Genomic DNA, 115,343 nt, shown 5'->3' on the forward strand with positions numbered 1-115,343 from the left:
CGACCGATCGTGGCGGCCGTCGCCGAGCACGGGGTCGCGGCGGCGCTGGAATACGGCGCGAAGTTCGACGGGGTCCGGCCCTCGGCGGTGCTGGTGCCGCAGGCCGCGATGGACGCCGCGTTGAGCGGCCTTGACGGCGACGTCCGCGACGCGCTGCAGGTGATGATCGAACGGACCCCGTCGAACTTCGCGCCGTATTCCAGCGCCGCCGCGACCCCGTGCTCGGCGACGGCCGCCACGATCGGTCGCACCGTCGGCAACACCGTCTCCACGTCGACGCCGCCGCGCGGCAACGCTGTCCGCAGCCGCGCAGCCGTCAACTCCTGGCCCCGCAAATCCATCCGGGCCGGCAGCGCGGTCGATGTGGTCATATGGGCCTCATACAAGCCATTGTCCCAGAGCAGCTCAACTAGTTATCCGACCGGTAGTCTGCCGTTTGAACAGCGCAAGCCGGAGAAAAGGTGGAGCCGCCATGTCGGCAAAGGATCAGCACCCCAACAACGCACCAGGCGTTCCGATGGTCTACCCGGTGTGGTTCGAGAACCTGCAAGTCAAATACCTCAACCCGGCGCTCAAACCGATCGTGCGTTACCTGCCCGGCACCGCCACCGTCTCCCATCGCGGGCGCAAGTCCGGCAAGCAGTACCAGACGATCGTGTCGACCTTCCGCAAAGGCAATCTGCTCGCGATCGCGCTAGGGCACGGCAAGACGGACTGGGTGAAAAACGTGCTGGCCGCCGGGGAAGCCGACGTCAACTACACCCGCCGCACGGTGCACATCACCAACCCGCGGATCGTGGAAGCCGGCTCCAGCGCCGACGGGCTGCCCTTCCTGGCGCGCGTTCAGCTGCGCCGGATGGCGATCTTCGTCGCCGACATCGCCTGACCGGCCACTTGCCTCAATCCCTGGTGTAGACGGTCTTGCCGGTCATCGCCGGCCACACCGACGGCGCGTCCTCCCATGCGACCACACGATCAAGCACCGGCGAGAGGTCGGCGCCTGCCGCCAGCAAATCCAGCACCGGCGGGATGGCGGCGCGGGCGTTCACCCGTCCGGTGACAAACCTCACACCGCGGGTGTACAGCGGTAGCAAACCCAGCTCGACGGGCTGGTAGTAGATCCCGGTGTCGGTGCACACGCCGTCGGGCCAGGTGGCCCCTAACGTCGCGGCCAGCGCCGCCGGATCGGCCGACGTGTTCACCGTCACCGGATACGGATCCCATTCCTTGGCCGGCTTGGGCCGATCGTGCACAGTCGCGCCGAGCTTCTCGGCAGCCGACAGGCGCTGGGGGTCGGTGTCGACGTAGTCGACCTGCGCGCCGAGCGCGGCGGCAAACGCGGTGGCGTACAACCCGATCGACAGCCGGCCGACGACCAGCACTCGGCGGTCGGCGGCGTCGAGCCCGGCCAGCTCGTCGGCGAACGGCGCCACCGTGCGCCAGCCGTCAGGGATGTTGTCCGACAGGGAGGCGATGGCCACCGGGTCGACCCCGTCGGGCACCCGGATAAGCATTGCGTCGGCGTGGGGCACCGACACCAGGTCCGACATGAATCCGCCGCCGTCCAGACCGGCGATCGGCCCCATGCCATACATCGCCAGCAACGGCAGCGAGCCGCACGAGCCGGTGACCCCGCGGCGGCACTCGCGGCATGTTCCGCAGTTGATCTGGAACGGCACGACCACCCGGTCGCCGACCCGCACGCTGGTCACGCCGTCGCCGACCGCGACGACCTCGGCCACGCCCTCGTGACCCACGGCGTATCCCGGCGGCAGCGGCAACCGGCCCTGCGAGACCGCGACGTCCAGGTCGCAGCACGCCACCGCCAGCGGGTGGACCAGGGCCTGCCCGGGTTGCTCGATCGTCGGGTCCGCGACCTCCCGCCACTCGTAGCGGCCGGGTTCGGTGTGTTGCAATTGCCTCATTTCAGCATTGTTGAGCAATCACTCAAGTAAAGCAAGTATCGTGTGGAATGTGCCCCGCCCCGACCGCAGCCGCGCGGCCCTGATCGACACCGCAGCCACCCTGTTCCGGCGCCAGGGCTATGCCGCGACCGGCCTCAACCAGATCCTCGAGGACGCCGGCGTCAAACCCGGATCTCTGTATCACCACTTCCCGCAGGGCAAGCAGGCGTTGGCCGCCGCGGTCGTCGACCACGTCGGAACCGGCATCGAACAACTGCTGCGCCAGTTCCTTGCCAACGATCGCCCGGTGGCCGACGTCGTCGATCGCTGGATCGACGTGCTGGCGGCTGGGCTGGCCAACGATCACCGCGACGGCTGCCCGGTCGAACCACTCGCCACCGAGGCGGTCCATTCCAGCCCCGAGGTTCGCGCCGCCTCGGCGCGGGTGTTCCGGTCCTGGTGCGCGGCGATCGAGGAACGGCTGCGATCCGGCGGCTGGTCGCCGGAACGCGCGGAACAGGTTGGGCTGGCGGTGGTTTCGCTGATCGAGGGGGCGCTGATTTTGTCCCGCACCACCGGTGACGCGGCCGCTTTGCATGCCGCAAAGGCGGCGGCGCGCGTGCTGCTGACCGGTTAGCTACATGTCCAGGCCGACATCCAAGACCCGCACGGAATGGGTCAAGGCGCCCACGGCCAAATAGTCCACCCCGGTCCCGGCGTAGGTCTTGGCGGTCTCGAGGCTCAGCCCGCCCGACGACTCCAGGAGCACCTCCGGCGCGCGCGCATCCCGGCGCTGCACCGCCATCTGGGTCTGCCAAACCGGGAAGTTGTCCAGCAAGATCAGCTCGGGCTTTTCCACCAGCACCTCGTCCAGCTGCTCCAACGAGTCGACCTCTACTTCGCAGGACAGGTGCGGGGAGGCGGCACGCACCGCGCGCAGGGCCTCGACCACCGATCCCGCCGCGGCGACATGGTTGTCCTTGATCAGTGCCGCATCGCCAAGTCCGAGCCGGTGGTTGACGCCGCCGCCCACCCGAACCGCATACTTCTGCAGCGCGCGCAGGCCGGGCAGGGTCTTTCGGGTGTCGCGGACCTGCGCCTTGGTGCCCTTGACCGCGTCCACCCAGGCGGCGGTGACGGTGGCGATGCCGGACAGATGGCACACCAGGTTCAGCATGGTCCGTTCCGCGGTGAGTAGGCCCCGCGTTTCGGCCTGCACGGTCAGCAGCGGCTCTCCGGCCTTCAGCCGCTCCCCGTCCTCGACCCGGTGCAGCACCTGGTACCCGTCAGAGCCGATCACCTCGTCGAGCACCAGCAACGCGACCTCGACCCCGGCGACCACCCCGCACTCCCGCGGCACCATCGACGCCGTGGCCACCGCGCCGGCCGACACCGTCGCGAGCGTGGTGGCATCCGGCCCGTAGCGCAGGTCCTCGTTGAGTCCGCGCCGAATCGTCTCGCGGGCGTCGGCTCGCTCGGCGTCGTCGAGGAACATCAGCCCACCGCCGCCAGCGCTTCCAGTTGCACCGCGTTGCCGTCGGCTGCCAGCCGGACCAGTGCGCTGCGTCCCGGTTCGGTCGCGGGCGACGGGAACTCGGCGCGGTGGTGGCAGCCACGGCTTTCAATGCGCGCCAGGGCGGCGGCGGTGACCGCGCGGGCGGCCAGGGTCAGCGCCACGTCTTCGACGTCACGCCGGCTCATCGCAGCGCGAACTGGTGCGGCACAAAGCATTTCGGCCAGTCGTTCCAAACCGACGGCGTCTCGCTCGACCGAGGCGTCGCGGCTCATCGCCTGTTGCAGCTCGCCGCGCTGCAGCGCGGTGTGGACGGCCAGTTCGGGCCGCGGTAACCCGTCTGGGCGCCCCGCCCGAACAGCATGGGCGGCCGCGGCCTTGCCGGCACGTCCACCGACCACCAGGCCTTCCAGCAGGCTGTTGGAGGCGAGCCGGTTGGCGCCGTGCATTCCGGTGCGCGCGACCTCACCCGCGGCGTAGAGGCCGGGCAACTCGGTTTGGCCGTACACGTCGGTCACGACGCCGCCGCAGCTGTAGTGCGCCCCGGGCACAATCGGGATGGGCTGGCGCACCGGGTCGATGCCGGCGTTGCGGCACGCGGCCGTCACGGTCGGGAACCGCGCCTCGAGGCCGGGGATGCCTCGCGCGTCAAGGTAGGCGCACCGGTCGCCGGTCGCCTTCAGCCTGGCGTCGATGGCCGCCGCCACGACGTCGCGGGGAGCCAAATCACCCATCGGATGCACCCCGGCGGTGATCGAATTGCCTTGACTGTCAAGCAGTATCGCGCCCTCGCCGCGCAGCGCCTCGGTGATCAGCGGCCGCCGGCCACCACCATTGGCCGTATAGAGCATGGTCGGGTGGAACTGGATGAACTCGAGATCGCTGACCGGCAGACCCGCCCACAGCGCCAGCGCGATGCCGTCGCCGGTGGAGCCGTTCGGATTGGTGGTCGCACTGTAGAGGTGGCCCAACCCGCCGGTGGCCAGAATCACCGAGGGGGCGGTGATGACGCCGAGGCCGTCCGGGCTGCTGACCAGGACGCCGGTCACCGCGGCGTCGTCGTGCAGCACCAGCAGGACGACGTGGCCGCTGCGGATGTCCAGCACTCGGCCGGCCTTGTCGAGGGTGCGCTGCACCTCGGCGCCGGTGGCGTCCCCGCCGGCGTGCACGACGCGGCGGCGCGAATGGCCGCCCTCGCGCGTCACATCCCAGCGCCCAGGCATGGCTTCGTCGAATCGCGCTCCGTCACCTACCAATTCGGCGACCGCGCGGTAGCCGTCGCCGACGATCGAGTACACCGCGTCGGTATCGCACAGGCCCGCGCCCGCGGCCAGGGTATCCGCGACGTGAGCTTCGATCGAGTCGTCGTTGTCGGGCAGCACCACCGCGATGCCGCCCTGCGCGTAGTGCGTCGCCGTGACGCCGCGCGTCTGGGTTGCCTTGTTCAGCACAACGACACGGCTGCCCGCACGGTGGGCCGCCAGCGCCGCCGCCAGTCCAGCGACGCCCATGCCGATCACCACGACGTCGGCGTCGTCGCGCCACGCCGGGCCCTTCGTCATTCGCCACCGCCCGGCTGGCCGATCTCTATCATTCGCTGCACGCTGCGCCGGCCCGCGGCGGCGACGTCGGGGGCGACGTGCACCTCGTCGGCGCCTTCCACCAGGCACCGCAACAGCGCCGCCGGGGTGATCATCTTCATGTATTTGCACGAGGCCCGGTCGTTGACCGCTTGGAAGTCGACTTCCGGTGCCGCCCGGCGCAACTGGTGCAGCATGCCGACCTCGGTGGCCACCAGCACCTTGCGGGCGCGGGTTTCATGTGCGGCGTCGAGCATGCCGCCGGTCGACAGGATCTTGACCCGCTCGGCGGGGAAGGCACCCTCGCCGGCAAGGTACAACGCCGATGTGGCGCAACCACATTCGGGATGGACGAACAACTCCGCGTCCGGGTTCGACCGGGCCTGTTCGGTGAGTTCGTCACCGTTGATCCCGGCGTGCACGTGGCACTCGCCGGCCCACACGTGCAGGTTGGTGCGACCGGTCACCCGCCGCACGTGGGCGCCGAGGAACTGATCGGGGCAGAACAGCACCTCCCGATCGGGATCGATCGAGGCGACCACGTCGACGGCGTTGGATGACGTGCAGCAGATGTCGGTGAGCGCCTTGACCTCGGCGGTGGTGTTCACATATGAGACGACGACGGCGCCGGGGTGGTCGGCCTTCCAGGCGCGCAGTTCGTCGGCCGTGATCGAGTCGGCCAGAGAGCAGCCGGCCCGCTGGTCGGGAATCAGCACGGTCTTGTCCGGGCTGAGGATTTTGGCCGTCTCGGCCATGAAGTGCACGCCGCAGAACACGATCGTGTCTTCGGGCGCCTCCGCGGCGATCCTGGACAGGGCCAGCGAGTCCCCCACGTGGTCGGCAACATCTTGGATGGCGGGCAACTGGTAGTTGTGCGCCAGGACGGTGGCACCCCGCAGCTCGGCCAGGCGGCGAATCTCGGCGGCCCACTTCGCGTCTCCCTCGACTCCGGTGTAGCCGGTTTGCGAGTCGATAATCCGGGAAGACATCTCGTCAGCGAACGTGACCGTGCGGGCCAGGACCGTCATTGGTGACTCCTTTCGCACCCAGGAGGTTTTCGACTTATAATCGAAAACATGCCCCATACTAGCACCGCCCATGAGGTGCTTGCGGTTGTGTTCCAGGTTCGGCCGGTCACCGGCGCCGCCCGGAAGGACAAACCGCAGCTCAACGTGCTGTTGTGGCAACGCGCCCGGGATCCTCAGCGGGGTGCCTGGTCATTGCCGGGCGGGCGGCTGCGCAACGACGAGGACATGAACAGCTCGGTTCGCCGCCAACTCGCCGAGAAAGTGGACGTGCGCCAGCTGGCCCATCTGGAGCAACTCGCGGTGTTCTCCGATCCCGACCGGGTGCCCGGCACCCGGATGATCGCGTCCACCTTCCTGGGGCTGGTGCCCTCCCCCGCCACGCCCGAGCTGCCGCCGGACACCCGCTGGCATCCGGTGGACTCGCTGCCGGTGATGGCGTTCGACCACGGCCCCATGGTTACCCACGCGCACGCCCGACTGGTCGCCAAGCTGTCCTATACCAACATCGGGTTTGCCTTGGCGCCAAAGGAATTCGCGCTGTCGACGCTGCGCGACATCTACGGCGCCGCGTTGGGGTACCAGGTCGACGCGACAAATCTGCAGCGGGTGCTGGCCCGGCGCAAGGTCATCACCCAGACCGGCACCATCGCCCAATCCGGGCGCAGCGGCGGCCGCCCCGCGGCCCTGTACCGATTCACCGACTCCCACCTGCGGGTCACCGACGAGTTCGCCGCGCTGCGCCCGCCGGGTGCGGCCTTGTGACGGGCAACACCGCGCGTTAGTTTCGGCCAGCCGCCGGACACCTGTACATTGTCTAAGAGCTGTTTAAGAAACTGCTGGCGCTTGGCAGGCGCTGGTGCTGGAATCTGACTGGCCGGCGGCGCCGCCATCCCACCTGGGGAGGAACGCGCGCGAGCACGCCGAGGCCTCGAAGGGAGCCTGATGGTCGAGCTCGCCAAAGCGGTAGGCGCGACGGGCGCGGAGTGGATCGGGCGGCCGCCACACGAGGAGCTGCAGCGCAAGGTCCGCCCGCTGCTGCCCAAGGACGACCCCTTCTATCAGCCCCCGGCCGGTTTCCGGCACGCCGCCCCCGGCACCGTGCTGCGCTCCCGCGACGTCGAGCTGGCGTTCCTGGGCCTGATTCCGCAGCGCATCATCGCAACCCAGTTGCTGTACCGGACGACGGACATGCACGGCAACCCCGAGGCGACGGTCACGACGGTGCTGGTGCCCGCCGAGAAGGCGCCGGGTAAGCCCATCCCGCTGATCTCCTACCAGTGCGCGATCGACGCCATCACGTCGCGCTGCTTTCCCTCCTACGCGCTGCGGCGCCGCGCCAAGGCCATCGGGTCCCTGGCGCAGTTGGAGCTGCTGCTCATCTCGGCCGCGGTCGCCGAGGGCTGGGCGGTCACGGTGCCCGACCACGAAGGCCTCAACGGCCTGTGGGGCGCACCCTATGAACCCGGGTACCGGATCCTCGACGGCATCCGCGCCACGTTGAGCTCGGAGCGGTTCAACCTGTCGCCCGACGCCCAGGTGGGGCTGTGGGGCTACTCCGGCGGTGGGCTGGCCAGCGCCTGGGCCGCCGAACTGTGCGGGGACTACGCGCCCGAGCTGGACATCGTCGGCGCGGTGCTGGGCTCCCCGGTCGGCAACCTGGGGAACACCTTCCGTCGGCTCAACGGCAGCCTGCTGGCCGGATTGCCGGCTCTGGTGGTTGCGGCCCTCGCCCACACCTATCCGGACCTGGACCGGATGATCAAGGAACACGCCAGCGACGCGGGACGGGAGCTGCTGCTCAGCCTGGAGAAGATGACGACGGCCGAGGCCGTGGTCAAGATGGCGCGCCTGGACATGGGCACCTTCCTCGACGAACCTCTGGAAGACATCCTGGCCACCCCGGCGGTGGCGCACGTCTTCGACAGCACCACCCTCGGTGTCGCGGTCCCGACACCGCCGGTGCTGATCATCCAGGCGGTGCACGACTACCTCATCTCCGTCGACGACATCGACGTGCTGGCCGACTCGTATTCCGCGGGCGGCGCGAGCGTCACCTACCACCGCGACGCATTCAACGAGCACATGTTGCTGCATCCGCTGTCGGCGCCGATGGCGCTGCGCTGGCTCATCGACCGCTTCGCCGGCCGGCCACTGACCGACCACCTGATCCGCACCAAGTGGCCCACCATGTTCAACCCGGTGACTTACGCCGGAATGGCGCGGCTCGGAGTGATCGCGGCGAAGGTGATCACCGGCCGCAAGATCCACCGCCGCCCGCTCTAGTGCTGCTCGGCCACCGGTGTCGGGGATACTGACGGCAGCACCGCCGCCGGCCGGTTGATCGGCGGATAGGCACCCAGGTCGTCGCGGACGGTCCCGGTGGCGCACAGGGCGTAGACCAGCGAGGCGGCAGCGGTCGGCGACAGCAGCGTCGCGAGGATCTGCAGGGGCAGGTGGCCGAAGAACACGGGCGGCGCCTGTCGCACGTAGGTCAGCTGATGGTCGCCGTCGGACAACTGCACCGTGTCGAAATCCAGCGCGCCGTAGCGCAGCCGCACCAGCAATGCCCCCACGCCCGCCGCCGCGGCCGCCGCGCCGATCAGGCCCACGGTCAGCGCGCCCACCATCTCCGGTCCCCGATGATCGCGCCACTGCCACGCGGCGACGGCCGCCACCACGGCCAGCACCCCCAGCAGGCCCAGCAGCACGAACGGCGCCACGAAGAAGTTCTGCGATTCGCTGCCCAGGTACTCGTGCACCCGCTCGCCCTTGCGGCTGATCGCGACCACGGCGTGCACCGGCGGCGCGATCCACGCCCACAACGCACCCACCGGCACCCCGCATGCCGCCAGAGCCAGCATCACGACGGCGCTGGCGCGGTTGCGGGAGGTACGCGGCCCAACCGGCCCCACGGGTTGCGATGTCTCCGGTTGCGGCCCGTCGGGCTGCGGCCCCTTGGGTTGCGGCGCCTCGAAAACGGCGTCCCCGCTCATCGCTGCGCCTCCAGGTCGTTCGAATCCACCTGGCCGTGCCGGGAACAACGGGCCCACCAGCCGTCCGGACGAACCTGCACGATCATTCGGCGCCCGCATTCGGCGCAGAAGCGTGGCGGCTCCAGACCGAGCTGGGCCGCGGTAGGCGTGGCACTGCCGGCCAACTCGCCGGTGTAGACGTTGTAGACGCCGGCCGTCACCGGACCGCCCAGCTCGCCAGCCACGATCAGCACCGGTTACAGGCTGGCATTGAGCGCCTTGATCGGCATCTGCAGATCCTCGAGGAGCTCCAGGTCGGCCTCGGCGGGACGGCCGAGCGTGGTCAGGTAGTTGCCGACGATCACGGCGTTGATTCCGCCCAGGATCCCCTGCTTGGCGCCGAGGTCACCCAGGGTGATCTCGCGGCCGCCCGCGAACCGCAGCATGGTGCGCGGCAACGCCAGCCGAAAGGCGGCGACGGCCTTCAACGCCTCGCTCGCCGGCAGCACCTCCAGGTCGCCGAACGGGGTACCGGGACGTGGGTTGAGGAAATTCAGTGGGACCTCGTGGGGGTCGAGCTCGGCCAGGTCGGCCGAGAATTCCGCCCGCTGCTCCAGCGTCTCTCCCATGCCCAGGATTCCGCCGCAGCACACCTCCATGCCCGCGTCGCGCACCATCGACAGGGTCTGCCAGCGCTCTTCCCAGGTGTGCGTGGTGACCACGTTGGTGAAGAACGAACGCGCGGTCTCGAGGTTGTGGTTGTAGCGGTGCACACCCATCGCTGCCAACCGGTCCACCTGCTCGGCCGTGAGCATGCCCAGCGAGCAGGCGATCTGGATGTCCACCTCGTTGCGGATGGCTTCGATGCCGGCCGCGACCTGGGCAAGCAACCGTTCGTCGGGCCCCCGAACCGCGGCGACGATGCAGAACTCGGTGGCACCGGATTTGGCCGTCTGCTTGGCGGCCTCGACCAAGCTGGGTATGTCGAGCCACGCGCTGCGCACCGGGGACTGGAACAGCCCGGACTGGGAGCAGAAGTGGCAATCCTCGGGGCATCCGCCGGTCTTCAAGCTGATAATGCCCTCTACCTCGACTTCGGGCCCGCACCAGCGCATCCGCACCTCGTGGGCCAGCGCGAGGAGTTCCTCGAGCCGGTCGTCGGCCAACTGCAGCACCCGCAGCACCTGGTCCTTGCTCAGTCCCTCGCCGCGTTCGAGCACCTGCTCGCGGGCTACGGCGAGGATGTCGTCGCCGCTGGTGCCATCCGGGCCGGCATCGCTGGTCGGTCTAGTCGGCGCTTGGGTCACCGGGTACTCCCCTGCTTCTAGATCGCACGCAACGTGGGCGATCCGTGTTCGATGGCCGCGCCCTGAGGGCGGCTCGGGTGGAAAACCGTTCAGGTTAGGGTAACGGTCCCGACGACTGCGGATGCCGTGCGGGCGTCCGTCGAGCCCTCAGGCATGACCCCGATCCGGCCGGGTTGGAAGTCGACAGTACGGGTATGAATTCCTTATGACCGACCTGCACGTCGAGTATTTGGCCGACCACGGCATTTGGCTGGCGATACCCGCATTTCTACCTGCAGTGATCGTCGTCGGCGTGGTCTTGTATATAGCGATGCGAAACCGGAAAAGCTCCAGCGAAAAGCAGGATTGACTGACGCTGCAACGGGGCATTACAGCTTCGTCCTAGTCAGCCGTGCGCAAAACGGGAGGCGATCGCGGTGGAATTGTCAGTTGTTGCGGAGGCGCCAGCGGCTCGCGGTGCCGAACTGAGCCAGGTAATCGGGCTTTCAGTCGCTGCGCTGATCATCACACTGATCATGCTGGCCATCGGGTGGGCGCACCGCACCCGGCGCATCATGTGGCTGGAGAAGTTCGCCGACTGGTTGGGCGTGAAATTCAGGCGTCCGTCCTGGGTGGCGCTGCCGGTGCTGGTGTACACCACCTCGATCATCTGCGCCCTGTTCGGCTTCATCTGGGACGTCAGCTGGCACATTGGCGAAGGACGCGATCCCGGGCCGCTGGCAAACCCCGCGCACTACTTCATCATCATCGGCCTGTTCGGCATTTTCCTCGGCGGCATGATCGCGATCGCGCTGCCGTTCGACGAGCCCGGACCGGCCCCGGTGCGCATCACCGACAACTGGCACGCCCCGGTCGGCGGCGTCCTGATGGCCGGTTGCGGCATGTACGCACTGCTCGGTTTCCCGCTTGACGACATTTGGCACCGCATCTTCGGCCAGGACGTCACGCTGTGGGGTCCCACACACTTGATGATGATTGGCGGCGCCGGACTGTCCCTGTTCTCGGTGTTGATGCTGGAGTACGAAGGTGGCCGTGCCCTTCCGGACGCGCCGCCGGAGAAGCCGTTCGTCAAATTTCTGCGCTACCTGTCCTGCGGCGGGTTGCTGATCGGCCTGTCCGTCTACCAGATCGAATTCGACTTCGGCGTTCAGCAGTTCCGGCTGGCATTCCACCCGATGATGATCGCGGGCGTCGCGGCGCTGGCGTTGATCGTGGCCCGCATGACGCTGGGCAAGGGCGCGGCGATCATCGCCGCCCTGTTCGCGATCGCGCTGCGCGGTGCCGTCGCGTTCACCGTCGGTCCGATCCTTGGAGCGCCGCACAACTGGTTCCCGCTGTACCTGGGGCCCGCTCTGGTGGTCGAGATCCTGGCGCTGACCCCGTTGTTCAAGCGGCCGATCGTCTTCGGTGCCGTCACCGGTCTTGCGGTCGGCACCGTCGGACTCTGGTTGGAGTCGCTGTGGATCGGGGCGGTCTACCACTACCCGTGGCCGACCAGCATGTGGGGCGAGGCCCTGGCGATGGCGGTGCCGGTGGCAATCTTGATGGGCGTCTGCGGCGCGATGACCGGCATGGTGCTCACCGGGCAACCACTGCCGCGCCGCGCGATCGGCATCTCGCTGGTCGCGGCAACGGTGGTGGTGATCGGCGCGACGGTGGCCAACGGCCTGCACATCCTCATCCCGAGCCAGAACACCGCCACCATCAAGCTGACCGAGTTGCCCAGCGACCCCGGTAAGCGCATGGTCTCCGCCGACATCCAGATCAACCCGCCCGACATGATCAAGGACGACCCCGACTGGGTATCGATCACGTCCTGGCAGGGGAAGATGGAGAACAACCGCGGTCTGATAATCGACCGCCTGCAGCGGGTCGGCCCCGGGCACTACCGCACCACCGAGCCCATCCCGGTCTGGGGCACCTGGAAGACGCTGCTGCGCGTGCAGGACGGCTACACCATGACTGCGGTGCCGATCTATGAGCCGGCCGACGAGGCGATCCCGGCCCCCGAGGTGCCGGCCCAGCCGGAGATGACCCGCCCGTTCGTGTTCGAGAACACGATCCTGCAGCGCGAGCGGGACCCAAGCGCGCCGGAGTGGTTGTTCACCGTGGGCTCGATCCTGGTGCTGATCTTCACGTTGATGGTGATCGCCGCCCTGACCTGGGGCGCCGGCCGGATCAACGGTGAGGTGACCCGACCCAAACGGGTGGAGGAGCAAAAGCACCCGTTGCCAGAAGCGGCGTAGCCGGATGACCCTCGTACGCACCCTCGTCACGGCGTGGGCGGGCTTGCTGATCTGCGCACTGGTCGCCTGCGGCGGCAACTCGCCCAGCAAGTCCCCCGCCCAGCCGCTGACCATCGACGTCACGATCGCCGGCGGACAGGTCACGCCCACCAACGCCACGTTGCAGGCCAAGGTGAAGCAACAGATCGTCCTGCACGTCACCAGTGACACCACCGACGAGCTGCACGTGCACTCGGTGCCCGACCACAAGTTCCAGATTGCGGCGGCACCGCACCAACAGTTCGAGTTCAGCGTCGATGTGCCCGGCAGCGTGGACGTCGAACTGCATCACCTCAAGCGGACGATCGCCACCATCCAAGTCCAGCCGTGACCGACGCTCACCCCGTGTCGGTGCTGGCGCACGGCCTGGGCGGGTCGAACGATCTTCCGGTGCCGTACACCTTCGCGCTGATCGGCGCGGCGTGGGCGCTGACGTTCACGTTCGCGCTGGTGGCGCTGGCCTGGAAACAACCGCGGTTCGATCCGGACAAACCGGGACACCCGCTGGCGGACGCGGTGACCGCCGTGGTCGATTCGCGCGTGGTGCGCTGGGTCGTTGGCGGTTTGGCGTTCCTCTTTGCGGTCTGGGTGCTGATCGCCGGGGTGTGGGGGCCGCAGAACCAGGCCAATGGCCTGCTGGGCGCGTTTTACGTGCTGCTGTGGGTCGGGTTGGTCGCCGTGTCGCTGTTCTTCGGGCCGGTCTGGCGGGTGATCTCGCCGGTCCGGACCCTGTATCTGCTGGTGCGCCGCGGCCTGCCGGAGCGGCTCAGCCGGCCGCGGTGGACGTACCCGGAGCGCTGGGGGTACCGCCCTGCGGCCTTCGGGCTGTTCGCGTTCGTCTGGATGGAACTGGCCAGCCCGGATTCGGCGTCGCTGACCGCGGTCAAGACATGGCTGCTGGTCTACACGGTGGTCTTGTTCGTCGGGGCCTGGCTGTGTGGCCAGCGCTGGTTCGCCCGGGTGGACCCGTTCGGGGTGTACAGCATGGCCGTGTCCCGACTCTGCCCGTTCTGGCGCAACCCCGAGACGGGCAAGATCGTGGTCGGCAATCCGTTCGACCACCTGCCGTCATTGCCGGTGCGTCCGGGCGTGGTGATGATGCTGGCGGTGCTCCTCGGATCCACCGCCTTCGACAGCTTCTCCGCGGCACCCACCTGGCGCAATTTCGCCGACGGGATCGCCCGGGACGTCCATAGCGTGCCGGAAACGCTGACCTCGTCGGCGCTGCGCACCGCCGGCTTGCTCGTCTTCATTTCGGTGGTGGCGGCGACGTTTACGCTGGCGGCTCGCGCGACGGGCGGCGTTGATGCCGAGGAGCGCCGAGCCCTGCCCGGTCAGATGGCGCACTCGCTGATTCCGATCGTGGTCGGCTACATCTTCGCGCACTACCTGACCTACCTGGTGGAGCGCGGACAGCAGGCCGTGATCGCACTCGCCGACCCGTTGGGCCGCGGGTGGAACCTGCTCGGCCTGGCGGACGCACACGTGGCCTACGTGCTCTCGACGCACCCGGCGGTGCTGTCCACGATCAAGGTGGCCTGCGTGGTGACCGGACACATCGTGGCCGTCATCGCTGCGCACGACAAGGCGCTGCGGCTGCTGCCCAAGGACCATCAGCTCACCGGCCAGCTCACCATGATGCTGGTGATGGTCGGCTACACGTTCATGGGGTTGTACCTGCTGTTCGGGGGCTGACGTCAGCCGAGGTGATACTCGACGCGCTTGTCACCGTCCCATCGCCGTAACCTGGCGAAGTGGCCGTCGAGCTGAACCGGTCGCCCGGCGATGTCCACGGCCTGGCCCAGATAGGCGCCGTCGAGCCGCCGGGCGAGCGTGACGTGCGCGGTCCACTGCCCCGGCAGGCTGTTGGCCATCGGTTCGGGCAGCAGGTGCGGACCGCACAGCCGCTGCACCTCGGCGTGCAGGTCCAATAGCTCGGGGGACGGCACCACCAGCCGGGTCAACACGACAGTGCCGCGGCCGAATATCAGCGGCGCCCCGACCACACAGCGCAACGGCAGCCGCCGCACCACCGGCTGAAGCAGCTCGTCGACGTCGGCGTTGATCCGCTGCGATACCGCCACCGTCACGTGCGGCCGGCCGGGCGGTATCCGGGCGGGTATGCCCGCGGCCGCCAGCTTGTCCCACATCCGCCTGATCGCGGCCTCGGTGTCCGGGTCGAACAGCAGCTCGATCGAATGCGCCATCAGCCGACCAACGCCGTGACCCAGTCGCGGTCGAACGCCGCGGCGCTCAGGGCGGCGAAGTCCACACCGATGGCCGCGGCCCCTGCGGGCAGCGCGGCGCGCACCGGAGCGAGCCTGGCCAGCGCCACCCGGTTGGACTGCGCCACCGACCCAGGCTCCGCCGGCCAGCTGCCGATCACCAGCCCTGCGCACGGAACACGTTGTGCTGCAAGCGCTTCCAAGGTGAGGGCGGTGTGGTTGAGGGTTCCCAGCCCCGCGCCGACCACCACCAGCGCCGCAGCGCCCAGGTCCACCGCGAGATCCCGCAACGTGTAGCCGCCGTCGGCGAGCTCGACCAGCACTCCCCCGGCGCCCTCGACCAGCGTCAGGCGTCCGGGCCGGTCGACGCCGCGGACCAGGCCCCGCAGATCGGCAGCCGAGGGCAGCGGCGTCCCCGCCCGCTCGGCGGCGGCGGCGGGAGCCATGGGCAGCGGATACCGGGCCAACCCGACCAACTCGGTGACTCCGGACAAGCGGGCGATCTCGGCGAGGTCGTCATGGCCGTCGCGGGTGCCGGTCTGCACCGGTTTGCACACGGCCACATCCATGCCGGCCTGCCGGGCGTGGGAGGCCAACGCAGCGGTGGCGACTGTCTTTCCGACACCCGTGTCGGTCCCGGTGACGACCAGGACCGTCAAGGGCGGCGGGCCGCGGCGAGTACGTCGGTCAGCACCCGGCGGGCGAGTTCGAGTTCGTCGGCGCTCAGCGAGGCACGCGCGGTGAGCCGCAGTCGGGAGGTTCCGACGGGGACCGTGGGGGGCCGGAAGCAGCCCACCTTCACTCCCGCGTCCAGGCAGGCCGTGGCGGCCGCGAGCGCCGCCTCGGGATCACCGAGGATCACCGACACCACCGCCGACTGCGGGACTTCGGCGACGCCGCACGCCCGGGCCAACTCCCTGGCATGCTGCAACACCGCACCCGGTCGCCAGGGCTCGGCCTGCAGGACCCGCAACGCCGCCAGGGCGGCACCGACCGCGGCCGGGGCCAGACCGGTGTCGAAGATGAACGGCCGGGCGGCGTCAATCAGGTGCGCCCGCACCGCCGGGGGACCCAGCACCACTCCGCCCTGGCTGCCGAGCGCCTTGGACAGGGTCGTCGTCATCACCACGTCGGGCGCGCCGGCCAGCCCCACCTCATGCAGCAGTCCGCGTCCACCGCCGCGTACCCCCAACCCATGCGCCTCGTCCACAATGAGCAGGGCCCGGTGCCGTCGGCACACTTCATGCAATTCGCGCAGCGGCGCCAGGGCGCCGTCGGCGCTGAACACCGAGTCCGTGATGACCACGGCGCGCTCTTCGGCGCGGGCGGCCAGGGCCGCCTCCACCGCGCCGACGTCGCGACTCGGAGTCACCACCACCCGCGCCCGGGACAGCCGGCAGGCATCCACCAGGGATGCGTGCGAATAGGCGTCGGACACCAACAGCGAACCGGCGCCGGTCAGGCTCACCACCGCGCCCAAATTCGCGGTGTAACCCGAGGAGAACACCAAACCCGTTGCCGCGCCGACATATTCGGCAAGATCTGCTTCAAATTGTTGATGCAGCTCGGTGTCGCCCGTGACCAGCCGCGACCCCGTGGCACCGGCACCCCAGACCCGCAACGCCTGCACGCCACCCTCGATGACGGCGGGATGCTGGGACAACCCCAGGTAGTCATTGGAGGCGAGGTCCAGTTCGGTGGCCACGGCTGGGCGCGGCCGCAGCGAGCGGCGCAGTCCGGCTTCGCGGCGCTGGGTCTCCACCGTGTCCAGCCAGGCCAGCGGGGAGGTCGTTTCGATCGATGCCATCGCGGTTCAGCCTACGAGGCGTGCGACCTGCACCATCGCCGAGGTGATCTGGGCGATCTCGACGGGCGTGCAGATGTAAGGCGGCATCGCATAGATCAGGTTGCGGAAGGGCCGCAGCCACACCCCGTGTTCGATGGCGGCAGGGGTGGCGACCGCCAGATCCACCGGCCGCTCGCACTCGATGACGCCGATGCCGCCGCAGACCCGCACGTCGGTAACTCCGGGCACGGTCCGGGCGGGTTCCAGCCCGGCGACCAGTTCGCCGCCGATCTCGGCGACCCGCGACCGCCAGTCCTGGCTCAACAACAACTCGACGCTGGCCACCGACACCGCACACGCCAGCGGGTTGGCCATGAACGTCGGACCGTGCATCAGGGCGCCCGCCGCTCCGGTGCTGATGGTGCGTGCGATCTCGGCGGTGCACAGGGTCGCGGCCAGGCTGAGGTACCCACCGGTGAGCGCCTTGCCGACGCACATGATGTCCGGGCTCACGCCGGCGTGGTCGGCGGCGAACAACTCGCCTGTGCGCCCGAAGCCGGTGGCGATCTCGTCGAAGATCAGCAACACCTGATGCCGGCGGCAGATGTCGCGCAGGTCGGCCAGGTATTGCGGGTCGTGGAAGCGCATCCCGCCCGCCCCCTGCACAACGGGCTCCACCACCACCGCGGCCAGTACGGCGGCGTGCCGGGCCAGCTGCGCCTCGAACGCCGCGCTGTAATCCGGGTCGTAGTCGCGCGGCACCCGCGGCGCGAACACCTGGTCGGCCAGCACGTCGGTCCACAGCGAGTGCATGCCGCCGTCGGGATCACAGATGCTCATCGGGGTGAAGGTGTCGCCGTGATAGCCACCCCGCCAGGTCATCAGCCGGTGCTTGCCGGGGCGGTCGAGGCTGCGCCAGTACTGCAATGCCATCTTCACGGCCACTTCCACCGATACCGACCCCGAGTCGCTGAAGAAGACCGTCTCCAGTCCCTCCGGCGTCACCTCCACCAACAGCTGGGCCAGCCGGGCGGCGGGCTCGTGGGTGAGGCCACCGAACATGACGTGGTTCATGGTGGCCAGCTGGGCGGTCATCGCCGCGTCCAGCACCGGGTGGCCGTGGCCGTGGATGGCGGTCCACCAGGAGCTCATCGCGTCGATCACCTCGACTCGCTCGTCGTCCCGAACGAGCGTCAGCCGGGTGCCGCGCGCGCCCACCGCGACCACCGGGGCGACGGCTTCCGCGCCGATGGTGCTGTAGGGGTGCCACAGATGGGCGGCGTCGATCGCGCTGATCTGCGCGGGCGTCAGCTTGGATCCGGACGTTCCGGCCGCTGCCATGGAAGCCGAGACTAATGCAGCCGTGACGCCCCGCCGACGCCCCATCGGTCGCAGAAAAGCCGTTCATCGGGAAGCATGCAGGACATGACCGCACCTGAAGAGTCCACGGACACACAAACTGATGTGGAGCTGGCGGAGGACAAACCCGAGCTGCGGATCATCAGGCTGCGGTTGGTTCCCTGGGACGTGGTCACCATGTTGGTCCTGCTGGCGCTGCTGATCGCCGCGGTCACCATGACCAGTTGGCCGACGCGACTGTTCGCTTTCACCGAGACGGTTTGCCAAGGCGAAGAGTGCGGACTGGTGCCGTTCGGCGTCGACTATTACATCTATCCGCTGGTGTGGGGCGGCGTCGGCGCAGCGGTCACCGCGGCTTTGCTGGGCCCGATTGTTTCGTTGGTCAAGGGCTGGTTCATGTGCTTCTGGCCGATCGTGTCGGTCGGCGTCCTGAGTCTGACCTCAGTGGTCGCTCGCGCGCTCACCGATTTCAGCAGCAACTACTGGCACTAGACCGCCGCGAAGCATCACGCCGCGGCAACACTTGTGAGACCGAAATCACAACTGCCGTCACGGAATTGGCCCTGCTAATCACCGTCCGGTCACGTTACGACAAAGAATGTTTGCCGCCTCTGGCCCTCGCTAATCTCTGTTGCCAAAGTGTCTGTAGTGACTGGTGTGAATAGAACGGGCTGACTGGGCCGTTCACCCCACCAAGTGTCATCCAGCGGCGCTCGGCCCCGACGTGGCGGCCGGTCTGGAACGGCAGCGGATGCGCGGTTCACCGCGCTGAGGCACAGAGGGGCCGCGAGGCCCCAGGAAACGAGGGAACGACATGAAACGCGTCTACGCCTTGGCGGCCGGCCTGGCCATGCTGGTCGCACCCATGGTGACGACCACCGGGCTGGCGGCAGCCGATCCCTACACTCGGGCCTCGGACTACCAGCAACTCGCCGACACCGTCATCGCGCGCGGGCTCTCGCAGCGCGGCGTGCCGTTCTCGTGGGCCGGCGGCGGTGTCACGGGCCCAACTCGCGGCACCGGGTCGGGCATCAACACCGTCGGGTTCGACGCGTCGGGCCTGATGCAGTACGCCTACGCCGGAGCTGGGCTCAAGCTGCCCCGGTCGTCGGGCCAGATGTACCGGGTCGGTGAGCGGGTGCTGCCGCAACAGGCCCGCAAAGCTGACCTGATCTTCTACGGTCCCGAAGGGACTCAGAGCGTCGCTATGTACCTCGGCAACGGTCAGATGCTCGAGGTCGGCGATGTCGTCCAGGTCTCGCCGGTGCGCAGCAACGGCATGACGCCGTACCTGGTGCGCATCCTGGGCGCGCAGGTGCCGGCGGCACCGGCGCCCGTTCAACAGGCGCCCGCACAGCAGGCCCCGGCTCAGCAGATTCCGGGACAGCAAGCCCCGGCCCAGGCGGTGCCGGGACAGCAAGCCCCGGCCCAGGCGGTGCCGGGACAACAAGCACCGGCCCAGCAGGCCCCGGCGCAGCAGGTTCCGGCGCTGCAAGCCCCGGCGCAGCAGGTTCCGGGTCAGCAAGCGCCGCTGCAGCAACCGCCGGTGCAGCAACTGCCGACCCAGCAGGCGCCGCTGCAGCAACAGGCACTCACTCCGCAAGCGCCGGCGCAGCTGCCCGGCCAGCAGACGCCGTTGCAGCAGGTCCCCGCCCAACCGGCGCCCGCGCAGGCGGTCCCGACGCCGCCGTTGCAGCTGGTGCCGGTGCAGCCGATTCCCGGCGCCCCCGCCCGGTAACCGACGGAACTTCTCCGCACCGCCGCCACTTGCTCCCTCGCCGCCGGCGCCGCCGTCCAGCGAGAGTGTGAGCGCCTCGCCCGAACGAGCGCTCAGGAGCGAGTGGCGGTTTTCGGTAAGTTAACGGTGATCATGCAGACGCAGACACCGCCTTCCAGACCGGCTACCAGCGGGGAGCCGGGCGCTATGGGGACCCGTTCTTCGGGCTTCTACCGCCACGACCTCGACGGCCTGCGCGGGATCGCGATCGCGTTGGTCGCCGCCTTCCACGTCTGGTTCGGGCGCGTGTCGGGCGGCGTGGACGTCTTCCTGGCCCTGTCCGGATTCTTCTTCGGCGGCAAGGTGCTGCGGGCCGCCCTCGCCGGCACCCTGTCCCCGGTCACCGAAGTCGTGCGGCTGGTTCGCCGGCTGGTCCCTGCCCTGGTGGTGGTGCTGGCCGGCTGCGCACTCCTGACTGTGCTGATCCAGCCGCAGACCCGGTGGGAGACGTTCGCCGACCAGAGTCTGGCCAGCCTGGGCTACTACCAGAATTGGGAGCTGGCCCACTCGACCGCGGACTACCTGCGCGCGGGCGAGGCCGTCAGTCCGCTGCAGCACATCTGGTCGATGTCGGTGCAGGGCCAGTTCTATCTGGCCTTTCTTATCCTGGTGGCCGGCAGCGCATATCTGCTGCGCGGAGTGCTGGGCAAGCACCTGCGGACCTTCTTCGTGGTGCTGTTGACGGCGCTGACGGTGGCCTCGTTCGTCTACGCGATCATCGCGCATAACCAGTATCAACCGATCGCCTACTACAACAGTTTCGCCCGAGGCTGGGAGCTGTTGCTCGGTGCGCTGGTCGGCGCCGTGGTCCCCGTCATTCGGTGGCCCATGTGGTTGCGGACGGTGGTCGCCACGGTGGCGCTGGCCGCGATCCTGTCCTGCGGCGCACTGATCGACGGCGTCCAAGAGTTCCCGGGCCCGTGGGCGCTGGTGCCGGTGGGCGCCACCATGCTGATGATCCTGGCCGGGGCGAACATGCAGGCCCGCCCGGACACCCGCGGCCGGATGCCGGCGCCGAGCCGGATCCTCGCGATTGGTCCGCTGTTCACGCTCGGAGCGATGGCCTACTCGCTGTACCTCTGGCATTGGCCACTGCTCATCTTCTGGCTCGCCTACACCGGCCACAAAGACGCCAACTTTTTCGAAGGCGCGGCGGTGCTGCTGGTATCCGGTGTGCTGGCCTACCTGACCACCCGGCACGTCGAGGACCCGCTGCGCTATCGGGCCAACGCGCCGCGGCCCGCGCCGGTCGCCTGGCGCCAGCGGATGCGCCGGCCCACCATGGCGCTGGGATCGATCGTGGCGCTGCTCGGCGTCACACTGACCGCGACCTCGTTCACCTGGCGCGAGCACCTGGTGATCGAACGTGCGGCCGGCAAGGAGCTCAGTGGCCTGAGCGCCAACGACTACCCCGGTGCACGGGCGCTGGTCAACCACGTGCGGGTGCCGTCGCTGCGGATGCGGCCGACCGTGCTCGAGGTCCAGGAAGACTTGCCCGCTTCCACAAAAGACGGCTGCATCAGCGACTTCGCCAACCCCGCCGTCGTCAACTGCACCTACGGCGACGACAACGCTCCCCGGACCATCGCCCTGGCCGGTGGCTCGCACGCCGAACACTGGCTGCCCGCGCTGGACCTGCTGGGCAGGCTGCATCACTTCCGGGTGGTGACCTACCTCAAGATGGGCTGCGCGTTGTCCACCGAACAGGTCCCCCTGATCATGGGCAACAACGCCCCGTACCCGCAGTGCCGGGAATGGGTCGAGACGACGATGGCCAAACTGGTCAGCGACCGCCCCGACTACGTGTTCACCACGTCGACCCGACCGTGGAACATCAAGCCCGGCGACGTGATGCCCGCCACCTACATCGGGATCTGGCAGACGTTCTCCGACAACAACATTCCGGTCCTGGCGGTCCGGGACACCCCGTGGCTGGTCAAGGACGGCCAACCGTTCAACCCCGCCGACTGCCTGGCCAAGGCGGGCAACTCGACGTCCTGCGGGATCAAACGCAGCGAGCTGCTCTCCGATCGCAACGGGACGCTGGATTTCGTCGGGCAGTTCCCGCTGCTGAAGCCGCTGGATCTGTCCGACGCGATCTGCCGTCCCGACCTGTGCCGCGCCGTCGAGGGCAACGTGCTGATCTACCGTGATCCTCATCACCTGACCGCGACCTACATGCGCACTCTGGCGCCTGAGCTCGGACGGCAGATCGCAGCAATCACCGGTTGGTGGTGACGACAACCTCCGGCCGCGACGCGTCACGATTAAGGTCGAGTAATGGCTTCGACCGAGCGAAAGAACGAAAGTCCTTTTGACGAGGCCGACACGTCGCCCGCTCTGGCGACGGTTTGGCCGGGCGCGCCTTTTCCCCTCGGCGCCACGTATGACGGTGCCGGCACCAACTTTTCGCTGTTCTCCGAGGTGGCCGACCGCGTCGAGCTGTGCCTGATCGCGAAGAACGGCACCGAGACCCGGATCAACCTCGACGAGGTCGACGGCTACATCTGGCACTGCTACCTACCGAACGTCACGCCTGGCCAGCGGTACGGATTCCGGGTGCACGGCCCGTTCAACCCGGACGCCGGGCTGCGGTGTGACCCCAGCAAGCTGCTGCTCGACCCGTACGGCAAATCGTTCGTCGGCGACTTCGACTTCGGCCAGGCGCTGTACTCCTACGACCTGGCGGTCGCCGCCGAGAATCCGTCGGAGACCGGCACTCCCCCGATGGTCGATTCGCTGGGCCACACCATGACCTCCGTGGTGATCAACCCGTTCTTCGACTGGGCATCGGATCGCGCACCGTGCACGCCGTACCACGAGACGGTGATCTACGAGGCGCACGTCAAGGGCATGACCCAGACCCATCCCGCCATCCCGCACGAGCTGCGTGGGACCTATGCCGGGTTGTCGCACCCGGCGATCATCGACCATCTGAAGTCGCTCAATGTCACCGCCATCGAACTGATGCCGGTGCACCAGTTCATGCACGACCATCGGCTGCTCGACCTGGGCCTGCGAAACTACTGGGGCTACAACACCTTCGGCTTCTTCGCCCCGCACTACCAGTACGCGGCCACCCGCAAGCCCGGTGGCGCGGTCGCGGAGTTCAAGTCGATGGTGCGCACGTTCCACGAAGCCGGCATCGAGGTGATCCTCGACGTTGTCTACAACCACACCGCCGAGGGCAACCATCTCGGCCCGACGATCAACTTCCGCGGCATCGACAACGCCGCCTACTACCGCCTCGTCGACGGGGATCTGCGGCACTACAAGGACTTCACCGGCACGGGGAACAGCCTGAACGTGCGACACCCGCACACGCTGCAGCTGATCATGGACTCTTTGCGGTACTGGGTGCTCGAGATGCACGTCGACGGTTTCCGCTTCGACCTGGCGGCCACGCTGGCGCGCGAGTTCTATGACGTCGACCGCCTCTCAGCGTTTTTCGACCTGGTGCAGCAGGATCCAGTGGTCAGCCAGGTGAAACTGATCGCTGAGCCGTGGGACATCGGCGAAGGCGGTTATCAAGTCGGCAATTTCCCAGGTTTGTGGACCGAATGGAACGGGAAATACCGCGACACTGTGCGCGACTATTGGCGGGGCGAACCCGCAACACTTGGCGAGTTCGCTTCCCGGCTGACCGGGTCGTCGGACCTTTACGAGGCGACCGGGCGACGGCCCAGCGCCAGCATCAACTTCGTCACCGCCCATGACGGGTTCACCCTGCACGACCTGGTGTCCTACAACGAAAAACACAACGAGGCCAACGGCGAAGACAACCGCGACGGCGAAAGCCACAACCGGTCGTGGAACTGCGGCGTGGAAGGCCCGACCGACGATCCCGACATCGTCGAGCTGCGCTGCCAACAGATGCGCAACTTCTGGGCCACCCTCATGGTGAGCCAGGGCACCCCGATGATCTCCCACGGCGACGAGTTCGGCCGCACCCAGCACGGCAACAACAACGTGTACTGCCAGGATTCCGAATTGTCTTGGATGGACTGGTCGTTGGCGGAGAAGAACTCCGACCAACTGGCGTTCGCCAAACGGGTGACGAGGCTGCGCAGGAAACATCCGGTGTTCCGCCGCCGCCGTTTCCTCAAGGGTGGTCCCTTACGCACCGGCGCAGAAGTGCACGACATCGCCTGGCTGACCCCGGCCGGCGAGGAAATGACCGAGCAGGACTGGGACAACGACTTCGGCAAGAGCATCGCGGTGTTCCTCAACGGCCAAGCCTTGCCCGAACCCAACCGGCGCGGCGAGCGCATCGTCGACGACTCGTTCCTGCTCTGCTTCAACGCCCACGACCAGGAGGTCACCTTCGTCATGCCCCACGGTGACTACGCCCAGCAGTGGACGGTGGAGCTCGACACCACCAGCCCGACCGGCGCAGCCGAACGGGTCGTCAAGGACGGCGAAGAAGTCGCGCTGGCCGGACGTTCCGTGCTGATCCTACGTAAGACGTTGTGACATATGCCTTTTCCCGTATCAGCAACCTACCGGTTGCAGTTGCGCGGCGCGTCCAGCGGGTTCGCGTTCACCCTTGCCGACGCCGAGAATCTGCTTGACTACCTCGACGAACTCGGGGTGTCGCACCTGTACCTGTCGCCGATCCTGACCGCGGTGAGCGGCTCGTCGCACGGCTATGACGTCACCAACCCGGAGACCGTGTCCGCCGACCTCGGCGGGCCGGAGGGCCTGGCCCGGCTGGCTGACGCGGCGCGCGCCCGCGGCATGGGATTGATCGTCGACGTCGTACCCAATCACGTCGGTGTAGACAAGCCCGAGCAGAACGCGTGGTGGTGGGATGTGCTGCGGCACGGCCGGGATTCGGAGTATGCGTCGTTCTTCGACATCGACTGGACCCTGGAGGAATCGGGGCGAATCATCCTGCCGGTGTTGGGATCTGACGGCGACGTCGCGGGCCTGACCGTCGACGGCGACCTACTTCGACTGGGTGATCTGGCTTTTCCGATCGCGCCGGGTACCGGGAGCGGGACCGGACCGGAGGTGCACGACCGGCAGCACTACCGGCTGGTGGGCTGGAAGAACGGCGTGGTGGGATATCGCCGCTTCTTCTCGATCACCTCGCTGGCCGGACTGCGCCAAGAGGATCGTGCGGTGTTCGAGGCCAGCCACGCCGAGGTCGCGCGGTGGGTCAACGAAGGGATCGTCGACGGGGTTCGGATCGATCACCCCGACGGATTATCCGATCCCGCAGGCTATTTGGTGTGGCTGCGAGAATTGCTCGGACCCGAGGCATGGATCGTGATCGAGAAGATCCTGGCCGTCGACGAGGCCCTGGAGCCGACATTGCCGGTGGCCGGCACCACCGGCTACGACGTGCTGCGGGAGGTGGGCGGCCTGTTCGTCGACCCCAGCGGGGCGCCGGCGCTCACCGCGCTGGTCGAATCCGCCGGTGTCGATTACGACGAAATGCCGCAGAGGTTGGCCGAGCTGAAGATCCAGGCGGCGACAGAAACCCTCGGCAGTGAGCTGGCCCGGCTGCGACGCAGCATCGTGGCGACGGCCAAGGCCGACGATCCGCTGCTGCCGGATGCGATAGCGGCGCTGCTCACCCACATCGACGTCTACCGTTCCGACTACCAGGGGCTGGCCGCGACGCTTCCCACGGCATTGGCCAAAACGCAAGCAGCGCAACCGGAATACGGCCCCGCTCTGCAAGTGCTGGCCGCCGCGCTGGCCACCGGGGGTGAGCCCGCGACCCGTCTGCAGCAACTGTGCGGCGCGGTCACCGCCAAATCCGTCGAGGACTGCCTGTTCTACCGCGACGCGCGGCTGGTCTCACTCAACGAGGTCGGCGGCGAACCGCACCGGTTCGGTGTCGGCGCCGCCGAGTTCCACCAGAGTGCGGTGACCCGCGCCCGCCTGTGGCCGCAAGCGATGACGACGCTGACCACCCACGACACCAAGCGCGGCGAGGATGTCCGCGCGCGGATCGGCGTGCTCTCCCAGGTCCCGTCGTTGTGGACGGAGTTCGTCGCACGCTGGGAGGTCCAGGCCCCCTCCCCCGACCCGGCGACCGGACAGTTCCTGTGGCAGAACATCTTCGGCGTCTGGCCCGTCAGCGGCGAGGTCACCGATTCGCTGCGCGAGCGGCTGCACGGTTATGCCGAGAAAGCGATCCGGGAAGCAGCGGTGCACACGACGTGGAACGATCCGAATGCCGACTTCGAGGACGGTGTCCACCGCTGGCTGGACACCGTGCTGGACGGGCCGGTGGCCGGGGCGTTGACCGAACTCGTCGGTCAACTCAATCCGCATGCCGCCAGCGACGCGCTCGGCCAGAAGCTACTGGCCCTGACCGTGCCCGGCATCCCCGACGTGTACCAGGGCACCGAGTTGTGGGACGACAGCCTGGTCGACCCGGACAACCGCCGCGAAGTCGACTACGCCGTCCGCCGCGCAGCCCTTGACGACCTGCAGCATCCGAAGATTCGAGTCGTCACCACCGCCCTGCGGCTGCGACGCTCACGCCCGGACTGCTTCCTGCACGGCGACTACGTCCCAGTGCTTGCCGCCGGTCAGGCGAGCGACCACGTGGTGGCATTCCGCCGCGGACCCGACATCCTGGTCGCAGTCACCCGATGGACGGTGCGGCTGGCCGACCTCGGCTGGGGCGATACGGTGCTGCCGCTGCCGGAGGGCTCGTGGACCGACCGGCTGACCGGGGCCATGTCCAGTGGACCCACCTCGGCCGCCCAGTTGTTCGCCGACCTGCCGGTCGTCCTTTTGGAGCGCAACAATGCCTGATTTCCGGGTGTGGGCGCCCAAGCCCGAGCGAGTACGCCTCGACGTCGACGGTGCCGTCCACGAGATGACTCGATCCGACGACGGCTGGTGGCACGCGACCGTCGACGCGCCGCCCGAGGCCCGGTACGGCTTCCTGCTCGACGACGACACCACCGTGCTGCCCGACCCGCGGTCCGCCCGCCAGCCCGACGGGGTGCACGGACGCTCGCAGTTATGGGATGCCGACGCCGCCGCCTGGACCGATGGCGATTGGGCCGGCCGGTCGGTCGAGGGTGCGGTGATCTACGAGCTGCACGTCGGCACGTTCACCCCGGAGGGCACCTTCGATTCCGCCATCGCCAAGCTGGACTACCTCGTCGAGCTCGGGGTGGATTTCGTGGAGCTGATGCCGGTCAATTCGTTTGCCGGAACCCATGGTTGGGGCTACGACGGTGTGCTCTGGTACAGCGTGCACGAACCGTACGGCGGACCCGACGGACTGGTCAGGCTGGTCGACGCGTGCCACGCCCGCGGGCTGGGTGTGCTGATCGACGCGGTGTTCAACCACCTGGGGCCGTCCGGTAACTACCTGCCGAAGTTCGGCCCGTACCTGTCCTCGGCCAGCAACCCATGGGGTGAGGGCATCAACATCGCCGACGCCGACTCCGACGAGGTGCGCCGCTACATCATCGGATGCGCGCTGCGCTGGATGCGCGAATTCCACGCCGATGGGCTGCGCCTGGACGCCGTGCACGCTCTGGTGGACACCACCGCCGTGCACATCCTGGAGGAGCTGGCCACCGAAACAGACTGGCTGTCAAGGCAAGTGGGCCGTCCGTTGTCGCTGGTTGCCGAGAGCGACGTGAATGACCCGCGAACGATCACCCCGCGCGATCGTGGGGGCTACGGGATCACCGCGCAGTGGGCCGACGACATTCACCACGCCATCCACACCGCGGTGTCCGGCGAACGGCAAGGCTACTACGCCGATTTCGGCTCGCTGGCCACGCTGGCCCAGACGCTGCGCCACGGCTTCTTCCACGCCGGCACCTATTCGTCGTTCCGGCGACGCCGGCACGGACGGCCGCTGGACACCTCCGAGGAAACCGGAATCCCCGCCACCCGGCTGCTGGCCTACACCTGCACCCACGACCAGGTCGGCAATCGCGCGCTCGGGGATCGGCCCTCGCAGAACCTGACCGGCGGCCAGCTCGCCGTCAAGGCCGCGCTGGTGCTCGAGTCGCCCTACACGGCAATGCTTTTCATGGGCGAAGAGTGGGGCGCCTCCAGCCCATTCCAATTCTTCAGCTCGCATCCCGAGCCGGAACTGGCGCAGGCCACCAGGGACGGACGCAAGGCCGAGTTCGCCGAACACGGCTGGGATGCCGACGAGATTCCCGACCCGCAGGACCCGCAGACGTTCCAGCGTTCCAAGCTGATCTGGGACGAGGTGGACTCCGGCGAACACGCCCGGCTGCTGCGGACCTATCGCGACCTGATCGCACTGCGGCGCGACGAGCCCGACTTCGCCGACCCGTGGCTTGATCGTCTGACGGTCGACTATGACGAGGAGCAGCGCTGGATCGTGCTGCGGCGCAACACGCTGCAGCTGGCCTGCAATCTGGGCGCGGAGCCGGTGCGGGTGCCGATCACCGGTGAGCTGGTACTGGCGTGGGACCCGCCGGACATCGGCGACAGCGCCATCGAGCTGCCTGGGCATTCCTTCGCCGTGCTGCGCAGCGGCTGACGTCAAGGATCCGCCAAGGATCCGGCAAGCGCCGTGCCCGAGGGTCTTGTGACATGACGACGATCAGCCCGGCATTCGCGTTCCCCGTCTTCGCGCCGCAGCGGCGGGCGATCAACGGTTTGGCCCTGCTCAGCCTGACCGTCGGCGTCCTGCAGTACCTGCTCTTCTTCGTCCCGACGTCATTGATCACCATCCCGCTGGCGCTCAACGCGCTGCAGCGCTGCGAGCCGGCGAACCGTGAAGGCCGCGCCATGGCGATCGCCGGGCTGGCGCTGTCGGTGGCGCACCTCCTCGGCTACGTTGCGCTGTTCGTCTGGCTGCTGGCCTGAGCTCACACACTCGCGGGCCCGCTACCGTGCACAGCCTCGGCGATGGCGTCGGCCAGCGGGTCGATCTCATCGTCCTTGAGGTCCGCGATGGTGATGCGCATCCCGGGCGGCGTCTCCATCCGGAAGCGGGTACCCGGTGCCGCGCCCCAGCCCGCGCTGAGCAACCTGGTGATCGCTACCGTCTCGTCGGGCACCGGGATCCAGACGTTGAGCCCCGATTTCCCGTGCGCGGTGATGTCGCGCTCGGCCAGCGCCGCCCGCAGCGCCTCGCGATTCTTGGTGTAGCGGACCTGGGCCGTGTGCACCATTTCCGTCGCGGCCTCGTCCGTCCACATGCGGACCGCGAGATCCTGCAGCAGTCGGCTCACCCAGCCGGGGCCGAGGCGCAACCGGCCGTGCACGCGCTCGACGGTGCGGCGGTCTCCGGCCAGCACCGCGAGCCTCAGGTCGGGGCCGTAGGCCTTGGATACCGAACGCACGAACGCCCAGCGACGGGTGGCGCCGGCCAGCGGATGCAGCGGGGCGCCGGAAATCCTGGCGCAGTGATCGTCCTCGACCACCAGCACATCACCGGTCTTGGCGGCCAACAAGCTGCGCAGCGCGGCGGCGCGTTCCTTGGACAGTGCGGCGCCGGTCGGGTTCTGCGCCCGAGTGGTGACGATGACGGCCCGCGCTCCGCGCCGCAGCGCCCGCGCCATGCTCAGCACCACCGGCCCCTCGTCGTCAACTTTGACGGGTTCCGGGGAAAGGCCAAGCGCCGCAACGAGATCGAGCATGTTGGCCCAGCCCGGATCCTCGACCGCCACCCGGTCGCCGGGACGCAGATGCGCGGCCAGTACCCGCTCGATGCCGTCCAGTGCGCCGCTGGTCACCGTCAGATAATCGGCCGGAACCCGGTCAGCACCCAGATCCTTCCGGGCGAACTTCGCCAGCTCGGCAGACATCGCCGACTGCCCGTACAGCAGCGGCTTGCCGGTGTTCGGGCGGGCGAGTTGCGCGGTGGCGATGGGCAGCAGCTCCGGGTCGGGATTGCCGGTCGACAGGTCGCGGGCGCCCGCGGGCACTGCGAGGCCGAGCAGCGAGCGCGGCGTGGTCGCCGGCCGATCCCGCACGCGGGTGCCGCGCCGTCCGGCGGTCTCGACCGCGCCGCGTTCGCGCAGCAGGCGGTAGGCGGCGGCGACGGTGTTCGCGTTCACCCCGAGCTGGGCCGCGACCTCGCGGATCGACGGCAGGGCATCGCCGGGTGCCAGGGCGCCGTCGGAGATGCCCTCTTCGACGCTGGCGGCTATGGACTCCGCGCCGGTTCCGGTTATGCTATATCGTACTGGCATAAAGACTATTATGTACTAGTACAACCTACCTGGCAAGAGGTTCGCAGCTGTGGCCACCGATTACCGACCAACCTCCCGCACTACACCGACCCGCTACCGGGACCGGGCGCGCTATGACCGCGACACCGTGCACCGCATCCTGGACGAATCGCTGATCTGCCACCTCGGATACGTCAACGATGGGCGACCGGTAGTGCTGCCGACCACGCACGCGCGGCTCGGCGAAGTCCTCTATCTGCACGGCTCGTCGGGCAGCGGCCCGATGCTGGCGGCGCGCTGGGCCGGCATGCCCGTCTGCATCACCGCAACACTGGTCGACGGCGTGGTGCTGGCCCGCTCGGCGATGCATCACTCACTGAACTACCGCTCGGTGGTCGTGGTGGGCACCGCCCGCCTGGTCGAAGATCTTGACGAGAAGCGGCGGGCGCTGGATGCGCTGCTCGACCACATCCGGCCGGGCCGGGCCGGCGACTGCCGGCCACCGAATGCCCGCGAGTTGGCCGCCACCGCGGTGCTGGCCGTTGATCTGGTCGAGGTTTCGGCGAAGCTTCGCCTCGGCGGGGTGTCCGACGACGACGAAGACCTGAGCCTGCCGTACTGGGCCGGCGTCGTGCCCCTATCGGTGGCCGCCGGAGCGGCGCAGCCCGCCGACGATCTCGACCCCGCTACCCCGCTGCCGTCATACCTGCGCTGACCCGGCCCGCTCTGCCCCGGGGGCCCGGGCCCACCGGCGCCGGGGCCCGCCCACCCGCGAGGGTGCGCAGCGTGCCAGCAACACGCCGCAAAACCCGGACATCTGCGCACCTTCGCGAGGACGGCAAACGCGTCGATGGCACACCGCTCCCGCGAGGGTGCGCAGCGTGCCAGCGACACGCCGCAAAACCCGGACATCTGCGCACCTTCGCGGCAGAAGGCGGCAGAAGGAGCGCGCAGAAGGAAGGGCGGAAGCGCCAGAAGCTCAGAGCAACAGGTAGCGATACGCAGGCGACCCCGGCAGCAGGGTCTCGACGTGAATCTCGGTCGCCCGCATCCGCGCCAGCAGACCGTCCAGGTCGGCGGCTGATCCCAGCTGCACGCCGACCAGCGCCTCACCCGTCTCACGGTTGTTGCGCTTGACGTACTCGAACAGCGTGATGTCGTCGTTGGGGCCGAGCACCTCGTCAAGGAACCGACGCAGGGCGCCCGGCTCCTGCGGGAAGTCCACCAGGAAGTAGTGCTTGAGGCCGAGGTGCACCAGCGAGCGTTCGAGCACCTCGCCGTAGCGTGACACGTCGTTATTGCCGCCCGAGATCAGACACACCACGGTCGACCCGGGCTCGACCTGGGCCTCCAGCAACCCGGCCACCGACAACGCTCCCGCGGGCTCGGCGATGATGCCTTCGTTCTGGTAGAGGTCCAGCATCGCGGTGCACACCGCGCCCTCGTCGACGGTGGTGATCGACACCATGTCTCCGGCGGCGGCGAGCGCGGCGTAGGGCAGCGCCCCCGCGCAGGCCACGGCGGCGCCGTCGACGAATTGGTCCACGTGCTCGAGTGTCACCGGTCCCCCGGCGGCCAGGGCGGCCATCATTGCGGCGGCGCCGGCCGGCTCGATCCCCAGCACCGCGGTGTTGGCGGTCCGCTCGGCCAAATAGGTCGTGATGCCGGCGATGCAGCCACCGCCGCCCACCGGCACGATGACCAGGTCCGGCTCCCCACCCAGCTCGGCGAGTATCTCCACGGCGATGGTGCCCTGGCCGGCCATGGTCCGCAGGTCGTCGTACGGCGGGACCAGGGTGGCGCCGGTGCGTTCGACGTCGGCGCGCGCGGCCGCGGCGGCCATGTCGTAGGTCGTTCCGCCCACGATCAGTTCGATGTACTGACCGCCGTGGTAGCGAATCCGGTCCCGCTTCTGCTTGGGCGTCTTGGCGGGCACGTACACCCGGCCGTGCACGCCGAGTGACCGGCACGCGAACGCGAAGCCCTGCGCGTGGTTCCCCGCCGACGAGCACACCACCCCCGCGGCCAGCTCCTCCTCGGACAGCTGAACCAGCAGGTTGTAGGCGCCGCGCAGCTTGTAGGAGCGCACCACCTGCAGGTCCTCGCGCTTGAGGTACACCGTCGCGCCGGTGATCTCGGAGAGCCGCTCGCTGAGCTGCAACGGAGTCGGCGTCACCACCGAGGCAATTCGCTGCGCCGCGCGGTCGATATCAACCGCGGACAGCGGCGACCTACTCGGGTGCTGGCTCAGTTCGGCGGACACCGGTTAATGGTGCCATGGCCGCGACGGGGCCGTATCAGCTCACCGGGGTCAAGACGAATACCGGAATCTGGCGGTCGGTCTTCGTTTGGTATTCGGCGTAGTCCGGCCACGCCGCGACGGCCCGTTCCCACCAGACGGCCTTTTCGTCGCCGAACACCTCCCGGGCGTCGTATTCGCGGGTGACGCTGCCGTCCTGCAATTCGACGCGCGGGTTCTTGACGACGTTGTGGTACCAAACCGGGTGCTTCGGCGCGCCACCCAGCGAGGCGACCACCGCGTACTGGCCGTCGTGCTCGACGCGCATCAGCGGCGTACGGCGCAGCTTGCCGGTCTTGGCGCCGATGGTGGTCAGGACGATGATCGGCTTGCCCTTGAGCTCTGCGGCCTCGGACCCGCCGGATTCCACGAACTTGTCGGCCTGTTCCCGGGACCAGTCGAAGGGGCTGGGTGCGTACTCACCTTGTAGCGGCATATCGATCACTCTATGCCGCAGAGCGCCCGCATCGAATGTTTCGATTAGCCGAAATTCGATGTGCTGGGTACACTCACTCTCATGACTCAACCGGCCTTGAACAGGAGCGATGTGCTGGTCGCGGGCGTCCCGTGGCCGCGGCACAAGCTGTTCGCGGTTATCGCCGGGCTGGTCACTCTGCTGCTTGTCGGGGCGGTGACCGCCAGCGCAGCGCCGGCGGTGCTGGGCGGGGCCGGTGTCGGCGTCGCGGTCGGGTTGCTGCTCAAGGTCGCTACGGACCTGCGAGGCTGACCCGCCTCCTCGCCATTTCGGCAATGATGTTGACCCTGCGCGTCGCCGTGGCGATCTCGTCTGCGAACTCCTGGCGCCGTTTGGCGATGTCCGCCTGATCGGCTCCGTCTACCAGCTCACGGTGCCGCGCCAATCGCAGCGCCGTCTTGAACAACTCCATCGATCTGGACTCGGCGTTGGCGATGCGGCGCTGCAGCTCCCACTGCTTGCCCACTTCGAGACACTCGGCCAGGAACGCTTCCTCGTCCAGCGATTCGTCCTCCAGGGCGGCCAGCCGGTCGGCGACGATGTGGTACGCGTCGAGGAACGGTCGCAACACCAGATGCGCCAGCAACACATCCGCCGACTCCAGTAGGTTGCACACCTCCTCGGCCCTGGCGTCCTTTGTGGTGTCCTCGACCGGGCCGATGAGCCGCACCTCGTCGGCGAGTTCCATCTCGAACTGCGCCCGCCCGGAGAACAGGAACTCGAACTTCAGCAACTCGCGCAGGCTCAGCGCTTCATCGCGCACGGACGCCGGCGCCACCGTCCCGTCGGTCGAGTTCTCCGACGCCGCCAGCAGCGCCAGCTCGGCGATGGCCCGGTCCACCAGGATGTGGATCGCGGTGTTGCGGTAGAACGCCGCGACCAGATGCTGGTCGGCGCCGATGCCCCAGACCGCCTCGGTGCCGGCGTCGTAGACGCTGACGACGCCGGAGTCCACCATCTGGTGCAGGGTCCAGCGGATCGTCGACTTGTTGGTCAGGTCGGCCGCCCCCGCCACCACCCAGTTGCGGGCCGCGATGTAGCTGGCCAGCGGTCGCACGGTGGCCAGCACCTCGCTGATCGACAGTGACCGGTCGGCGCCCAGCAGCGCCAGGCTCACCACCGCGGTCGGCGTCACCGGCGTGGCGCGGTTGATCCGGTGTTCCACGTCGAGTGCGATGCGCTCGACGACGGTCTCGGTGCCCGACGGATCGGCGCGCAATTCCTCGAGGCGCTTGCGCAACGGCAACGGCTCGCCGAAGTCGAGGTAGGCGCGCCCCAGCCGCTCACCCTGCTGGCGGGACAGCCGAACCAAAAACCGGAAGTCCTCGGGCCGCTTGGTCGCGCCGTAGGCCTCGGTGGTCATGGCCTCCACCTCGTGCAGTTGGTCGTACACGATCGACGTCGGCACCAAATACACTTCGGGGCCGTCGATTTCGTCGACGGCGTCGGTCAGGTAGCGCAGGATGCCGAACACCGGCGGGCGCAGCTTGCCGGTTCGGGTGCGCCCGCCCTCGATCGACCAGGTGAGGTTGACGTGGTTCTGGACCAGCTGGGCGGTGTAGGCGCGCAGCACGAACCGGTAGACCGGGATGTCCTTGGTCTGCCGGCGGATGAAGATGGTGCCGGTCCGCTTGGCGAAGCCGCCCATCGGGAAGAAGTTCAGGTTGGCCCCGCCGAACGTGAACGCCGACGACAGGCGGTTGGCGGCGATCGCCTCCGGCAGCAGCATGCCGTCCAGGTAGGAGCGGTGGGAGAAGGCGAAAGCCAGTGTGGCCTTGCGGTCGAGGCGGCGCAGCGCGGCGATCTGATCCTCGTCCACCAGCACGTCATAGGCCCGCATCAACCATCGGCTGAACCCCCGCCAGGCCTGCACGGCACGCTCGTCCAGCGACGCCGCGACCTCCCGCAGGTAGCCCGCCGCCTCCACCCGCACGCTCGCCGGATCGCGACCGAGCTCCTCGGCCAGCGCATCCAATCGCTCACCGAACCATCGGGCGCCCAGCAGCTGGGTCACCGCCTCGGGATCCGTGGGCAGTGCGGTCGTCGACTCGTCGACAAATCCGGTGCGCTGCAGAAGCTTTCGCACTCCGCTGCGACCGACCTCCCGTGCAGTCACCTCATCCCCCTCAGGCCGGTTGTGCCGCTGCCGCGGCGGCGGGCTGGTGTACCTGGTCGCCGGGCTTGTCGGAGTACAACTCCTCGATCTCGGCGGCGTACTTGGCGTGGATCGGTTTGCGTTTGAGCTTCATCGTCAAAGTGATCTCGTCACCGCCGGGCTCCCACAGCGTCGGCAGGACACGGAATCGCTTGACCTGCTCCACCCGGGACAGCTTCTGGTTGCCTTCGGCGACCCCGGCCGCGATCTGCGCGATCACCTCGGGGTCGGCGGCCAGCGCCTGCGGTGTCGGCTCCAGACCGCGCTGGGCCGCGTACGGTCCCACCGAGTCCGCGTCGAAAACCATCAGCGCGGTGTTGTAGGGCCGACCGTCGCCGATGGCGATCATCACGCCGACCATCGGGCAGGCCGCCACGATCGTGTTCTCAATGTTGGCCGGCGACATGTTCTTTCCGGCGGCGTTGATGATCAGCTCTTTCTTGCGGTCCACCACCCGCAGGTATCCATCGGCGTCGATCTTCACGATGTCGCCGGTGTGTAACCATCCGTCGGGGTCGATGGCTTCGGCGGTTTTGGCCGGCTCCTTGCGGTAGCCCTTCATCACCAGCGGCCCCCGAACCAGGAACTCGCCGTCGTCGGCAATCTTGCCTTCGAGCCCGGGCAGCAGTTTGCCGACGGTGCCCAGACGCGCATCGCGAGGATGACACCCGGTGGCGGCGCAACTGAGCTCCGACATCCCCCACACTTCGGCGATGGGGATGCCGATGCCGGCGAAGAATCCGAGCGTCTCCTTGGGAACCGGCGCCGCGCCCGAGATCGCCCACCGTAGTTCACCGAAACCGAGCTTCTCCCGCAGTTTCGACAGCACCAACTCGTCGGCCTTGTCCCACTCGGCCGCAACTTCGTCAGGCATCGGCTGACCCGCCAGCATGGCGGCCGCCCGCTTGTCGGCCACCGACATCGCCCACTGCAGTGCGGCCCGCTTCACCTCGTCGGGCTCGTTGGCCACCACGAATTCGATTCCGGCCTTGAGCTTTTCCCATATCCGTGGCACGGCACCCCAGACCGTGGGCCGCACGTCCGGCAGGGCGGCGGCGATCGCACGCGGGTCGGACACCGTGGTCACCTGGATGCCGAAAAGCTCCTGCGAATATAGGTTGCACATCCGGTCGGCGATGTGTGCCGTCGGCAGATAGGACGTGCTCCGATCGCCGAACTCGACGTCGAGCACCGCGCTGATCGCGTAGCCCTCGAACAGCAGGTTGGCGTGGGTCATCTCCACGCCCTTGGGGTTCCCGGTGGTGCCGGAGGTGTAGATCAGGGTGACGACGTCGTCGGGTTGCACCGCGCGCCAGGTCGCCTCGAAGTCGAAGTCATCGGGGGCGGCCGCGTAAAGGTCGTCCAGCGTCATCGTGCCGGCGGGGTTGCCGTCGATGCAGACGATGTGCTCGATCGGTGTGCCGCTGGCGCGGATCCGCTCCACGTGCTGCTCTTCGCAGATCACCACCTTGGTGTCCGCGTTGGCGAAGACGTAGGTCAGCTGTTCGGCGGCAAGGGTGTTGTACACCGAAAACGACGTGGCCCCAACGTGTTGCGCGCCCACCTCCAACGGATAGAACTCGACGCGGTTGGACATCATCAGTGACACGGTGTCCCCGCGCCGGACTCCCAGACCCGCCAGCCCGGCGGCGACCTTGCGAACCTGGTCGGCGTATTCCCGCCAGGTCAGGGTCTGGGTTCCGCCGGGTGTGCGCAGCGCGACGGCGTCGGGGTCGATCGCTGCGGTGCGCTGGAAGGCCTCGCACAGGGTGGTCGGACGCTCGGCTGTGGTCATCACCGTTCTCCTTGCTCGCCGCACATCACATCGGTGAGCCTACGTCGTTCGAGCGTCACACCGGCGTGGCGTTCGACGGCGAGCGCCACGATAGCGTGACGGAGGCATGACGGGCACCCATCAGCACGGGTGGACACCACAGCTGCAGGCGTCGATCGACGGACATGTGCACCGCATCCCCCACTCGATGACTTCCCGCGCGCGGGCCAATGACGCTATCTGGGCGTCGATCTCGACGAGTTTTCGCTCGGCGAGCGCGCGAGAGGCCGGGCGTCCGGGCGCATCGTCGGCAAACAGCAGCTGGATCTCCTCCAGCGAAAACCCGGCCGACTTGCAGAGGCGGATCACCTCGAGCCGGCTCAGGATCGAGTCGTCGTAGCGGCGCTGCCCGCCTTTGCGCTCCGGCGCGGGCACCAGACCGATCTGCTCGTAGTAGCGCAGGGTGGTCGCCGCGATACCGGCGTCGCGGGCCACGTCTCCGATGGTCAGTTGCATTCGAACCTTCCAGGCTTGACTTCGAGTCAACTCTAAGTTGTTGACTGGCCGCATGCACACCACCACACACGCCGGGTTGGCCGACGCCCGTTACGCCCGCTTGCGGTCGTTCCGCCGCGACGGCACTCCCGTCGACACCCCGATCTGGTTCGCTTTCGACGGCGATGCGCTGCTGTTCCGCACCAAGGTGGGACCAAAGACCAAGCGGCTGGCCAGCAACCCTGAGGTGCGGCTCGCCGTCTGCGACTACCGGGGCCGCGTGCAACCCGGGACGACGGACGTCACCGGCCGCGCCACGATACTGTCGGGCGGCGATGCCGAACGCGCCAACGGCATCCTGCACCGGCGGTACGGCTGGCAGTGGAATATCGTGCCGCTGCTGAAGATTCCGGGCGTGACCAATGTGCACCGCGATCTGCCGCTGCGGGAGAAGCTGCGGCGGGCGCGTGACCGTGGGCTGTGGCCGGACAGCGCGATTGTGCGGGTGGAGTTCGCCTAAGCACCCAGGCAGCCCGGTCCGAGCAGCTCCTTCAGATCGCCCATCAACGCCGGCGATGGGGTCACCCGCAGCGACTGATCGAGCTCCAGCGTGGTGATCCGGTCCCCGCTGATCAGCCGCAGGTGCACCTGGGACGTACCGGGGTGCCGGGTCAGCACCTGCTTGAGGGCGCTGACCTTGTCGATGGTGCACTGCCGGGTGGGCAGGCTGACGGCCAGCGGCCGATTGGGCTGCGCGTTGGAGAAGTCGGGCACCACAAGCTCGTTGGCGATCAAGCTGATCCGGTCGTCGCGAATGGCGACCTTGGCGTTGACCAGCACCACCGCGTCATCAGCGATGTCGGCGCCGTAGCTGGAGTAGGTGTGCGGGAAGAACATCACCTCGATGCCACCGGTCAGGTCTTCTAATTGCGCTGAGGCCCAAGGCATCCCGTTCTTGTTGACGCGCCGGTTGACCGAGGCCAGGATGCCCCCGACGCGCACCTGGGTGTCGTTGGGGACGTCGCCGTCCAGGATCGCCGGGATGGCGGTGTCGACCTGGGTGGCCAGCAGATGTGCCACCCCGTTGAGCGGGTGCCCGGACACGTACAGACCCAGCATCTCGCGCTCGAGGGCGAGTTTGTGTTTGTCCTCCCACTCGTCCTCGGGCACCTTGATGGTGAAGACGGCGTCACCGGCGCCGTCCCCGTCGGAGCCGCCGAAGAGGTCGAACTGGCCCATCGCCTCGGCCTTCTTGGTGCCCAGCACCGAATCGACGGCGTCGGTGTGCACCAGGAAAAGACCCTTGCGCGGGTGGTTGAGCGAATCGAACGCACCCGCCTTGATCAGCGACTCGGTGACTTTCTTGTTGCACGCCGAGATGTCGATCTTGTTCAGGTAGTCGGAGAAATCGGTGAACTTGCCCTTCTCGCTGCGGGTCTTGATCAGCGAGCCCACCACGTTGGCGCCGACGTTGCGCACCGCTCCCAGCCCGAAGCGGATGTCCTTGCCCACCGAGGCGAAGTTGACCAGGGACTCGTTGACGTCCGGCGGCAGCACAGTGATGCCGAGCTTGCGGCAGTCCGCCAGGTAGACCGCCGCCTTGTCCTTGTCGTCGCCGACGGAGGTGAGCAGTCCCGCCATGTACTCCGCCGGGTAGTTGGCCTTCAGATAGGCGGTCCAGTAGGACACCAGGCCATAGCCTGCGGCGTGCGACTTGTTGAAGGCATATCCGGCGAACGGAAGGATGGTGTCCCACAACGCTTTCACCGCTTTTTCGGAGAAACCGTTGTTGGTCATGCCCTCGTAGAAGCCCTTGTACTCCGCCTCGAGCACCTCGAGCTTCTTCTTGCCCATCGCCTTGCGCAGCGCGTCGGCCTTGCCCATGGTGTAGGAGGCGACCTTCTGGGCGATGAACATGATCTGCTCTTGGTAAACGATGAGACCGTAGGTCTCCGAGAGGATCTCGCGCAGCGGTTCCTCGAGCTCAGGGTGGATCGGCTTGATGGGCTGGCGGCCGTTCTTGCGGTCGGCGTAGTCGTTGTGGGCGTTCATCCCCATCGGGCCGGGCCGGTACAGCGCCAGGACGGCAACGATGTCGTTGAACTCGGTGGGCTGCATGCGGCGCAGCAGGTCGCGCATCGGCCCGCCGTCGAGCTGGAACACCCCCAGGGTGTCGCCGCGGCCCAGCAACTCGTAGGTCGGCCCGTCGTCCAACGGCACCGACTCCAGGTCGAGCTCGATGCCCCTGTTGGCCTTGATGTTCTCGATCGCGTCGCCGATGATCGTCAGGTTGCGCAGGCCCAGGAAGTCCATCTTCAACAGGCCGATGGCCTCGCAGGACGGGTAGTCCCAGCCGGTGATGATCGCGCCGTCCTGCGGCCGCTTCCACAGTGGGATCGCCTCGGTGAGCGGCTCGCTGCTCATGATCACCGCACACGCGTGAACACCCGCGTTGCGGATCAGGCCCTCCAGACCGCGCGCCGTCTGGTAGATGGTGCGCACGTCCGGATCGGTCTCGATCAGACTGCGGACCTCGGCCGCTTCCTTGAACCGCTCGTGGTTGGGGTCGGTGATGCCCGACAGCGGGATGTCCTTGGCCATGATCGGCGGCGGCAACGCCTTGGTGATCCGGTCGGCGATCGCGAAGCCGGGCTGGCCGTAGTGGATTCGGGCCGAGTCTTTCAGCGCCGCTTTGGTTTTGATGGTGCCGAAGGTGATGACCTGCGCGACGCGGTCGTGGCCCCATTTCTCGGCGGCGTAGCGCACCATCTCGCCGCGGCGGCGGTCGTCGAAGTCGATGTCGATGTCGGGGGCCGACGGGCGCTCGGGGTTGAGGAAGCGTTCGAAAAGCAGACCGTGCGGGATCGGGTCGATGTTGGTGATGCCCATCGCGTAGGCCACCAGCGACCCCGCCGCCGAGCCACGGCCGGGACCCACCCGGATGTCGACCGAGCGCGCGTGGTTGATCAGGTCCGCCACGATCAGGAAGTAGGCGGGGAACCCCTTGTCACAGATGACCTTGATCTCGTACTCGGCCCGGTCGATGTAGTCCTGGCCGACGCCGTCGGGGAACCGGCGATTCAGGCCGGCCATCACCTCGTGGCGCAGCCAGGACGCCTGGTCGTGTCCTTCGGGCACCGGGAACACCGGCATCCGGTCGCGTGGCGTCCATACTTCGGCGTAGGACTGCACTCGTTCGGCGATAAGCAGGGTGGAGTCGCACGCGCCGGGCACCTGACCGTCCCAGAGCTGGCGCATCTCGGCGGCCGACTTGAGGTAGTAGCCGTCACCGTCGAACTTGAACCGGTTGGGGTCCGACAGCGTCTTGCCGGTCTGCACGCAGAGCAGCGCTTCGTGGTTGTGGGCGGCGTCGCGGGTGACGTAGTGGCAGTCGTTGGTGGCCAGCGGCGGAATGCCGAGCTTGCGGCCGATGTCCAGCAGGCCCTCCCGGACCCGCTGTTCGATCGACAGACCGTGGTCCATCAGTTCGAGGAAGTAGTTGTCGGGTCCGAAGATCTCCCGCCACTTCGCCGCCGACTCCAGCGCCTCGCGCTCGTGCCCGAGCCGCAGCCGCGTCTGCACTTCCCCGGACGGGCAGCCGGTGGTGGCGATGATGCCCTCGGCGTGTTCGGCGACGAGTTCGGCGTCCATGCGCGACCACTTGCCCAGTTGGCCCTCGAAGGAGGCCAGCGACGAGAGCTTGAACAGGTTGCGCAGACCGGTCGCGGTCTCGGCCACCATCGTCAGGTGCGTGTAGGAGCCGCTGCCGGATACGTCGTCGGACTTCTGGCTGGGATCGCCCCAGGTGATGCGGCGGGTGTCGAAGCGCGAAGCCGGCGCAATGTAGGCCTCAACGCCGATGATCGGCTTGATCCCGGCCTTGGTCGCCGAATTGTAGAACTCGCTGGCGCCGAACATGTTTCCATGGTCGGTCATGCCGATCGCGGGCATTCCCAGCCGCTCGACCTCGGCAAGCATCGGGCTGATCTTCGCGGCACCGTCCAGCATCGAATACTCGGTGTGGTTGTGCAGGTGCACGAAGCTCGACTGGTTCATAGGGACGCCAGTCTATGACCGGGTACCGACACCGTATCGGCGTGTCGCGGAGTGTGTCTTGACGGCTTTTTACGCGTACAGCTCGACGAAGTTCTTCAGCGACTTTTCTACGTCACCCTTGACGGCGCGGGCGGCGGCTTTGCCCACCGGGCCGAACAGCGCGCGCCCGCCCAGCTCAAGGCGCAGGCCCATGGTGGAGCCGTCGTTGTGGGGCGTCACGGTGACCCGCACGCCGTACTTTGCTCCGCCCTTCCCCTCGCCGGACATCGCGACCTCGTGCGGCGGGTCCCACTTGGTCACGGTCCACGTCACCCGGTTGCGCAGCCCCTTGGAGCGGGCCACGCCGACGACCTGGGTGCCTTCGCTGATCTCCTCAGGCACCTCACTGCGCCAGCCCTCGTGCATGACGAGCCATTCGCTCAACTGGGACAGATCCGACACGTGCTCCCACATGTCCTGCGGACTCATGGGTACATCTGAGGTCACCTCGACGGAAGCCATGTCGCGAGCGTAACGGCAGCGCGGTTACGCTCGGCGGCGTAGCTGCCGAAGTCGGCCGAGCGGAGGGAGGGTTAGTGGTCGAAGATCGGACGGGTTCGCAGTTCGGGCCGTACCGGCTGATCCGTCTGTTGGGCAGCGGCGGGTTCGGCGAGGTGTATGAAGCCGAGGACACCGCCATGCACCGCGCGGTGGCGCTGAAGTTGCTCACCGGTGCCTACTCGCAGGATCCGGTGTTCCGCGAACGGCTCTTCCGGGAGGCGCACACCGCGGGCCGACTGCGCGAACCTCACGTGCTGCCGATCCACGGCTGCGGCGAGATCGACGGCCAACTTTACATCGACATGCGGCTGGTGCGCGGCGTGGACCTCGAGACGGTGCTCGAGCGTGAGGGCCCGCTGGAGCCGGCGCGCGCGGTGAACCTGATCCGCCAGACCGCCGCGGCGCTGGACGCCGCGCACGCCGAGCAGGTGATCCACCGCGACGTCAAGCCCGCCAACATCCTGCTCTCCGGGGACGACTTCGCCAGCCTGGTCGACTTCGGACTGGCCAACGCGGCCGGTGATGCCCGGCTGACCAAGCCCGGCAAAGCCGTCGGCACCTTCGACTACGTCGCCCCGGAGAGACTTTCCGGCGCCGCGGTCGACCACCGCTGCGACGTCTACGCGTTGGCCTGCGTGCTGTACGAACTGCTGACCGGGTCGCCCCCCTACGCCGAGCACCGGGACATCGCCGCGTTGATGCAAGCGCAGCTGAACGCGGCCGTTCCGCGGGCCGGCGAGCAACGCCCAGGCATCCCGGCCGAGTTGGACGCGGTCATCGCACGCGGCATGGCCAAGGATCCCGACGCGCGGTATTCCACCGCCGGCGAGTTCGCGGCGGCCGCCCTGCAGGCTCTCAACCCCGCGGCGACCACCCGCGAGTGGACGGCGCCCGCTCCCCCGGCGCCGCCAGTTCCCGAGGTGCGGCCACTCCCACCGCCGCCGGACTGGGCGCGGCAACCGGGCCGAAAAGCCAAGCGCCGCAAGGTGGTCGCGGCCGCCGCAATCACCGCGGTCGCCGTCGCGGCAACGGTGGCGATCATCGCTGTCGTGCGCCGGCCCGCAACGTCGGAGCCGGCAGCGCCCAGCGCGCCGCGGCCGTCGTCGAGCGCCCCGATCTTCCTGAAGTTCCCGTCGCTGGTGAATGTCCGTGGCATCGCCGTCGACGACGCCGGGGCTGTTTACGCCACCGAGGTCGGCCGCGCACCCGAGGGTCGGGTCCTGAAACTGCCGGCGGGTCAACCGTCGCCCACGGAGCTGACCTTCGGAGAGCTGGTCCCGTCGGGCCTGGCGGTCGACCCGTCGGGGAATGTGTATGTCACCGACCTGCACGCCCCGGGCGTGTGGAAGCTGTCGCCGGGCGCCCGGGGGCCATCCCTGGTTCCGTTCGGACACCTCATCAAGCCGGAAGGCGTGGCCCTCGGTAAGGACGGCAGCGTCTACGTTGCGGACCGGGCCGCACGGCAGGTGCTGCGGTTGGCCCCCGGCGCGCCGAGCGCCACGGCGCTGATGCCGACGACGTTGCTGAGCGCGCCGTCGGGCGTCGCCGTCGACAACGACGGCAATCTCTACATCACCGACGGCGAGGACCGGCGCGTGCTGAAACTGGCGCCCGGCGCCGATACCCCCACTGAGTTGCCGTTCGCGGGGCTCCAGCAGCCGTACGGTGTGGCGGTGAACAAGCGGGGCGATATCTACGTCTCCGACATCGACGGCCGCGGGATCTACAAGCTGGCACCGGGTGCACCGAGCGCCATCCCGGTGCCCTTTCCCGGGTTGAATTATCCGTTCGGCATAGCGGTTGACAAGGACGGCAACCTCTATGTCGCCGACTGCCACCGCGGCGACGAGTGCGCCTCCGGCAAAGTGCTGGAAATAGGTGCCGCGCAATGACTTCGAGTTCCCGGGTGGGTTCGCGGTTCGGGCCGTACATCTTGCGACGGTTGCTGGGCACCGGCGGGTTCGGCGAAGTCTACGAGGCCGAGGACACCGCAATGAACCGCGTGGTGGCGCTGAAGCTGCTGTCCAGCAGCTACTCGCACAACCCGGCGTTTCGGGAACGGCTGTTTCGGGAGGCCCGCACCGCCGGCCGCCTGCACGATCCGCACGTCGTGCCCATCCATGGCTGCGGCGAGATCGACGGGCAGCTCTACATCGACATGCGGCTCATCGACGGCACCGACCTGCAGAGCACCCTGGACCACGAAGGTGCACTCTCCCCAGCGCGGGCGGTCACCATCGTGCGGCAGATCGCCGCGGCCCTGGACGCCGCGCACGCCGAGACCGTCATCCACCGCGACGTCAAACCGGCCAACATCCTGCTCGGCAATGACGACTTCGCCTGTCTCGTCGACTTCGGACTGGCGAACGCGGCCACCGACACCAAGCTGACCAGTGAAGGCACCACGATCGGCTCGTTCGCCTACCTGGCCCCGGAGCGCCTTGCGTCTGGCGAGGTGACGCCGGGTGCGGACATCTATGCGTTGGCCTGCGTGCTGTTCGAATGCCTGACCGGGTCCGCTCCGTACGAGGGCCGGACCGAGATCCCGGCATTGGTCGCCGCCCACCTGACTTCCCCACCGCCGCGGCCGACCCAGCACCACCCGGGCATTCCGGTCGGTTTCGACGAGGTCATCGCCCGGGGGATGGCCAAGGAGCCCGGGCACCGCTACCGCACGGCCGGTGAGTTGGCCGCTGCCGCGCAACGCGCCCTGAGCACGCCGGTACCCCAGGGCGGCTGGGCAGCCCAGGAAGCCGTGACCACGCGGCCTTGGAGCCCGCCCCCACCACCGGTTTCGCCCCCTGCGCGGCCTCCCATCCCGGCACCGAACCCATTGCGCCCCAAGTCTCGTCGCGGGATCGTGCTTGCCGTCGCGGCTGTCGCGCTGGTGGCTGTCACGGCCGCCGTCATCGCGGTCGTCGCCGCACCCGGACCCACTCCGCCACCATCTCCGAGCACCAACGCCAGCCCGCCCCCGACCAGCGCTGCGCCGGTCACCAGCGCCGCGCCGCCATTGAACGCCATCCGCATGCCGGTCATCGGGTTCGGGGAACTCGGCGGCGTCGCGATGGGACCGGGCGGGGACATCTATGTCGTCGACACCAGCACCGCCCGCGTCTACCGGTTGCCGGCCAATTCCGCCGCGCCCGTCGAAGTGCCGTTTCGGGGGCTCAACCGACCCAAGCGGGTCAGCGTGGATGGCGCCGGCGGTATCTACGTGACCGACTTCCCCAAGGGCGACAACGTCGGAAAGGTGTTGAAGCTCGCTCCGGGCGCTGCTGACCCCGTGGAGTTGCCGTTCGGCCGGTTGTTTCCCAACGGTGTAGCGGCCGACGCCGCCGGAACCGTGTTCGTCGCGGCGAACGATCGAGTGCTTCGCCTCGAGCCGGGATCCACCACCCCGTCCGTGCTGCCGTTCGGCAGCGGCATGTTCGAAGGCGTCACCGTCGACGGCGCGGGCAATGTGTATGCCCTGCAGTCGGGACGAGTGCTCAAACTGGCTCCCGGCGAGACCAATCCCACCCAGCTGCCGTTCGGGCAGCTCGGCCGGGCGCAGCACGCCGCGGTCGACGGCCAGGGCACCATCTACCTCGTCGACAACGCGGACAGCCGCGGCCGGCTGCTGAAACTCCCGGCCGGCGCCACCACATCCACCCTGCTCTTCGCGCCGGAGAACCAGCCATTCGGCGGGGTGGCGATCGATGGTGCCGGGAACATCTACCTGACCGAGAACAGTCGGCTGCTCAAGGTCGGTGGTGGCTGATGGCGGACCGGAGCCTGAAAAGCGTGCTGGCGCAAGGCGGACCGCTTGATCCCGCACGTGCGGTCGACGTGGTGCGCCGGGTTGCGGCAGCGATCGACGCAGCCCACGCAAGCCAAACCGTGCACCGGGAGGTCACCTCGGGCACGATCCACTTGGCCGCCGACGATTCGGTGTTCCTTTCCGACAGCGGTGGGCCCACCCCGTCGACGGAGCGCACCCGCTCGCTGGTTACCAACACCGAGGCGACCTACCAAGCCGACGTCTACGCGTTGGCGCTCGTGCTGTACGAGTGCCTGGTCGGGCACCCGCCGCAGACCGCCGGTCCCGGTGCGCCTATCGCGCGCCCCAGCGAGCAGCGTGCCGGCATTCCCGTCGCGTTGGACGACGTCGTAGCCAAGGGACTGGCAACCAATCCCGACGACCGGTACCGCAGCGCGGCCGAACTGGTGGCCGCCGCCCAGGGCGCACTCGCTGGGGATCCACCCGCGCCGTCCAGACCGTCAGACGCCGCGACCCGAACGATCAACCTGCCGCCACCGCCGCCGAGCCCCAATCCCCCTCCGCCGCAGTGGGATCCCGGTTATGGACGCTCGCCCACGGTGTCGTATCCGCATTCCCGCCCGATCCCGCTACCACCGCCACCACCGGCGCGCCGGCGGCGCCGCATCGCTCCGGTACTCGCCGGCGTCGTCATCGTCGCCGCTGTGGTGGCCGGGGCCATCGCCATCCCCCGACTCGTCCATCACAACGGTTCCGCCTCAGCGACGTCGACCGCTTCGGCCGTGCCGACCGCCGCGCCCCGGCACACCTACACCGGCCAACCCATCGAACTGCCCTTCCCGGGGATGTATCCGACGAAGAGCCTCGCGGTGGACGGCGCGGGGAACATCTACGTTCTGGCTTCGACGGCGCCGCCACCCGATGCGGGCCTGTTCGACTCGTCTCCCGCGCAACTTTTCAAGCTGACACCGGGGGGCGGCAGCCCGACGACGTTGGATTTCCCCGGTGTGGATCTGCGTTCGGCTTCCGACCTGGCGGTCGATCAGGCCGGCAACATCTACCTCAGCGTGGGCGCACAGGTCTGGTACATCGAGGGCGGCAAGTCCACTCCAATCCGGTTGCCGTTCCGGGGATTTACCGCGATCAATGCCATTGCGGTCGACACGGCGGGCAACACCTATGCGGTCGGCGGCTTGCTCGGCAGCGACCTGAACAGCAGCCTGAAGTACGGCGCCAAAAAGCTGGCTCTCGGCGAAAATCGGCCGACCGACCTATCTTTCGGTGACATCTTCCTGCCTCGCGGTATTGCGGTGGACAAAAGCGGCAACGTCTACATCTGCGCAGGCAACAAAGGCACCGGCCGCGGCCACGTTCTGAAGTTGGCGGCGGGAGCCACCGCCTCAACCAAGCTGCCGATCCCCGACCTCATCGAGCCACGGCACGTGGCGTTCGACAGCGCCGGAAACATCTTCATCGCCGACGGTTTCGGCCGAGGGTTCTACGAGTGGCCGGCGGATGGCGGCAACGTCGTCAAAGTGCCGCTGGCCGCGAATAGCTACGACGTCGCATTCGACTCCGCGAACGCCCTCTACGTGCTGACGTCAGCGGTCTCCGATAGATCCAACAAGCTCGTGCAGCCTGGCAGGGTCCTGAAGATACCGCCGGATAGTTAGCGCCCCGGCCCGCCACGCAGTGCGTTGCCGATCCGGATCCCGGGTAGCAGCAGGCTACGCGGAATGAGCCTGCCGCTGGTGCTGACCACCTTGGGCACGGTGCCCGGCACGACGGTGCGCTTACCGGCGAGCATGCCCTTGATCGCCTGCTCGGCGACCTCGTGCGGCGTGGTTTGGAACACCGGCAGGCTGAACCGCTCGGCATCGGCAATCTGCGCCCACTCGGTGGGCACCGGACCGGGGCACAGCGCGGTGACCGACACCCCGGTGCCGTGCAGTTCCTCCTGCACTGCTTCGGAGAACGTCAACACGAACGCCTTGGTAGCCGAGTAGACCGCCATGTACGGGATCGGCTGGAAACCGGCGATCGACGCGATGTTCAGCACGGCGCCGGCGCCGCGCTCGACCATGCCGGGCAGCGCCGCGTGGGTGAGCTCGGTCAACGCCAGCGCGTTGAGGGTGACCTCCTCGCTTTCCCGTTCGAAGGGCAACTCCCAGAATTTGCCGCTGGTGCCGAATCCGGCGCTGTTGCACAACCCGCCGATCGGATCGGTGCGCAGGCGGTCGACCAGCTTCCCGCGGGATGCCGTGTCGGACAGGTCAAGTGGCAGTACCTCGACGTCGACGTTGTCGGACGCACGCAACTGCTCGGCGAGCTCGTCGAGGCGTTCGCGTCGGCGCGCGACGAGTATCAGGGCAAAGCCGCGCCCGGCGAGGCCCTTGGCCAGTTCGGTGCCGATGCCGGAGGAGGCGCCGGTGATGACGACGGGCGCGTTCTTGTTCGGTTTGGGCAGGCTCATGAGGTCACCAGTGAATCCCGCGGGTCGCCTGCAGGAACGTCTCGCTACGGGGATCCAGGTCCTTTTGCTCGCCCTTGTCTTCGCCGCCCTTGGCCGCCGAGGAGTCGTCGAACATGCTGAAGGCTCGGTTGCGCACCCGGTCCATGACGGCGGGATTGACGGCGTCGGCGACGGCGGCGAACTGCCCGAACGGCGAGCTGGCCCGCCGCGGCCGGTGGATCAGCGCATCGGTGATCACGCCGGCGGCTTGATCCGGGGTCAGCGTCGGGAACTTGTCGTACATGGTGGTTGGGCTGATCATCGGCGTGCGTACCAGCGCCATATGCACGGTGGTGAATCGCACGTTGTCACTGACGGTTTCGGCCTGCAGCGCATCGCACAAGCTGTCCAGCGCGGCCTTGCTGGCGATGTAGGCGCCGAACCGCGGTGCGCGGGTTTGCACACCGACCGATGAGACGTTGACGATGTGGCCGAAGCCGCGTTCCCGCATACCGGGGATGAACTTGAGGATCAGCTGCACCGCACCCAGGTAGTTCAGCTGAATGGTCCGCTGGTAGTCGTGGATGCGGTCGTAGGAAAGCGCCAGCGAACGGCGGATCGAGCGTCCCGCGTTGTTGATCAGGATGTCGACGCCGCCGAGGTCCTCGAGCACCTTGTCAGCCATCTCGGCGATCGCGTCCATGTTGGAGAGGTCGCAGGGGTACACGTGAGCGGTTCCCCCGTTGCCGCGGATGTCGTCGGCGACCTTCTCCAGGTTCTCCAGGGTGCGAGCGACCAGAACCACGGTGCCGCCCGCCTCGGCGATCTTGTGCGCGGCCGCCTCGCCTATGCCCGAAGATCCGCCGGTGATCAGCGCGATCCTGCCTTCCACCGCGTCCTCGAGGTTGCGGCCCTGCACCGCGTCGCGCAGGTTGCGCCAGTAGAACGGCCGGTACCGACCCGCGGAGTTCGGCGTGTTGATCAGGTTCGACACAGCCGCGAACGGCTTCTCGACCAGATTCGTGAGGTCACCAAGATTCATTGACGGTTGCTCCTGATGGCGGTGTGGACGGTGTGACACAGGTCATGAAGCCAACCTAGGACATCGGCGGGTCAATTTATACAGATTGCCGGCATGTAAACAATCGTCTTGTAACGCCGGATAATCCGGTGGTGACGGCGGCCTAACCGTCCAGCAACCCGCAGCTGTTCGACTGGGGCGATGCCGCCACTCAAGCTTTTCCCGCTGCGCAAACGACTCAGCATCTACGACCGGATCGGCGGCTATCAGGCGATCGAAACCGTCGTGAACGACTTCTACGACCGCGTCCTCGCCGACGCGGAACTGGCCGCCTTCTTCACCGGAACCAATATGAGCCGGCTCAAGGGCAGGCAGGCCGAGTTCTTCGCGGCCGCCCTCGGCGGTCCCGATGCCTACAGCGGCGCACCGATGAAGCAGGTGCATCAGGGGCGCGGCATCACCATGCACCACTTCGGCCTGGTAGCCGGACACCTCGGCGACGCCCTGACCGCCGCCGGAGTGCCGCCTGACACGATCACCGAAATCCTGGGTGTCATAGCGCCGCTGGCCTCAGACATCGCATCGGGTGAAAGCAGCACCACAAAAGTCTGAGCGCCTCGCGTGCGAACTCCCCGCCGTGCGGGATAGTCGACGGTGTGAAACTGTTCGCCGCCTGTCTGGTCGCCGCGTTCGTCGTCACCGCCTGCGGCGGGCAGGCCCCGCCAAGTTCGCCCACCTCGTCCGTCACAGCCGGTACCACGACGGCCTCGCCTGGGCCCGCGGCCGGCACGTTCGATTGCGCCAGACCCGCGAACAAGGCGCAGCAATTGGTCTGCAACGAAACACAATTGAGCGATCTGGACCGTCGTGCGCAGAGCGCCTATCAACGGGCGCTGGCCCGTCCCGGCGCTGACCAGCCCGCGCTCACGGCCGCGCAAAACGCCTTCGCCGTCACCAGGGACGGCTGCGCAAACCAAACCGACATCCGGACCTGTGTGCTGGAGGCCTACCAGACACGGCTGGTCGAGTTGGCCATCGCCGACCCGGCCACTGCCGCTCCGCCGGTCGTGTCCTACGACTGCCCGCCGGACGCCGGCACCCTGACCGCCCAGTTCTACAACCAGCTCGACCCGAAGACGGCGGTGCTGGATTGGAAGGGCAACCGCGTCATTCTGTTCATTCAGCCCTCGGGTAGCGGCGCCCGGTACGGCCGGCAGGGATCGGAATACTGGGAACACCAGGGCGAGGTGACCTTGAATCTCAGCGGCACCGAATTCGTCTGCCGAACAAGGTGAACAGCTCCCGCAGCTTCGAAGAGCTGGTGACCGAGGCCGAGTCGGCTCCGCTCGACGGGTGGGACTTCTCCTGGTTCGACGGTCGCGCGACCGAGGAGCGGCCGTCCTGGGGTTATCAGCGGCTGATGAGTAGCCGTTTGGCAAAAGTTTCTGCCGCCCTGGATATTCAGACCGGTGGCGGCGAGGTACTGGCTGGGGCACAGCGATTTCCACCCACCATGGCGGCGGTGGAGTCCTGGCCGCCCAACGCGGCGCTGGCGACCAAGCGGCTGCATCCGCGCGGCGTGGTGGTGGTCGCCACACCCGCCGAATCGCCGCTGCCGTTCGCCGACGAGGCGTTCGACCTGGTGACGAGCCGGCATCCGAACACCGTGTGGTGGAACGAAATTGCGCGGGTACTACGGCCCGGCGGCAGCTACCTCGCCCAGCACATCGGGCCGGCCACCGTCTCGGAGTTGGTCGAATACTTCATCGGGCCGCAGCCCGACGCGTGGGCGCGGCGGCACCCGGATCACGAGCGGGCACAGGCGCACGCGGCCGGCCTGCAGATCGTGGACATGCGGTCCGTGCGGCTGCGTCAGGAATTCTTCGATATCGGCGCCGTCGTTCACTTCCTGCGCAAGGTGATCTGGACGGTGCCCGACTTCACCGTCGAACGCTATCGCGAGCGGTTACGCGAACTGCACGAGCGCATCCAGCACGAGGGGCCGTTCGTCGCTCATGCCGCGCGTGTCCTCGTCGAGGCGCGCAAACCGTCACCCCTCGGCGCGTAGCACGTCCAGCGCGTGCTCGAGGTCGGCCGGGTAAGGGGCCTCGATCTCGATTCGGCGGCCGTCGGCCGGATGGGCAAACGCCAGCGACCGCGCGTGCAGCCACTGCCGTTCCAGACCAAGCCTTTTCGCCAGTTTGGGATCGGCACCGTAGACCAGGTCACCACAGCAGGGGTGATGCAGTGCGGCGAAGTGCACGCGAATCTGGTGGGTGCGACCGGTCTCCAAGTGCACGTCGAGCAGGCTGGCGGCGACGAACGCCTCCACGGTGTCGTAATGGGTGATGCTGTGCCGGCCATCCCGCTTGACCGCGAACTTCCACTCCGGGCCGGGATGGCGGCCGATCGGGGCGTCGATGGTGCCACTGGACGGATCCGGATGCCCTTGCACCAGCGCGTAATAACGCTTGTCGACAGTGCGTTGCTTGAACGCACGCTTCAGTACGGTGTACGCCCGTTCGGAGATCGCCACCACCATCACCCCGGACGTGCCGACATCCAGTCGATGCACGATACCCTGCCGCTCATGCACACCGGATGTGGTGATCCGGTACCCCGCGGCGGCCAGTCCGCCCAGCACCGTCGGACCGGTCCAGCCCACCGACGCGTGCGCGGCCACCGCCGCGGGTTTGTCGACGGCGACGATGTCGTCGTCGGAGTACAGGATCGTCATGCCTTCGATGTCGACGGGCGTGTTTTCCGGCGGCTTGGGCGGCTCCGGCAGCCGAACCTGCAGCCAGGCACCCGAATTCAACCGGTCGGACTTGCCGGCCGGCACACCGTCGAGTTCGACGCCGCCATTCTCGGCGATGGCCGCGGCGGCGCTGCGGGACAACCCCAGCAGACGGGCCAACCCGGCGTCCACGCGCATACCCGCCAGCCCCTCCGGGACCGGCATCGAGCGGTCCGTCATTCCGTCGACTCGGCGTTGCGCCGGCCCACGGTGTCGAAGTCGAAGCCGAAGATGGACAGCACGACGAGCAGGATGGCCCCGCCCACCACGGACGGGTCCGCGACGTTGAACACCGGCCACCAGCCGACCGACAGAAAGTCCACCACGTGGCCGCGCAGCGGCCCGGGTGCCCGGAAGAACCGGTCGACCAGGTTTCCCATCGCGCCGCCCAGGATCATCCCCAGCCCCAGCGCCCACCACGGTGAGACCAGCCGACGCCCCATCCAGAAGATGCCGACCACCACGCCGGTCGCGATCAGCGTCAACACCCAGGTGTAGCCGGTGGCCATCGAGAACGCGGCCCCCGAATTGCGGACCAGCGTCCAGGTCACGGTGTCCCCGATGATCGACACAGGCTGGCCCGGGGGCAGCAGTTTGACCGCCAGCACCTTGGTCACGATGTCCAGCGAAAGCACCACCGCCGCAACCGCCAACAGCAAACGCAGCCGCCGGGGCGGCGGGGCTGCCCCTGGTTCGTGGGCTGCCTCGGCGTCACCGGCTGAAGTCAGCGGATCGGCGGACCCTGTTGGTTCGTCAGGCACCCCACCATCATCCACTAAGCCGGCGCGGGTGCGGGATGATCCCCTGATGGGCCGCGTCACCGTGATCACCACCGGAGGGACGATTTCGACGAGCACCGGCGCCGACGGCGTGCGCCGGCCCGCGCACTCGGGCGCCGACCTCACCCAAGGACTCGACGTCGACGTCGTCGATCTGATGGCCGTCGACAGTTCCGAGCTCACACCGCCGGACTGGGACCGGATGCGCGATGCGGTGCACACCGCGATCGCCGACGGCGCGGACGGGATCGTGATCGCGCACGGCACCGACACCATGGAAGAGAGCGCCCTGTGGCTGGAGCTGACCTATTCGGGTCACGTTCCGGTGGTGTTGACCGGTGCGATGCGCAGCGCCGACGCGCCCGACGCGGACGGACCCGCCAACCTGCGGGCCGCGGCGGCGGTCGCGGCCCACCCGGCCGCCCGTGGGCTGGGAGTGCTGGTGTGTTTCGCCGGTCGGGTGTTGCAACCGCTGGGGCTGCGCAAGGCCGCAACCCAGGACCTCAGTGGTTTCGCCGGGCAGCTGCTCGGCACCGCCGACGGCGTTGTGTCGTTGACCGAAGCCAAGGTTCGACCGTTCGCCGGTGAGATCCGGGCGGCCGGGGCGCCCCGGGTCGACATCGCGGCGGCGTATCTGGGCAGTGACGCGGTCGCGCTGGACGCTTTCGCGGCGGCCGGCGCTCGCGCGGTGGTGCTGGAGGCTCTGGGTTCCGGTAACGCCGGGGTCGCCGTCGTCGACGGGGTACGGCGCCTGTCCCGCGGCGGGGTGACGGTCGCGGTATCGACCCGGGTGCCCAGCGGCCGGGTGAGCGCCGGTTACGGGCCCGGCGACGACCTGGCGCGGGCGGGCGCGCTGCTGGTGCCGCGACTGGGGCCGCCGCAGGCGCGCGTGCTGCTGATGGCGGCACTGGCCGCGGGCCTACCCGTCGCCGACGTCCTCGATCGCTGGGGCTGAGGCGTCCCGCTCGCGCAGTTCACCGACGTAGTCGGCCCAGTCCAGGCTGTCGACCGGGTTGGCGGCGGCGAGATCGGGGGTCACGACCGGGAAAGTACGGGCCTGGCCGGGGCCCGAACTGCGGGTCTCGAACCGCACGGTGACCACGCCATGACCCGCGCCCTGTACCCACCCGTGCCCGAACTCGGGGTGCACCACGTCGTCGCCCACCCGCCATGACGCCCCGTCCTGTCCGGTCAGCAGCGCCGCCCGCATCGCCTCGAAATCCTGATGCGACTCGGGCGCCGTTTCCAACCCCGTTTGCAAAGCCGATTCCTGCGCCAGCTCCAGATCGGGAAACAGCGACTCCTGACGGACGTCGCTAAGGCCCGAAAACCCAACGCCCAGAAGCCGAATCGGCCCGATCTGCACCGGGTCGAGCAGCAGCCTGCGGGCGAGGGCCACCAACGCGCCCGCTTCGGCCGTCGCGTACGGCAGGGTCGCCGAGCGGGTCAGCGTGCTCATGTCGGATTTCTTGAGCTTCACCGTGACCGTCCGCGCGCCGCGGCCGTCCTTCAGCAGGCGGCGATGCGCGTGCTCGGCGATGGGTTCGATCGCGTCCCGCAGCTGATCGAGGGTGGTCAGGTCGGTGGCGAAGGTGGACTCGGCGCTGATCTGCTTGGCTTCGGCGCGTTCGGCGACCGGCCGGTCATCGATGCCGCGGGCCAGCCGGTGCAACGCCGGCCCGACCGTGGCCCCCAGGATGTTGGCCACCTCCGCGTCGCTGAGGGCGGCCAGCTGCCCGATGGTCTCGATGCCGAGCCGATGCAATTTGTCCTCGGCGACGGGACCGATCCCCCACAGTCGACGCACCGGTAAGCCGGCCAGCAGCGCTCGCTCCTCGGCGCGGTCCACGACCCGGATGCCGTCGGGTTTGGCCAGGCCAGAGGCGATCTTCGCGATCTGCTTGCCCGAACCCGCGCCCACCGAAGCGATCAGGCCGGTCTCCTCGCGCACCCGTCGCCGCAGTTCGGCGCAGAATTCCTTGGCGTCGGTCGCCGACGCCCCGGCGAGCTGCGCAGGTTCGCCGAACGCCTCGTCGAAAGACAGCTGTTCCAGGACGGGCACCAGATGGCGCACCGTTTCGAAGACGCGCCGGCTCGCGACGCCGTACACCACTCCGCGCGGCGGCAACACCACTGCCGAGACTCCGACCAGCCGGCGGGCCTGGTGCATCGGCATGGCCGAGTGGGCGCCGAACACCCGCGCCTCGTAACTGGCCCCGGCGACCACGCCCCGCCCGCCCAGGCCGCCGACCAGCACCGGACGCCCCCGCAGAGTCGGCCGGGTGAGTTGTTCGACGGAGGCGAAGAACGCGTCCATGTCCAGGTGCAGCACCCAACGGGACTCCACAGGTGTCGATGCTATTTGGCGGTGTTCGCTAGCCCGCCGAGCGTGGGCCTTACGGCACAAAAAGCCGCACCACCGCGGCATAACCCCCACGCTCGACGCGCCCACCCGCGCGCGGGTACAGAGAATTCTTGACGTCCCAAGCTTTAGGCGTGCTCGTAGACCCATTCCGAAAGACGAGTCCGATTCGGAAGCAGATCCTTTACGTCAGCGAAAATATAGCGTTACACGCATGTTTAATAGCTCTTTTCCCGGCCATTACCACCTTGATCGCCCGCGATCAGCTATTGGCACTGGTCTTAGGAGATGGCTATGTCACTCGTTGTTGCTCCCGAATGGATCGAGGCCGCCGCCCAAGAGTTGGCAGGCATACGGTCGGCTCTAACCGATGTATCGGAGTCGATCGCAGCCTCCACCACAGCTATCGCCCCTGCGGCAGCGGACGAGATATCGGCGGCCATCGCCCGCGTATTCGGTGAGTTCGGCGAGGAATTCCAAATAATCAGTGCGCAAACTCGAGCCTTCCACACCGGGATTGTCGACCTGCTGGGCTCTACCGCCGGCGCCTATGTGGGCGCCGAGACGGTGAATGCCGCGCAGGTGGTCACCAACTCCGTGTCCACCGCCCTGGCCCCGCCGGCGGCGTCCCTGCCCGGCATGCCCGCACTACCAGGCCTGCCGGCCCTTCCCGGCTCTCCCACGCTGCCCGGCCTCCCGGCGCTGCCTGAGCTGCTGCCCGGACTGTTCGGCCCCAGCGCCACTGCGCCCGATTGGACGGCCATCACCAGGCCGTATGAAGCCCTCTTCAACAACACGATCGCGAACCTGCAAAGCCTCGGCAACGGACTGCAGTCCAACCCGTTCCCGTTCCTGCGCCAGTTCCTGGCCAACCAGGCCCACTACGGCGAGATCATCTCCACGTCGCTGGCCAATGCGGGGGCTAGCCTGCAGGCCGGCGCGGACGCCACCCAGGTCCTGGCCGACATAGCGCCCATCTTCACCATCCCCGGCCAGATCGGTCAGAACGCGTTCAACGTGCTCAGAACACTGACCGACTTCTCCTACTCGATCGGAGCACAACTCGACCCGGTGGCCACCGGTGCGGCCTTCTTCGGCCTGCCGATCGCCATGGGCATCAACGCGATCGGTTCGCCGATCACCACCTTCGATGCGTTCATGTCCAGCGCGACGGCGTTCGGCAGCGCCATGCAACGCGGCGACCTGTTCGGCGCCGCGGTGGCCGTGCTCACCTCGCCCGCCGTAGTCACCAACGGCTTCCTGAACGGCCAGGTCATGCTCGGCCTGACCCTCCCCGCACTAGACCTGCCGCTCTCCGGCGGCGTCGGGGCACTCAGTGTGCCGGCGACGGCAGGTCTACCCGTTGGCGGCCTGCTGACGCCGTTGTCGACGGTGACCGCGAATATCGGTCCTGCCACGGGCTTCCCGCTGTTGTCGCTGCCGCTCGGCGGCACCCCGACCGGCGGGATTCTGCCCGGCTTGCTGCTGCACCTGCCGCAGCGGCTCGCCGAGGCCATTGGGGCGCCGCCACAACCGATTTCGCTGGTCGCGGCGGTGCCGATCATCCCGGCGATCGACCTGTAACGACCGGCCACTCCCCTACGCGGACGCCCGGGAGATCGCCACCCGCACCCCGTCGCCGATCTCGACACCGTCGGACGGGTCGCCGAATTCGAACGAGGTAGCCAGGATCTCGCCCGCAATCAGGTCTCGGTGGGTGCGCGCCCACTCCTCGCGTTCGGATGGCACCGCGACCACCACGCTGATCCGGTCGGAGACATCCAACCCGGTCGACTTGCGCAGCTCCTGCAGCTCGCGGATACGGTCTTTGGCCCAACCCTCGGCCTCCAGCTCGGGAGTCACCGTGCCGTCCAACACCACCAGGCCCGCTCCCCCGGGCAGCGCCGCGGTGAACTCCGGATCGGCGGCCACCAGACGGGAACTGTATTCCTCGGGTTGCAGCACCGCCGGGCCCGCGGTCAGAGTGCCGTCCGGGTTGATGACGCCTTCACCGGCCTTGACGGCCTTGATCGCCGCCTGCACGTCCTTGCCCAGCCGCGGTCCGGCCACCCGGGCGTTGACGGTCAGCTCGAACCGGCCGTAGGTGTCGATCGCGTCGGTCAGCTCGACCTGCTTGACGTTGAGCTCGTCACCGATCAGGTCGGTGAACGGCCGCAGCCGCTCCGGATCTTCCACCGCCACGGTCAATTTCGGCAACGGCAGCCGCACCCGTAGCTTCTTGGCCTTGCGCAGCGAAGACGCCGCCGAGCACACCTCGCGTACCTGGTCCATCGCGGCGACCAAGTCGGCGTCCACCGGCAGCTCGGACGCCTGCGGCCAGTCCGTCAAGTGCACCGAACGGCCGCCGGTCAGGCCGCGCCAGATCAACTCGGTGATCAACGGCAACAGCGGAGCGGCCAACCGGGCGGTCACCTCCAGCACGGTATGCAGGGTGTCGATGGCGTCGGCGTCTTCCTCCCAGAACCGGGAACGCGACCGTCGGACATACCAATTCGTCAACGCCTCGGTGAACAGGCGCAACTGCTCGCAGGCCCCCGAGATGTCGCACACATCCAGGGCAGCGGTCAGGTCGTCGCGCAACACTGCCAGCTTGGCCAGGATGTAACGGTCCAGCACATGCTTCGAATCTGTGCGCCAGGTACCGACTTTCGGTGCGTACAGCGCCAAGAAGCTGTAGGCGTTCCAGAACGGCAGCAACACCTGACGCACACCGTCCCGGATGCCCTGCTCGGTGACGATCAGGTTTCCGCCGCGCAGGATCGGCGAGGCCATCAGGAACCATCGCATGGCGTCCGAGCCGTCGCGGTCGAACACCTCGGTCACGTCCGGATAGTTGCGCAGCGACTTACTCATCTTCTGGCCGTCTGACCCCAGCACGATCCCATGTGCCACACAGGTTTTGAATGACGGCCGGTCGAACAACGCGGTCGCCAGCACGTGCAGCGTGTAGAACCAGCCCCGGGTCTGGCCGATGTACTCGACGATGAAGTCACCCGGGTAGTGGCTGTCGAACCAGTCCGCGTTCTCGAACGGGTAATGCACCTGGGCATAGGGCATCGAACCGGAGTCGAACCACACGTCGAGCACATCGGTTATGCGGCGCATCGTGCTGTTCCCGGTCGGGTCGTCGGGATTGGGCCTGGTGAGTTCGTCGATGTAAGGCCGATGCAGGTTGTCCGGGCGCACCCCGAAGTCGCGTTCCAGCTCGTCCAGGCTGCCGTACACGTCGATCCTGGGGAACGCCGGATCGTCGGACTTCCACACCGGAATAGGGGTGCCCCAGTACCGGTTTCGCGAGATCGACCAGTCGCGGGCGCCCTGCAACCACTTGCCGAACTGCCCGTCCTTCACGTGCTCGGGATACCAGGTGATCTGCTGGTTGAGCTCCACCATGCGATCGCGGAAGTCGGTCACCCGCACGAACCAGGACGACACCGCCCGGTAGATCAGCGGATTCCGGCATCGCCAGCAGTGCGGGTACGGGTGCTCGTAAGTCTCGTGGCGCACCAGCACCGCACCGTTCGCCGCCGCGGGACCGCTCTGATTCTTCAGGTCACGGATGATCTGCGGGTTGGCGTCGAAGACGTGCTGCCCCTGGTAATCCGGGACGGTCGCGTCGAAGCGACCCTTGGCGTCGACGGGCGTGACCGGCTCGATGCCCACCGGGTCGGTGGTCGCCATGTCGTCCTCACCGTAAGCCGGTGCCATGTGCACCAGCCCGGTGCCGTCCTCGGTGGTGACGAATTCACCGGGCAACACCTGGAAAGCGTTGTGCGCGTCCATGAAATACGGGAAGGGCGGCAGGTACCGGGTGCCCAGCAGATCCGAGCCGGGGATGACACGCAGCACCTCGGGCTCTTCGCCGAGTTCGCGCGCGTAGGCGCCCAACCGTGCCTCGGCGAGCACAAAGCGTCGATCCCCATTCCGAACTTCCACGTAGCTCACGCCGGGGTTCACCGCCACCGCCAGGTTCGACGGCAGGGTCCACGGCGTCGTCGTCCAGACGAGCAGGAACGCACCGTCGAGTTGGCCACCGGCGACCTTGAATCCAACGGTGAGAGCGGGGTCCTGACGGCTTTGGTAGACGTCGTCGTCCATGCGCAGCTCGTGATTGGACAACGGGGTCTCGTCGCGCCAGCAGTACGGCAGCACCCGGTATCCCTCGTAGGCCAGGCCTTTGTCCCACAGCTGCTTGAACGCCCAGATCACCGACTCCATGTAGCTGGGATCGAGTGTCTTGTAGTCGTTGTCGAAGTCGACCCAGCGGGCCTGGCGGGTCACGTACTGCTGCCATTCGTCGGTGTAGCGCAACACCGAAGCGCGGCAGGCGTCGTTGAAGGCGGCGATTCCCATCGAGTCGATCTGGGACTTGTCCGTGATACCGAGTTGGCGTTCGACTTCGAGTTCGGCCGGCAATCCGTGTGTGTCCCAGCCGAATCGGCGCTCCACCTTGTCACCGCGCATCGTCCGATACCGCGGCACGATGTCTTTGACGTAGCCGGTCAGCAGATGCCCGTAGTGCGGCAGCCCGTTGGCGAACGGCGGCCCGTCGTAGAACACGTATTCCTGCGCACCATCGCGGCGGGCAATGCTGGCGCGGAAGGTGTCGTCGCGGAACCAGTAGTCGAGCACCTCGAGCTCGAGCGCGGGAAAGTCGGGTGCGCCGCTGGCCAGCTTGGGATAGACCGGGCGGGCCTCGCTATCCAGGTTATTCGTCACGCGTCTCTCCGGTGCCTCGGCAGTTCAGGCACGGGGACGACGATGCGCTGGTGCGCGAACGCCGCGGTACCACCCCGCTTGCCACGCTGACGCGTGACCGCTCTGGATACGGCTGTGACGGGCCTACCCGTTCGGTTCTACTGGGCCGCAGAGGCTGTTCTTCCGAAGGCTCCCCGGTGATGGCCGGATCGACGCCAATGAGTTGAGTCTAATGGATGGACCCCGAGGGGCTGGCCCGCCGCAGGCGACCTGCGGTCGGCTAGCCCCTCGGAGTCCCGAGTTGATCGCTGTCCATGGCTTTACGCCTGAACCTCGAGTACACCGACGCGCCACAGCGCGGCGTACAGGTGCCGCAGCGGGATGGTGAGCAGCCGGGCGGCGCCGTCGACCAGCGGGTCGCTTCCGGCGCCGAGCGCCTCGTCGATGCGACGCGCAGCCTTGGCGGGCGCCTTCGCCGGCACGTCGGCGACGGGCACGTCGCGCACCACGTGCAGCTGCGGCGCGGCGGGAATGGTTGCGACTTCGTCGTACAGAGCAGCGGTCATGATCGCCTCCTAGCGGAAAAACCAACGGTGACAGGTGGACCTCAAAAGAACCTTGAAGAGTCCCGTCCCGTAACGGTTCCGAGCGTGGAGGGGGTGTGACGACTCAGCTGAGGACGTCGTGCCGGAGACCGGTCAGGGACGAAACATCCGGATATCGACCCGGACTACCACTGGAACTCATGCGTCCCTCACCTCCTCTCGGTCACGACCCACGCGGCAGCCGCGCGATCTGTGCACACACAACAAGGAGAACAGAATCCCGGCATTTCCGCCGGAAAATCCGCACCCCTCTCGTCAGAGCTTCGGCACTACCCGACGTGTCCGGTAAACCGGAAGCCACCTGGGCTCAACCCTTAATCCGGGAGGAGCTGTCCTGACCCGGGGCGTCTTTCGACGTTCGGGGTCAGTGGCCTATGTTCGTGTAGCCGCCTCACCTAACGAGGTGCTTGCCTGACCGATCATGCACCACTGACCGGCCTCGGTCAACGCGCCATCCCGCAGATTCCGATTCTCTACGCCGTCGCGCTGCACAACCACAGCGTCCGCCCAGCTGTAGCACCGCTGAGCTGGGCAAACGCTGTGACAATGAGCCATGTGGTTAAGGTCACAATTCGTCGGACAGACCCTCTAGCCGACCAATGGTCTCGATGTACTCCTCGACCATGTCCAGCACCACCGCCCGGGTGGGCCGCACCCGATCCAGCGAGCCGACCACCTGGCCGACGAAGTAGGTGGCGAGTTCGCGCGCCTTGGCGCCGGGATGTGCCGCCGCCTGGTTGATGCGGATCTGCGAATCGGTGATCAGCGCGGTCTGCAGCGGCATGCCCAGCGGATTCGGGGTGTCGGGCCGTTCCCATTCGTCGGTCCAGGCCGTGCGCAGCATGCGCGCCGGTTTGCCGGTCATCGACCGCGACCGGACCGTGTCCGAGGACGTCGCGGCCAGGAATTTGTCCTTGACCACCGGCGCTGTTTCGGCTTCCTCGGTGGTCAGCCAGACTGATCCACACCACACACCCTCGGCGCCCAGGGCCAGGGCCGCCGCGATCTGGCGCCCGCGGGCGATGCCGCCGGCGGCCAGCACCGGCGTCGGCGCGACGGCGTCGACCACCTCGGGAACCAGCACCATGGTCGCCACCTCGCCGGTGTGCCCGCCCGCTTCAGTGCCCTGCGCGACGATCAGGTCCACTCCGGCGGCCGCGTGCCGGCGCGCGTGCTGGGTGGTGCCGGCCAGCGCGGCCACCAGCACGTCCTGGCTGTGCGCCCGTTCCACCAGGTCGGGCGGCGGCGGTCCGAGCGCGCTGGCGATCAGCCGGATGTCGTGTGCGAACGCCACCTCGAGCAGCGGTTCGTAGCCCTTCGGTGAGATGTTCAGGCCGCCGCGGATCGGCTCTTCGTCGCCGGCCTGGGCGGCGACCCCGTAGCGGGTCAGCAGCTCGTCGACGAACGCGCGGTGTTCCTCGGGCAGCAGGTCTTGCGCCTGCCGGGAATTGATGCCGCCTTCGTCGGCGCCGACGTATTTGGGCGGCAGCAACAGGTCCACCCCGTACGGCTTGCCACCGGTCTGCTCCTCGATCCAGGTCAGCTCGCTCTCCAGCCGCCGGGGGCTGTGTGCGGTGGCCCCGAGAATTCCGAAACCACCCGCATTGGTCACCGCGGCGACCACATCACGGCAATGACTGAACGCGCAGATTGGAAATTCGACGCCGAGCATTTCGGCCACCCTGGTTCGCATGCCGCCGACGCTACGCCGTCACGCCGATGGTTCGTCGAGAGTGGGTCCTGGGTAGCGGAACTGCGCGATTCTCCGACCTGAGGCCCTCGTTGAGCGGGCGACGCTAGGACGGCGGGGAAACGCCGTCCGGTGGCCAGCTGGCCACGCCCTCCTCCAGCGGAACCTTCAAGCTCCGCAGGATCGAGGCGACCATCCGCCAAGCCCCGATCGCAGTGACCAGCTCGATGAGAACGGTTGTGTCGCCTTCGAATTCCCGCTCGCACGCCGCCCAGCTCGCATCGCTCACCGCGCCGTCGCGCACGATGTCGTCGGTGGCGGCCAGCACCGCACGCTCGGTGGCACCGAACCCGTTGTGCGCCTGCCAGTCCCGCACGCCGACCAGATCTTCGGCCGATACCCCCAGGCGCGAGGCCACCCGCCAGTGCTGGGTCCACTCGTAGTCGCAGCCGGTCAGCCAGCCGATGCGCATGATCGCCAGTTCGCGCAGCCTCCGATCGAGGGCGCCGTGCCACAGCATCGAGGCAAGAAGATCGTTGAAGACGCCCGCCAACCGCGGATGATTCAGCAGCGCCTGGAAGATGCTCAGTTCGGCCATGTAGTCCGGTACCCCGGCCTCGTCGGCGGCGGCTTTGGCCTCGTCGACCGGCAACAGCGGTATCCGGGACGGCTCATTGGCTTGGGTCATGTTGCATGCCCTCCCCGCTTATCGCACAAGCGAATCGAATGAACTCCAGGGGTTTCGCACATTACCTCCCCACCGCCGGCCTTCGGGCTCTGTATCGCTGAACTGCAATACCGGCGCAGACACCGGCGCGTTGATCCCTGATCCGTGGCGCTTCGCGGAAGGATGACGGGCAGCTGAAGCGAGCAACGAGGTGGGCCGACGGTGGATCAGTTGCAAGGCACTCCCGTGGCGGTCATCGGCATGGCATGCCGCCTGCCCGGCGGAATCGATTCCCCCGAGGCGTTCTGGAACACACTGCTACGTGGTGATGACCCAATCACCGAGGTGCCTGCCGAGCGATGGAACGCCGACGACTACTACGACACCGAGCCGGGACAACCTGGCCGGTCGGTATCTCGCTGGGGTGGCTTCCTGACCGACGTCGCGGGGTTCGATCCGGAGTTCTTCGGCATCAGCGAGCGGGAGGCAGCGGCGATCGATCCGCAACACCGCCTGTTGATGCAGGTTTCGTGGGAGGCCGTGGAGCACGCCGGGCGCCCGCCCGCCTCGCTGGCCAACTCGCTGACCGGCGTCTTCGTCGGCATGTGCCACGACGACTACACCCATGTCACCAATGCCGCGGGCGCCCTGGGTGATGCGTACGGCTTCACCGGCACCGCGCTGAGCATGGCGTCCGGGCGGGTGTCGTATGCCCTGGGCCTGCGGGGCCCGGCGTTGACGGTGGACACCGCGTGTTCGTCGAGCCTGGTGGCGGTGCACCTGGCCTGCCGCAGCCTGCACGATCACGAGAGCGACCTGGCCCTGGCCGGGGGCTGCATGGTCATGCTGGAACCGCAGCTGTACGCGTCGGCGTCCGGACAGGGCATGTTGTCACCCACCGGACGGTGCCGGCCGTTCGATACAGCCGCCGACGGATTCGTGCGGTCCGAGGCCTGCGCCATGGTGTTGTTGAAGCGCCTGCCCGATGCGCTGCGCGACGGCGATCGGATTCTGGCCGTCATACGGGGCACCGCGACGAATCAGGACGGCCGCACCGACACCATTACGACGCCCTCCTCAGATGCGCAGGTAGCGGCGTATCACTCGGCGTTGGCGGCCGCCGGTGTGCACCCCGACACCATCGGCATGATTGAAGCGCACGGCACCGGCACTCCGGTCGGCGATCCCATCGAATTTCACAGTCTTGCAAGAGTTTACGGCCTAAATGGCCGGCCGTGCGCCCTCGGCTCGGCCAAGAGCAATATCGGTCACACCGAGGCGGCCGCAGGCGCGGTCGGCGTTATCAAGGCGATCCTGTCGCTCCAGCACGCAACGGTCCCGCCGATGGCCCATTTCACCCGACTGCCCGACGAATTGGCCGCGATCGACACCGGAATGTTTGTGCCACAGTCCATTACGAGCTGGCCCGCGGGCGGTGCGGCGACGCCCCGGCGGGCAGCGGTGTCGTCGTACGGAATGTCGGGGACCAATGCGCACGTCATCGTCGAGCAAGCACCCCCGGTAGCGGACCGGCGGAACACCGGCGCAGCGAAGTTGTTCGTCATGTCGGCCACCTCCGCGCAGGCGTTGCGGCAGACGGCAAGTCGGCTAGCGGACTGGGTCGGCAGGCACGAGGTAGCTCCGGCGGACCTTGGCTACACCCTGGCTCGCCGGCGCGGCTACCGGCCGGTGCGCAGCGCGATCGTCGCGGACACCAACGCCGAATTGATCGAGCGGCTCCGCGAATTCGCCGACGGCGACCAACCGCTGCACAGCGCCGTCGGTCTCGACGACCGAGGACCGGTATGGGTGTTCTCCGGACAGGGCTCGCAGTGGCCGGCCATGGGCGCCGACCTGCTGGCCGACGAGGCGGCGTTCGCTGCCACGGTGGCCGCCGCCGAACCGCTGATCGCCCGGGAGTCGGGATTCTCGGTGACCGAAGCGTTGAGTACACCGCAGACCCTCACCAGCATCGACCAAATTCAGCCGACGCTGTTCACCTTGCAGGTCGCGCTCGCGGCGGCGCTGGAGTCCGCCGGCGCGAGGCCCGCCGCGGTGATCGGGCATTCCCTTGGCGAGGTCTCGGCCGCCGTCGTCGCCGGCGTCCTCTCCCTGGCCGATGGGGTGCGGGTCATTTGCCGCCGCTCCCGATTGTGCGCCCAGCTCGCCGGTGCCGGCGCGATGGCGGCGATCGAACTCCCCGCCAAACAGGTCCGCGAAGAGCTGGCCCGGCAAAGCATCACCGACGTGGTGATCGCCGTCATCGCGTCACCGCAATCGACCGTGATCGGCGGTAGCACCGAGCAGGTCCGTCGACTGGTCGCGGCGTGGAAGGACCGCGACATTCTGGCCAGCGAGGTCGCCGTGGACGTCGCATCCCATACCCCGCAGGTTGATCCGATCCTCGACGAGCTGGCCGGCCTGCTGAGCGACATAACACCACGGACTCCGCGTCTTGCCTACTATTCGGCGACGCTGTTCGATCCCCGCGAAGCGCCCAAGTGCGACGCCCGCTACTGGGTCGACAATCTGCGCCACGCGGTGCGCTTCTCCGCCGCCACCAAGGCCGCGCTCGAAGACGGGCATCGGGTATTCGTCGAACTGTCGCCGCATCCGCTGCTGACCCGGGCCATCGAGCAGACCGCCCGTGCATTGGACATGCCGGTCGCTGCGATTCCGGCCCTGCGGCGCGGACAGCCGCTACCGCACGGGGTGACACCGCTGCACGCCGAGATCCACAACGCGGGCGCCGCCACTGATTTCGCCGCGCTGTATCCGGCCGGCCAGCTGGTGGACGCGCCCCTGCCGGTGTGGGCCAACCGGCCGCTGATGCTTGCACCGGAGCAGCCCGCCCGAAACACCAACGGCATGGGCGCGCATCCCTTGCTGGGGGTACACGTTCGGCTGATGGAAGAGCCGGAGCGGCACGCTTGGCAGTCCGATGTCGGCACGACGGCGCTGCCCTGGTCCGGCGATCACCAAATCAACGGCGTAGCAGCGCTTCCGGGTGCGGCGTATTGCGAAATGGCCTTGTCCGCCGCCGAAACCGTATTCGGCGAGTCCGAGGTTCGCGGCCTGCGGTTCGAGGAGATGCTGCTACTGGACGACGAGGCGCCCGTCGGCGCCAGCGCATCGCTGTTGCCATCCGGAGCTGCCGCGTTCGTCGTCCAGACGGGTGACCAGGTCCGGCGAGCGGTGGCCGTTCTGCAGCCGGTCGGTCGAGACCCGATGCCTGCTCAGGACATCGGCACGCTGTTGGCCACCCATTCCCGCCGCCTCGACGGCGAGCAGATCCGAAAGTGGTTCCGCGAGCGTGGCATAGGGTTCGGCCCCGCTTTCGCCGGCCTGACTGCCGCCTGGATCGCCGACGGAACGGTCGGCACCGTCGTCGCCGAGATCGCTTTCCCGAGAGCGCTCCGCAATCAGCAAGCCCAGTATTCGATACACCCAGTCGTGCTGGACGCCTGTTTTCAATCCGTCGCGGCCCATCCCGCCGTCCGCGGTGTTGCCAACGGCGCCATGCTGATTCCGCTCAGTGTGCGCCGCCTGCGCCGCTATGGCCCAGCAGGTGCCCCGCGCTATTGCCACACCACGGTCACCGCGTGCGGCAGCAACTTCGAGGCCGACATCGATGTGCTCGACGAGCGGGGCAGCGTGCTGCTGGCGGTGCGTGGCCTGGTGATGGGCACCGGATTCTCCGAAAGCGCCGACCGCGACCGCTTGCTCGATCACCGCCTGGTGGAAATCGAATGGCAGCCCCGCGAGCTACCCGAGATCACCGCGGACCCGGGCAGTTGGCTGTTGATCGATTTTCCCGGCGACACGTCGGTGTCCGCATTGGCCGAAGCGTTGCGGCAGCGCGGCGCGACCGTCAACACCATGTGCTGGCCGGCGACCCGTACCGCCCTGCACACCGCACTTACCGGCGTCGACGGTGTCGTCGTGTGCGCCGGGGACGCCGGGAGTGCCGACCCCCGAGGTACCGACACCGTTCGTACCCTCATCCACATCGCCCGCGAACTGCCCGAGATGAGCGGCGAGATACCCAGGCTGTACGTGTTGACCCGGCACGGTCAGGCCGTGCGCACCGGCGAACATGTCAACCTCGCGCACGCGGGGGTACGCGGACTGCTGCGGGTGGTCGGCGCCGAGCACCCGTACTTACGAACCACCCAGATCGACATCGACGCCACGACGACCGCGGACAGCCTTGCGAGACAACTGCTTTCCGGCTCAGCCGAGGATGAGACCGCATGGCGCAACGACGCCTGGCTGACCGCACACCTGCGCCCGGCTCCGCTGCGCCCCGACGAGCGCACGACCATCACCGCTGACCACCGACGCGATGGTGTCCGCCTGGCCATCCGCAGGCCCGGCGACTTGGCGACCATCGAGGCGGTCAGCACCAAGCGGCGGACTCCCGGGGCCGGTGAAATCGAGGTCGCGGTCAGCGTTTCCAGCGTCAACTTCGCCGACGTGCTCGCGGCGTTCGGTCAGTACCCCTCTTTCGATGGCCGACGAACCCAGCTGGGCCTCGATTTCGCCGGAGTGGTGACCGCCGTCGGCAGCGACGTCTTGAACTACCACGTCGGCGACCGGGTCGGCGGCATCTCACCGGGCGGATGCTGGGGCACATTCGTCACATGTGACGCCGCGCTTACCGCACCGCTTCCACCGGGCGTGACCGATGCCCACGCGGCCGCGATCACGACGACCGCGGCCACAGCGTGGTACGGGTTGCACGAACTCGCCCGCCTCCAGCCCGGCGACAAGGTGCTGATCCATTCCGGCACCGGTGGCGTGGGTCTGGCGGCGATCGCCATCGCCCAAAGTTTCGGCGCGGAGATCTTCACCACCGCGGGCAGCCCGCAGCGCCGAGAAGTGCTGCATGACATGGGTATTCGATACGTCTACGACTCGCGAAGCACCGATTTCGCAGAGCAGATCCGTCGCGATACCCACGGTTACGGCGTCGACGTCGTGCTCAACTCGCTGACCGGCGCCGCCCAGCGCGCCGGGATCGACGTGCTCGCCTTCGGCGGCCGCTTTGTCGAAATCGGCAAGCGCGATATCTACAGCGATTCCAAGCTGGGTCTTTTCGCGTTGCGCCGCAACCTTTCCCTGCACGCCGTGGACCTGGCGTTGCTGGCAGCCACACATCCCCAGCGGGTGGGGGCATTGCTACAAGAGGTGTACCGGCGCGCCGCAACCGGTGTCCTGCCGTGCCCGCCATGCACCCATTACCGACTCGACAATGCGACCGACGCGATTCGGGCCGTGAGCAACGCATCTCACGTCGGCAAGCTTCTGCTCGACATCCCTCGCGCGGCCTGCAGCACCGTGGTGGTGGCGCCGGACCAGGTTGCCGCGTTCCGGCCCGACGGTTCCTACATCGTCACCGGTGGCCTGGGCGGCCTCGGGCTGTTCCTCGCCGAGCAAATGGCCGCCGCGGGTGCCGGTCGCATCGTGCTCAACTCTCGCTCGGCGCCGAGTCAAAGAACCATAGAGACAATCGAACTCGTCCGGGCCACCGGTGCCGACCTCGTGGTGGAATGCGGCGATATCGCCTTGGCCGGCACCGCGGACCGGCTGGTTGCCGCCGCGACCGCCACCGGACTGCCGCTGCGTGGCGTGCTGCACGCGGCCGCAGTGGTCGAGGACGCCACTCTGCCCAACATCACCGACCAGGTGCTGCAACGGAATTGGGTGCCCAAAGTGCACGGCGCCTGGAATCTGCACCAGGCGACCGAGGCCGCGGATCTGGATTGGTTCTGCTCATTCTCGTCCGCGGCAGCGCTGTTGGGTTCGCCCGGACAGGGTGCGTATGCGGCGGCCAACAGCTGGCTGGACGGCTTCACCCACTGGCAACGGGCTCAGGGCCGCCCGGCTACCGCGATCGCATGGGGCCCCTGGGCAGAACTAGGCCGAGGCGCAGGCCTGGCCGACACCTGCGATATCACGATGATCGCGCCCGACGAGGGCGCCTATGCGTTCGATGCGCTGCTGCGGCACACCCGTTGCCATTCGGGTTACCTTCCCACGGTGGGATCACCGTGGCTGGACGGGCTGGCCGAACGAGCCCTGTTCGGCCAAGCGTTTCGCCCCACCGGCCGCAATGGTAGGCACGACAATGGCATTGCGACGTTCAGCGACAGGTTGTCGCAGCAACCGCACGACGAATGGCCAAGTCAGCTAAGACGACTGGTGTCCGAACAGGTCAGCACCATTCTGCGGCGCAGCGTCGACCCGGACCGGTCGCTGTCGGACTACGGCCTCGATTCCCTTGGCAACCTGGAACTGCGCACCCAGCTCGAGACCGAAACCGGAATCCGGCTGGGCACGACCGACATCACCACGGTCCGGGATTTGGCCAACAGGCTGTGCGACAAACTCACGCAGGTTCACGACGCTCCGGCGCCAATGAGGGGGCAAAGCGCAGTCGCGAAATACCCTGGAGTATCGCCGCACTGACCGCGAGGAGCGATCATGGTCGTTGTGGGCCATCTGGGCCTCGGGAAGCTAGGCGACTGGGTTCCGGCCCCGGGTTCGGCCTGGTTGTGGCGGGCCACACCGGCTTCGCTGCAGAAGTCGCGGCAAGCTCCGCCCAGTGCGGTGCCGCCGAGTTACATTCAGACCCGTCACCTGCGCGGCTACCGCGAACAGCAGCTCCGCGGACGCGACATTTCGCGTCTGCTGGTGATCGCCTTCGATATTCCCGGCCAGTGCGACATCCGCACAATGACCTACATTTTCAACGCGCACCTGCGCCGGCACGACACCTTCCACAGTTGGTTCGAGTTCGTCGACGGCGGACAAATCGTCCGGCACACCATGTCCGATCCCGCCGATATCGAACTGGTCGCGATTCAGCGGGGCGAGATGACCGCAGGGCAGTGGCAGGACCACCTCTTGGCGACACCCGGCCCATTGGACTGGGAATGCTTCAGGTTCGCCATCATTCAGCGCGGTGACCACTTCACCGTGTGCATCTGCGTCGACCATTTGCACGTCGACCCGATGTACATCGGCAGCGTCTATGCAGAAATTCAGGCGATGTACAACGCGCTGATGGACGGTGAGGGACCCATCGCGCTTTCCCCGGCAGGCAGCTACGCCGACTACTGCCTGCGCGAGCGCGACCACACATCGAAGCTGACGCTGGAATCCCCAGAAATTCGCCGATGGATCGACATCTTCGACGAGAACGACGGATCGCTGCCCACTTTCCCGCTGCCGCTCGGCGATAGCTCGCTTTCAACCAGCGGAGAGCTGCTATCGCTGCGGCTGCTGGACGCCGACCAAACCGTGCGGTTCGAAGCCGCATGTACCGCCGCGGGCGCCCGGTTCAGCGGCGGTGTGTTCGCCGCCGCCGCACTGACCGAGTTCGCCATTACCGGCTCGAGAACGTACTACGCCCTTACTCCGGTCGGCACCCGCCGCACTCCCGCGGAATTCATGACCACCGGCTGGTTCATCGGGCACGTTCCCTTCGCGGTGCCGGTGGCCGCGTCCTTCGGTGAAACGGCACGCGGCGCACAAGACGCGTTCGACTCCGGAGTACACCTGGCCGACGTGCCATTCGAGCGGGTCCTGGAACTGTCGCCGCTGCTGCGGAAACCTCCTGCCGTAGGGGGTTTCCCCATGCTGTCGTTCCTGGACAGCGGCGTTCCCCCGCTCTCAGCGATGATTGCCACCCAACTTGGCCGGACAAATACCCAAGCATTCAGCGACGGCCGGCTCGCAGCACGGGTGTGTCTGTGGGTCAACAAATTTCATGAAGAAACCACGGTGACCGCTTCGTTCCCCAGCAATCCGGTCGCTTACGAATCCATCTCGCGATACCTGCACGTGATGAAGACGGTGTATCTACGAGTGGCCACCGGACACAACCTCACACTGCCTTGCCCGGGTCCGGCTACCGTCACAGCTGCCGCGGGTCCGAGCGAGGCCGCCAAGTGAAGCGGCTACCAGTCGATCTGTGGATCCAGGCCGAATTCGGCGAACGTACTTGAAATCGTCTGCCGTAGTTGTTCTTTCGTATTCGGCTGGCCCAGCAGATACGCCGAGATCCGGATGAAGATCTTGTCCCGGTCCCGCCCCGAGACCAGCAACAATTGACCGCCCATCCCTTCGAGGGTGCTTTTCTTCATACCCGGTTCGAAGGGCCGCATGTGGGCCTCGTCGGCGTCGGTGCCGTCGGGCCGATTCACCGCCGGCGGTAGGTCACCGATGTTGGAGACGGTGACCGGGAGAGTCGCGCCTCCGGCCGCCACCCCCGCCAGCTTCCGCACAACTCGCTTTGGCGTCAACGCCGTCAACGGCAGTGGCGCCAACCACTCGTTGTCGGAGTTGTCGATCGCTTCCAGAATCGTCTGCGTGATTTTCAGGTGGATGTCGCGAAGGTCGGTCGCCGCATTCGTCGGGTCCACACCGATGTCGATAGCGGTGATGGCGTTGCCGCGGATATCGCCGTTGTCCCGCAGGTTCGCCACCAGCCGCAGCGTCACCGCTCCGTCATCGTTGACTCGTCCCACCCGCACAGCGAGCCGGCAGGCGACCCCCGCGACCAGCGAATGGCTGCTTGCGCCAAGCTGTTTCGCGAGTGCATCCCAGTCGCTGAGCTTGATGTAAGCAGTCAGCGCCGGCATCTCGATCCTCGGGTCATCGCCGGCGGTTCGCGGCGCAGGCGGCGCCGCCTTCATTGTTGAGGTGAGTTCCTTGCGGTCGCGCCGAGCCCGTCGAGCCACGGCGACCAAAGCACGTCCGATGTGCGGAAGTTCTTTGGTGGTTTGCCGGAAGTCCTCCCGCAGCGCCCGTCCGAGAGGACGCGCTCCCCGGGGTGGATAACCCAAGTCGTGCGTCCTGCCTTCGGCCGCATCGGCTATCGCTTGGCCGAAAGCTATTGCGTCGACAACCGTATGCGAGACCACCAGGCTCACCGCAGTTCCGCCATCGGTGAGCGGCAGCACCCCGAGGTGCCAGCCGGGCCCCCACTCCGGATCGATGGCCAGGCGGGCCCGTTCGTCGGCCCAGTCGCTCACGTCATTACGCGCTCGCGGCGTCGCTTCGATATCCAGTTTCGGCGTGTTGGGCGCCAGCACCCACCGATCGCGCGCGAACGGCAACGGAGACCGTTCGATCAGGCGCCCGAACAACCCGGAGCCGAGGTTTCGGTGAAAGCGCCGCAGCCCTTCGATGTCGGCGCCGCGATCGTAGATCCACGTCACTTGGATCAGCGCGCCGTGCACCGCTCGGGTCGCGAGGAAAGACGCCTGGTCGAGGTAGGCCAGTCTATTGTCGAGCGGCTCAAGGCCACCCGAGCGGACCGGCACCGCCGGCTGCGCCCGTTCAACCGGCGTCTCGGTCAGTAAGCCCGCTAGGTGGCGCGCGAGCGAGGTGGGTGTGGGATGTTCGAACACGAGGGTGGCCGGCAGCGTCAGCCCGGTTTGGGCGCTCAGCGCATTGCGTAGTTCCAATGCGGTGAGCGAGTCGATTCCGAGGTCTTTGAACGCCACGTCGGTGTCGAGTGCATCCGGGTCGCGATGGGCCAACACCGTTGCGGTGGCGCCTGCCACCACGTCGGTCAGGATCCCAAGTCGCTCTTCCTCTGTTCGGCCGGCCAGCTTTTGTCGAAGCCCCGAGTCGGCCAAAGCCGGTGTTCCATCGCTCGTTGCGGCGGTGCCCGAGCGTGCCGCCAGTTCGGTCAACAGCGGATGCGAACGGCGGACCGTGAACGCTGGGATGAATTTGTCCCAGGAAATATCGGCAAGGGTGATCAGTGTGTCGTCTGCCTCGATGGCCTGTTGCAGTGCGGCCAAGACGATTTCGGGCCGGATCGGATTGAGGCCGATCCGCTGGAAGATGTCGACTACCTCGGCGGGCATGCTGCTGGTTTCATCCGCCCAAAGGCCGAAGGCCGCCGCGACCGCGCCCCAGCCGTTGCTACGCAATCGCGCGGCCAGCGCTTCGAGATGAGCGTTCGCGGCCGCATACGCGCCTTGTTGCGCACCGCCCCAAGTCGCCGCTCCGGAAGAGAACAGGATGAACGTTGCGGGCGGGTCGTCCGCTAGTACGCTCGCCAGGTTGTCGGCTCCAACCGCCTTGGCGGCGTAGCTGTCCGCCAGCTCTTCGGCCGATGTGTCGGCAATGGTGTTCCACCCGATGGCCGCAGCGGCATGTACGACGGTCTGCACAGATCCGTACTCGCTGCGGACGGCAGCGACCGCGGCCGCCAACGCGGACTGGTCGCTCACATCGACCGACAGCCCCTTGACGTTCACGCCACGCTCGTGCAGCTGCTTCGTCAGTTCGGCCGTTTGGGGATGCTGGGCGGCGTTACGGCTCATCAGGACAATAGGATTGGCGCCGGCATCGGCAAGCCAACCGACGATGTGTTTACCTAGGCGCCCCGTCCCACCCGTCACCAAAGCCGGTCCGGACGGTTTCCAACTGCTGGCTCGTTCAATACGTTGCAACGGCAGCGGCGCCTCCACGAGGCGGCGCGCGCTCACCGAGTGGGGCCGTACCGCGAGTTGATCCTCTGACTGCTCGCAGCTCAGAATGGCGTACAAGGTCTCGATATCACGCTGCGCGGCGCGGGCCGGCAGGTCGACCAAACCGCCCCACTGGTCGGGGTGCTCAAGGCACACCGACTGTCCAAGCCCCCACACGGCGGACTGGAGCGGGCTCGCGGGATCGTCATCCGTGGATACCGAAACCGCACCCTGCGTGGCCACCCACAACGGAATTCCCAGGCCCGAATCGCAATGGGCCTGCGCAAGAAGGAGTGTCGAGAGCAATCCGACCGATGTGCCGGGCAGCGTCGGATGCGCGCGCTCATCCGTGGCCAAAAACGAGATGACGCCGTCAAAGTGAGCCCGCGCCGTAGCCGCCTTCAAGAGCGCGGACAACGATTCCCTGCCGAGCTCACTCGGGTCGACGGTGAGCACGTCCACCGCATCTGCGTACCGAGTGGCAAGACCGCTGACCCACGCGCCGTTGGCCTGTTCCGGAAAGGCTACGGCCAGCCAGCGACGACGAGCCTGCGGAAAGGTGTTGGGGCGAATTGCCCGCCAGGCCACCTGGTATCGCAGACCGTTCGCCGCCGACCGCACATCGGATTCCGAACGCCACCGGCGCAGCGCGCGCATAACGGCTTCCACCGAGTCGCCGTCCGAAACGTCGCCCAGCCCCAGTAGTTCCGCGAACGCTTCGACGGCACCGTCATCGACGGCCTTCCAGAGCGCATCGTCGGCCGCGCCGCCGGTGGTCTCCGGGGACTGGGGTGTCATCCAGTAGGAGCGGTGTTGGAATGCGTAGGTAGGCAAGGCAACGACGTTGGCGCCGGGGTAAAGACTCTGCCAGGACGGGGATTTGCCGTGATTGTGCAGCTGCGCCAGCGTGGTGGCCACGGCGTCGAGGTCGGCCCGCTCCCGATGCAGTGTGGCAATGACCGCGGAGCCGGCGCGATCGGCGGTACTGGCCAATGTGTCGGTGATCGCCGCGGCCAACACGGGGTGCGGAGAGAGCTCCACGAAAAGATGCTCACGCCGGCCCAGCAGTTCGGCGACATTGTCGTAGAACCGAACCGGCTCACGCAGATTCCGATACCAGTACTCGGCGTTCATCGTTGTGGTGTCGAGCGGCTGGCCCGACACCGCGCTTTCCACCGTGGAATACAGCGGGATACGAGCGGGCTGCGCGACCACTTCACCCAGCTGTTGCAGGAGATGGTCACGCAACTGCTGCACCTGTTCGCAGTGCGACGCGTAATCGACCGCGATGGAGCGTATTTGAATGTTGTCTTGCTCGCAGGCAGCGGTGAGCTGCTCGAGCGCCGCCGGGTCACCACTGACGATCGTGTGCGAGGGCCCGTTGATCGCAGCGATGCTGACGGCACCGTTCCACGCCTGCAGTCGTGCCCGAACTTCCGCCGCGGGCAGCACGATCGAAGCCATACCGCCGCCGCCCGAGAGCCCGGTCAGCGCCTTACTGCGCAGCGCCGCGATCTTGGCGGCCTGGTCCAGCGAAAGGGCACCGGCAACATAGGCCGCGGCGATCTCGCCTTGGGAATGCCCGATGACGGCATCCGGGACGATGCCCAAGGAGCCCAGCGTTTCCGCCAGGGACACCATGATCGCGAACAAGACCGGCTGGACCACATCCACGCGCTCCAAGGACGGCGCCGCCGGGTCCTGCAAGATGACATCGCGCACCGACCAACCGGTGAAGGGGCGCAACGCCTCATCGCAGGCGTCGAGGCTGCACGCGAAGCCGCGGTGGCGCTGGTAGAGCTGCAACGCCATGCCGGGGTACTGGGCGCCTTGGCCGGGAAAGACAAACACGGTGTCGGCGGGCAACTGATGCGTGGACCCGTGGTGTCGGGTCAAGCTCGGGTGGGGCTGATCTGCGGTCAGCGCATCCAAGGCATCAAGGAGATCGTGGCGCGGATCTTCGCTTTCCGGGTTGGCGGTGACAGTGGCCCGGTAGGGGTGATGCGCGCGGGTGGTCGCCAAACTGTAAGCCACGTCGGCCAACCCGACGTCGGAATGAGAACGCAGATACTCCCCCAACCGGTGCGCTTGACCGGCCAGGGCACGAGAACTGCGCGCCGAGATCGGCCACAGCAGCAGCGGCGGCCGCCGCTCCTCTGCTTGCGCAGTCTCCGCCTCTGCGTGATTCGCAACCGCCTCGGGCGGCGCCGGAGCCTGCTGGACGATGACGTGCGCGTTGGTGCCGCTGATCCCGAATGAGGACACCGCCGCGGTGCGGGGGTGGTCCGTCGCCGGCCACGGCACCGCTTCGGTGAGCAACCGCACCGCGCCGCCCGACCAGTCGATATGCGGGCTGGGCTGGTCGACATGCAACGTGGGGGGCAGCGATTCGTGGTTGAGCGCCTCGACCATCTTGATCAGGCCGGCTGCACCGGCCGCGGCCTGGGTATGGCCGATATTGGATTTGATCGAGCCGAGCCACAACGGTCGATCCGGATCCCGGCCGGCGCCGTAGGTGGCCAGCAGCGCGCCCGCCTCGATGGGATCGCCGAGGGCGGTACCGGTGCCGTGCGCCTCGACGACGTCGACCTGAGCGGGCCCGACGCCGGCGTTGGCCCCGGCTTGGCGGATGACGCTCTGTTGGGCAGGTCCATTGGGAGCGGTCAACCCGTTGGAGGCGCCGTCCTGGTTGATCGCAGATCCCGCGATCACCGCCAACACGGGGTGATTGTTGCGCTGCGCATCGCTGAGCCGTTCCAGGACCAGCACCGCGGCCCCTTCTCCCCAGCCGGTGCCGTCAGCCGCGGCGGCGAATGCCTTGCAACGCCCGTCGACCGCCAATCCACGCTGCCGGGCAAATTCGGTGAACACCATCGGTGAGGTCATCACTGTCACGCCGCCGGCCAGGGCAAGGCTGCTTTCCCCGTTGCGCAGCGACTGACATGCCAGATGCGTTGCCACCAGCGACGACGAGCACGCGGTGTCGACGGTGATGGCCGGCCCCTGCAAACCCAACGCATACGCGACGCGACCGGATGCCACGCTGGTGGACAGACCGGTCAGGGCGTATCCCTCGACGCCGTCGCTAGCGGCCGCGCCGTAGGGCTGTGACCACGCCCCGGCGAACACTCCGGTTTCTGAACGCAACAAGCTGGAGGGGTCAATCCGCGCGGTTTCCAACGCTTCCCAGCACACCTCGAGCAGCATCCGCTGCTGGGGGTCCATGGTTTGAGCTTCCCGCGGCGAAATACCGAAGAATTCCGCGTCGAACCCGGCCGCATCTGCCAGGAAACCCCCGGTGCGGGTATAGGTCTTGCCCACCGCGTCGGGATCGGGATCGAACAGTTCGGCGAGATTCCAGCCTCGATCGGTCGGAAAGGCTCCCATTGCGTCGGTGCCGGTGGCAACCAGATCCCAGAGCGCCGCAGCCGAATTGACTCCACCGGGGAAGCGGCACGCCATCCCGATCACGGCAACCGGCTCGTCCGACCCGGCCTGCGCAACCACCTGCGTAGTCGCCATTGCCGACCCGCCGAGCAGCTGTCCCAGATGGTTGCTCAGCGCGCCGGGAGTGGGATAGTCGAAGGCCAGCGTGGGCGGCAGATCCAGTTCGGTAACCGATTTCAGCCGATCCAATAGCTCGGTGGCTTTCACCGAGTCAAAGCCCAAATCCTGAAACGCGCTTTCCGGGTCGATCTCAGCAGCGTTGGCCCGGCCCAGTACCGCCGCCGCCTGCTCGCACACCACCCCGACCAGAAGTTCTTGCTCTTGTTGACGGAGGCCGCGCAGGCGCTGCGCCAACGCCGAGTCGTCCCCGAGTTGCGAGCCGGTTTCGTTGGCACTGGGCTGCTTTGGCCGACGAAGCTGCGCGTCGATGCGAGCAAACTCGCCGCGACGGTAGCGCTGCAGGCATTCTCGCCGCCTGACCTTGCCGCTGGTGGTCAGCGGAATCGAGTGCGGTGCCACCAGAACAAGATCCGCGACGCTCAGACCGTGCGTTTTCGAAATGGCCGCGGTCAGTTCACGCTTGGCGACGCTGATCCGTTCCGCGGCCGCCTCTTCGGAATCGGCGCGGACCTTGAGCTCGACGATGGTGACCAGCTTCTCGATGCCGTCGTCATCCGCGACCGCGATTGCCACGCAACGGCCCGCGGTGATCTCTTGGATCGTGGCTTCGATGTCGTCGGGAGAATGGTTGCGCCCATAGACAATAAGGAGATCTTTGATCCGGCCGATGATGAACATCTCACCGCCGGAGAAAAAGCCGAGGTCTCCGGTCCGCAGCCAGGGGCCTTCGGGCGTCTCGGGCGAGGGATCAACGATCGTCGCACCGAATGTGCGTGCGGATTCTTCGGGCTTCTGCCAGTAGCCGTCGGCGACGTTGTCGCCCAGCGTCCAGATCTCCCCGATCGTGCCGGCCGGGCACTCGATACTTGTCTCGGGGTCGACGATGCGCACAATCGGCGACTGCGGCACGCCGTAGCTGACCAGCGGCGTACCTTGACCGCTCGCGCACGGCTTCGCGTTGCCGGCGGTCAGTTCCTCGGACTCGAAGTACACAATTGCCGGCGGTTCCGCCGGTTCGCGGGTTGCCACGTACACGGTGGCTTCGGCCAGCCCGTATGAGGGCCGCAAAACCCGTTCGGGCAGATTGAAACGGGCGAATCGCTTGGCGAAGCGTTTGAGCGTGGCGGGTTGAACGCGTTCCGCGCCATTGAGAATGTTGCGGACGTGTGCCAGGTCGAGGCCGGCCAGGTCGTCATCGGAGGTCTTGGCCGCGGCCAGCTCGAAAGCAATGTTCGGTCCCGCGGTGAACGGGCTGCTCGCGGTGGCCAGCAACTGCATCCAGCGGGCCGGTCGCTGCAAGAAGGCGGGCGGACTGGTGAGCACACCCCGAAAGCCGCCGACGATCGGAATACCAATGCCCACAATCAAACCCATGTCGTGGAAAAACGGCAGCCACGACACGACGGTAGTGTCCGGCGGAGCCATCCCGCCGTCTTCGCGGTAATAGCTTTCGATGATCTGCTCGGTGTTGACCAGCATGTTCTTGTGCGAGATCACGACACCGGCCGGGGTGCGGGTCGACCCCGAGGTGTATTGCAAATACGCAACTTCTGGCCGGTCTTCGAGCTCAACCGCGGGTGCGCCCTCGGCATCCAAGTCCAGCAAATCAAGCTCGATTACGGTCGGCACGACCTCACCGGGCTCGATGCACTCGACAACGCTGGCCGCCACCGAGGATGTCGTCAGGATCGCGGTCGGCGCCGCATCCCGCAGGACCGCAGTGGCTCGCTCGTCACTGGCGCCGCCCTGCGGCGCGGACAGTGGTACCGCGATCTGGCCCGCCTCCATAGCGCCGAGGAAGGCCACGATGTAGTGCATTCCCTGCGGTGCCAGGACCACCGCACGGTCGCCCGTCGACCCACAAGCACGGAGTGCCTGGGCTACGTTGAGTGTCCGTCGATACAGCTGTGACCACGTCAAGCTTTCGGCAACGCCGGCCGGATCCTTCTCGTAGTCAATGAACGTGAAAGCTGTCTCATCAGGCCGCTGGCTGGCGTGTTTCCGCAGTACAGCGGGGACGGAGGGTTCGAGCACGCGTCGACGATACCGTGATGGGTAGACCCCGCGTGAGCAAAGCAGAATCTGAATTCCGACCCCGCGCAGGGAGTCACGAGCCCTCCCGTTAGGCGAGCTCTCGACCCGGTTGACGCGCTGTATGCCGCCCGCAATTCACCGGCGCCGGCGCTCGCAATTCTGGACGTAAGCTGACCGCTGGACGGCGCTGACCAACCAGGGTTACGGGCGGGCGTGATGGTCCTGCGCCGGGGGTTTCGATGGGCAGCAGCTGGGGCAGGAATGGCAAAAATCCCAATATTCCGAATTCGCCCACGAACCCCATCCGTACCGCTTAACATGACCTAACTGGGTGCGTGACCGTAGCGAGCGAACGCCGGCCAAGTGGCGGCGCGCGAAGGAGCGAGGGGACGGCTCGCCTCGGGGCCGAGCAAACTCGGTTCTGGAGCCCTCCCCTATTACATTCTGTTGAACTCGGCCACCGCGGGCTTGCCAAGCAACCCAGATTTTCCCCATTTTTATCCCCGTGCCACGACGCTTCGCTCACCGCGACAGCCGCGTATTGCCATGCCGGATCACGTGCAGAATCACGCGAAGTGACGCGTACGGGTCAGCGGGGTGGTCCGCGTCACAGTTCTCCGGAGCAGGTGTATTTGGCCACGTCAGGGCGGCTTGTTAAATTTTTGTACGATCGCACGATTTTTCCTCGCGTGTGCAGCAGAACAGCTACGCTTTGATTCGCACCAAAGTTCACGAGGCTGCTTCGTACGGGGGTCAATGGGTAGCTCGTCGCGGCGCTGCAGAGTGGCAGTGCCAATACGGCCCGGCGAAATTTCTCGAAGCGCTGATAACAGCGTGCGGCGGTGATAAGAACTTGTGGATAGGCAGAGAGGTGAAGGTTAGTGGGTAGGACGGGCGTCACTCCGGTCGCTGTCATTGGGATGGCTTGCCGGATGCCGGGGGGCATCAACTCTCCTGACTTGTTGTGGGATGCGTTGATGCGTGGCGCCGATCTGGTCACAGAAATCCCGCCGGACCGCTGGGACAACGACTACTACTACGACCCCGAGCCGGGAGTGCCTGGACGATCGGTCTGCAAGTGGGGCTCTTTCCTCTCGGACGTCGGCGACTTCGACCCGGAGTTTTTCGGTATCTCCGAAAAAGAGGCCACCACGATGGACCCGCAGCACCGGTTGCTGCTGGAAACGGCCTGGGAGGCAGTCGAGCATGCCGGCCTGACCAAGGAAACCATCGCCAAGCAGACCGGTGTCTTCATCGGCGTGAACTACGCCGACTACCAGCTCGTGCAGATGGCTTCGGATGCCTTCGACGGTCCCTACGGAAATCCGGGGTCACTGTTCAGCATGGCCTCCGGGCGTATCTCCTACGCGCTCGGTCTCGAAGGACCGGCATCGACAATTGACACCGCGTGCTCTTCAGGACTGTTCGCGATCCACCAGGCTTGCCGCAGCCTGAGCGACGGCGAGAGCGACATGACGATCGCCGGCGGCGTCAACGTGATGCTGGAGCCGCGCCGGTCGGCGTCGGCTTCCGCGGGCGGCATGCTGTCCGGTACCGGCCACTGCCACGCATTTGACGCCAAGGCAGACGGATTCGTCTCCGGCGAGGGTTGCGTGCTGCTGGTTTTCAAGCGCCTTGCGGATGCGCAGCGCGACGGCGACCGGATCTTGGCGGTTGTGCGCGCCACGGCCGCCAATCAAGATGGCCACACCCCGAATATCACCATGCCGTCCGGCGACGCGCAGGTCGCGCTGTACCGCACGACGTTGGAGGCGGCGGGCGTCGACCCCAGCAGCATCGGCATGGTCGAGGCGCACGGCACCGGGACGCCGGTCGGTGACCCCATCGAATACACGAGCCTTTCCAAGGTCTACGCGTTTGACAACAAGGTCGCTATCGGCGCTTCCAAGACCAACTTCGGACACACCCAGGCAGCCGCCGGCGCATTGGGATTGATGAAGACGGTCCTGGCCCTTCAGCACGGCGTGGTTCCGAAGAACCTGCACTTCGAAAAGCTGCCGGACGAGTTGGCACAGATCGACACGAAGCTGTTCCTGCCGGTTGAACACACCGAGTGGCCTGTGTCGGGTGACGGACCGCGGCGCGCAGCCGTGTCGGCCTGGGGCATCTCGGGCACCAACGTCCACGCCATCGTCGAGCAAGCGCCTCTGCCGCCCTCCCCCAACGGGCTGACCACCAACCCGAGCACCGACGAGACGCTGCTGATCCCGATCTCCGCCTCATCCGAAAGTGGTTTGCGTCAGACCGCGGCCCGCCTGGCCGACTGGATCGAGTCGCACGCGACCGAGTTCGCGGCCCGCGATCTGGCTTACACCCTGGCGCGTCGGCGTGGGCACCGCTCGGTCCGGACCACCGTGCTGGCGAACAACACGTCAGAGCTGCTGACCGAGCTGCGCCAGGTCGCTGACGGTGAGGCGCTGTACCCGGAAATTGTCGGCCAGGAGCAACGCCCGCCCGTGTGGGTGTTCTCCGGCCAAGGTTCTCAGTGGGCCGCGATGGGTGCCGATCTGCTCGCCAACGAGCCGGTGTTCGCAGCGACCATCGCCGAAATCGAGCCGTTGATCGCCGCTGAGTCCGATTTTTCGGTGACCGAGGCCATGACCGCAGCCGAGAAGGTGACCGGCATCGATCGCGTACAGCCGACGCTGTTCGCCATGCAGGTCGCGCTGGCGGCAACCATGAGGTCCCACGGCGTTCACCCGGCTGCCGTCATCGGCCACTCGATGGGTGAGTGCGCTGCGGCCGTCGTCTCCGGCGCGCTGTCGCTGCAAGACGGCACGCGCGTCATCTGCCGCCGCTCGAAGCTGATGACCAAGATCTCCGGTTCCGGCGCCATGGCCTCCGTGGAACTGCCGGCCCAGCAGGTGCTTTCGGAGCTGATGGCCCGCGGCATCAACGATGCGGTGGTCGCGGTGGTCGCCTCACCGGAATCGACTGTGATCGGCGGTGCCCCCGAGAGCGTCCGCGACATGGTGGCCGCCTGGGAAGAGCGCGACGTGATGGCGCGCGAGGTGGCCGTGGATGTCGCGTCGCACTCACCGCAAGTCGACCCGATTCTGGACGAGCTGTACGACGTCCTGGCCGACATCGAGCCGTTGACCCCCGAAATTCCGTACTACTCGGCTACCTCTTTCGATCCGCGCGAGGAGCCCTACTGCGACGCCAACTACTGGGTCGACAACCTGCGCCACACCGTTCGGTTCTCCGCGGCGGTGCAGGCGGCGCTCGAAGACGGCTATCGCGTGTTCGGCGAGTTGTCGCCGCACCCGTTGTTGACGCACGCCGTCGACCAGACCGCACGCAGCCTCGACATGACGGCGGCAGCGCTGGCGGCCATGCGCCGCGAGCAGCCGGTTCCGTTCGGATTGCGCGGCTTCGTCGGAGACCTGTTCAGCACCGGCGCGACGGTCGACTTCTCGGTGATGTACCCGAACGGACGGCTTGTCGACGCGCCGCTTCCGGTGTGGAACAACCGGACCCTGCTGCTGAGCCGCGACGGCCACAGCTCTCGCGCCCTGCGGGCCAGCGTTGCGGTGCACCCGCTGATGGGTCAGCACGTGCGCTTGCCGGAGGAGCCCGAGCGCCACGTCTGGCAGGCCGAGATCGGCACCGCGGCACTGCCGTGGCTCGGCGACCACCAGGTCCACGGCACAGCGACCTTGCCGGGTGCCGCCTACTGCGAGATGGCGCTGGCCGCCGCCCGCACCGTCTTCGGCGACGCGTCCGTGGTGCAGGACATTCGCTTCGAGCAGATGCTGATGCTCGACGAGGAAACCCAGGTCACCCTGACCGCGACCGCCGAGGTTCCGGACTCGCTCAACTTCGTCGTCGAAACCAACGAGGACGGCGTTGCGTCTCGCCGGGCATCAGCGGTGTTGCAGGCTCTCGGCAGCGAAACGCCGCCGGCGAAGCAGGACATCGAGGCGTTGCAGGCGTCGCACCCGAGTCCAGTTCAGGGCAGCGACCTCCGCGATGCACTCGACCTGTGCGGCATTCAGTACGGGCCCGCGTTCACCGGCCTCGCGGTCGCGCACACCGCCGAAGAAACGGGCACGTCGGTGTTGGCCGAGATCTCGCTGCCCAGTGTCATCCGCACCCAGCAGACCAACTACGGCGTGCACCCGGCCCTGCTGGACGCATGCTTCCAGTCGGTAGCGGCCCACCCCAGCGTGGCGATCGCCAGTATGGGTGGACTGCTGTTGCCGCTGGGCGTTCGTGAGCTGCGCGCCTTCGGACCGGTGCACACCGCGAAGTACTGCCACTCGCGGATCACCTCGGCCACCGGCGGCGCCGTCGAGGCCGACCTCGACCTGCTGGACAAGGAAGGCGCGGTAGTCCTGACGGTTCGCGGACTGCAGATGGGCACCGGGGTGTCGGCCAGCGGCGAGCGGGCGCGGGTGCTCGGTGAGCGGCTGCTGACCATCGAGTGGCAACAACGGCAGCTGCCCGACGTCGCCACCACCGATGCCGGATCCTGGCTGTTCGTCAGCACCACCGACGCCGCCGATCTGCTGGCGGCGACGTTGACGGACTCGATGAAGTTGCATGATGCCGAGTCCGCGACGCTGGCCTGGCACACCGACGGCGACCACCCGGCCCTGGCCGAGCAGCTGCGCGACCAGTTGAACCGCGGCGGCTTCAACGGCGTGGTGGTTCTCGCCGGGGCCCAGCAGGGTGAACCGGGTAGTGACTCCCCTCGCCGCGGCGGCGAGTACGTCCACCACCTGGTCCGGATCGCTTCCGCACTGGCGGAGACCGAGGGTGAGGCGCCTCGGCTGTATGTCGTCACCCGGGACGCGCAGAAGGTTCTGCCGGACGACGTGCCGAACCTCGAGCAGGGCGGGCTGCGCGGATTGCTGCGTGTTATCGGCGCGGAGCACCCGCACCTGCACACCACCCACATCGATTTCGACGGCCAGACCGACGCCGAGCAGGTGGTGCGGCAACTGCTGCTGGCGGGAACCGAAGAAGACGAGACGGCATGGCGCAACAACGAGTGGTACACGGCTCGCCTGTGCCCCTCGCCCCTGCGGCCCGAGGAGCGGCTGACCACGATCGCGGCGCACGACAGCGACGGGGTCCGGATGCAGATCCGTAACCCGGGCGACCTGCAGACCATGGAGTTCGCCGCCTTTGACCGGGTGCCCCCCGGTCCTGGGCAGATCGAGGTTGCGGTAACCGCATCGAGCATCAACTTCGCCGACGTGCTGAACGCTTTCGGTCGCTACCAGAGCCTGGACGGGATCCTGCCGGCGCTTGGCACCGACTTTGCCGGCGTGGTCACCGCGATCGGACCCGGTGTCACCAACCACAAGGTGGGAGACCATGTCGGCGGCATGTCGCCGCTCGGTTGCTGGGCCACCTACGTCACCTGCGATGCCCGCCTTGCCACCCAGTTGCCGGACGGGATGACCGATGCCCAGGCCGCCGCGGTGACCACCGCGCACGCGACGGCTTGGTACGGCCTGAACGACTTGGCCCGTATGAAGGCCGGCGACAAGGTGCTGATCCACTCGGGCACCGGCGGTGTGGGGCAAGCGGCGATCGCGATGGCCCGCTTGGCAGGTGCCGAGATCTTCGCGACCGCGGGTAGCGAACGGCGTCGGCAACTGTTGCGCGACATGGGCATCGAGCATGTCTACGACTCGCGCAGCGTCGACTTCGCCGAACAGATCCGGAGCGACACCAACGGCTACGGTGTCGACATCGTGCTGAACTCCGTCCCAGGAGCGGCCCAACTTGCCGGCCTGAAGCTGTTGGCGCTGAGCGGGCGTTTCGTCGAGATCGGCAAGCGGGACATCTACGGCGACACCAAGCTGGGCCTGTTCCCGTTCCGTCGCAACCTCGCGTTCTGGGGTGTCGATCTCGGTGTCATGTCGGTCAGCCACCCGGAACAGGTCAGCGAAATCCTCAGCACCGTTTACCGGTTGACGGCCGAGGGCAAGCTCCCGATGCCGGAGGCCACGCACTACCCGCTGGCCGAGGCGGCAACCGCGATCCGGGTAATGAGCGCCGCAGAGCACACCGGCAAGCTGATCCTCGACATCCCGCGGGTTGGCCGTAGCAGTGTGGTGCTGCCGCCGGAGCAGGCGCCGGTGTTCCGCCGCGACGGCTCGTACATCATCACCGGCGGGCTTGGCGGCTTGGGACTCTTCCTGGCCGAGAAGATGGCCGCGGCCGGTGCTGGTCGTATCGTGCTCAGCTCCCGGTCCAAGCCGTCGCGAAAGTCTTTGGAGACAATCGAACTCATCCGTTCGATCGGGTCCGACGTCGTCGTGTTGTGCGGCGACATCGCACAGGCCGACACCGCGCACCAGTTGGTGGCGACCGCGACCGCGACCGGGCTTCCGTTGCGGGGTGTCCTGCACGGGGCCGCGGTGGTCGAGGACGCCGTGCTGACCAACATCACCGATGAGCTGATCGACCGTGACTGGGCGCCAAAGGTTTACGGCGCATGGAATCTGCACGAGGCGTGTGCCACCGCGGAGCTGGACTGGTTCTGCTCGTTCTCCTCGGCGGCAGCGCTGTTGGGCTCACCGGGTCAGGGCGCGTATGCCGCGGCGAACAGCTGGCTGGACGCGTTCACTCACTGGCGGCGCGCACAAGGCTTGCCTGCCACCGCGATTGCGTGGGGAGCCTGGGGCGAGATCGGCCGAGGTGCGGACTTCGCGGAGGGCACCGGCGCAGCCATTGCTCCGGACGAGGGCGCTTACGCATTCGAGGCGCTGCTGCGCCACGACCGGCCGTACTCCGGCTACACCCCGTTGGTCGGGACACCGTGGATCGCGTCCTTCGCAGCGCGGAGCAAGTTCCTGGAGCTGTTCAAGACCGCCGGCGACAAGCGTTCCGGGTCAAGCAAATTGCGCGCCGAATTGGCCGAACTGCCGATCGAGGAGTGGCCGGGCCGGTTGCGCCGCCTGCTGGCCGAGCAGATCGGACTGATCCTGCGCCGGAACATCGACCCGGATCACCCGCTGTCGGAATATGGGCTCGACTCCCTGGGCAATCTCGAATTGCGCACGCACATCGAGGCTCAGACCGGCGTACGCATTACGTCCGCTGACATCACGACCGTCCGAGGATTGGCCGATCACCTCGTCGACAAAATGGCACCAAAAGAAACGGCGTCGACATGACGCAATCGCTACGACGAAATGACCTGTCCTGCAGGACTCTAGACACAGGAGGAAACGTGTTCATAGGTGGAGGGTCTGAGCACGACGGCATGAGGGTGGGAAACGCCTACGACTGGGACCCGGGTGACGGGATAGTCATCACCTGGGAACCCACTCCCGCTTGTGTCGCAAAGGCGCAGCAGGCGCCGGCAAGTCCGGTGCCGGCCAGCTGCATGCAGACGGGTCACCTACGCGGATTCGTCGAGTTCCGCGACAAGGGCCTCGACTACTCCCGCGCGATCATGGGTTCCTGGGAAGTGCCGGGCCGGTGCGACATTCGCGCGATGACGTACGTGATCAACGCGCATCTTCGTCGGCACGGGACCTACCACAGCTGGTTCGAGTACCAGGACTCGGACAACATCGTCCGCCACACCTTGAAGAACCCGCGCGACATCAACTTCGTCGCCAAGAAGTACGGTCCGATGACCCAGCCCGAGTGGGAAGCGCACGTGCTGGCCACTCCTGACCCGTTGCAGTGGGATTGCTTCCGCTACGGCATCATTCAGTACGAAGACCGCTTCGCGCTGTGGGCGGTCGTGGACCACCTGCACTGCGACCCGATGCTGATCGCCGGGTTGTACGTCGAAATCGTGATGAACTACAACGCGCTGGTCGAGGGCAGGGCCCCGATGACCATGCCGCCCGCGGCGAGCTACGACGACTTCTGCATTCGCGAGAGCGAGACGATCGGGGCCATGACCCTGGAGTCGCCGGAGGTCCGCACCTGGGTCGAGTTCGCCGAAGCCAACGGCGGGACGCTGCCCGACTTCCCACTCCCCCTGGGTGACCAGTCGATCGCGTGCGGCGGAGACATCCGCGTCGAGCAGCTGCTGGCGCCCGATCAAACGGCGAAGTTCGAATCCATGTGCCGGCAGGCGGATGCACGGTTCAGTGGTGGCCTGTTCGCTTGCGCCGCGCTGGCTCACTACGAGCTGACCGGCGAACTCACCTACTACGGGCTCACGCCGACCGACAAGCGGAAGACCCCGGCCGAATACATGACGGTCGGCTGGTTCACCGGCATCGTGCCGTTCACCGTTCCCATCGACCCGAACTCGTTCGAAGCAACCGCTCGCGCTGCCCAGGCATCGTTCGACGCGAACATGAGCTGCAAGGACGTACCGTTCGACCGCGTTCTGGAGCTCGCCCCCTGGCTGCGCAAGCCGGGACCCCAGTTCACGATGATGAGCTACATGGATGCCGGGCTGCCGCCCCTGTCCGGGATCGTGGCTACCGCGTTGGACGGTGTGAATGCAGGCGCATACACCGACGGCCGCAGCCCGGCGTACAAGTACTCGACGGTGTTCCGCTTGTTCGACGAGGTCTCGATCATGGTGTCGTACCCGAACAACCCGGTAGCCCGGGAGTCGGTCACGCGGTTCACCGACCAGTTGAAGTCGGTGTTCCAGCGCGTAGTGGCCGGCACGTTGGCGGTCGCCCCGGTTCGGGTGGCGCAGTAGCGGCGGTCCGTAGGACCGAAGTTCGCGTACGCGCGACGTTATTTATTACGGAGTTGAATACCGGCAATGAAAGCTGTCCTCGCCGTCCATGGCACCCGCGGCGACGTCGAGCCTTGCGCTGCAGTCGGCGCAGAGCTCCAGCGTCGGGGGCACGAAGTGCAGATGGCGGTCCCGCCCAATCTGATTTCGTTCGTTGAGTCGGCCGGCCTCAAAGCCGTTGCCTACGGCCCGGATTCGCATGCGCAATTAGAGGAAGAGATCTTCCGCAGTTTCTGGCGGGTGCGTAATCCTCTCGGCGTCCTGCGCCCGGGCGCCGAATACCTCACCCGGGGATGGGCCGAGATGGGCGAGACGTTGGTATCGCTGGCGGAGGGTGCCGACATCATCGTCGCGGGCCAGACCTATCAAGGGGTTCCGGCCAATGTTGCCGAGTACCTCAAGATTCCGATGGCCGCACTGCACTACTTTCCGCAACGGGTGCACGGCCATTTGATCCCGCTGTTGCCGCCACCGGTCACCCGTACCGCGATGCGGGCCGTGTACGGCCTGTATTGGCTGATGACCAAGGGCCCCGAAAATGAACAGCGCCGCGCGTTGGGCATGCCGACGACAAGGGTTTCCTCCGCCAAGCGAATTGGGCAATACGACTGGCTGGAAATCCAGGGCTACGAAGACGTCTTCTTCCCGGGCCTGAAAGAAGAGTGGGGCGACAAGCGACCGTTTGTCGGCGCGCTGACGCTGGAATTGCCGACATCCACCGATGATGAAGTCGCAGCGTGGATTGCCGAGGGCACGCCCCCGATTTACTTCGGGTTCGGCAGTATGCGGGTGGAAACCCCCGAAAACACCGTCGCCCTGATCAGCGAGGTGTGCAGAGAGCTCGGCGCCCGAGCCCTGATTTGTGGTGGGGTAACGGATCTCGGGGATATTCCGGTACCCGACAACGTCAAACTGGTCGCCGAAGCCAACCATGCCGCCGTTTTTCCCAAGTGCCGCGCCGTTGTTCACCATGGCGGTCCCGGCACGCTGGCGGCGGGGATGAAGGCCGGCGTGCCGACGTTGGTTCTCTGGATCAGCGCCGAACAGCCCCTCTGGGCGGCCCAGGTGGTCAAACTCAAGATCGGCAAGGCGCGACGTTTCGCCGGAGCCACCAAGAAAACGCTGCTCAAAGATCTGCAGAAGATCCTCGAGCCCAAGTACGTCAACCGCGCTCGAGAGATGGCCCAGCGGATGACTCCGTCGGCGGTCAGCGTGCAGAAGGCGGTCGACCTCATCGAGGACAAGGTGCGGGAGCGCGATAAGGCTGTACCGGCGCGCGACGCAGGATAGTGCCAATGACCCGGTCACATGTAACGCTAGCGTCACGATTGAGGGCGACATCTGATTACCCCGCCGGGGCCGGAACGAACTTGTAGGGTTGTAGAGTGTCAAGCCGTTCTTCTGGTTCCAGTGAATCGGCCAAGCCTGGGGGAATTTACGACCGCATAGGCCAATTCGTTGTGCAGTGGCCACTGCTGGTCATCGGGGGCTGGATCGCGGTAGCGATCGCATTAGCTCTGGCGTTTCCGCCGCTTCAGGTCCAGGCCGGGAAACATCCGCCGCAACCCTTCCCTGACGACGCCCCGACCATGGTCGTCTCGCGCGAGATGGGCAAAGCATTCAGCGCGCCGGCTGATGGTTCCAAGGACGACAAGAGCGGGCCGGCAGCGGCGGCGGCGTCGCCCACCTCCCTGCTGATGGTCGTGTTGACCAATGAAAAGGGTCTCACGCCCGCCGACGAGGCCACATACCGCAAACTCGTCACCAAGCTGAACGAAGACACGCAAGACAAGATGTCGGTCCAGAATGCCCTGGACGACCAGGAGGCGCGGAACCTGCTGGTAGCCAAGGACGGCAAAGCGCTGATCCTGCCGATCAATGTGCCTGGCGATCAGAATGATCCGGCTACCATCGCGACCTACAAACGCGTCGCCGCGATCGTCAAACAGACCGTCGCGGGAACGACCTTGACGGCTAATCTCAGCGGCCCGCTGGCAACCGTGGCTGACATTACGGATATCGGGCAGGAGGATATCCACTTCATCGAGATCGCCACCGTGCTCAGTGTGTTCATCATTTTGCTCGTCATCTACCGCAATCTGGTCACGATGTTCGTGCCGTTGGCGACGATCGGGATTTCGGTGGCCACCGCGCAGGGTGTCCTCTCCGGTGCGGCGGAACTTGGCCTCGGCACCAACCTGCAGGTCATGGTGTTCATGACCGCGGTCTTGATGGGCGCGGGAACTGACTATGCCGTCTTTCTGATCAGCCGCTACCACGATTACCTGCGGAACGGCGATGACTCCGATACAGCGGTCAAGAAGGCGCTGATGTCGATCGGCAAGGTGATCGCCGCATCTGCGGCCACCGTTGCCGTCACGTTCCTCGCGATGATCTTCACGAAACTGGAAGTGTTCAGCGCGGTCGGCCCGGCGATCTCGATCTCCATCGTCGTCGCGCTGCTGGCAGCCGTCACCTTCCTGCCCGCCGTTCTGGTGCTTGCCGGCAGGCGCGGCTGGATCAAACCACGCCGCGAGCTGACCGGGAAGCTGTGGCGGCGCTCCGGAATTCGCATCGTGCGGCGGCCGCGCATCCACCTCGCCGCGAGTCTCGTCGTGCTCATCGCGCTCGCCGCGTGTCTGAGCGCCGTCCGTTTCAATTACGACGACCTCAAGTCGATGCCCGAGGACGTGGAAAGCTCGATGGGGTACGAGGCGATGAATCGCCACTACCCGATGAACCAGATGACGCCCATGATTCTGTTCGTCCAGTCATCGCACGACATGCGGACACCCAGCGCCCTTGCCGATCTCGAGCAGATTGCCAATCGGGTCAGCCAAGTTCCTGGTATCACGACGGTGCGGGGGCTGACGCGGCCGAATGGGGAACCGCTGGAACAAATGAAGGTGTCCTGGCAAGCCGGTGAGGTCGGTGGCAAGCTCGACGAAGCCTCCACTCAGATCGAGAACCACGGCGGGGATCTGGACCGATTGGTCGGTGGCGCAAACCAATTGGCCGATGCGCTCGCCCAGCTTCGCGATCAGGTCACCGGGGCCGTATCCAGCCTGAGCGGTACGGTCGCGGCACTCACCGCGATGGAGGAGATGATCGGTGGTGACCGCGCCATCGCTGCCCTGGACCAAGGGGCACGCTACACCGGACAGATGAAGGCCCTCGGCGACAGCCTGAGTGCCTCCACGACGAACGCGGAGCATATTTCGGCGTGGGCCGGCCCGATGCTGAGGGCGCTGTACAACTCGCCGGACTGCAACATCGATCCGGGGTGTGTGAGTTCGCGTGCCGGCTTGGCGGCGATGGTTGCGGCCGACAACGATGGGACCCTCATTTCCATCAAGGCACTGGCCCGGAATCTTCAAGCGACGCAGCAGACCCGCACCATCGGCGAGACGTTGACCAAGATCCAGCAGACGCTCACTCAGGCCTCCGACGCTTTGAAGACCATCAAGAATCTGCAAGCAACGATGGCCCAAGCGCAGCAGGGCTCTAACGCGCTTGCCGACGGAAGCCGGGCAATTGCCTTCGGCGTCAAGGAACTTGTCGATCAGACCAGGAAGATCGGTAGCGGTCTGAACGAGGCGTCCACCTTCTTGCTGGAAATGAAGCATGATGCCTCGAAGCCGAACATGGCGGGCTTCAACCTTCCCCCACAGATCATGACCAGGGATGAGTACAAAAAGGGCGCGCAGATCTTCCTCTCGCCGGACGGTCACGCCGCCCGATACTTCATCCAGAGCGCGCTCAATCCGTTCAGCACGGACGCGATGGACCAAATTACCGCCATCGAAAAGGCCGCCCGAGAAGCGACGCCGAACACCGAACTCTCGGACGCGCGGATCGCGGTAGCCGGGGTTCCCACGGGGCTCCGCGATACTCGCGACTACTACAACGGCGATATGAATTTCATCATCGTCGCGACCATCATCATTGTGTTCCTGATTTTGGTGATTCTATTGCGCGCAATTGTTGCGCCGCTGTACCTCATTGCCTCGGTGCTGCTCTCTTATCTGTCAGCACTAGGAATTGGCGTCCTCATATTCCAATTCTTGCTTGGCAAAGAACTGCACTGGAGCCTGCCTGGGCTTTCGTTTATTTTGCTCGTCGCGGTCGGCGCGGATTACAACATGCTGCTCATCTCGCGAATACGTGATGAGTCGCCACACGGCGTGCGATTCGGCGTTATTCGCACCGTAGGGTCGACTGGCGGCGTGATCACTTCCGCGGGTCTGATCTTCGCGGCATCGATGTTCGGCCTGCTCACCGCCAATATCAGCACCATGCAGGAAGCGGGCTTCATAATCGGTGTCGGCATCGTGATCGACACGTTCCTGGTGCGTACCGTCACTGTTCCGGCTTTGGCCGCGATGATCGGGCAGAAGAACTGGTGGCCCTCCAAGCTGGACGGTTCGGGCAAATCGCGATCGAACGGAAAAGCGCAGCAGGTATGGGCAAAGATTTCACATCAGTTGATCAGGATGAAATTGCTGCCGCCGCCGCCACCACCGCCTAGGAAACCGCGGCCGCGGCCGGGGGCCCGCGCCGGCCAGAGGGCACCCGCGAAAGTTCGAGCGGGTCATTACGAGCCGAGTCACTCACTTCCGTTGTTCGATCTCAGCGGGGTTCGGAAGCAGCTGTCAGAAGATCTGCAGTGGACAGGTTCCGGTCCCATCGCCAAGCGCAACGGCAACGGCAAGAAGAAGCGCAAGAAGGTGGATCCCTACGTGGGCCACGCATTGCCGCTGTTTGGCTACAGCGTCATTCCGCACAGTGCGGTCGTCGTGGGGACAAAGCCGGCACAGGCGGAGAAAACGGCAGCCAGCAACGGCAACGGCGCGGCCGCCGACAAAGCGGTCGACCCTCAGTGAGCTGACAGTGAATACCCGGCCGGTGTCGAGCCGGCCGGGTGAAACGACGCTATGCGTCCAAGCGGGTGAACTCGTCCTGGCGGTAGAGCTCTACGCATTGCGATCTTCTGATCTTGCCGCTGGTGGTGATCGGGATCGAACCCGGCGATACCAGCACCAGATCCGACACGGTGAGTCCATGTGACTTCGAGATTGCCGATTTCACTTCACGTTGGACGGCACGCAGCTTCTCCAGCGCGTCCTCGTCGTTGTCGCGCTTCTTCATCTCGACGATCGCGACCAGCTTCTCGACGCCTCGGTCGGATACCGCGATGGCCGCGCATCGACCGGAAGTGATCTCTTGGATAGTGGCTTCGATGTCATCGGGGGAATGGTTGCGGCCGTAGACAATCAGAAGATCCTTGATCCGCCCGATGATGAAAAGCTCTCGCTCGGAGAAGAACCCGGAATCACCGGTTCGTAGCCACGGACCCTCGGCGGTCCCTGGACCCGGATCGATGATCTTCGCCTGGAACACCCGTTGCGTCTCTTCGGGTTTCGACCAATAACCGGACGCGACGTTGCCGCCACGAACCCATATTTCGCCGACGGTCCCTTCGGGGCACTCGCGATTCGTGTCGGGGTCGACGATGCGAACTTCCATGGATTCGGGCGCGCCGTAGCTCACCAGCGGTGTGCCGGTACCGCTCTCAACCCGCACCGCAGTGCCCGCCGGCAACTTCTCGCTGTCGAAGTAACCGATCTCCGGCGGATCACCGGGTTCGCGGGTGGCGATGTAAACCGTTGCCTCTGCCATCCCGTAGGCCGGCCGGTGCGCTTCCGGTGGGAAGTTGAAGGCCGCGAATCGATCCGTGAATCGCTTGAGGGTGGCCGGCTGCACCCGCTCGCTGCCGTTGAGAATGCTGTGGAGCCCGCCGAGATCGAGTCCGGCCAGGTCTTCGCTGGACGTCTTGCGCACCGCTATGTCGAAGGCGAAGTTCGGGCCCGCCGAAACCGTGCACTCATGCTCCGCGATGAGTTGCAGCCACCTGGCCGGGCGCTGCAGAAACCCGACGGGACTGGAGAGCACCGTGGTAAAGCCCCCCAAGATAGGCATGATGATGCCCAGCAGCAGGCCCATGTCGTGGTAGAGGGGCAACCAGGACACGATCGTCAGGCCCTGGGGTGCGACGCCCCCGCGGGCCCTGAAGAAGTCACCAATGATCTGCTCGTAGTTGGCGAATACGTTCCGGTTGTTGACCATCACGCCAGCAGGTGTGCGGGTCGATCCGGAGGTGTACTGCAGGTACAGGAAATCGGGTTGGTCGCCCCGCCCGGCTCGCGGCCGTGGTCCCGATGGTTTTCTTCGTGAATCCAGATCCAGCAGGTCGATTTCGACGGTCGTGGGGATGTCGGACGTCCCGTCCGCCTGCAACACCTCTCGGACGTTCTCTGCGACGGCGGAAGTCGTCAAAATGACAGCGGGCGACGTGTCGGCAAGAACGGAGAGCGTTCGCTCGTCGTGGGCACCGCCGTAGGGCACGGACAGTGGAACGGCGATTAGGCCGGCCTGCAGGGCACCAAGGAACCCGACGAGGTATTCGAGCCCTTGCGGCGACAAGATGAGCGCCCGGTCGCCCGTCGAGCCGTGCGCCTTCAGCTCTTCGGCCAGGTTCGACACTCGCCGATACAGCTGTCCCCACGTCAGGGTGGTGCGGACGCCGTCCCAATCTTGCTCGTAGTCAACATATGTGAATGCCGGGTCATTGGGCTGCAAGCTGGCGCGCTCGCGCAGCACGGCGGGAAGGGAGGACTCAACCACGGACATCAGGTTACATACGTGGCCGCGTTTTCAGGCGGGAACGCCGAGGTAGGCCCAGGGATGTGACACCGACCACGACCGGCCCTTCCGCAGACGTCACCTAGGCTGATACGAAATGGAAAATCTGCTCGCGCACATGGATCAGGTGTCGTTTCTCGGCGTGCGAGCGCTCGGCTACGGCGCGTTGGTCCAGTTCACCTGGATATACGACCGCCCGGTCAACCTCGACCAGCTGCGCCGATTTCACGAGAACCTGGGATATGGACTGCTAGGCCGGCGGGTGGAACGGTCTCCCCTACCGTTCGCTCGTGACCGGTGGGTCAGCTGCCGGGGACCCCGCGACGTGGACGTCGCCGCGACGTCCCGTGCGCGCGCCGAGGTCAACGCTTGGGCCTACGAGCGCGCTTGCCTGCCCATCGATCCAGAACGCGGGCCCAGTTGGCATCTTGGGGTCCTGCCACTGACGGACGGCGGGTCGGCGGTGTGTCTGACGGCTTCGCATACCGTTGTGGACGGATTGGGGTTCCTGCAAGCGATCGCCGATGCGGTCCATGGGCGCAGGCACCACTTCGGGTATCCGCTCCCGGGATCAAGGACGCGTCGGCGCGGCATGGTTGAGGATGGTCGCCTGACCATCGCCTCTGCTCCGCAGTTGGCTCACGCGCTCGCAGCGACCGGACGCGTCGTGCGCAGTCGTCGCAGGGATGTTCGCGCGTCTTTCGCCTCCGGCCGGACTTCTCGGCGGGCCGGCGGGCCTGACCACCCCGTCGTCGTGCCCTCCGTGACCGCCTACATCGACCTGGTGGACTGGGACGCACGCGCCAATAGCCTTGGTGGCAACAGCCATACCCTGCTGGCAGGCTTCGCCGCCCGGCTCGGTGTGCGGGCCGGACGGGTGTGCGCCGACGGGGCGGTGAACCTGTCCTTGCCGATCAGCGATCGAACCAAGGACGACACCCGAGGGAACGCAATGGTGTTGCCTGTCGCTTCCGTAGACCCAACCGGATTGACCGCAGACCTCACCGAGGTGCGCGGCAAAGCCAAGCTGGCGTTCAGCGACCTGAGCAGCACCTCTGATGAGTTGTTGGCCACGCTGCCCCTGACGTCGATGACGCCGAAGTGGTTGGCGCGCAGGACAGCAGGGGTGGGGATGGGAAGTGCACAACTCCCCATCGGCTGCTCGAATATGGGCGATATGGACCCGGTGGTCAACCGACCGGATGGCACCGACGCCGATTACGCGGCTGGACGGCTGGTCGAGCCTGGGATCACCAAGCGTGTTCTGGAGCGGATGCGCGGTCAGTTGTTCCTGGTATCCGGGCGGATTCACGGCAGATTGTGGATCTCACTCAATGCCTACCTTCCCGGCGTGATCACCGATCGGGAGGAGCTGAGAGACGCGGCGCTGCGCACCCTTGACGAATTCGATTTAACAGCAGAGATCCACGGCTGATCAGCTTGTCGAAGTCTCCAACCGCAGCGGCTTGTGCGAACTGCGGTCGTGCGCGACCCCTATCTGCCGCATGATGTTTGCCGCCACGCGAAGACCGTGTAAGCGCCGTAATCCTTGGAGCATCGCGATGTTCGCACCCAGCTCATAACGCCAGGCGCCGAAGTGCGCATTGGCCGTCCTGCGTCCGAAGTGGTTGATATAGGCCATTTCTGTCGTGTAGACGCCGAATCCGGCGTTGCGCGCCCGGAAACATAGATCGAGGTCCGGCCCCCACCCGTACTGTTTGAAGTCGACCAGGTTCATGCCGCCGGTTTCCTGCCAACATGCCCGGGAGACCATCAGGGCAGTTCCTTCTACGCACGGCACCACCCGGTACTGGGGGCGGGGTACGTAGTCGGCGGCATCGGGCTTTTGCTCATCCGTCGCGTATGGGTAACCGTGATCGAACATCGGGCCCACAATCCCTGCGTTGCCTGGTAGCCGCGGGTCGAGTAAGCCGGCGACGAAACCCTTCGAGATTCGGGTGTCGTTATTCAGCGTCATTGCATGGGAATAACCTTCGGAGAACGCAATCGCGAACCCGTGCTCGCTGCCACCCGCCCATCCGAGGTTTTCACCGGGCGTGATCACCCGCTCCTGGGCGATTTTTGGATAGTCACCGCGATTGTCGATGATCACGTAGTCGGCGCCCTCGCGCTCCAGGTCACCCACCAGGGCATGGGTGTATTCGTGCTGCCCGAAGACCGGGACAGTGATCAGAACCGACACGCTAGCCACCGTACATCGGCCCAAACCTCATATCAGGAGAACCGCTTACCACGTGCAGCGTCTTCCAAAAGGTCGGCCGCCATAGCAACACTGGTGGTGGCCTTCGTCATCTGGGCAGCGACCTCTCGGGCTCGCTCAACGCATTGCGGTGTGAGTATCCTGCGCAGATCCTTGGTGAGAGACCTACCCGTGGTGCGCGAAAACCGCCGGGCTCTGCCGACTTTGAGTCGCTTCACTACCGCCGCCCAGATCGGCTGATCCGAGGCCACCCACAGAATCAGAGTGGGCACGCCGGCCCGCAAGCCGGCGGCGGTCGTACCGGCGCCGCCATGGTGAACCACTGCTCGACAAGCAGGGAAAATCGCGGCGTGGCTGACCGCTCGCACGACCTTGACTCGGGGTGACGCCGGCACATCGGTCAATTTGGTTGCACCGGAGCAGATTAGAGCTCGCTCACCTAACTCTTCGCACGCCCTGATGATCGTGCGCACCATCTCGTCCGGCGACTTGACCGGCATGCTGCCGAAGCCGAAGTAGATCGGCGGAGTACCGGACGCAATCCAACTCAACGTCTCGTCGTCGAGGTCGGTCGGCAACTCCGCCGTCAACGCACCGACGAAAGGTCGTCGCGCAGTCCATTCTTGGCTCAAGCCGGGGAAACACAGCGCGTCGTAAGCCTGCAACTCCAGCGATCCCCGCTCCGCCATTCGCCGTGACGCGGGCCCCTTGGTCCTGGCTATCCCGAGTTGACCGCGTTGCACGTCCTCGGCTCGCTTGACCAATCGCCATTGCGCCCAGTCGCTGACCTTCATCGCCGACCTCAGCACGGGCGCTGGGACGATGGAGATGAGATGGCCATTCGGGCGCATCGGGACGTGATGCCACGCGGCCATAGGGATGTTGTAGTACTCGGCGACGTTGGCGGCGGCTTCCTGGTACGAGACACCCGTAAACAGAAGATCGGCACCTTCCGTCACCGACCTCAGCCTGCCGCTCACGTCGGCCCAGCGCTGGTTGACGTGGTCGAGCGCGTCCCGTACCGGTTTGATCGGATCCTTGATGCTCCACGGGGTGACGAATACATCCGGAATCTCTCCCGTGGGGGGACCCATCGGAACCGCCGTCAGGCCCATGCTCTCGACGAATCCGACCTGGTCGGGAGGGGTGGCCATGACCACGTCATGCCCGCGGCGCAGTAGTTCGATCCCGACTGCTGCGCATGGCTCGACGTCGCCGCGCGTCCCGCAACTCGACAGGACGAATTTCATCGACCTTTAGTCATTCGCGAGCTTGTAGATCAACATGACGTGCGGAACGCGGTACAACACATCGAACCAGTCCAGCGGTAGCGGCGTCTCGGACACCTCGACGGCCTGCTCCTCAATCCACTGCAGGGCCGTCCGGTAATCGCCGGCTATTTCGAGCCGGTATGCCAGCCGGAAGGCTCCGATGTGGAACTTGGTCAGCGCCTTCTCCACCCGGGTCTCGGGCAGATCCTCGAACGCAATGATGCTGCGCCGGGCGACCCGGCGGCATTCCTTGATCAACCCCATCGGGTCGTTGCAATGATGCAGCACGAAACTGAGAACGACATGGTCAAAGGCATTGTCCGGGAAAGGGATCGACCTGCCGTCAAACACACTGAAGTCGATGGGGGTGGTCACCGCGTCATGGACGTCTATCCCGGTCGTGATCGCACCGTGCATCTCCGCCAGGTACTGGCACAGATGCCCCGTTTCGCACCCGACGTCCAGGACCGTGTCGCCTCGACCGATGTGGTCTCCGAGCATCAACGCCTGGCTTTCCAGCCGCTTCCCCAGGACCCTCGGGGACCACGGGATGAGAGTCGCCTGCGCTCGCCGCCCCGCGCGCCGCCAGTTCGCGCGGCGGTCGGTTCGCCGGCGATCATCGGTGAAAAAGCGTTGCAGGGCGGTCATCTCGGTCCGTTCGATCAGCTGTGAAGGTCGTAGACTATCAGTCCAGCCCCTGGCGGCAGGGCGTTCTGGGCAACGGCAACTGCGGGAGACGCGAGTCACACGCGGCGTTTCCCCGAATGCCGCGATAATCCAGCACGCGCGTACCGAACATGAAATACTTCTCCCGTGGGGCAGCATGCTGTTGAGGTCGAGGGCCTCACGAAAACGTTTGGAGGGCCCGCGCCGGCTCTCCGTGGGGTGGATTTCTCGGTTCCGGCGGGCTCGGTGTGCGCGATCCTGGGCCATAACGGCGCCGGTAAGACGACCACGCTGAACATCCTGTGCACATTGATCCGGCCCACTTCGGGCCGCGCGGTGGTCGCTGGATACGACGTCGTCAGTCAAGCAGCCAAAGTGCGCTCCCAAATAGGGATAACCGGACAGTTCACCGCGGTGGACCCGATGCTCACCGCCCGGGAGAACCTGGTTTTGTTCGGACGCATGCGCGGGCTTGGCCGCAAGCAAGCGAAGGCGCGCGCCGACGAGTTGATTGGGCAGTTCGACCTCGTCGCGGCGGCCGACCGGCGAGTATCGACCTTTTCGGGAGGCATGTGGCGGCGGGTTGACCTCGCCAGTGCATTGGTCGTCACGCCCAAGGTGCTGTTCCTCGACGAACCCACCACCGGACTGGATCCGCGTAGCCGCCGTGACGTGTGGAGCATCGTCAGTTCCCTGGCTGCGCAGGACGTCACCGTGCTGCTCACGACCCAGTACCTCGAAGAGGCGGACGTCCTGAGCGATTCGATCATCGTCTTTGACCACGGTCAGGTGATCGCCAGTGGCACCGCGGCCGAACTCAAGCGCAAGGCGGGTGCCTGCTACTGCGAGGTGACGCCCGCCAACCCCGCGGATCTGTCGCAGGTCGGGTCGGCGCTTGCCGGACTCGAAGGCATTGATCTCGACTCCGACACGAACTCGGTATCCGTGCTCGCCCGAGACGGCGTAGCCACCTTGACGGAAGTTTTCCGCCGGCTCGACGCGATCGGCATCGAAATTGCTGACATTTCCCTGCGCAAGCCCTCACTGGATGAGGCGTTCCTGCACCTCACCAGCCAACCCGTCGCCCAAGCATGACCGCCCTGGCCGCCCTCACCGAAAGATCGCTGCGCAACACACTGCGCGACGCAGGGATCATCTTTGAGGTGTTCGTGCCGATCGTCACGCTGGTCGGTCTCACCACGGCCACGCACGGCCTGATCGACACCGGCCACCTGACATACCCCCAGTACGTGCTGCCTGCGGTCGTCGTCCAGTCGATGATCATGGCTGCGGCGCTCACCGCGGACCGCGCCGGCCGCGATCGCGTGTTCGGTCTGGGCACGCGGCTGCGGACCATGCCGATTGCGGCGATATCCCCGGTAAGCGCGCGGATCACGGCTACGCTGGTGCGGGCATCGATCGCGCTGACGGCGACCATGATCGCGGGTTACGCGTTCGGTTTCCGGGTGACCGGCGGCCTGCCCGCCGGCTTGGCCTTCGTCTTTCTGGCACTTTTGCTCTGCCTCGCGGTGTCCCTTGGTGCTGACGCACTGGGGTCCAGCGGCGGCAACATCGAGACGACGAGCCAAATGTTGCTGATCCCGCAGCTGGTGCTGATCCTGCTGTCCACGGGTGTTGCTCCGGAGAAGACCTTCCCGGAGTGGATCCGGCCGTTCGTGCGCAACCAGCCGGTATCGCACACCGCCGAAACCTTGCGGGGTTTGGCCGGGGGGCAGGTGCCGGCGAACCACGCGACGGCAGCCATGGCGTGGTGTTTGGGAATGCTCTTGGTCTTTGGAGGGATCACACTGCGGATGCAGAGGCGCGGCGCATGAACCCGACAGGCAACGCACTGGTTGCGCTGGTCACCCAGAGTTGGCTGCATGCCGGCCGGATCATGATCCGCTGGCGGCGGGAACCTGCGGCGGTGCTCAGTACCGTGCTTCTCCCCATCTGTTTGCTGGTGGTGTACAAGGCAGTACTTGGCGAGCAGATTTACAAGGTCACCGGCGTGGACAGCATCTATGGACTGGTGCCGATGTGCGCGGTGCTGGCGGGGATGTTCGGCGCCCTGGGCGGCGCCGTCGGCATTCCGATGGAACGCTCCTCCGGCCTGCTCAGTCGCATGTGGGTGCTGCCGGTGCACCGCGCAAGCGCCATTGCCGGACGGCTGACCGCCGAGGCCGCGCGTGCGCTCCTGGGCACCATCCTCATCACCGCGGTCGGAATGGCCATGGGTCTGCGCTTCGCGCACGGCTGGCACACCGCGCTGGCGTACATACTGATTCCGCCGCTGGTGGTGGTCGGTTTCACTGCACTCGTGATGACGCTGGCAGTGCGCAGCAACGGCCGCGCCATCGTGACTTATCTGGCGGCCATCATCACCGCCCTGGTCTTCATCAGTTCGGGTACCACGCCCGTCTCGCAGTTTCCGCACTGGCTGCAGCCGGTGGTCCGAATGCAACCCATGTCACCCCCCATTGAGGTGATGCGGGCGCTCGCCCACGAAGGCCCGTTGTTGTTGCCGCTGGGGCTGACGTTCGGCTGGGCGGTAGCGCTGATCGCGGTGTTCATTCCGCTGGCCGTGCGTGGATACCGGTCCGCCGCCGAGTGCAGCGCGTGACATCATCCGGCGTAAAGCAGCCTCGACTCTGACTCAGGCCATGATGCGCGGGCGGTCTACCCGGTAGGCGTTCTCACGCCTTCTTGAAGCAGTACACCCGGTAGGAGAACAGGCCCATCTCGACGCCCTTATAAAGCCGTCCACCCTGCACTCCCCCATTGCTGCGAGCGAACTTCTGCAGAATCTTCGGAACCCTGCGGCTGATGAGTTCCTCGAGCCGCGGCGAGTTCTTCTCCAAACCCCGCTTCACTTCGTCGTCAATCGAGCGCTGGGATACCAGTTGCAGCGGGGCCGCGGCTAGCGCCTCCTCCCACTCCGGAATCAGGTGGACGGCCCGCAGATCGGCGTAGAGGAAATGCCCGCCCGGACGCAACACGCGTGCTACCTCGTTGAGGAACCGGGGAAAGTTGGGATAGTGGTGCGACGCTTCGACATTGAGCAACGCATCGAAAGACTCATCCGGGAATGGAAGCTTCTCGGCGTCTCCCTGGACAAACTTTAGGCCAGGCAACGTGTGCCGCTTCTGACAGAACTTGATGCCCGTCGGGTTCAAATCCAAGCCGGTGTAAGAGGCCGGCTTCTGCGTCCGTACCAGATAGGAGGAGCCCCCGCCGTGGCCACAACTGACCTCCAAGACGTCCTTGCCTTCCAGGTCCACCTGGGTCGCGACCGTGTGATACAGCTGGATGTAGTACCGGTCGGGCTCATCCGCCTCTGACAGAGGAAGCGCCATCGGCGGGTCTTCCTCGTAAGCCCAGTTGATGAATAGAACTTCGTCCTTGCCCATGAGGCGGGTGCCGATGGGGTATCCATACTTCGCGACGAGTTTCATGACGATCGAACTGGATCTCACTTGGATGGCAGAAGGCACCGGGTGAGTATGGCAAAGATGCGGGCTGCGCGTGGCGGATCCGGGTCGCCAATGACACAAGCCACAAGATTTTTCGTTTGCTGCTACTCACCGAGCGGGTGCGTGGTGTAGTCATGCGGCACCTGCTTGTGCCACCTGTCTTCCCGCCGCAAGGTCCGCTCCACTGCCATGGTGGCGCGCCAGCCGTGCAGCCTCACCAGCCCGCGCAACATCGCCAGCCTTGCGCCCCACTCGTACTTTCTGCGTCCGAAGTGGACCTTCGCGGTCTTACCGCCAAAGTGGTTGATGTACGCCATTTCTGTCGTATAGACGCCGTAGCCGGCTGCCCGCGCGCTCAACGCGAGATGAAGATCAAGACCCCACCCGTAGCGGCCGAAGGTGTCCAGATCCATTCCTCCGAGGGTGTCCCAGCACTCCCGCGACATCATCAGGGCAGTCCCTTCTACTGCAGGGACATCACGGTAGAAAGGTCGCGGACGGTAATCCGCTGCGGAGGGCTTCTCGTCGGTTACCGCGCATGCGAAGCCATCGTCGATCACCGGGCCAACGATTCCTGCGTCTGCGGGCAGGCGTGGGTCGAGCATGCCCGCGACGAACCCCTTCGAGATGCGGGTGTCGTTGTTGAGCGTCATGGCGTGGGAATAGCCTTCGGAGAAGGCGATTCGGAATCCGAGCTCGCTGCCGCCGGCCCAGCCGAGATTTTCCCCAGGCGCGGTGACTCGCTCGTTGCTGACCTTGGGATAGTCACCGCGGTTGTCGACGATGAGGTACTCGGCGCCTTCGCGTTCCAGATCAGCAACTAGCGCGTGGGTGTACTCGTGTTGGCCGAAAACCGGGACCGTGATGAGGACCGACACGAAGCCACCGTACCTGGGAGCAAGAAACGCCAGAGGCCGTTTGGCCAAGCCGGCGCCATCGCTTCTTAGCGGCACGAACGCCAGTCGGACCAAGTTGCGGAAGGTTATGCTCAGGCGTCAGACAAAGAGGACAGGAACCCATGCGAAAGACGGCAGAGCCGACCGGCCTCACGATGTACTACCGCCACACTCGGCCGGAGATGCTGCGTTTGGTTCCAACCACGGCTAAACGCGTTCTGGACCTTGGCTGCGCGGAGGGAGCATTCGGCGCCGGAATCAAAGAGGTCACCGGCGCGGAAGTCTGGGGCATCGAGTTCGACGAGCGCGCGGCCGCCGCCGCGACGGCGGTCCTTGATCGCGTTTTCGCCGGCGACGCGGATCAGCGGATAGCCGAACTCCCCGACAGGCATTTCGACGTCATCACTTGCAACGACGTGCTGGAGCACCTCGTTGACCCGGGTGCAACGCTCAAGCAGCTACGCCGCAAGCTCGCCCCGGGAGGCCTCGTCATCGCCTCAATCCCGAACATCCGCTTTTTGCCGGCGCTGAGCAAGATCATCTTCCGGAAAGACTTCCCGCAGGAGGACTTCGGCATCTTCGACCGCACTCATCTTCGATTCTTCACACGCAAGAGCATGATGCGCATGTTCGAGGATTCCGGTTTTACGATGCAGAGCATCAAAGGAATCAACGCCCACTACGGGGGCCTGTGGTTGCTTGCCAATGTCCTAAGCCTTGGATACTTCGCCGACGGCCTCTATCTTCAGTACGCGTGCGTGGCGGCGCCTAACGGGTGAGGTTCGGCCGGACGACTCAGGGAGTTACACGCATCTCGTAGAATCGCAGCCGTGCATTGGCGGGGCCCTGGCCCAGCGCCCGGGACCGGCCGACACCGATTGCGTGCGAGTGTATCTCGAGATTGGTGCCCCGAACTGAGCCCGGCGTGTTGACGAGGAATGGCTCGGCTGCGTTGCCGGTGACAAGGCGATAACTCGTCCCGTCAAGGGTCACTGTTGGGGTGGTCAGCGGGAGGATCGTGCCTTGGAACAACCGATCGATGATCGTCGGGTTGAGGTCGATCCCCACCAGCACGGCCATATCCGGCGCACTGGGTGCGGGAACTTTGACGGATCCGTTCCCGGATACCTCCACCTCCGAAATCTTGGTGAGTGGCCCGCAATGCTGTGCACTGCGGGTGAATAGAGCCCACTTGTTCTCGACGCCGGCCACTGCGAAATTGCACAGCAACGCACGGGAATACAGGGGCGATTCCTGCGCGGCAAGGCGGCCGTTGATGCCGGCCGCGGGTGAAGCCGTCGATACGCGTGAGAGGACGAAATCGGTGCGCCCACTGAGCGAATCACTGTTCAGCTGATCGAGAGCGGGCAGATACGTCGAGTAGGTCGCGAATACGGGCGCCGGCTGCCACGCCAGGTTGTACGCCCACACGACCGTGGTATCGACAGGGTCAACGTGGACTGTTCCGGAACCCATGGTGGTGAGAAAACGGTCCGGGACGGCGTAGAACTCACGTTGACGTGCTTTGGCTTGCTGGATGCGATGGTCGAACCGCCCGGGGAGCGCCAGTGTCGTCAGGCGTCCGACCGACTGCGCCGGCGCCTGCAAAGCGGCAATGGAGCGATCCCGGAGGGCGGGCGGCCCGCCAGCGACTAAGAAAGCAAGCACCACCGCGGCCAACGCGATGGCGCGCAGGCGGACCCTGGGAAAAGGGGCCAGAACGACCGAGACCACGATGAGGCCGACCAACATACTGATGTGCCACAGGTCGTAACGCCCGAATGCGCTCTTGGCCGTGATCAACGTGGCGACACCGACGAGACCGATGAAGCTACGCGGGATGTCCGTGCCGCCCCGCGCAAACGCCCAACAGAGGGCACCTACCCACAGTAAGGCCATCAACAGGGCGGGAATGGCATACAGCGGCAGCGGCACCGCTTGCGCTTCGTTGTAGCCCGCCACGATGGCGGCGCTGTACTTCAACCAAGCGAACAAATTCTCCAGCTGTTGACCCGCAAGCAGCCAGCAGATCACCACGGATACCCCAAACGCGACCACTGTTGCGCAATGTCGCCCAACGGCTTTCCAGCCGAGCAGCACCGATGCGGCCAACCCGATTGCCAACGTCGTGAATCCGGTATTGAACTTCACCAACAGCTGGAGGCCACCGACCAGGCCGATGGCGACGCAGGTGATGAACATCGTGGATTGTGATGCGTTCTGCTGCAACATCGGCACCGCCGCCCAGGCCAGAGACGCGAGGATGGCCAACTCGGGGTACATCAGGCCCAACGAATTGCCGTGGGTGACTTGAAGAGTCGCAATGCCGGCGGTCGTGGCGAACGCGATGAGGAGCGACGTCATGGGGGCGCAGCGCAGCCGGAGGACGGCGCACACGCCCAGAAACAGTGCGGCCACAACCGCCATCTGATAGAGACTGGCCAGCACGGACTGGCCGTACGAGTAGTACGACACGGTTTGCAGAAATCCGAGCGGGCCATAGGTGAAGACGACGTCCCGGCCCCACGCAAGGTGGTGGAGCGGGGCCAGCGCGAGTACCGCCTCCCACGACGGGTCGACCCCCACCCCTGCGTCAACAGACCACTGTGGTTGCACGATCACGGCGGTGACAAGCGCCGCGAGGGCGCGCTGCCAACGGGCCGAGCCCCAAGTTGTCGTCGAAGACCACGTTCGCAGGCGCTCTGATCCGGTCAGTACCACTCCCGCAAACTATCAAGCCGCATGAGATCACCCGGTGCCTTGGTGGCTGAGAACGAACCAACTCGACCTCGTCAAGAAACTGCGAGGTTGGCTGCGAACAGCATGCCGGCTTTGGTGAAATGGCCATCGACTTGACTGAAGTCGAGGCCGATAGCACAAGCGTGACAATCGGCACCAAGTAGTGGCTTCTACGCTGTTCGCGTCAAAGCTGCTAATTTCCAAGGGGATCCGCCGCCCGCAACGAGCGGTCCGGCCACGATCTAAGTATCACCGCGACGTTGCATGATAAAGCGACCTTGCGCAGGTCGGCTCGGCTCTCGGCCAAGAGGTACCGCATTGTTAAGTCGAAATAGCGGGCGACGCAATGCGGTCAGGGTCATAAATGGGCGGGCCGTGCCAGCAACGGCGGAACTAGTTTCGTAGTAAGGGGCTTTCACATTGGCCCTTGGACCTCAATGATCTACACGTATGGTCATGCACCGCGCACCTTGGCCACTCGCCACACCCTCGGCGCCGATGTTGCGATTAACACGTAACCGACAGGGAGGTACTCCTTGGCGTTTACGGCAGGTTCGCAGCTGAATAGGTAGTGGTAGTCGTCGATATTCTCGTGTTTCCAGACGTCAACGTTGTTGTACTCCCATAGCATCAATCCTCGCCTATCAGCAAAGTACAGCGTCTGCGGGTTCCACCCGCAACCTACGCCCACGATGAGATCGCTGGGTCCAGTGACGGCCTGCAGTTCTTTGGCCAGGGGGTCAGTCGTGGGATTGTGCGTCCATTGCGAGATGTCCTGAGGAGCAGCTGATCCAACGATAACGAGCGCAGCAAGGATCGCGGTGATGAGCCAATCCTTGCCAGGTGCTCGTTGAGCGATCTCAACAATACCTATTGCGACGGCGACAATAATGGCCGGGAATACCGCGATCAGATAATAATTGTGCACGTAATAGAGGTTCAAGAACAGCATGGGCGCGGTCGCTGCGGTGGCCAGCCAGCCCAGGCGGCGAATGCGTTCAATCTTCTTACGTGCTAATACAATCCCGGCGATTGAGAGGACTAACCCCAGCCCGATTGGACCAGCGATCTCAGTGCTGATCCTCAGTAGTGGCGGAGCATATGTGCTTGGATTGAGATGCTGTTTGACGGATCCGAAGTTCCAATCGTGCATGGTTCCGCTGAATAAGAACTTGGTCAGGGGGTTGCGGATCTTTATCGAATCTCCGTAGCGAACCCACGCGAAAGCTAGGGCAACACCAATCGCCGGGCCCACCAAGAACCCGGTGACAATACGACCCCAAGAACGTGTCGATAGGTACGCCGTTAACGCCGAAACCGCGAGTAGCACGCACCACGCCGGTGGCGTAGTGGCCTTTACTAGGAACGCGAACCAACAGCTGACGACCCCTGTTAGCAAACCGACACGCGTACCAGTTCGAAACCATGAATCCAGGCCCACGACCATGCCAAGCGACGCAGCAACGGCGGGGAATTCGATAAGTGCAGCCGCGCCCCAGGCCAAGCCGAAGGGCGAAAACTCGTACAGCGCCAGCGCTACGATCGCAGTGAAGCGCCCGTGCCAACGGAAAACGAGCATTCCCAATAAGATTGCAGCTGCCTGGAACCCTAACAGTCCAACGATTCGTACGGCAGAATCAGAGTTGACACCTAAACGGATTAGCACTGCAGCAGCGGCTTGAACAAGCGGAAACTCCATCGGCACGTCGGCGTTGGGGCCGAAGACCGGTAATGGCGTGTGTATCACGTTGATACCGCGCCTGGCATATTCCAGTGCCACATAAGCTGTTTGGGTCTGGCGGAAACTGTGCATTTCGTTCAGACCGTGGCATAGCTGCGGCAAGCGGATTAGGGTCCCAAGCGTGATCAAGCCCAGCGGCCATGCTGTAAAAAATCGCAATGGTGACTTGAGACCTCTATCCACAGGTTGGTCAGTAAGACTCACCCCCGAGGGCAATCCGTCTGGCCTCGTCTCTGGTGTTTCATTCCTATTGTTCAAAGTCGTCCATCCGTGACGAGCCGTGCCCGAAGCTGATTGTCAACCAAATTGTATTGACCGCACGGTCATCCCGACGCACGCTTACCTCGGCGACTCCGAGGGAAGCTCCGCGATGTGATCCCTGGTCATTGGCGAGCTCTCGCCTGCCGTACCCGGAGCGCCTGTGCCAGTCACCTGCAACTCGCTACGCATTGAAAGAGCAGGCCGTCGCGCGTACGAAACAATAATGGCAGCGCAAGCGAGCAGCCACAGAAGCGGCGCCAGCGCACCCGTCGTTACCGGGATTATGGCCCGCGTGTCGACATTGCCGATGACACCCATCTGACCGGCGATCGGGGCTTGAACTATTGGACCTGGTGCCACTGTTTGGGCGAGCGTCAGGGCCGCGGCGATGCTTACACAGATGCCGACCGCGCGGCGCCGGTCGCCAAGCACCGACAACCTCTCGAAGATTCCACAGCCGGGCGGTCCATCGGGATCACGCACTATCAGCGCAGCAACTGGCAGTACGAACACGAGGTAATAACGGTGGCTCAAAGCGGGGAACAAAGACGCGGCCGAGAGCAGTACGATGCCGACCATGGCTGGGGAAATCCGCCGACCGAGCGCCAGAACCGAGATGACGATGACCAGCAGGACGACGTATCCGATCTGTGATCGCAGCCCGGCGAGGTAGCCCTCCGGCACCACTCCCCCCGAGGCGTTGGCCTTGATGGCGTCAGGAATCAGCAGCAGCCCTCTGCCGAAAGACACGTTGACGTGCAGCACCAGGGCCTGAAACGAACCAGAACCAAGAGCGTTGTGCACTGATTGCAGCACCGTCCCCGGGAAATCTTGCGGCCACAGCAGATAGGCAGCGACGTTCGTGACCACACCGCCAATCGCCGCAATCCCTCCCCAGCGCCATTGCCGCGCGGCGAACAGCGCGAATACCAATACCGCAAATTGTGGCTTCACCAGCGACGCCAACACAATCATGAGCGCGACGAGTCCCCACCGTCGACGCTGTAGCGCAATCAGGAAAACCAGTGCGATCGGCACCAAGAATCCGAGGGAGTTGCCTCGGTCGATCACCGTCCATGCCGGGATGGCCGCCACCCCGCACGTCACGAACACCACAACGCGTTCCAAGCCACGGGCACCACGGGCAGCCCAGACTGCCGGACTGAGCACGGCCACTGTCAATGCAAGCAAGTAGGCCAACAGCCCGAGGCGCGCGGAACCTAGCAACTTGCCGAGGAGGCCGAAGGCCGCGTGCGGCACCGTCGCCGCAGCGGAGTAAGGGTTGTTGTAGGGCCGGTAGTCGGGAGGAAGGAACACCGGATAGGGCTTCCACGGGTCGGCCCGCAGCGCCGCGTCCGCCTGCCATATGTAGTCGCTGAAGCAGTGCCGGCCGATTTTCGCACCCCAGTCACGCCAGCAGTCCTCCGGAAAGTAAAGGAGAGACGAAATCACATCGACCGAGAAGTATTGTGTGAGAACGAATCCAGCGGCCGCCGAAAGCGAGGTCACCAGCAAGACAGTGCTCAGCAATATCGTGCGCTCCGACTGGTTTGCGATCCCGGACAACCGTTGCCTGATCCCGCTGGTCGCATCCCGCAGTGTTTCAAGAGGATGTTTCATTGCCCGCCCCCCTTCCCCGCAAGACGATACTTGGCATGCCGGACCTGCCCAGCGAGGTCAGTCGGCTCCGCTCTGGTGAGAGACTTGGCGCCGCATACGATGGCCGAGCCACCGATATGCCGCCCTACGTGCCACCGCGTTTGCACGCGCTCGCGCGGTGCCGAGCAATAAGTCGCTACGAGTGACCACGCCCGGATGCGCCGCGGCAAAAAACCGCCTGAAACCCACCGCTTGCTCAGCCTGCGCGCGTACTAACTTCACACTCCATTGCGATTCACTAACCCGAAATGCGGCTAGTGGGCGCGGCACCGCGACAAGGTCGCCTCGCAGCAGCACCGCGCAATAAGTTGCCTCATCAATCAGGTAGGGGAACTTACTGTCCCAACCGCCCACGGCCGTTAACGCTGACCGCCTCAACAACACCGACGCGGGCTCGCCGAAAATGTTCGTACCAGCTTGCACAGTTCGACGTATCGCCTCGGCGCCGGTGACCTCACCGCGGAGTCCCGCCAACCCCCGGTTCCGCAGTACCGGCCTTCCGCAGGCGTCGATGACGTCCCTGGGGCTCGCTGCCAATACAGCAGATGGGTGAGCGTCCAATGCGGCGACCTGCTCAGAGAGGCTGTCTCGTCTCAGCAAGTCGTCACCACACACCAGCTTCACGTATTCACCAGTGGCAAGGGCAGTAACAGCGTTGAAGTTGGCGGGCGCCCCACCGCCGAAAGGAAGGCGACTCAGGCGAACCCGCGGATCTTTGACGAACTCTTGCAGCGCTTCCCAGGTTCCATCGGTCGAGCTGTGATCAGAGACCAACAACTCGAAATCCTGGAAAGATTGCGCCAGAATCGAATCCATTGTGGCGCAGATAAACTCAGCACTGTTGTACGCCGGAACGACAACCGATACCCGTGGTGTCATGGCGTGGCTTGTTGAGGCTCAGCCGGTTCGGGTGCTGCGGGGCTGCGGCGAAACGAAAACCCTCGGTGCGCGAACCAGCTAAATACGACGGTCGCGCCGGCGATCGCGAACTGCGAGGGCAGAACTGGCCAGCCCAACCCCTCGACCAGAAAAGGCAGGGCGGCCAGATTGAACCCTAAGACAGTGAGGTTAACGAGCTCGAATCTGGCCAAATCGCGCAGCACGTGCCCGGTGACCACAAAAACAAACCTGCGATATAAAACAAACGCGCACAACACTGCCGCTACATGTGCACAAAGCAACGCGCTCATATAACCTGCGGCGCCCCGAGGGAGGAGCCAGAGAAACAACATGAACCAAACGGCGCCGATTGCAGTGTTCAGGCCGCCGACAATTAGGAACGCTACCCTCTGGTCTCGGACCAGCCTGAACAGCGGCCCAGGAGAGCCAGTCATTCCCGCCGGCGGCGCAACTCGCGGGTAGGTACCCGCAAATTCGTCGAATGTCACTGACGAGCTCTCAAGCCGACGTGGTCGGCGGTGCGCTGAACATAGCTCCAGCTTGGTCCGCAGCGGCGACCGAGCCTTCGGCGCCGCCGACCATGTCACGGATCAAAAACAGCGGTCGGCCCTTACTCTGGTCGTACATGCGTCCGAGATAAGCACCGATGATGCCAAGCATCAGAAACTGAACGCCAGTAAGCAGACCGATTGCGGCCATCAGCGAGCTCCAGCCTGGGACCGTTTGTCCCAGCATTGCTCCCCGGATGGAGTTGAGAGCAGCAGCAAAGCCAATAAACGCCATCGTCCAGCCGAGAATGATCGACAGCTTCAGCGGCACCATCGAGAAGGAGGTGATTGCGTCGGCCGCGAAACGCAGCATTTTCGTGAACGGGTACTTACTCACACCCGCCGCTCGAGCGTCGCGGTCATAGACCAGCGGCACCTGCTTACCGCCAATCCAGGACACCAGTCCGCGGACGAATCGGTGGCGTTCCGGCATGGAGATCAAGAGGTCTAGCACCCGGCGGGTAATCAAACGGAAATCACCTGTGTCGCTAGGAATGTCAACCTCAGTCATGCGGCCGATCAGGCGGTAGAAGATGGCTGCGGTGCTCCGCTTGAACACGCCCTCACCCTCACGGTGGCGCCGCTGGCCGTAGACAACATCGGCACCCTCGTCCATGAGAGCCATCATGTCGGGCAACAGCTCGGGCGGATCCTGCAGATCGGCGTCGATAATGAGCACGCGCTCGCCTCGGCACACACTCAGTCCGGCGGTAAGTGCCAACTGGTGGCCGTGATTACGCATCAACCGAACGCCGACAACACGTGGGTCCTCAACCGAGGCCTTTTCGATGATCTCCCAGGTCCGATCGCGAGAACCGTCGTCGACCAGCACAATCTCGCTTGTCCCGCCAAACTTCTCTAGGACTCCCCCAACCCGGTCCAGAAACAGCGGCAGCACGTCTTCCTCGTCGAAACATGGTGCTACGACTGAGACTGCCGGGCGACTCAGCACAGCCATGTGCCCTAATGTAATTCTCAGCTTCATGCCCCGCAGGTCTTTCAGGATTTCCGCCACGCGAACTTAACCTCAAGCTCGGCCTCGCGATTGCATCGCGCCTCACCAGGCAAGTCTTCTGTGACCAGGCGTTAACGCCGCAGCGAATCGGGCTCTGCCCGGACGACCGATCCACCGATGTGCGGCCGCCGTTCCCCGAAAGCGCAACCCCGGACTCTGACCCGTAGTGGGGCCTGAACTCTGGCAGATGCCGCGACCGGTTTCCTCATCGACTACGAAACCAACGTAGTCTCACGTATCGGACACGGTGACTCAGGTGTGCCACGACACGACTGTCATCTCTGCCATCGCTTCGCTGCGCGTCGGTGACCGCGGCAGCGACTAAGCAGCATAAGGAGAGAACAAGTGCGAAGTTTCGTTCAGAATCTGCCGCATCCGATAGCAAACACTCTTTTCATGGCGCGGCGACTGCGGACCAGCTTCTACGAAGACGGGCTTTTCACCACGACCAACGCGGATTTCCGTAACACGGAACACTTCAAACGTGTTTACGCAGCTGCAAAAGCCACCGGTTCTTTTGGCCGGTGGAATGTTCGGTGGCGAATCCATGTCTTATGTTGGGCAGCTAACCACGCTGCAGCGGTCGAAGGCGACTTTGTGGAGTGCGGGGTGGATCACGGGGGAACCGCGATGGCGGCGATAACCCACACCGACTTTGCTCGCCTCGGAAAACGCTTTTGGTTACTCGATACCTTCCAGGGGTTTGACCGCTCTCAGCTGACGCCGGAGGAAAAGGCTCATGCCGGCTACATGGATTACCCGGATTGTTATGAGCGGGTGAAGGCGAACTTCGCTGGTATGGACTTCGTTCGATTGGTCCGCGGCACAGTGCCGGACACGCTCGACCAAGTGCAAAGTGAGAAAATCGCGTACCTGCACTTAGATATGAATTGCACCGGACCAGAAATCGCGGCACTTGAGTACTTTTGGCCCAGGATTTCGCCGTTCGGCATAGTCATAATGGACGACTACGGCTGGCCGCGCCATTACCAGCAGAAGCTGGGCTACGACCGTTTCGCCGAAGAACGAGGCCTGCAGATCTTGCGCCTGGCGACCGGAGGCCAAGCGTTACTGATCAAGCCGCCCGCGTAACGACCTATTGCGTTCGGGTGCGTTTGATTTCCATTTTGGAGTGTTTTCAGCAGCCATGGACATCAGCACCCGGCGTTGAGGGGCGCCTATAGCTCTTCCAACGGTTTGGCGGGTACTGACGTCGAGATCTGCGCTGTGTGAACGAGCACTCCGAGTTCGCGAATAAGTCATGGCTTTACGCTCATCTCGAAGAATCGCAAGTGGGCGTGAACGCTATCCTGGCCCAGCGAGCGGCTGCGACCGATGGCAATAGTGTGCGCGTGGATGTCGAGGTTTGTGCCGACCACCGTTGCCGGGCTGACGACCAGAAATGGCTCGGCTGCGTTTCCGGCGACCAATCGATAGGTGACTCCGTCCAGCACCACGGTGAAAGTGATCAGCGGGATTAGGCTGCCAGTAAAAAGTCGATCGACGAGGGTTGGCTCCAGGTCTATCGCTACCAAGATCGCTTTGTCTGGTCCGCTGGGCGATGGGACCTTGACCGGGTCGTCGACATTGACTCCTGACACGGGAGTAAGCGGCCCGCAGCGAGGCTCGACGCGGGTGAACAGTGCCCAATGGTTTTCCACCCCATTAAGCGTGTAATTGCAAAGTAGCGCACGCGAATACAGTGGCGACTCTTGGGTTCCGAGCCGGTTGTCGATACCGATTGCGGGTGATTTTCCTGAGACGCGAGATAAAACGTAATCGGGACCGTCAACCAGCGCGTTGCTGTTCAGCCTGTCAAGTGATGGCGTATATGCCGAGTACGTCGCAAACACCGGGGCCGGGTGCCAGGTGAGGTTGTAGGCCCATACGACCGACGTCTCGTCGGGATCGATGTGAACCGACTGTGAGCCAATAGTTTTGATGAAGCGCTCCGGAACGTCGTAGGACACACGTTGCTTCGCCCTGGCGCGTTCGATCCGTTGTTGGGCCCGTCCCGGCACCGCGATCGTGACCAAACGATCGATTGTTTGGGCAGGGCCCTCCGCCGCTGTCACCACTCTACGTACGACGAGGATTGCGCCGTCGTTGAATGCGAAAACGAATACCACAGCGAACAATGCCAGCCCACGCCGCAACGGGGACAGATGCGGAACGAGCGCTACCGCAACAACTATTACGCCCAACAGCATGCTGAAATGCCAAATGTCGAAGCGTCCGAAGGCACTTTTGACGGTTATCAAAGTTAGGAGACCAACGAGAAGCACGAATCGGCGAGGAATTTGTGGACAGCGCACGAACACCACGCACAGCACCGCCACCCAGGCGGTGGTCAGGACGATCGCTGGTACAGCAGAACGCGTCAATGGTAAGGCTTGCGACCCGTTGTATCCGATGAGGATTTCACTGCTATACCTTAGCCAAGCGGGTAAGTTCCCCAGCGGTTGCTGGGTAAGTACCCAAAAGAGGACTGTGGCCGTCGCAAAAGCCGCCGCGGTCGCCAGGTGCCTTCCGATGGCGCGCCAGCCGAATAAGACCGACGTGGCGAGTGCCATAACGAAAATGGTGAGGCCGGTGTTGAACTTCACCAGTAGTTGCAGTCCTGCGATGCCACCCAGCGCACAGCAAGTGACGAATACCGTCGAACGTCGGGGGGATTCCTGCATCATTGGGACCGACGCCCAGGCTAACCCCGCGAGAACTGCCAGCTCGGGGTACATCATGCCAAGTGCGGTTCCGTGCCCGACTTGGAGGATGGCGGCCATCCAGGTGGTCAAAAATGCTCCGATGAGCGACACCATCGGCGCGCAACGCTGCCTCAACACCGCTGCAATTCCGAGGAAGAGACCCGCGACGACGACGTACTGATAGATGGTGGCAACCGCCGCCTGGATCGGCGAATAGTACGCAGTGGTCTGCAAGTATCCGAGGGGCCCGTAGGTGAACACAACCCCCGGCCCCCACGGAATGCGCTGGAGCGTCGCCAAAGCAACGACTGCCTCCCATGATGGGTCGAGGCCGACGCTAGCCTCGACCGACGAGTGAGGCGCAATAATGAACATCGCGATCGCGGCCGCTAAAGCCTGTTGCCAACGAGCGGAGCCCCACGTAGTAGCAGAAATCCACGTCCTAATTCCTGCCAAGCGCTCTGCACCGCGACCGCGACATGTCCAATTATTTTCTTTCAACCGATATCTCACCCGCTTGGTCATTGACAAGTCAGCCAACCTCCCGCAAGGGAAAATTTGAGCGGCGTGCGCGGCTAAACTGTACCGACGATAAGCGCGGAATGGACCGCCGAACGAGTGCAGTCGCCCAGCACATCATTGATCTCTACGCATCAGACAAACTCTTATTCGCTGAATCGGTCCGTCAGCGAACCCTTTGGGCGCTACGGAGCCGATCGTCTCCGTGTTTGTACCTCCGGATCGCCCGGAATGCCGCGAACCCTGCAATCCCGCCGCTTGCCCAATGCATAAGCGGACGTCGCATCGCCACTCCGTACCAATGCAGATACGCCGGCAGCCAGCCCTTGAGATCGAACTTGCTTGTACCGGCGGCCCGGTCTTCCCAGCTACTCGCGACCTCATCGACCCGGTAGCCGAGCAAATGGGCTTTCGTCGTGAGCTCCAGTCCCACCTCGAACCCCCGCTCGCTTTCTACAGCCACCTCTCGGAGGAACCGGCGGCTGTAACCCCGGAAGTTGGTGGTGGCGTCGTGGGTGGGCAGACCGCCGACGTAGTGCAGGCTGAGCCCAGCCGTCCGCGACATCAGGGTCTTTAATCGAGGTCCTCCGGTCTGGGAGCCGCCGGGCATATACCGGGACCCGCTGACCACGTCGGCTCCCTCGTCGCGGATCTTGGCCGCCATCAACGGAATGACCGAGGGCGGGTCTGATAAGTCAGCCATGCTGG

General features: G+C 66.1%; 80 protein-coding genes, 2 pseudogenes and 1 riboswitch (1 of these 83 running past the window's edge). Of the genes and pseudogenes, 38 read left to right on the forward strand and 44 right to left on the reverse strand.

The genetic code is table 11. The features are described 5' to 3' along the window. Nucleotides 1-371 (reverse strand): annotated as a pseudogene (locus A9X01_RS32035) (hypothetical protein); the annotation flags it as partial. A 101-nt stretch (nt 372-472) separates the two neighbouring features. Between A9X01_RS32035 and A9X01_RS04905 the strand changes: the two are divergent. After that, entirely contained in the window at nt 473-886 is a 414-nt protein-coding gene (locus A9X01_RS04905; protein ID WP_065119601.1) for a nitroreductase family deazaflavin-dependent oxidoreductase, read from the forward strand. A 13-nt stretch (nt 887-899) separates the two neighbouring features. On the opposite strand, the gene A9X01_RS04910 is transcribed toward A9X01_RS04905, so the two are convergent. Then, nucleotides 900-1,925, reverse strand: coding sequence for an alcohol dehydrogenase catalytic domain-containing protein (locus tag A9X01_RS04910; protein ID WP_065119604.1), 1,026 nt, complete (start codon nt 1,923-1,925; stop codon nt 900-902). A 49-nt stretch (nt 1,926-1,974) separates the two neighbouring features. Here A9X01_RS04910 and A9X01_RS04915 point away from each other — a divergent pair, with 49 nt between their 5' ends. After that, complete coding sequence (locus A9X01_RS04915) at nt 1,975-2,541, forward strand: TetR/AcrR family transcriptional regulator (RefSeq protein ID WP_065119746.1); 567 nt, start codon at nt 1,975-1,977, stop codon at nt 2,539-2,541. Here the strand turns inward: A9X01_RS04915 and nadC are convergent, their stop codons facing one another. From nadC to nadA, 3 genes are read right to left on the reverse strand one after another with little or no spacing between them, the layout of a single operon-like run. Next, nucleotides 2,542-3,399 (reverse strand): carboxylating nicotinate-nucleotide diphosphorylase, encoded by an 858-nt coding sequence (gene nadC / locus A9X01_RS04920; RefSeq protein ID WP_065119606.1) that lies wholly within the window; start codon nt 3,397-3,399, stop codon nt 2,542-2,544. It lies immediately after the preceding gene. Next, on the reverse strand, nt 3,399-4,979 hold the full coding sequence (locus A9X01_RS04925) for an L-aspartate oxidase (RefSeq protein WP_065119608.1): 1,581 nt from the start codon (nt 4,977-4,979) through the stop codon (nt 3,399-3,401). The genes nadC and A9X01_RS04925 overlap by 1 nt, the downstream gene beginning before the upstream one ends. After that, on the reverse strand, nt 4,976-6,025 hold the full coding sequence (gene nadA / locus A9X01_RS04930; RefSeq protein WP_065119610.1) for a quinolinate synthase NadA: 1,050 nt from the start codon (nt 6,023-6,025) through the stop codon (nt 4,976-4,978). Before nadA ends, A9X01_RS04925 begins: the two co-directional genes overlap by 4 nt. Before the next feature lie 48 nt (nt 6,026-6,073). Between nadA and A9X01_RS04935 the strand changes: the two genes are divergently transcribed. Both A9X01_RS04935 and A9X01_RS04940 read left to right on the forward strand, forming a co-directional pair. Further along, nucleotides 6,074-6,787 carry an NUDIX hydrolase gene (locus A9X01_RS04935; RefSeq protein ID WP_065119612.1) on the forward strand — a complete coding sequence of 238 codons (714 nt, stop codon included), beginning with the start codon at nt 6,074-6,076 and terminating at the stop codon, nt 6,785-6,787. Nucleotides 6,788-6,967: 180 nt separating this feature from the next. After that, entirely contained in the window at nt 6,968-8,308 is a 1,341-nt protein-coding gene (locus A9X01_RS04940; protein ID WP_065119614.1) for a lipase family protein, read from the forward strand. Here the strand turns inward: A9X01_RS04940 and A9X01_RS04945 are convergent. From A9X01_RS04945 to bioB, 3 genes are all read right to left on the reverse strand, one after another. Next, nucleotides 8,305-8,886 (reverse strand): DUF2567 domain-containing protein, encoded by a 582-nt coding sequence (locus A9X01_RS04945; RefSeq protein ID WP_253848945.1) that lies wholly within the window; start codon nt 8,884-8,886, stop codon nt 8,305-8,307. The genes A9X01_RS04940 and A9X01_RS04945 overlap by 4 nt on opposite strands. Nucleotides 8,887-9,014: 128 nt before the next feature. Beyond that, on the reverse strand, nt 9,015-9,251 hold the full coding sequence (bsaP, locus tag A9X01_RS04950) for a biotin synthase auxiliary protein BsaP (RefSeq protein WP_172832448.1): 237 nt from the start codon (nt 9,249-9,251) through the stop codon (nt 9,015-9,017). 3 nt (nt 9,252-9,254) lie between these two features. Further along, nucleotides 9,255-10,304 (reverse strand): biotin synthase BioB, encoded by a 1,050-nt coding sequence (gene bioB / locus A9X01_RS04955; RefSeq protein ID WP_065119616.1) that lies wholly within the window; start codon nt 10,302-10,304, stop codon nt 9,255-9,257. Between the two features lie 205 nt (nt 10,305-10,509). Here bioB and A9X01_RS30335 point away from each other — a divergent pair, with 205 nt between their 5' ends. The 4 genes from A9X01_RS30335 to A9X01_RS04970 all read left to right on the forward strand — a co-directional run bounded on the left by A9X01_RS30335 (nt 10,510) and on the right by A9X01_RS04970 (nt 14,284). Continuing rightward, a complete protein-coding gene (locus tag A9X01_RS30335; RefSeq protein WP_167659556.1) occupies nt 10,510-10,653 on the forward strand; it encodes a hypothetical protein in 144 nt (47 codons plus the stop codon). Nucleotides 10,654-10,768: 115 nt separating this feature from the next. After that, the gene (locus A9X01_RS04960; protein ID WP_065119749.1) at nt 10,769-12,550 is read left to right on the forward strand and encodes a hypothetical protein; all 1,782 of its coding nucleotides are present in this window, start codon (nt 10,769-10,771) and stop codon (nt 12,548-12,550) included. 4 nt (nt 12,551-12,554) lie between these two features. Continuing rightward, the gene (locus A9X01_RS04965; protein ID WP_065119618.1) at nt 12,555-12,920 is read left to right on the forward strand and encodes a hypothetical protein; all 366 of its coding nucleotides are present in this window, start codon (nt 12,555-12,557) and stop codon (nt 12,918-12,920) included. Further along, nucleotides 12,917-14,284, forward strand: coding sequence for a hypothetical protein (locus tag A9X01_RS04970; RefSeq protein ID WP_065119619.1), 1,368 nt, complete (start codon nt 12,917-12,919; stop codon nt 14,282-14,284). Before A9X01_RS04965 ends, A9X01_RS04970 begins: the two co-directional genes overlap by 4 nt. A 2-nt stretch (nt 14,285-14,286) precedes the next feature. Here the strand turns inward: A9X01_RS04970 and A9X01_RS04975 are convergent, their stop codons facing one another. From A9X01_RS04975 to A9X01_RS04990, 4 genes are read right to left on the reverse strand one after another with little or no spacing between them, the layout of a single operon-like run. Beyond that, nucleotides 14,287-14,796: a 2'-5' RNA ligase family protein gene (locus tag A9X01_RS04975; protein ID WP_065119621.1), complete on the reverse strand. Its 510-nt coding sequence runs from the start codon at nt 14,794-14,796 to the stop codon at nt 14,287-14,289. Further along, nucleotides 14,796-15,473, reverse strand: a complete 678-nt coding sequence (gene bioD, locus A9X01_RS04980) for a dethiobiotin synthase (RefSeq protein ID WP_065119623.1) — start codon at nt 15,471-15,473, stop codon at nt 14,796-14,798. Before bioD ends, A9X01_RS04975 begins: the two co-directional genes overlap by 1 nt. After that, on the reverse strand, nt 15,470-16,621 hold the full coding sequence (locus A9X01_RS04985; protein ID WP_065119625.1) for an 8-amino-7-oxononanoate synthase: 1,152 nt from the start codon (nt 16,619-16,621) through the stop codon (nt 15,470-15,472). Before A9X01_RS04985 ends, bioD begins: the two co-directional genes overlap by 4 nt. A 6-nt stretch (nt 16,622-16,627) precedes the next feature. Beyond that, nucleotides 16,628-17,941 (reverse strand): adenosylmethionine--8-amino-7-oxononanoate transaminase, encoded by a 1,314-nt coding sequence (locus A9X01_RS04990; protein WP_065119626.1) that lies wholly within the window; start codon nt 17,939-17,941, stop codon nt 16,628-16,630. Nucleotides 17,942-18,025: 84 nt separating this feature from the next. Here A9X01_RS04990 and A9X01_RS30340 point away from each other — a divergent pair, with 84 nt between their 5' ends. The 7 genes and pseudogenes from A9X01_RS30340 to A9X01_RS05025 all read left to right on the forward strand — a co-directional run bounded on the left by A9X01_RS30340 (nt 18,026) and on the right by A9X01_RS05025 (nt 28,568). Continuing rightward, nucleotides 18,026-18,451, forward strand: coding sequence for a hypothetical protein (locus A9X01_RS30340; protein ID WP_065119750.1), 426 nt, complete (start codon nt 18,026-18,028; stop codon nt 18,449-18,451). Nucleotides 18,452-18,773: 322 nt separating this feature from the next. Then, a pseudogene (gene ripD, locus A9X01_RS05000) lies at nt 18,774-19,445 on the forward strand (NlpC/P60 family peptidoglycan-binding protein RipD); the annotation flags it as partial. Between the two features lie 384 nt (nt 19,446-19,829). Continuing rightward, a complete protein-coding gene (gene sucT, locus A9X01_RS05005) occupies nt 19,830-21,974 on the forward strand; it encodes an acetyltransferase SucT (protein ID WP_065119751.1) in 2,145 nt (714 codons plus the stop codon). Nucleotides 21,975-22,016: 42 nt separating this feature from the next. After that, nucleotides 22,017-24,209, forward strand: a complete 2,193-nt coding sequence (glgX, locus tag A9X01_RS05010; RefSeq protein WP_065119628.1) for a glycogen debranching protein GlgX — start codon at nt 22,017-22,019, stop codon at nt 24,207-24,209. Between the two features lie 3 nt (nt 24,210-24,212). After that, a complete protein-coding gene (gene treY, locus A9X01_RS05015; protein ID WP_065119629.1) occupies nt 24,213-26,513 on the forward strand; it encodes a malto-oligosyltrehalose synthase in 2,301 nt (766 codons plus the stop codon). Next, nucleotides 26,506-28,239: a malto-oligosyltrehalose trehalohydrolase gene (gene treZ, locus A9X01_RS05020; RefSeq protein ID WP_065119631.1), complete on the forward strand. Its 1,734-nt coding sequence runs from the start codon at nt 26,506-26,508 to the stop codon at nt 28,237-28,239. Before treY ends, treZ begins: the two co-directional genes overlap by 8 nt. Before the next feature lie 53 nt (nt 28,240-28,292). Then, nucleotides 28,293-28,568, forward strand: coding sequence for a DUF4190 domain-containing protein (locus tag A9X01_RS05025; RefSeq protein ID WP_065119633.1), 276 nt, complete (start codon nt 28,293-28,295; stop codon nt 28,566-28,568). A gap of 2 nt (nt 28,569-28,570) precedes the next feature. Here A9X01_RS05025 and A9X01_RS05030 read toward each other — a convergent pair whose 3' ends face one another. Continuing rightward, nucleotides 28,571-29,899: an aminotransferase class I/II-fold pyridoxal phosphate-dependent enzyme gene (locus A9X01_RS05030; RefSeq protein ID WP_065119635.1), complete on the reverse strand. Its 1,329-nt coding sequence runs from the start codon at nt 29,897-29,899 to the stop codon at nt 28,571-28,573. Nucleotides 29,900-29,948: 49 nt separating this feature from the next. Here A9X01_RS05030 and A9X01_RS05035 point away from each other — a divergent pair, with 49 nt between their 5' ends. Beyond that, nucleotides 29,949-30,593 (forward strand): pyridoxamine 5'-phosphate oxidase family protein, encoded by a 645-nt coding sequence (locus tag A9X01_RS05035; RefSeq protein ID WP_065119637.1) that lies wholly within the window; start codon nt 29,949-29,951, stop codon nt 30,591-30,593. A gap of 264 nt (nt 30,594-30,857) precedes the next feature. Here the strand turns inward: A9X01_RS05035 and ilvA are convergent, their stop codons facing one another. Both ilvA and A9X01_RS05045 read right to left on the reverse strand, forming a co-directional pair. Beyond that, complete coding sequence (gene ilvA / locus A9X01_RS05040) at nt 30,858-32,141, reverse strand: threonine ammonia-lyase (protein ID WP_065119639.1); 1,284 nt, start codon at nt 32,139-32,141, stop codon at nt 30,858-30,860. A 34-nt stretch (nt 32,142-32,175) separates the two neighbouring features. Then, nucleotides 32,176-32,613, reverse strand: a complete 438-nt coding sequence (locus A9X01_RS05045; RefSeq protein ID WP_065119752.1) for a nitroreductase family deazaflavin-dependent oxidoreductase — start codon at nt 32,611-32,613, stop codon at nt 32,176-32,178. 81 nt (nt 32,614-32,694) lie between these two features. On the opposite strand from A9X01_RS05045, the gene A9X01_RS05050 reads away from it, so the two are divergent. Further along, the gene (locus tag A9X01_RS05050) at nt 32,695-32,904 is read left to right on the forward strand and encodes a hypothetical protein (RefSeq protein ID WP_065119641.1); all 210 of its coding nucleotides are present in this window, start codon (nt 32,695-32,697) and stop codon (nt 32,902-32,904) included. Here A9X01_RS05050 and A9X01_RS05055 read toward each other — a convergent pair. The 3 genes from A9X01_RS05055 to A9X01_RS05065 form a co-directional block, all read right to left on the reverse strand. Next, a complete protein-coding gene (locus tag A9X01_RS05055) occupies nt 32,885-34,768 on the reverse strand; it encodes a lysophospholipid acyltransferase (RefSeq protein WP_065119643.1) in 1,884 nt (627 codons plus the stop codon). The genes A9X01_RS05050 and A9X01_RS05055 overlap by 20 nt on opposite strands. A 10-nt stretch (nt 34,769-34,778) precedes the next feature. Next, nucleotides 34,779-36,602 carry a fatty acid--CoA ligase FadD11 gene (gene fadD11, locus A9X01_RS05060; protein ID WP_065119645.1) on the reverse strand — a complete coding sequence of 608 codons (1,824 nt, stop codon included), beginning with the start codon at nt 36,600-36,602 and terminating at the stop codon, nt 34,779-34,781. A 120-nt stretch (nt 36,603-36,722) separates the two neighbouring features. Further along, entirely contained in the window at nt 36,723-37,097 is a 375-nt protein-coding gene (locus A9X01_RS05065) for a MerR family transcriptional regulator (protein WP_065034921.1), read from the reverse strand. A gap of 52 nt (nt 37,098-37,149) precedes the next feature. On the opposite strand from A9X01_RS05065, the gene A9X01_RS05070 reads away from it, so the two are divergent. After that, nucleotides 37,150-37,596, forward strand: a complete 447-nt coding sequence (locus A9X01_RS05070; RefSeq protein ID WP_065119647.1) for a PPOX class F420-dependent oxidoreductase — start codon at nt 37,150-37,152, stop codon at nt 37,594-37,596. On the opposite strand, the gene dnaE is transcribed toward A9X01_RS05070, so the two are convergent. Together dnaE and A9X01_RS05080 are read right to left on the reverse strand one after the other, a co-directional pair. Next, on the reverse strand, nt 37,593-41,132 hold the full coding sequence (gene dnaE / locus A9X01_RS05075) for a DNA polymerase III subunit alpha (protein WP_065119649.1): 3,540 nt from the start codon (nt 41,130-41,132) through the stop codon (nt 37,593-37,595). The two genes, A9X01_RS05070 and dnaE, sit on opposite strands and share 4 nt — an antisense overlap. A 69-nt stretch (nt 41,133-41,201) precedes the next feature. After that, nucleotides 41,202-41,633 (reverse strand): type II toxin-antitoxin system Rv0910 family toxin, encoded by a 432-nt coding sequence (locus tag A9X01_RS05080; protein ID WP_065119650.1) that lies wholly within the window; start codon nt 41,631-41,633, stop codon nt 41,202-41,204. Between the two features lie 74 nt (nt 41,634-41,707). Here A9X01_RS05080 and A9X01_RS31770 point away from each other — a divergent pair, with 74 nt between their 5' ends. From A9X01_RS31770 to A9X01_RS05095, 3 genes are read left to right on the forward strand one after another with little or no spacing between them, the layout of a single operon-like run. Next, complete coding sequence (locus tag A9X01_RS31770; protein ID WP_065119653.1) at nt 41,708-43,564, forward strand: serine/threonine-protein kinase; 1,857 nt, start codon at nt 41,708-41,710, stop codon at nt 43,562-43,564. Next, nucleotides 43,561-45,435 (forward strand): serine/threonine-protein kinase, encoded by a 1,875-nt coding sequence (locus A9X01_RS31775; RefSeq protein WP_065119655.1) that lies wholly within the window; start codon nt 43,561-43,563, stop codon nt 45,433-45,435. The genes A9X01_RS31770 and A9X01_RS31775 overlap by 4 nt, the downstream gene beginning before the upstream one ends. Beyond that, nucleotides 45,435-47,108 carry a hypothetical protein gene (locus A9X01_RS05095; protein ID WP_065119657.1) on the forward strand — a complete coding sequence of 558 codons (1,674 nt, stop codon included), beginning with the start codon at nt 45,435-45,437 and terminating at the stop codon, nt 47,106-47,108. Before A9X01_RS31775 ends, A9X01_RS05095 begins: the two co-directional genes overlap by 1 nt. On the opposite strand, the gene A9X01_RS05100 is transcribed toward A9X01_RS05095, so the two are convergent. Further along, a complete protein-coding gene (locus A9X01_RS05100; RefSeq protein WP_065119659.1) occupies nt 47,105-47,908 on the reverse strand; it encodes an SDR family NAD(P)-dependent oxidoreductase in 804 nt (267 codons plus the stop codon). The two genes, A9X01_RS05095 and A9X01_RS05100, sit on opposite strands and share 4 nt — an antisense overlap. Nucleotides 47,909-47,912: 4 nt before the next feature. Beyond that, nucleotides 47,913-48,929 (reverse strand): SDR family NAD(P)-dependent oxidoreductase, encoded by a 1,017-nt coding sequence (locus A9X01_RS05105; RefSeq protein ID WP_065119661.1) that lies wholly within the window; start codon nt 48,927-48,929, stop codon nt 47,913-47,915. A 180-nt stretch (nt 48,930-49,109) separates the two neighbouring features. Between A9X01_RS05105 and A9X01_RS05110 the strand changes: the two genes are divergently transcribed. The 3 genes from A9X01_RS05110 to A9X01_RS05120 are packed head-to-tail and all read left to right on the forward strand — an operon-like array spanning nt 49,110 to nt 50,976. Then, nucleotides 49,110-49,520 (forward strand): group I truncated hemoglobin, encoded by a 411-nt coding sequence (locus A9X01_RS05110; protein ID WP_065119663.1) that lies wholly within the window; start codon nt 49,110-49,112, stop codon nt 49,518-49,520. A 50-nt stretch (nt 49,521-49,570) separates the two neighbouring features. Next, nucleotides 49,571-50,203: an MliC family protein gene (locus A9X01_RS05115; RefSeq protein WP_065119753.1), complete on the forward strand. Its 633-nt coding sequence runs from the start codon at nt 49,571-49,573 to the stop codon at nt 50,201-50,203. After that, a complete protein-coding gene (locus A9X01_RS05120; RefSeq protein WP_065119665.1) occupies nt 50,200-50,976 on the forward strand; it encodes a class I SAM-dependent methyltransferase in 777 nt (258 codons plus the stop codon). Before A9X01_RS05115 ends, A9X01_RS05120 begins: the two co-directional genes overlap by 4 nt. Here the strand turns inward: A9X01_RS05120 and A9X01_RS05125 are convergent. Further along, complete coding sequence (locus A9X01_RS05125) at nt 50,959-51,885, reverse strand: RluA family pseudouridine synthase (protein ID WP_065119667.1); 927 nt, start codon at nt 51,883-51,885, stop codon at nt 50,959-50,961. The genes A9X01_RS05120 and A9X01_RS05125 overlap by 18 nt on opposite strands. Beyond that, nucleotides 51,882-52,466, reverse strand: a complete 585-nt coding sequence (lspA, locus tag A9X01_RS05130) for a signal peptidase II (protein ID WP_065138046.1) — start codon at nt 52,464-52,466, stop codon at nt 51,882-51,884. Before lspA ends, A9X01_RS05125 begins: the two co-directional genes overlap by 4 nt. Before the next feature lie 46 nt (nt 52,467-52,512). On the opposite strand from lspA, the gene A9X01_RS05135 reads away from it, so the two are divergent. After that, complete coding sequence (locus A9X01_RS05135; RefSeq protein WP_065119755.1) at nt 52,513-53,439, forward strand: asparaginase; 927 nt, start codon at nt 52,513-52,515, stop codon at nt 53,437-53,439. On the opposite strand, the gene A9X01_RS05140 is transcribed toward A9X01_RS05135, so the two are convergent. Continuing rightward, the gene (locus tag A9X01_RS05140) at nt 53,404-54,996 is read right to left on the reverse strand and encodes a DNA polymerase IV (protein ID WP_495524971.1); all 1,593 of its coding nucleotides are present in this window, start codon (nt 54,994-54,996) and stop codon (nt 53,404-53,406) included. The two genes, A9X01_RS05135 and A9X01_RS05140, sit on opposite strands and share 36 nt — an antisense overlap. A 144-nt stretch (nt 54,997-55,140) precedes the next feature. Between A9X01_RS05140 and A9X01_RS05145 the strand changes: the two genes are divergently transcribed. Then, nucleotides 55,141-56,430 (forward strand): PE domain-containing protein, encoded by a 1,290-nt coding sequence (locus tag A9X01_RS05145; protein ID WP_065119671.1) that lies wholly within the window; start codon nt 55,141-55,143, stop codon nt 56,428-56,430. Between the two features lie 15 nt (nt 56,431-56,445). Here A9X01_RS05145 and ileS read toward each other — a convergent pair whose 3' ends face one another. The 4 genes from ileS to A9X01_RS05165 form a co-directional block, all read right to left on the reverse strand. Then, nucleotides 56,446-59,574: an isoleucine--tRNA ligase gene (ileS, locus tag A9X01_RS05150; RefSeq protein ID WP_155771940.1), complete on the reverse strand. Its 3,129-nt coding sequence runs from the start codon at nt 59,572-59,574 to the stop codon at nt 56,446-56,448. Nucleotides 59,575-59,885: 311 nt separating this feature from the next. Continuing rightward, a complete protein-coding gene (locus tag A9X01_RS05155) occupies nt 59,886-60,131 on the reverse strand; it encodes an Rv1535 family protein (protein ID WP_065119675.1) in 246 nt (81 codons plus the stop codon). 279 nt (nt 60,132-60,410) lie between these two features. Beyond that, nucleotides 60,411-60,580: riboswitch (M-box (ykoK) riboswitch) on the reverse strand. A gap of 155 nt (nt 60,581-60,735) precedes the next feature. After that, nucleotides 60,736-61,863 carry an NAD(P)H-dependent flavin oxidoreductase gene (locus tag A9X01_RS05160; RefSeq protein ID WP_065119677.1) on the reverse strand — a complete coding sequence of 376 codons (1,128 nt, stop codon included), beginning with the start codon at nt 61,861-61,863 and terminating at the stop codon, nt 60,736-60,738. Between the two features lie 103 nt (nt 61,864-61,966). Continuing rightward, the gene (locus tag A9X01_RS05165) at nt 61,967-62,548 is read right to left on the reverse strand and encodes a carboxymuconolactone decarboxylase family protein (RefSeq protein WP_065119679.1); all 582 of its coding nucleotides are present in this window, start codon (nt 62,546-62,548) and stop codon (nt 61,967-61,969) included. A 201-nt stretch (nt 62,549-62,749) separates the two neighbouring features. Here A9X01_RS05165 and pks2 (A9X01_RS05170) point away from each other — a divergent pair, with 201 nt between their 5' ends. Then, entirely contained in the window at nt 62,750-68,998 is a 6,249-nt protein-coding gene (pks2, locus tag A9X01_RS05170; protein ID WP_081282208.1) for a sulfolipid-1 biosynthesis phthioceranic/hydroxyphthioceranic acid synthase, read from the forward strand. A gap of 15 nt (nt 68,999-69,013) precedes the next feature. Next, complete coding sequence (locus A9X01_RS05175) at nt 69,014-70,486, forward strand: condensation domain-containing protein (RefSeq protein WP_065119681.1); 1,473 nt, start codon at nt 69,014-69,016, stop codon at nt 70,484-70,486. A gap of 5 nt (nt 70,487-70,491) precedes the next feature. On the opposite strand, the gene A9X01_RS28770 is transcribed toward A9X01_RS05175, so the two are convergent. Next, a complete protein-coding gene (locus A9X01_RS28770; RefSeq protein ID WP_081282209.1) occupies nt 70,492-78,621 on the reverse strand; it encodes a type I polyketide synthase in 8,130 nt (2,709 codons plus the stop codon). An 881-nt stretch (nt 78,622-79,502) separates the two neighbouring features. Here A9X01_RS28770 and pks2 (A9X01_RS05185) point away from each other — a divergent pair. From pks2 (A9X01_RS05185) to A9X01_RS05200, 4 genes are all read left to right on the forward strand, one after another. Beyond that, a complete protein-coding gene (gene pks2 / locus A9X01_RS05185) occupies nt 79,503-85,778 on the forward strand; it encodes a sulfolipid-1 biosynthesis phthioceranic/hydroxyphthioceranic acid synthase (RefSeq protein ID WP_065119683.1) in 6,276 nt (2,091 codons plus the stop codon). 89 nt (nt 85,779-85,867) lie between these two features. After that, complete coding sequence (locus A9X01_RS05190; RefSeq protein WP_065119685.1) at nt 85,868-87,280, forward strand: condensation domain-containing protein; 1,413 nt, start codon at nt 85,868-85,870, stop codon at nt 87,278-87,280. Between the two features lie 66 nt (nt 87,281-87,346). After that, complete coding sequence (locus tag A9X01_RS05195; protein WP_065119687.1) at nt 87,347-88,609, forward strand: glycosyltransferase; 1,263 nt, start codon at nt 87,347-87,349, stop codon at nt 88,607-88,609. A gap of 95 nt (nt 88,610-88,704) precedes the next feature. After that, on the forward strand, nt 88,705-92,202 hold the full coding sequence (locus A9X01_RS05200; protein WP_081282211.1) for an MMPL/RND family transporter: 3,498 nt from the start codon (nt 88,705-88,707) through the stop codon (nt 92,200-92,202). A gap of 49 nt (nt 92,203-92,251) precedes the next feature. On the opposite strand, the gene A9X01_RS05205 is transcribed toward A9X01_RS05200, so the two are convergent. Then, on the reverse strand, nt 92,252-94,009 hold the full coding sequence (locus A9X01_RS05205) for an AMP-binding protein (RefSeq protein WP_081282212.1): 1,758 nt from the start codon (nt 94,007-94,009) through the stop codon (nt 92,252-92,254). 109 nt (nt 94,010-94,118) lie between these two features. Here A9X01_RS05205 and A9X01_RS05210 point away from each other — a divergent pair, with 109 nt between their 5' ends. Continuing rightward, a complete protein-coding gene (locus A9X01_RS05210) occupies nt 94,119-95,456 on the forward strand; it encodes a hypothetical protein (RefSeq protein ID WP_065119691.1) in 1,338 nt (445 codons plus the stop codon). Here A9X01_RS05210 and A9X01_RS05215 read toward each other — a convergent pair whose 3' ends face one another. The 3 genes from A9X01_RS05215 to A9X01_RS05225 are packed head-to-tail and all read right to left on the reverse strand — an operon-like array spanning nt 95,457 to nt 98,161. Beyond that, nucleotides 95,457-96,224: a glycosyltransferase family protein gene (locus tag A9X01_RS05215; RefSeq protein WP_065119693.1), complete on the reverse strand. Its 768-nt coding sequence runs from the start codon at nt 96,222-96,224 to the stop codon at nt 95,457-95,459. It lies immediately after the preceding gene. Between the two features lie 32 nt (nt 96,225-96,256). Further along, complete coding sequence (locus A9X01_RS05220) at nt 96,257-97,492, reverse strand: glycosyltransferase (protein ID WP_065119695.1); 1,236 nt, start codon at nt 97,490-97,492, stop codon at nt 96,257-96,259. Nucleotides 97,493-97,498: 6 nt separating this feature from the next. Then, nucleotides 97,499-98,161, reverse strand: a complete 663-nt coding sequence (locus A9X01_RS05225) for a class I SAM-dependent methyltransferase (protein ID WP_065119697.1) — start codon at nt 98,159-98,161, stop codon at nt 97,499-97,501. A 165-nt stretch (nt 98,162-98,326) separates the two neighbouring features. Here A9X01_RS05225 and A9X01_RS05230 point away from each other — a divergent pair, with 165 nt between their 5' ends. The 3 genes from A9X01_RS05230 to A9X01_RS05240 are packed head-to-tail and all read left to right on the forward strand — an operon-like array spanning nt 98,327 to nt 100,802. Continuing rightward, nucleotides 98,327-99,274: a daunorubicin/doxorubicin resistance ABC transporter ATP-binding protein DrrA gene (locus tag A9X01_RS05230; RefSeq protein WP_065119698.1), complete on the forward strand. Its 948-nt coding sequence runs from the start codon at nt 98,327-98,329 to the stop codon at nt 99,272-99,274. Next, nucleotides 99,271-100,014 carry an ABC transporter permease gene (locus tag A9X01_RS05235; protein ID WP_065119700.1) on the forward strand — a complete coding sequence of 248 codons (744 nt, stop codon included), beginning with the start codon at nt 99,271-99,273 and terminating at the stop codon, nt 100,012-100,014. Before A9X01_RS05230 ends, A9X01_RS05235 begins: the two co-directional genes overlap by 4 nt. Continuing rightward, nucleotides 100,011-100,802 (forward strand): ABC transporter permease, encoded by a 792-nt coding sequence (locus A9X01_RS05240; protein ID WP_081282214.1) that lies wholly within the window; start codon nt 100,011-100,013, stop codon nt 100,800-100,802. The genes A9X01_RS05235 and A9X01_RS05240 overlap by 4 nt, the downstream gene beginning before the upstream one ends. Nucleotides 100,803-100,875: 73 nt before the next feature. Here A9X01_RS05240 and A9X01_RS05245 read toward each other — a convergent pair whose 3' ends face one another. Continuing rightward, nucleotides 100,876-101,634, reverse strand: a complete 759-nt coding sequence (locus tag A9X01_RS05245) for a phthiotriol/phenolphthiotriol dimycocerosates methyltransferase (protein WP_065119706.1) — start codon at nt 101,632-101,634, stop codon at nt 100,876-100,878. A 122-nt stretch (nt 101,635-101,756) separates the two neighbouring features. After that, nucleotides 101,757-102,530: a glycosyltransferase family protein gene (locus tag A9X01_RS05250; protein ID WP_065119759.1), complete on the reverse strand. Its 774-nt coding sequence runs from the start codon at nt 102,528-102,530 to the stop codon at nt 101,757-101,759. 140 nt (nt 102,531-102,670) lie between these two features. On the opposite strand from A9X01_RS05250, the gene A9X01_RS05255 reads away from it, so the two are divergent. Next, nucleotides 102,671-103,327, forward strand: a complete 657-nt coding sequence (locus A9X01_RS05255; RefSeq protein WP_065119708.1) for a class I SAM-dependent methyltransferase — start codon at nt 102,671-102,673, stop codon at nt 103,325-103,327. Between the two features lie 16 nt (nt 103,328-103,343). Here the strand turns inward: A9X01_RS05255 and A9X01_RS05260 are convergent, their stop codons facing one another. From A9X01_RS05260 to A9X01_RS05280, 6 genes are all read right to left on the reverse strand, one after another. Continuing rightward, a complete protein-coding gene (locus A9X01_RS05260; RefSeq protein WP_065119710.1) occupies nt 103,344-105,269 on the reverse strand; it encodes a hypothetical protein in 1,926 nt (641 codons plus the stop codon). A 472-nt stretch (nt 105,270-105,741) separates the two neighbouring features. Further along, nucleotides 105,742-107,211 (reverse strand): hypothetical protein, encoded by a 1,470-nt coding sequence (locus A9X01_RS05265; RefSeq protein WP_155771936.1) that lies wholly within the window; start codon nt 107,209-107,211, stop codon nt 105,742-105,744. A 156-nt stretch (nt 107,212-107,367) separates the two neighbouring features. Continuing rightward, the gene (locus A9X01_RS05270) at nt 107,368-108,909 is read right to left on the reverse strand and encodes a glycosyltransferase family 87 protein (RefSeq protein ID WP_065119714.1); all 1,542 of its coding nucleotides are present in this window, start codon (nt 108,907-108,909) and stop codon (nt 107,368-107,370) included. 57 nt (nt 108,910-108,966) lie between these two features. Beyond that, on the reverse strand, nt 108,967-109,827 hold the full coding sequence (locus A9X01_RS28775; RefSeq protein ID WP_081282215.1) for a glycosyltransferase family 2 protein: 861 nt from the start codon (nt 109,825-109,827) through the stop codon (nt 108,967-108,969). Beyond that, complete coding sequence (locus A9X01_RS05275) at nt 109,824-110,336, reverse strand: GtrA family protein (RefSeq protein WP_253848938.1); 513 nt, start codon at nt 110,334-110,336, stop codon at nt 109,824-109,826. The genes A9X01_RS28775 and A9X01_RS05275 overlap by 4 nt, the downstream gene beginning before the upstream one ends. Before the next feature lie 10 nt (nt 110,337-110,346). Next, a complete protein-coding gene (locus A9X01_RS05280; RefSeq protein WP_216638893.1) occupies nt 110,347-111,411 on the reverse strand; it encodes a glycosyltransferase family 2 protein in 1,065 nt (354 codons plus the stop codon). A gap of 345 nt (nt 111,412-111,756) precedes the next feature. Here A9X01_RS05280 and A9X01_RS05285 point away from each other — a divergent pair, with 345 nt between their 5' ends. Then, entirely contained in the window at nt 111,757-112,503 is a 747-nt protein-coding gene (locus A9X01_RS05285) for a TylF/MycF/NovP-related O-methyltransferase (protein WP_065119718.1), read from the forward strand. 167 nt (nt 112,504-112,670) lie between these two features. On the opposite strand, the gene A9X01_RS05290 is transcribed toward A9X01_RS05285, so the two are convergent. Both A9X01_RS05290 and A9X01_RS05295 read right to left on the reverse strand, forming a co-directional pair. Then, a complete protein-coding gene (locus A9X01_RS05290; RefSeq protein WP_253848940.1) occupies nt 112,671-114,416 on the reverse strand; it encodes a hypothetical protein in 1,746 nt (581 codons plus the stop codon). A 385-nt stretch (nt 114,417-114,801) separates the two neighbouring features. Continuing rightward, on the reverse strand, nt 114,802-115,343 hold the 3' end of the coding sequence (locus A9X01_RS05295) for a glycosyltransferase (protein ID WP_253848941.1). It continues 1,015 nt past the right edge of the window; 542 of the gene's 1,557 nt are visible here — the last part of the coding sequence; its start codon lies off the right edge, out of view — the gene reads right to left on this strand; its stop codon occupies nt 114,802-114,804.

Origin of the sequence: Mycobacterium asiaticum (assembly GCF_001668675.1) — a bacterium.
GTDB lineage: Bacteria > Actinomycetota > Actinomycetes > Mycobacteriales > Mycobacteriaceae > Mycobacterium > Mycobacterium asiaticum_D.

Bases quoted from the DNA above. Each gene is read 5' to 3' on its own strand.
- A9X01_RS05065 (WP_065034921.1), bottom strand. From the start codon at position 37,097: ATGCAACTGACCATCGGAGACGTGGCCCGCGACGCCGGTATCGCGGCG.
- A9X01_RS05235 (WP_065119700.1), top strand. From the start codon at position 99,271: ATGACCGCCCTGGCCGCCCTCACCGAAAGATCGCTGCGCAACACACTG.
- A9X01_RS05080 (WP_065119650.1), bottom strand. From the start codon at position 41,633: ATGGCTTCCGTCGAGGTGACCTCAGATGTACCCATGAGTCCGCAGGAC.
- A9X01_RS04990 (WP_065119626.1), bottom strand. From the start codon at position 17,941: ATGGCAGCGGCCGGAACGTCCGGATCCAAGCTGACGCCCGCGCAGATC.
- A9X01_RS04905 (WP_065119601.1), top strand. From the start codon at position 473: ATGTCGGCAAAGGATCAGCACCCCAACAACGCACCAGGCGTTCCGATG.
- A9X01_RS05155 (WP_065119675.1), bottom strand. From the start codon at position 60,131: ATGACCGCTGCTCTGTACGACGAAGTCGCAACCATTCCCGCCGCGCCG.
- A9X01_RS05270 (WP_065119714.1), bottom strand. From the start codon at position 108,909: ATGAAACATCCTCTTGAAACACTGCGGGATGCGACCAGCGGGATCAGG.
- A9X01_RS05145 (WP_065119671.1), top strand. From the start codon at position 55,141: ATGTCACTCGTTGTTGCTCCCGAATGGATCGAGGCCGCCGCCCAAGAG.
- A9X01_RS28775 (WP_081282215.1), bottom strand. From the start codon at position 109,827: ATGACACCACGGGTATCGGTTGTCGTTCCGGCGTACAACAGTGCTGAG.
- A9X01_RS05240 (WP_081282214.1), top strand. From the start codon at position 100,011: ATGAACCCGACAGGCAACGCACTGGTTGCGCTGGTCACCCAGAGTTGG.
- fadD11 (WP_065119645.1), bottom strand. From the start codon at position 36,602: ATGACCACAGCCGAGCGTCCGACCACCCTGTGCGAGGCCTTCCAGCGC.
- A9X01_RS05210 (WP_065119691.1), top strand. From the start codon at position 94,119: ATGGAAAATCTGCTCGCGCACATGGATCAGGTGTCGTTTCTCGGCGTG.
- A9X01_RS05100 (WP_065119659.1), bottom strand. From the start codon at position 47,908: ATGAGCCTGCCCAAACCGAACAAGAACGCGCCCGTCGTCATCACCGGC.
- A9X01_RS05045 (WP_065119752.1), bottom strand. From the start codon at position 32,613: ATGCCGCTACAAGGTGAGTACGCACCCAGCCCCTTCGACTGGTCCCGG.
- A9X01_RS05110 (WP_065119663.1), top strand. From the start codon at position 49,110: ATGCCGCCACTCAAGCTTTTCCCGCTGCGCAAACGACTCAGCATCTAC.
- A9X01_RS05160 (WP_065119677.1), bottom strand. From the start codon at position 61,863: ATGCGAACCAGGGTGGCCGAAATGCTCGGCGTCGAATTTCCAATCTGC.
- A9X01_RS05165 (WP_065119679.1), bottom strand. From the start codon at position 62,548: ATGACCCAAGCCAATGAGCCGTCCCGGATACCGCTGTTGCCGGTCGAC.
- A9X01_RS04985 (WP_065119625.1), bottom strand. From the start codon at position 16,621: ATGGCATCGATCGAAACGACCTCCCCGCTGGCCTGGCTGGACACGGTG.
- A9X01_RS04940 (WP_065119614.1), top strand. From the start codon at position 6,968: ATGGTCGAGCTCGCCAAAGCGGTAGGCGCGACGGGCGCGGAGTGGATC.
- A9X01_RS05205 (WP_081282212.1), bottom strand. From the start codon at position 94,009: ATGTCCGTGGTTGAGTCCTCCCTTCCCGCCGTGCTGCGCGAGCGCGCC.
- A9X01_RS05095 (WP_065119657.1), top strand. From the start codon at position 45,435: ATGGCGGACCGGAGCCTGAAAAGCGTGCTGGCGCAAGGCGGACCGCTT.
- A9X01_RS05255 (WP_065119708.1), top strand. From the start codon at position 102,671: ATGCGAAAGACGGCAGAGCCGACCGGCCTCACGATGTACTACCGCCAC.
- A9X01_RS05030 (WP_065119635.1), bottom strand. From the start codon at position 29,899: ATGCCAGTACGATATAGCATAACCGGAACCGGCGCGGAGTCCATAGCC.
- glgX (WP_065119628.1), top strand. From the start codon at position 22,017: ATGGCTTCGACCGAGCGAAAGAACGAAAGTCCTTTTGACGAGGCCGAC.
- A9X01_RS30335 (WP_167659556.1), top strand. From the start codon at position 10,510: ATGACCGACCTGCACGTCGAGTATTTGGCCGACCACGGCATTTGGCTG.
- A9X01_RS05140 (WP_495524971.1), bottom strand. From the start codon at position 54,996: ATGGGTCTACGAGCACGCCTAAAGCTTGGGACGTCAAGAATTCTCTGT.
- treY (WP_065119629.1), top strand. From the start codon at position 24,213: ATGCCTTTTCCCGTATCAGCAACCTACCGGTTGCAGTTGCGCGGCGCG.
- A9X01_RS04945 (WP_253848945.1), bottom strand. From the start codon at position 8,886: ATGCTGGCTCTGGCGGCATGCGGGGTGCCGGTGGGTGCGTTGTGGGCG.
- A9X01_RS05025 (WP_065119633.1), top strand. From the start codon at position 28,293: ATGACGACGATCAGCCCGGCATTCGCGTTCCCCGTCTTCGCGCCGCAG.
- A9X01_RS05135 (WP_065119755.1), top strand. From the start codon at position 52,513: ATGGGCCGCGTCACCGTGATCACCACCGGAGGGACGATTTCGACGAGC.
- treZ (WP_065119631.1), top strand. From the start codon at position 26,506: ATGCCTGATTTCCGGGTGTGGGCGCCCAAGCCCGAGCGAGTACGCCTC.
- dnaE (WP_065119649.1), bottom strand. From the start codon at position 41,132: ATGAACCAGTCGAGCTTCGTGCACCTGCACAACCACACCGAGTATTCG.
- A9X01_RS05245 (WP_065119706.1), bottom strand. From the start codon at position 101,634: ATGAAACTCGTCGCGAAGTATGGATACCCCATCGGCACCCGCCTCATG.
- A9X01_RS30340 (WP_065119750.1), top strand. From the start codon at position 18,026: ATGACCGCACCTGAAGAGTCCACGGACACACAAACTGATGTGGAGCTG.
- A9X01_RS05070 (WP_065119647.1), top strand. From the start codon at position 37,150: ATGCACACCACCACACACGCCGGGTTGGCCGACGCCCGTTACGCCCGC.
- nadC (WP_065119606.1), bottom strand. From the start codon at position 3,399: ATGTTCCTCGACGACGCCGAGCGAGCCGACGCCCGCGAGACGATTCGG.
- A9X01_RS05225 (WP_065119697.1), bottom strand. From the start codon at position 98,161: ATGACCGCCCTGCAACGCTTTTTCACCGATGATCGCCGGCGAACCGAC.
- A9X01_RS04925 (WP_065119608.1), bottom strand. From the start codon at position 4,979: ATGACGAAGGGCCCGGCGTGGCGCGACGACGCCGACGTCGTGGTGATC.
- A9X01_RS05050 (WP_065119641.1), top strand. From the start codon at position 32,695: ATGACTCAACCGGCCTTGAACAGGAGCGATGTGCTGGTCGCGGGCGTC.
- A9X01_RS05105 (WP_065119661.1), bottom strand. From the start codon at position 48,929: ATGAATCTTGGTGACCTCACGAATCTGGTCGAGAAGCCGTTCGCGGCT.
- A9X01_RS31775 (WP_065119655.1), top strand. From the start codon at position 43,561: ATGACTTCGAGTTCCCGGGTGGGTTCGCGGTTCGGGCCGTACATCTTG.
- A9X01_RS04910 (WP_065119604.1), bottom strand. From the start codon at position 1,925: ATGAGGCAATTGCAACACACCGAACCCGGCCGCTACGAGTGGCGGGAG.
- nadA (WP_065119610.1), bottom strand. From the start codon at position 6,025: ATGACGGTCCTGGCCCGCACGGTCACGTTCGCTGACGAGATGTCTTCC.
- A9X01_RS05125 (WP_065119667.1), bottom strand. From the start codon at position 51,885: ATGACGGACCGCTCGATGCCGGTCCCGGAGGGGCTGGCGGGTATGCGC.
- sucT (WP_065119751.1), top strand. From the start codon at position 19,830: ATGCAGACGCAGACACCGCCTTCCAGACCGGCTACCAGCGGGGAGCCG.
- A9X01_RS05220 (WP_065119695.1), bottom strand. From the start codon at position 97,492: ATGAAATTCGTCCTGTCGAGTTGCGGGACGCGCGGCGACGTCGAGCCA.
- A9X01_RS04935 (WP_065119612.1), top strand. From the start codon at position 6,074: ATGCCCCATACTAGCACCGCCCATGAGGTGCTTGCGGTTGTGTTCCAG.
- A9X01_RS05190 (WP_065119685.1), top strand. From the start codon at position 85,868: ATGAGGGTGGGAAACGCCTACGACTGGGACCCGGGTGACGGGATAGTC.
- A9X01_RS04965 (WP_065119618.1), top strand. From the start codon at position 12,555: ATGACCCTCGTACGCACCCTCGTCACGGCGTGGGCGGGCTTGCTGATC.
- A9X01_RS05195 (WP_065119687.1), top strand. From the start codon at position 87,347: ATGAAAGCTGTCCTCGCCGTCCATGGCACCCGCGGCGACGTCGAGCCT.
- A9X01_RS05175 (WP_065119681.1), top strand. From the start codon at position 69,014: ATGGTCGTTGTGGGCCATCTGGGCCTCGGGAAGCTAGGCGACTGGGTT.
- A9X01_RS04975 (WP_065119621.1), bottom strand. From the start codon at position 14,796: ATGGCGCATTCGATCGAGCTGCTGTTCGACCCGGACACCGAGGCCGCG.